112 protein-coding genes, 5 tRNA genes, 1 rRNA gene and 1 other RNA gene (1 of these 119 running past the window's edge) are annotated in these 112,811 nt (G+C 69.3%); 54 read left to right on the top strand and 65 right to left on the bottom strand.

All coding sequences use genetic code 11. The features are described 5' to 3' along the window. The 7 genes from E1181_RS08070 to E1181_RS08040 form a co-directional block, all read right to left on the bottom strand. A protein-coding gene (locus tag E1181_RS08070; protein ID WP_132673327.1) for an ABC transporter ATP-binding protein crosses the window boundary here: on the bottom strand, positions 1 to 779 show its 5' portion. Its footprint begins 307 nt before the window's first position; only the first 779 of its 1,086 coding nucleotides appear in the window; its start codon is at positions 777 to 779; its stop codon lies off the left edge, out of view. A 144-nt stretch (positions 780 to 923) separates the two neighbouring features. Further along, positions 924 to 1,922 carry an ABC transporter ATP-binding protein gene (locus tag E1181_RS08065; RefSeq protein WP_132673326.1) on the bottom strand — a complete coding sequence of 333 codons (999 nt, stop codon included), beginning with the start codon at positions 1,920 to 1,922 and terminating at the stop codon, positions 924 to 926. A 12-nt stretch (positions 1,923 to 1,934) separates the two neighbouring features. Beyond that, complete coding sequence (locus E1181_RS08060; protein WP_132673325.1) at positions 1,935 to 2,867, bottom strand: ABC transporter permease; 933 nt, start codon at positions 2,865 to 2,867, stop codon at positions 1,935 to 1,937. Positions 2,868 to 2,873: 6 nt separating this feature from the next. Continuing rightward, positions 2,874 to 3,884, bottom strand: coding sequence for an ABC transporter permease (locus E1181_RS08055; RefSeq protein WP_132673324.1), 1,011 nt, complete (start codon positions 3,882 to 3,884; stop codon positions 2,874 to 2,876). An 84-nt stretch (positions 3,885 to 3,968) separates the two neighbouring features. Beyond that, a complete protein-coding gene (locus E1181_RS08050) occupies positions 3,969 to 5,663 on the bottom strand; it encodes an ABC transporter substrate-binding protein (protein WP_132673323.1) in 1,695 nt (564 codons plus the stop codon). A 327-nt stretch (positions 5,664 to 5,990) separates the two neighbouring features. After that, a complete protein-coding gene (recR, locus tag E1181_RS08045) occupies positions 5,991 to 6,587 on the bottom strand; it encodes a recombination mediator RecR (RefSeq protein WP_132673322.1) in 597 nt (198 codons plus the stop codon). Between the two features lie 230 nt (positions 6,588 to 6,817). Next, entirely contained in the window at positions 6,818 to 7,138 is a 321-nt protein-coding gene (locus E1181_RS08040) for a YbaB/EbfC family nucleoid-associated protein (protein WP_235876618.1), read from the bottom strand. 340 nt (positions 7,139 to 7,478) lie between these two features. Between E1181_RS08040 and E1181_RS08035 the strand changes: the two genes are divergently transcribed. Next, positions 7,479 to 9,281 carry a S9 family peptidase gene (locus E1181_RS08035; RefSeq protein WP_132673320.1) on the top strand — a complete coding sequence of 601 codons (1,803 nt, stop codon included), beginning with the start codon at positions 7,479 to 7,481 and terminating at the stop codon, positions 9,279 to 9,281. 6 nt (positions 9,282 to 9,287) lie between these two features. On the opposite strand, the gene E1181_RS08030 is transcribed toward E1181_RS08035, so the two are convergent. Continuing rightward, the gene (locus E1181_RS08030) at positions 9,288 to 11,516 is read right to left on the bottom strand and encodes a DNA polymerase III subunit gamma and tau (protein WP_132673319.1); all 2,229 of its coding nucleotides are present in this window, start codon (positions 11,514 to 11,516) and stop codon (positions 9,288 to 9,290) included. A 58-nt stretch (positions 11,517 to 11,574) separates the two neighbouring features. Continuing rightward, an RNA gene (gene ffs, locus E1181_RS08025) (signal recognition particle sRNA small type) lies at positions 11,575 to 11,669 on the bottom strand. Positions 11,670 to 11,791: 122 nt separating this feature from the next. Between ffs and E1181_RS08020 the strand changes: the two genes are divergently transcribed. After that, a tRNA-Ser gene (locus tag E1181_RS08020) sits at positions 11,792 to 11,877 on the top strand. A gap of 103 nt (positions 11,878 to 11,980) precedes the next feature. Here the strand turns inward: E1181_RS08020 and E1181_RS08015 are convergent. The 13 genes from E1181_RS08015 to E1181_RS07960 form a co-directional block, all read right to left on the bottom strand. Beyond that, positions 11,981 to 13,468: a tyrosine-type recombinase/integrase gene (locus tag E1181_RS08015; RefSeq protein ID WP_132673318.1), complete on the bottom strand. Its 1,488-nt coding sequence runs from the start codon at positions 13,466 to 13,468 to the stop codon at positions 11,981 to 11,983. Between the two features lie 55 nt (positions 13,469 to 13,523). Next, a complete protein-coding gene (locus E1181_RS08010; protein ID WP_132673317.1) occupies positions 13,524 to 13,730 on the bottom strand; it encodes a helix-turn-helix domain-containing protein in 207 nt (68 codons plus the stop codon). 265 nt (positions 13,731 to 13,995) lie between these two features. Next, a complete protein-coding gene (locus tag E1181_RS08005; RefSeq protein WP_132673316.1) occupies positions 13,996 to 15,270 on the bottom strand; it encodes a YfjI family protein in 1,275 nt (424 codons plus the stop codon). Between the two features lie 104 nt (positions 15,271 to 15,374). Beyond that, positions 15,375 to 15,926: a hypothetical protein gene (locus E1181_RS08000; protein ID WP_132673315.1), complete on the bottom strand. Its 552-nt coding sequence runs from the start codon at positions 15,924 to 15,926 to the stop codon at positions 15,375 to 15,377. 232 nt (positions 15,927 to 16,158) lie between these two features. Next, positions 16,159 to 18,354, bottom strand: a complete 2,196-nt coding sequence (locus E1181_RS07995; RefSeq protein WP_132673314.1) for an ATP-binding protein — start codon at positions 18,352 to 18,354, stop codon at positions 16,159 to 16,161. Positions 18,355 to 18,424: 70 nt separating this feature from the next. After that, complete coding sequence (locus tag E1181_RS07990) at positions 18,425 to 19,726, bottom strand: hypothetical protein (protein ID WP_132673313.1); 1,302 nt, start codon at positions 19,724 to 19,726, stop codon at positions 18,425 to 18,427. Further along, the gene (locus tag E1181_RS07985) at positions 19,723 to 19,995 is read right to left on the bottom strand and encodes a hypothetical protein (protein ID WP_132673312.1); all 273 of its coding nucleotides are present in this window, start codon (positions 19,993 to 19,995) and stop codon (positions 19,723 to 19,725) included. Before E1181_RS07985 ends, E1181_RS07990 begins: the two co-directional genes overlap by 4 nt. Continuing rightward, positions 19,992 to 20,351: a hypothetical protein gene (locus E1181_RS07980; protein ID WP_132673311.1), complete on the bottom strand. Its 360-nt coding sequence runs from the start codon at positions 20,349 to 20,351 to the stop codon at positions 19,992 to 19,994. The genes E1181_RS07985 and E1181_RS07980 overlap by 4 nt, the downstream gene beginning before the upstream one ends. A 91-nt stretch (positions 20,352 to 20,442) precedes the next feature. Continuing rightward, positions 20,443 to 20,619 (bottom strand): hypothetical protein, encoded by a 177-nt coding sequence (locus tag E1181_RS31330; RefSeq protein ID WP_165944546.1) that lies wholly within the window; start codon positions 20,617 to 20,619, stop codon positions 20,443 to 20,445. Continuing rightward, the gene (locus tag E1181_RS07975; protein ID WP_132673310.1) at positions 20,616 to 21,068 is read right to left on the bottom strand and encodes an NUDIX domain-containing protein; all 453 of its coding nucleotides are present in this window, start codon (positions 21,066 to 21,068) and stop codon (positions 20,616 to 20,618) included. Before E1181_RS07975 ends, E1181_RS31330 begins: the two co-directional genes overlap by 4 nt. 44 nt (positions 21,069 to 21,112) lie before the next feature. Next, entirely contained in the window at positions 21,113 to 21,964 is an 852-nt protein-coding gene (locus E1181_RS07970; RefSeq protein WP_132673309.1) for a hypothetical protein, read from the bottom strand. Positions 21,965 to 22,194: 230 nt separating this feature from the next. Next, positions 22,195 to 22,506 carry a WhiB family transcriptional regulator gene (locus E1181_RS07965; RefSeq protein ID WP_132673308.1) on the bottom strand — a complete coding sequence of 104 codons (312 nt, stop codon included), beginning with the start codon at positions 22,504 to 22,506 and terminating at the stop codon, positions 22,195 to 22,197. Then, complete coding sequence (locus E1181_RS07960) at positions 22,503 to 22,715, bottom strand: helix-turn-helix domain-containing protein (protein ID WP_235876601.1); 213 nt, start codon at positions 22,713 to 22,715, stop codon at positions 22,503 to 22,505. The genes E1181_RS07965 and E1181_RS07960 overlap by 4 nt, the downstream gene beginning before the upstream one ends. Before the next feature lie 193 nt (positions 22,716 to 22,908). Here E1181_RS07960 and E1181_RS07955 point away from each other — a divergent pair, with 193 nt between their 5' ends. After that, entirely contained in the window at positions 22,909 to 23,274 is a 366-nt protein-coding gene (locus E1181_RS07955) for a GntR family transcriptional regulator (RefSeq protein WP_132673307.1), read from the top strand. 5 nt (positions 23,275 to 23,279) lie between these two features. On the opposite strand, the gene E1181_RS07950 is transcribed toward E1181_RS07955, so the two are convergent. Beyond that, positions 23,280 to 23,483, bottom strand: a complete 204-nt coding sequence (locus E1181_RS07950; RefSeq protein WP_132673306.1) for a hypothetical protein — start codon at positions 23,481 to 23,483, stop codon at positions 23,280 to 23,282. Positions 23,484 to 23,675: 192 nt separating this feature from the next. On the opposite strand from E1181_RS07950, the gene E1181_RS07945 reads away from it, so the two are divergent. Together E1181_RS07945 and E1181_RS07940 are read left to right on the top strand one after the other, a co-directional pair. Further along, a complete protein-coding gene (locus E1181_RS07945; RefSeq protein WP_207922047.1) occupies positions 23,676 to 24,905 on the top strand; it encodes an XRE family transcriptional regulator in 1,230 nt (409 codons plus the stop codon). A 732-nt stretch (positions 24,906 to 25,637) separates the two neighbouring features. Beyond that, positions 25,638 to 26,999 carry an FAD-binding oxidoreductase gene (locus E1181_RS07940; RefSeq protein WP_235876599.1) on the top strand — a complete coding sequence of 454 codons (1,362 nt, stop codon included), beginning with the start codon at positions 25,638 to 25,640 and terminating at the stop codon, positions 26,997 to 26,999. Positions 27,000 to 27,203: 204 nt separating this feature from the next. Here E1181_RS07940 and E1181_RS07935 read toward each other — a convergent pair. The 3 genes from E1181_RS07935 to E1181_RS07925 all read right to left on the bottom strand — a co-directional run bounded on the left by E1181_RS07935 (position 27,204) and on the right by E1181_RS07925 (position 28,374). Continuing rightward, a tRNA-Ser gene (locus E1181_RS07935) sits at positions 27,204 to 27,289 on the bottom strand. A 108-nt stretch (positions 27,290 to 27,397) separates the two neighbouring features. Next, the gene (locus E1181_RS07930; protein ID WP_132673304.1) at positions 27,398 to 27,889 is read right to left on the bottom strand and encodes a nucleoside deaminase; all 492 of its coding nucleotides are present in this window, start codon (positions 27,887 to 27,889) and stop codon (positions 27,398 to 27,400) included. Continuing rightward, positions 27,886 to 28,374, bottom strand: coding sequence for a tRNA adenosine deaminase-associated protein (locus E1181_RS07925; RefSeq protein ID WP_132673303.1), 489 nt, complete (start codon positions 28,372 to 28,374; stop codon positions 27,886 to 27,888). The genes E1181_RS07930 and E1181_RS07925 overlap by 4 nt, the downstream gene beginning before the upstream one ends. Positions 28,375 to 28,496: 122 nt before the next feature. Between E1181_RS07925 and E1181_RS07920 the strand changes: the two genes are divergently transcribed. Further along, positions 28,497 to 29,468: a prephenate dehydrogenase gene (locus E1181_RS07920; protein ID WP_132673302.1), complete on the top strand. Its 972-nt coding sequence runs from the start codon at positions 28,497 to 28,499 to the stop codon at positions 29,466 to 29,468. 326 nt (positions 29,469 to 29,794) lie between these two features. Here the strand turns inward: E1181_RS07920 and E1181_RS07915 are convergent, their stop codons facing one another. After that, positions 29,795 to 29,992, bottom strand: a complete 198-nt coding sequence (locus tag E1181_RS07915; RefSeq protein WP_132673301.1) for an antitoxin — start codon at positions 29,990 to 29,992, stop codon at positions 29,795 to 29,797. A gap of 210 nt (positions 29,993 to 30,202) precedes the next feature. On the opposite strand from E1181_RS07915, the gene E1181_RS07910 reads away from it, so the two are divergent. The 4 genes from E1181_RS07910 (at position 30,203) to E1181_RS07895 (ending at position 33,126) form a co-directional block, all read left to right on the top strand. Then, positions 30,203 to 30,886 carry a TetR/AcrR family transcriptional regulator gene (locus E1181_RS07910; RefSeq protein ID WP_132673300.1) on the top strand — a complete coding sequence of 228 codons (684 nt, stop codon included), beginning with the start codon at positions 30,203 to 30,205 and terminating at the stop codon, positions 30,884 to 30,886. 23 nt (positions 30,887 to 30,909) lie between these two features. After that, positions 30,910 to 32,091, top strand: a complete 1,182-nt coding sequence (locus E1181_RS07905) for a cytochrome P450 (RefSeq protein WP_132673299.1) — start codon at positions 30,910 to 30,912, stop codon at positions 32,089 to 32,091. Between the two features lie 44 nt (positions 32,092 to 32,135). Next, on the top strand, positions 32,136 to 32,606 hold the full coding sequence (locus E1181_RS07900; RefSeq protein WP_132673298.1) for a YbaK/EbsC family protein: 471 nt from the start codon (positions 32,136 to 32,138) through the stop codon (positions 32,604 to 32,606). A 313-nt stretch (positions 32,607 to 32,919) separates the two neighbouring features. Next, positions 32,920 to 33,126: a hypothetical protein gene (locus E1181_RS07895; RefSeq protein ID WP_132673297.1), complete on the top strand. Its 207-nt coding sequence runs from the start codon at positions 32,920 to 32,922 to the stop codon at positions 33,124 to 33,126. A gap of 44 nt (positions 33,127 to 33,170) precedes the next feature. Here E1181_RS07895 and E1181_RS07890 read toward each other — a convergent pair whose 3' ends face one another. Then, complete coding sequence (locus E1181_RS07890; protein ID WP_132673296.1) at positions 33,171 to 34,151, bottom strand: GlxA family transcriptional regulator; 981 nt, start codon at positions 34,149 to 34,151, stop codon at positions 33,171 to 33,173. Between the two features lie 71 nt (positions 34,152 to 34,222). On the opposite strand from E1181_RS07890, the gene E1181_RS07885 reads away from it, so the two are divergent. Next, positions 34,223 to 35,464, top strand: a complete 1,242-nt coding sequence (locus tag E1181_RS07885) for an MFS transporter (RefSeq protein WP_132673295.1) — start codon at positions 34,223 to 34,225, stop codon at positions 35,462 to 35,464. Between the two features lie 121 nt (positions 35,465 to 35,585). On the opposite strand, the gene E1181_RS32530 is transcribed toward E1181_RS07885, so the two are convergent. Both E1181_RS32530 and E1181_RS07880 read right to left on the bottom strand, forming a co-directional pair. Continuing rightward, positions 35,586 to 35,744, bottom strand: a complete 159-nt coding sequence (locus tag E1181_RS32530) for an SDR family oxidoreductase (protein ID WP_268952441.1) — start codon at positions 35,742 to 35,744, stop codon at positions 35,586 to 35,588. Next, positions 35,744 to 36,376: an SDR family NAD(P)-dependent oxidoreductase gene (locus E1181_RS07880; RefSeq protein WP_268952440.1), complete on the bottom strand. Its 633-nt coding sequence runs from the start codon at positions 36,374 to 36,376 to the stop codon at positions 35,744 to 35,746. Before E1181_RS07880 ends, E1181_RS32530 begins: the two co-directional genes overlap by 1 nt. A gap of 126 nt (positions 36,377 to 36,502) precedes the next feature. On the opposite strand from E1181_RS07880, the gene E1181_RS07875 reads away from it, so the two are divergent. Next, a complete protein-coding gene (locus E1181_RS07875; protein ID WP_132673294.1) occupies positions 36,503 to 36,688 on the top strand; it encodes a hypothetical protein in 186 nt (61 codons plus the stop codon). Positions 36,689 to 36,765: 77 nt separating this feature from the next. Here the strand turns inward: E1181_RS07875 and E1181_RS07870 are convergent, their stop codons facing one another. Next, on the bottom strand, positions 36,766 to 37,611 hold the full coding sequence (locus E1181_RS07870) for a PhzF family phenazine biosynthesis isomerase (protein ID WP_132673293.1): 846 nt from the start codon (positions 37,609 to 37,611) through the stop codon (positions 36,766 to 36,768). 83 nt (positions 37,612 to 37,694) lie between these two features. On the opposite strand from E1181_RS07870, the gene E1181_RS07865 reads away from it, so the two are divergent. From E1181_RS07865 to E1181_RS07855, 3 genes are all read left to right on the top strand, one after another. Further along, positions 37,695 to 38,576: a LysR family transcriptional regulator gene (locus tag E1181_RS07865; RefSeq protein WP_132673292.1), complete on the top strand. Its 882-nt coding sequence runs from the start codon at positions 37,695 to 37,697 to the stop codon at positions 38,574 to 38,576. A gap of 40 nt (positions 38,577 to 38,616) precedes the next feature. Then, entirely contained in the window at positions 38,617 to 39,150 is a 534-nt protein-coding gene (locus E1181_RS07860; protein WP_132673291.1) for a DinB family protein, read from the top strand. A gap of 72 nt (positions 39,151 to 39,222) precedes the next feature. Next, a complete protein-coding gene (locus tag E1181_RS07855; protein WP_132673290.1) occupies positions 39,223 to 39,510 on the top strand; it encodes a putative quinol monooxygenase in 288 nt (95 codons plus the stop codon). A 64-nt stretch (positions 39,511 to 39,574) separates the two neighbouring features. Here E1181_RS07855 and E1181_RS07850 read toward each other — a convergent pair. The 4 genes from E1181_RS07850 to E1181_RS07835 form a co-directional block, all read right to left on the bottom strand. Continuing rightward, a tRNA-Arg gene (locus E1181_RS07850) sits at positions 39,575 to 39,647 on the bottom strand. A gap of 40 nt (positions 39,648 to 39,687) precedes the next feature. Next, positions 39,688 to 39,777: transfer RNA gene (locus E1181_RS07845), tRNA-Ser, on the bottom strand. A gap of 80 nt (positions 39,778 to 39,857) precedes the next feature. Next, the gene (locus E1181_RS07840) at positions 39,858 to 41,834 is read right to left on the bottom strand and encodes an acetoacetate--CoA ligase (protein WP_132673289.1); all 1,977 of its coding nucleotides are present in this window, start codon (positions 41,832 to 41,834) and stop codon (positions 39,858 to 39,860) included. A gap of 66 nt (positions 41,835 to 41,900) precedes the next feature. Beyond that, positions 41,901 to 42,587 (bottom strand): dienelactone hydrolase family protein, encoded by a 687-nt coding sequence (locus E1181_RS07835; protein WP_132673288.1) that lies wholly within the window; start codon positions 42,585 to 42,587, stop codon positions 41,901 to 41,903. Between the two features lie 197 nt (positions 42,588 to 42,784). Between E1181_RS07835 and hisC the strand changes: the two genes are divergently transcribed. Further along, positions 42,785 to 43,837 carry a histidinol-phosphate transaminase gene (hisC, locus tag E1181_RS07830; protein WP_132673287.1) on the top strand — a complete coding sequence of 351 codons (1,053 nt, stop codon included), beginning with the start codon at positions 42,785 to 42,787 and terminating at the stop codon, positions 43,835 to 43,837. Between the two features lie 237 nt (positions 43,838 to 44,074). Here the strand turns inward: hisC and E1181_RS07825 are convergent, their stop codons facing one another. From E1181_RS07825 to E1181_RS07810, 4 genes are all read right to left on the bottom strand, one after another. After that, entirely contained in the window at positions 44,075 to 44,479 is a 405-nt protein-coding gene (locus E1181_RS07825) for a hypothetical protein (protein ID WP_132673286.1), read from the bottom strand. Between the two features lie 50 nt (positions 44,480 to 44,529). After that, entirely contained in the window at positions 44,530 to 45,336 is an 807-nt protein-coding gene (locus E1181_RS07820) for a L,D-transpeptidase family protein (protein WP_235876596.1), read from the bottom strand. A gap of 352 nt (positions 45,337 to 45,688) precedes the next feature. Beyond that, positions 45,689 to 46,459: an ABC transporter permease gene (locus E1181_RS07815; protein WP_132673285.1), complete on the bottom strand. Its 771-nt coding sequence runs from the start codon at positions 46,457 to 46,459 to the stop codon at positions 45,689 to 45,691. Beyond that, the gene (locus E1181_RS07810; protein ID WP_132673284.1) at positions 46,456 to 47,427 is read right to left on the bottom strand and encodes an ABC transporter ATP-binding protein; all 972 of its coding nucleotides are present in this window, start codon (positions 47,425 to 47,427) and stop codon (positions 46,456 to 46,458) included. Before E1181_RS07810 ends, E1181_RS07815 begins: the two co-directional genes overlap by 4 nt. A gap of 167 nt (positions 47,428 to 47,594) precedes the next feature. Between E1181_RS07810 and E1181_RS07805 the strand changes: the two genes are divergently transcribed. The 3 genes from E1181_RS07805 to E1181_RS07795 all read left to right on the top strand — a co-directional run bounded on the left by E1181_RS07805 (position 47,595) and on the right by E1181_RS07795 (position 48,661). Beyond that, complete coding sequence (locus tag E1181_RS07805; protein WP_132673369.1) at positions 47,595 to 48,023, top strand: MarR family winged helix-turn-helix transcriptional regulator; 429 nt, start codon at positions 47,595 to 47,597, stop codon at positions 48,021 to 48,023. Between the two features lie 50 nt (positions 48,024 to 48,073). Then, a tRNA-Ser gene (locus tag E1181_RS07800) sits at positions 48,074 to 48,158 on the top strand. A 50-nt stretch (positions 48,159 to 48,208) separates the two neighbouring features. Next, entirely contained in the window at positions 48,209 to 48,661 is a 453-nt protein-coding gene (locus E1181_RS07795; RefSeq protein ID WP_235876595.1) for a YunG family protein, read from the top strand. 115 nt (positions 48,662 to 48,776) lie between these two features. On the opposite strand, the gene E1181_RS07790 is transcribed toward E1181_RS07795, so the two are convergent. Beyond that, a complete protein-coding gene (locus tag E1181_RS07790; RefSeq protein WP_132673283.1) occupies positions 48,777 to 49,943 on the bottom strand; it encodes a metallophosphoesterase family protein in 1,167 nt (388 codons plus the stop codon). Between the two features lie 147 nt (positions 49,944 to 50,090). Next, entirely contained in the window at positions 50,091 to 50,864 is a 774-nt protein-coding gene (locus E1181_RS07785; protein ID WP_132673282.1) for a sporulation protein, read from the bottom strand. 105 nt (positions 50,865 to 50,969) lie between these two features. Between E1181_RS07785 and E1181_RS07780 the strand changes: the two genes are divergently transcribed. The 3 genes from E1181_RS07780 (at position 50,970) to E1181_RS07770 (ending at position 52,397) form a co-directional block, all read left to right on the top strand. Beyond that, positions 50,970 to 51,857, top strand: coding sequence for an LLM class F420-dependent oxidoreductase (locus E1181_RS07780; protein WP_132673281.1), 888 nt, complete (start codon positions 50,970 to 50,972; stop codon positions 51,855 to 51,857). Between the two features lie 51 nt (positions 51,858 to 51,908). Next, entirely contained in the window at positions 51,909 to 52,127 is a 219-nt protein-coding gene (locus E1181_RS07775; protein ID WP_132673280.1) for a helix-turn-helix domain-containing protein, read from the top strand. An 81-nt stretch (positions 52,128 to 52,208) separates the two neighbouring features. Beyond that, complete coding sequence (locus E1181_RS07770; RefSeq protein WP_132673279.1) at positions 52,209 to 52,397, top strand: hypothetical protein; 189 nt, start codon at positions 52,209 to 52,211, stop codon at positions 52,395 to 52,397. Positions 52,398 to 52,443: 46 nt separating this feature from the next. Here E1181_RS07770 and E1181_RS07765 read toward each other — a convergent pair whose 3' ends face one another. Then, a complete protein-coding gene (locus E1181_RS07765) occupies positions 52,444 to 53,055 on the bottom strand; it encodes a TetR/AcrR family transcriptional regulator (protein WP_165944545.1) in 612 nt (203 codons plus the stop codon). Positions 53,056 to 53,244: 189 nt separating this feature from the next. On the opposite strand from E1181_RS07765, the gene E1181_RS07760 reads away from it, so the two are divergent. The 3 genes from E1181_RS07760 (at position 53,245) to E1181_RS07750 (ending at position 55,215) form a co-directional block, all read left to right on the top strand. After that, positions 53,245 to 53,679 (top strand): hypothetical protein, encoded by a 435-nt coding sequence (locus E1181_RS07760; RefSeq protein ID WP_132673277.1) that lies wholly within the window; start codon positions 53,245 to 53,247, stop codon positions 53,677 to 53,679. A gap of 151 nt (positions 53,680 to 53,830) precedes the next feature. Beyond that, the gene (locus E1181_RS07755; RefSeq protein WP_132673276.1) at positions 53,831 to 54,436 is read left to right on the top strand and encodes a hypothetical protein; all 606 of its coding nucleotides are present in this window, start codon (positions 53,831 to 53,833) and stop codon (positions 54,434 to 54,436) included. 131 nt (positions 54,437 to 54,567) lie between these two features. Continuing rightward, positions 54,568 to 55,215, top strand: a complete 648-nt coding sequence (locus E1181_RS07750; RefSeq protein ID WP_132673275.1) for a dihydrofolate reductase family protein — start codon at positions 54,568 to 54,570, stop codon at positions 55,213 to 55,215. A gap of 39 nt (positions 55,216 to 55,254) precedes the next feature. Here E1181_RS07750 and E1181_RS07745 read toward each other — a convergent pair whose 3' ends face one another. Continuing rightward, complete coding sequence (locus E1181_RS07745; RefSeq protein WP_132673274.1) at positions 55,255 to 56,766, bottom strand: M28 family metallopeptidase; 1,512 nt, start codon at positions 56,764 to 56,766, stop codon at positions 55,255 to 55,257. Positions 56,767 to 56,917: 151 nt separating this feature from the next. Between E1181_RS07745 and E1181_RS07740 the strand changes: the two genes are divergently transcribed. After that, positions 56,918 to 57,895, top strand: a complete 978-nt coding sequence (locus E1181_RS07740) for an NAD(P)H-quinone oxidoreductase (RefSeq protein WP_132673273.1) — start codon at positions 56,918 to 56,920, stop codon at positions 57,893 to 57,895. A gap of 81 nt (positions 57,896 to 57,976) precedes the next feature. Here the strand turns inward: E1181_RS07740 and E1181_RS07735 are convergent, their stop codons facing one another. After that, positions 57,977 to 59,176: a cysteine desulfurase-like protein gene (locus E1181_RS07735; protein WP_132673272.1), complete on the bottom strand. Its 1,200-nt coding sequence runs from the start codon at positions 59,174 to 59,176 to the stop codon at positions 57,977 to 57,979. A gap of 134 nt (positions 59,177 to 59,310) precedes the next feature. Between E1181_RS07735 and E1181_RS07730 the strand changes: the two genes are divergently transcribed. The 5 genes from E1181_RS07730 (at position 59,311) to E1181_RS07710 (ending at position 66,078) form a co-directional block, all read left to right on the top strand. Beyond that, the gene (locus E1181_RS07730) at positions 59,311 to 59,844 is read left to right on the top strand and encodes a bacterial proteasome activator family protein (protein WP_132673271.1); all 534 of its coding nucleotides are present in this window, start codon (positions 59,311 to 59,313) and stop codon (positions 59,842 to 59,844) included. 107 nt (positions 59,845 to 59,951) lie between these two features. Continuing rightward, the gene (gene wzm / locus E1181_RS07725; RefSeq protein ID WP_235876594.1) at positions 59,952 to 60,815 is read left to right on the top strand and encodes a galactan export ABC transporter permease subunit Wzm/RfbD; all 864 of its coding nucleotides are present in this window, start codon (positions 59,952 to 59,954) and stop codon (positions 60,813 to 60,815) included. Positions 60,816 to 60,832: 17 nt separating this feature from the next. Continuing rightward, the gene (wzt, locus tag E1181_RS07720) at positions 60,833 to 61,651 is read left to right on the top strand and encodes a galactan export ABC transporter ATP-binding subunit Wzt/RfbE (protein WP_132673270.1); all 819 of its coding nucleotides are present in this window, start codon (positions 60,833 to 60,835) and stop codon (positions 61,649 to 61,651) included. Next, complete coding sequence (gene glfT1 / locus E1181_RS07715; RefSeq protein WP_132673269.1) at positions 61,648 to 62,559, top strand: galactofuranosyltransferase GlfT1; 912 nt, start codon at positions 61,648 to 61,650, stop codon at positions 62,557 to 62,559. The genes wzt and glfT1 overlap by 4 nt, the downstream gene beginning before the upstream one ends. 216 nt (positions 62,560 to 62,775) lie before the next feature. After that, a complete protein-coding gene (locus E1181_RS07710) occupies positions 62,776 to 66,078 on the top strand; it encodes an arabinosyltransferase domain-containing protein (protein ID WP_132673268.1) in 3,303 nt (1,100 codons plus the stop codon). 280 nt (positions 66,079 to 66,358) lie between these two features. Here the strand turns inward: E1181_RS07710 and E1181_RS32025 are convergent, their stop codons facing one another. Next, entirely contained in the window at positions 66,359 to 66,796 is a 438-nt protein-coding gene (locus E1181_RS32025) for a GtrA family protein (RefSeq protein WP_235876593.1), read from the bottom strand. A 175-nt stretch (positions 66,797 to 66,971) separates the two neighbouring features. On the opposite strand from E1181_RS32025, the gene E1181_RS07700 reads away from it, so the two are divergent. From E1181_RS07700 to E1181_RS07660, 9 genes are all read left to right on the top strand, one after another. Then, a complete protein-coding gene (locus E1181_RS07700; protein ID WP_132673266.1) occupies positions 66,972 to 68,336 on the top strand; it encodes an FAD-binding oxidoreductase in 1,365 nt (454 codons plus the stop codon). Between the two features lie 8 nt (positions 68,337 to 68,344). Then, entirely contained in the window at positions 68,345 to 69,697 is a 1,353-nt protein-coding gene (locus E1181_RS07695) for an FAD-binding oxidoreductase (RefSeq protein WP_132673366.1), read from the top strand. Then, entirely contained in the window at positions 69,694 to 70,455 is a 762-nt protein-coding gene (locus E1181_RS07690) for a decaprenylphospho-beta-D-erythro-pentofuranosid-2-ulose 2-reductase (RefSeq protein ID WP_132673265.1), read from the top strand. Before E1181_RS07695 ends, E1181_RS07690 begins: the two co-directional genes overlap by 4 nt. Before the next feature lie 506 nt (positions 70,456 to 70,961). After that, positions 70,962 to 71,786 carry a class I SAM-dependent methyltransferase gene (locus tag E1181_RS07685; protein WP_132673264.1) on the top strand — a complete coding sequence of 275 codons (825 nt, stop codon included), beginning with the start codon at positions 70,962 to 70,964 and terminating at the stop codon, positions 71,784 to 71,786. Between the two features lie 126 nt (positions 71,787 to 71,912). After that, positions 71,913 to 75,092: an arabinosyltransferase domain-containing protein gene (locus E1181_RS07680; protein ID WP_132673263.1), complete on the top strand. Its 3,180-nt coding sequence runs from the start codon at positions 71,913 to 71,915 to the stop codon at positions 75,090 to 75,092. Positions 75,093 to 75,226: 134 nt separating this feature from the next. Further along, complete coding sequence (locus E1181_RS07675) at positions 75,227 to 78,205, top strand: arabinosyltransferase domain-containing protein (RefSeq protein ID WP_132673262.1); 2,979 nt, start codon at positions 75,227 to 75,229, stop codon at positions 78,203 to 78,205. Between the two features lie 2 nt (positions 78,206 to 78,207). Beyond that, positions 78,208 to 79,218, top strand: a complete 1,011-nt coding sequence (locus E1181_RS07670; protein WP_132673261.1) for a glycosyltransferase — start codon at positions 78,208 to 78,210, stop codon at positions 79,216 to 79,218. Next, on the top strand, positions 79,205 to 79,603 hold the full coding sequence (locus tag E1181_RS07665; protein ID WP_132673260.1) for a GtrA family protein: 399 nt from the start codon (positions 79,205 to 79,207) through the stop codon (positions 79,601 to 79,603). The genes E1181_RS07670 and E1181_RS07665 overlap by 14 nt, the downstream gene beginning before the upstream one ends. Then, positions 79,600 to 80,895: an NAD(P)/FAD-dependent oxidoreductase gene (locus E1181_RS07660; RefSeq protein WP_132673259.1), complete on the top strand. Its 1,296-nt coding sequence runs from the start codon at positions 79,600 to 79,602 to the stop codon at positions 80,893 to 80,895. Before E1181_RS07665 ends, E1181_RS07660 begins: the two co-directional genes overlap by 4 nt. A 76-nt stretch (positions 80,896 to 80,971) precedes the next feature. On the opposite strand, the gene E1181_RS07655 is transcribed toward E1181_RS07660, so the two are convergent. The 5 genes from E1181_RS07655 to glf form a co-directional block, all read right to left on the bottom strand. Then, entirely contained in the window at positions 80,972 to 82,546 is a 1,575-nt protein-coding gene (locus tag E1181_RS07655) for an alkaline phosphatase D family protein (RefSeq protein ID WP_132673258.1), read from the bottom strand. A gap of 142 nt (positions 82,547 to 82,688) precedes the next feature. Continuing rightward, entirely contained in the window at positions 82,689 to 83,648 is a 960-nt protein-coding gene (locus E1181_RS07650) for a decaprenyl-phosphate phosphoribosyltransferase (protein WP_456238796.1), read from the bottom strand. A gap of 133 nt (positions 83,649 to 83,781) precedes the next feature. After that, a complete protein-coding gene (locus E1181_RS07645; RefSeq protein WP_408009402.1) occupies positions 83,782 to 84,354 on the bottom strand; it encodes a phosphatase PAP2 family protein in 573 nt (190 codons plus the stop codon). 22 nt (positions 84,355 to 84,376) lie between these two features. Continuing rightward, on the bottom strand, positions 84,377 to 86,332 hold the full coding sequence (locus E1181_RS07640) for a glycosyltransferase (protein WP_132673256.1): 1,956 nt from the start codon (positions 86,330 to 86,332) through the stop codon (positions 84,377 to 84,379). A 1-nt stretch (position 86,333) separates the two neighbouring features. Next, the gene (gene glf, locus E1181_RS07635) at positions 86,334 to 87,524 is read right to left on the bottom strand and encodes a UDP-galactopyranose mutase (RefSeq protein WP_132673255.1); all 1,191 of its coding nucleotides are present in this window, start codon (positions 87,522 to 87,524) and stop codon (positions 86,334 to 86,336) included. A 310-nt stretch (positions 87,525 to 87,834) separates the two neighbouring features. Between glf and E1181_RS07630 the strand changes: the two genes are divergently transcribed. Both E1181_RS07630 and E1181_RS07625 read left to right on the top strand, forming a co-directional pair. Next, positions 87,835 to 89,076 (top strand): glycosyltransferase 87 family protein, encoded by a 1,242-nt coding sequence (locus E1181_RS07630; protein ID WP_132673254.1) that lies wholly within the window; start codon positions 87,835 to 87,837, stop codon positions 89,074 to 89,076. Between the two features lie 134 nt (positions 89,077 to 89,210). Continuing rightward, positions 89,211 to 90,266, top strand: a complete 1,056-nt coding sequence (locus E1181_RS07625; RefSeq protein ID WP_165944543.1) for a peptidoglycan recognition protein family protein — start codon at positions 89,211 to 89,213, stop codon at positions 90,264 to 90,266. A gap of 137 nt (positions 90,267 to 90,403) precedes the next feature. On the opposite strand, the gene E1181_RS07620 is transcribed toward E1181_RS07625, so the two are convergent. Next, a complete protein-coding gene (locus E1181_RS07620) occupies positions 90,404 to 91,216 on the bottom strand; it encodes an HAD family hydrolase (protein ID WP_132673252.1) in 813 nt (270 codons plus the stop codon). A gap of 118 nt (positions 91,217 to 91,334) precedes the next feature. Here E1181_RS07620 and E1181_RS07615 point away from each other — a divergent pair, with 118 nt between their 5' ends. Beyond that, a complete protein-coding gene (locus E1181_RS07615; protein WP_132673251.1) occupies positions 91,335 to 92,207 on the top strand; it encodes an LLM class flavin-dependent oxidoreductase in 873 nt (290 codons plus the stop codon). Between the two features lie 51 nt (positions 92,208 to 92,258). Next, positions 92,259 to 92,885: an endonuclease gene (locus E1181_RS07610; protein ID WP_132673250.1), complete on the top strand. Its 627-nt coding sequence runs from the start codon at positions 92,259 to 92,261 to the stop codon at positions 92,883 to 92,885. A gap of 66 nt (positions 92,886 to 92,951) precedes the next feature. On the opposite strand, the gene serS is transcribed toward E1181_RS07610, so the two are convergent. The 3 genes from serS to E1181_RS07595 all read right to left on the bottom strand — a co-directional run bounded on the left by serS (position 92,952) and on the right by E1181_RS07595 (position 96,365). Further along, positions 92,952 to 94,214, bottom strand: a complete 1,263-nt coding sequence (serS, locus tag E1181_RS07605; protein WP_132673249.1) for a serine--tRNA ligase — start codon at positions 94,212 to 94,214, stop codon at positions 92,952 to 92,954. Between the two features lie 330 nt (positions 94,215 to 94,544). Beyond that, positions 94,545 to 95,708, bottom strand: a complete 1,164-nt coding sequence (locus E1181_RS07600; protein ID WP_132673248.1) for a glutathionylspermidine synthase family protein — start codon at positions 95,706 to 95,708, stop codon at positions 94,545 to 94,547. 3 nt (positions 95,709 to 95,711) lie between these two features. Next, entirely contained in the window at positions 95,712 to 96,365 is a 654-nt protein-coding gene (locus E1181_RS07595) for a hypothetical protein (protein ID WP_132673247.1), read from the bottom strand. Between the two features lie 147 nt (positions 96,366 to 96,512). Here E1181_RS07595 and E1181_RS07590 point away from each other — a divergent pair, with 147 nt between their 5' ends. Further along, a complete protein-coding gene (locus tag E1181_RS07590; RefSeq protein ID WP_235876591.1) occupies positions 96,513 to 97,511 on the top strand; it encodes a septum formation family protein in 999 nt (332 codons plus the stop codon). A 1-nt stretch (position 97,512) separates the two neighbouring features. After that, positions 97,513 to 97,863, top strand: a complete 351-nt coding sequence (locus E1181_RS07585) for a metallopeptidase family protein (protein ID WP_132673246.1) — start codon at positions 97,513 to 97,515, stop codon at positions 97,861 to 97,863. Here E1181_RS07585 and E1181_RS07580 read toward each other — a convergent pair. Genes E1181_RS07580 through pheA form a run of 3 tightly spaced genes read right to left on the bottom strand, consistent with a single transcriptional unit; the run spans position 97,860 to position 100,030 of the window. Then, on the bottom strand, positions 97,860 to 98,426 hold the full coding sequence (locus E1181_RS07580; RefSeq protein ID WP_132673245.1) for a TIGR03086 family metal-binding protein: 567 nt from the start codon (positions 98,424 to 98,426) through the stop codon (positions 97,860 to 97,862). The genes E1181_RS07585 and E1181_RS07580 overlap by 4 nt on opposite strands. Positions 98,427 to 98,462: 36 nt before the next feature. Next, a complete protein-coding gene (locus E1181_RS07575) occupies positions 98,463 to 99,110 on the bottom strand; it encodes a histidine phosphatase family protein (protein WP_235876590.1) in 648 nt (215 codons plus the stop codon). Then, positions 99,107 to 100,030, bottom strand: coding sequence for a prephenate dehydratase (gene pheA, locus E1181_RS07570; protein ID WP_132673244.1), 924 nt, complete (start codon positions 100,028 to 100,030; stop codon positions 99,107 to 99,109). Before pheA ends, E1181_RS07575 begins: the two co-directional genes overlap by 4 nt. Positions 100,031 to 100,204: 174 nt before the next feature. Between pheA and E1181_RS07565 the strand changes: the two genes are divergently transcribed. The 3 genes from E1181_RS07565 (at position 100,205) to E1181_RS07555 (ending at position 102,090) form a co-directional block, all read left to right on the top strand. Then, positions 100,205 to 100,819, top strand: coding sequence for a macro domain-containing protein (locus E1181_RS07565; protein ID WP_132673243.1), 615 nt, complete (start codon positions 100,205 to 100,207; stop codon positions 100,817 to 100,819). Positions 100,820 to 100,894: 75 nt separating this feature from the next. Next, positions 100,895 to 101,395 carry a DoxX family protein gene (locus tag E1181_RS07560; RefSeq protein WP_132673242.1) on the top strand — a complete coding sequence of 167 codons (501 nt, stop codon included), beginning with the start codon at positions 100,895 to 100,897 and terminating at the stop codon, positions 101,393 to 101,395. Between the two features lie 56 nt (positions 101,396 to 101,451). Next, positions 101,452 to 102,090, top strand: a complete 639-nt coding sequence (locus E1181_RS07555) for a response regulator (protein ID WP_132673241.1) — start codon at positions 101,452 to 101,454, stop codon at positions 102,088 to 102,090. A gap of 194 nt (positions 102,091 to 102,284) precedes the next feature. Here E1181_RS07555 and rsrA read toward each other — a convergent pair whose 3' ends face one another. Then, complete coding sequence (rsrA, locus tag E1181_RS07550) at positions 102,285 to 102,608, bottom strand: mycothiol system anti-sigma-R factor (RefSeq protein WP_132623453.1); 324 nt, start codon at positions 102,606 to 102,608, stop codon at positions 102,285 to 102,287. Then, complete coding sequence (locus tag E1181_RS07545; RefSeq protein WP_372448896.1) at positions 102,605 to 103,273, bottom strand: sigma-70 family RNA polymerase sigma factor; 669 nt, start codon at positions 103,271 to 103,273, stop codon at positions 102,605 to 102,607. Before E1181_RS07545 ends, rsrA begins: the two co-directional genes overlap by 4 nt. Before the next feature lie 225 nt (positions 103,274 to 103,498). Between E1181_RS07545 and ybaK the strand changes: the two genes are divergently transcribed. Further along, on the top strand, positions 103,499 to 103,975 hold the full coding sequence (ybaK, locus tag E1181_RS07540) for a Cys-tRNA(Pro) deacylase (protein WP_132673240.1): 477 nt from the start codon (positions 103,499 to 103,501) through the stop codon (positions 103,973 to 103,975). 282 nt (positions 103,976 to 104,257) lie between these two features. Here ybaK and E1181_RS07535 read toward each other — a convergent pair whose 3' ends face one another. The 3 genes from E1181_RS07535 to E1181_RS07525 are packed head-to-tail and all read right to left on the bottom strand — an operon-like array spanning position 104,258 to position 106,358. Further along, entirely contained in the window at positions 104,258 to 104,869 is a 612-nt protein-coding gene (locus E1181_RS07535; RefSeq protein WP_132673239.1) for an alpha/beta hydrolase family protein, read from the bottom strand. Then, the gene (locus E1181_RS07530; protein WP_132673238.1) at positions 104,866 to 105,582 is read right to left on the bottom strand and encodes an SOS response-associated peptidase; all 717 of its coding nucleotides are present in this window, start codon (positions 105,580 to 105,582) and stop codon (positions 104,866 to 104,868) included. The genes E1181_RS07535 and E1181_RS07530 overlap by 4 nt, the downstream gene beginning before the upstream one ends. A 20-nt stretch (positions 105,583 to 105,602) precedes the next feature. Beyond that, on the bottom strand, positions 105,603 to 106,358 hold the full coding sequence (locus E1181_RS07525) for an SOS response-associated peptidase (protein ID WP_132673237.1): 756 nt from the start codon (positions 106,356 to 106,358) through the stop codon (positions 105,603 to 105,605). Between the two features lie 126 nt (positions 106,359 to 106,484). Between E1181_RS07525 and aroA the strand changes: the two genes are divergently transcribed. The 3 genes from aroA (at position 106,485) to E1181_RS07510 (ending at position 109,766) form a co-directional block, all read left to right on the top strand. Further along, positions 106,485 to 107,753 (top strand): 3-phosphoshikimate 1-carboxyvinyltransferase, encoded by a 1,269-nt coding sequence (gene aroA, locus E1181_RS07520; RefSeq protein ID WP_132673236.1) that lies wholly within the window; start codon positions 106,485 to 106,487, stop codon positions 107,751 to 107,753. 16 nt (positions 107,754 to 107,769) lie between these two features. Beyond that, positions 107,770 to 108,777, top strand: a complete 1,008-nt coding sequence (gene rsgA / locus E1181_RS07515) for a ribosome small subunit-dependent GTPase A (protein WP_132673235.1) — start codon at positions 107,770 to 107,772, stop codon at positions 108,775 to 108,777. Positions 108,778 to 108,911: 134 nt separating this feature from the next. Beyond that, positions 108,912 to 109,766 carry a hypothetical protein gene (locus tag E1181_RS07510; protein WP_132673234.1) on the top strand — a complete coding sequence of 285 codons (855 nt, stop codon included), beginning with the start codon at positions 108,912 to 108,914 and terminating at the stop codon, positions 109,764 to 109,766. Here E1181_RS07510 and E1181_RS07505 read toward each other — a convergent pair whose 3' ends face one another. Next, a complete protein-coding gene (locus E1181_RS07505; RefSeq protein ID WP_132673233.1) occupies positions 109,767 to 110,264 on the bottom strand; it encodes a DUF6912 family protein in 498 nt (165 codons plus the stop codon). Next, a complete protein-coding gene (locus E1181_RS07500; protein ID WP_132673232.1) occupies positions 110,261 to 111,697 on the bottom strand; it encodes a WS/DGAT/MGAT family O-acyltransferase in 1,437 nt (478 codons plus the stop codon). Before E1181_RS07500 ends, E1181_RS07505 begins: the two co-directional genes overlap by 4 nt. An 81-nt stretch (positions 111,698 to 111,778) precedes the next feature. Here E1181_RS07500 and E1181_RS07495 point away from each other — a divergent pair, with 81 nt between their 5' ends. Beyond that, positions 111,779 to 112,540: a TrmH family RNA methyltransferase gene (locus tag E1181_RS07495; protein WP_132673231.1), complete on the top strand. Its 762-nt coding sequence runs from the start codon at positions 111,779 to 111,781 to the stop codon at positions 112,538 to 112,540. Between the two features lie 153 nt (positions 112,541 to 112,693). Here the strand turns inward: E1181_RS07495 and rrf are convergent. After that, positions 112,694 to 112,810: ribosomal RNA gene (gene rrf / locus E1181_RS07490) — 5S ribosomal RNA — on the bottom strand. Between the last annotated feature and the right edge of the window lies 1 nt (position 112,811).

The following is a 112,811-nucleotide window of genomic DNA, read 5'->3' as shown; positions in this document are numbered from 1 at the left end:
TCGTAGAGAGCGTCCGATGTGGACTCCTCGACGATCCCGCCCAGGTACATCACGCCCACCCGGTCGGCGATGTGCCGCACCACGGCGAGGTCGTGCGCGATCACCAGGTAGGTCAGGCCGAACTCCTCCTGCAGGTCCTCCAGCAGGTTGAGCACCTGCGCCTGCACCGAGACGTCCAGCGCCGAAACCGGTTCGTCGGCCACCACGAGCTCCGGGCCGACCGACAGGGCGCGGGCGATGCCGACGCGCTGGCGCTGCCCGCCGGAGAACTCGTGCGGGTACTTGCGCAGCGCGGTCGGCGGCAGCCCGACGGCGTCGAGCAGTTCGCGCAGCCGCTCGTCGGTGGACGCCTTGTCGTGGGCCAGGCCGTGCGCCCGCATGCCTTCCACCAGCAGCGATTCCACCGACTGGCGCGGGTCGAGCGAGGACAGCGGGTCCTGGAAGACCATCTGCATCCGCTGCCGCATCTTGCGCAGCTTCTCGCCCTTCATGCCGGACAGGTCGGTGCCGTCGAAGACGACCTCGCCGCCGGTCGGCTTCTCCAACCGCAGCACAGCGCGCCCCAGGGTCGACTTGCCGCAACCGGATTCCCCGACGAGACCGTAGGTCTCACCGCGCTTGATGCTCAGCGACACCCCGTCCACGGCGTAGACGTGGCCGACCGTCCGGTCGAGCACCATGCCCTTCTTGATCGGGAAGTGCACCTTCACGTCGTTCAGCTCGACGAGCACGTCCTCGCTCACGCCGTCCTGAGCGCTGGACACAGGATTGTCGCTCATGACGCCACTCCGTTCTGCGGGACACCCGCACCCGGTCGGCTCACATGAGCGCGGGGGACGAGATTTTCGCTCATGACGCCACTCCGTCCTGCGGGACACCCGCACCCGGTCGGCTCACATGAGCGCGAGGGACGAGATTTTCGCTCATGACGCCTCCACGCTGTTCGAGATCGGCTCGCGAACCGGGTTGTGGCAGCGCAGCAACCGCGCTCCCGCGTCGACGCTGACCTCGGGGGTCTCGCGCTCGCACACCTCGGTGGCGTTCGGGCAGCGCGGGCAGAACGCGCACCCGGTGTCCCACGGGATGTTGTCGGCCACCGAACCCGTGATCGGCGACAGGCGTTGCCCGCGGGGCGAATCCAGTCGCGGGATCGAGGCCAGCAGGCCTGCGGTGTAGGGGTGCTTGGGCCGGGCGAACAGCTCGTGCCGCGCCGCGCGTTCCACCACGCGACCGGCGTAGAGCACGTTCACCTCGTCGCACAGCCCCGCCACCACGCCGAGATCGTGGGTGATCATGATCAGCGCGGTGTCGGTCTCGGCGACCAGTTCCGAGAGCAGCTTGAGGATCTGCGCCTGGATCGTCACGTCCAGCGCCGTCGTCGGCTCGTCCGCGATGAGCAGCCGCGGCTTGCAGGCCAGCGCCATCGCGATCAGCGCCCGCTGCCGCATCCCGCCCGAGAGCTGGTGCGGGTACTCCTTGAGCCGCCGGTTCGGGTCCGGGATGCCCACCTTGCGCAGCAGCTCCTCGGCCTCGGGCATCGCCTGCTTGCGGGGCAGACCCCGGTGCCGCTCGATGACCTCGGAGACCTGCAACCCGATGGGAACCACCGGGTTCAGCGAGGTCAGCGGGTCCTGGAACACCATGCTCAGGTCCTTGCCGCGCCGGGCGTCGAGCTCCTTCTTCGGCAGCGTCAGCAGATCGGTGCCGTCGAAGGACACCGAGCCGGACACCTCCGCCCCGCGCGGCGGCAGCAAACCCATGATCGCCAGCGAGGTCACCGACTTGCCGCAGCCGGACTCGCCGACGAGGCCGACGGTCTTGCCCGGTTCGACGTCGAAGGAGATCCCGTCCACCGCGGTCACCGGCGGCTCGCCCTTGCGGGCGAAGACCACGGAGAGGTCGCGAACTTCCAGCAGTGCCATTGCCAACTCCCCTTACCGGCGCCGCTTGGGGTCCAGCGCGTCGCGGAGCGACTCGCCGACCAGCGTGAACCCGAAGGCGACCAGGATGATGCAACCCGCGGGCCAGAACGCCAGCTGCGGGTGCGAGTCGATGATGCCCTGCGCGCCGCCGAGCATCTGGCCCCATTCCGGCACCGAGTCGTCGGCCGCGCCCAGGCCCAGGAAGGACAGCGCCGCCGCGTCGATGATGGCCACCGCCAGCACCAGCGTGGCCTGCACGATCACCGGTCCCAACGCGTTGGGCAGCATGTGCCGGAACACGATCGCGCTCTCCTTCACGCCGAGAGCCCGCGCCGCCAGCACGTGGTCGCTGCTGCGTTGCGCCAGCATCGTGCCGCGCAGCAGCCGCCCGAAGATCGGGACCTGCACGATCGCCACCGCGAGGATCACGGTGAACTGGGTCTGCTCGGCGAACAGCGCGCCGATCGACACCGCCAGCAGCAGCGACGGCACCGACAGCATCACGTCGGCGATGCGCATGACCAGCGAGTCCACCCAGCCGCCGAAAGCACCGGCGAGCAGGCCGAGCACCAGACCGCCGCCGAGGCCGATGACGGTGGCCAGCACCGCCACCAGCAGCGTCTGCTGAGAACCCAGCAGCAGCCGGGACAGCAGGTCGCGGCCGTACTGGTCACCGCCGAGCGGGAATCCGGGCTGCGACGGCGGGATCGTGTTCTCCGCGCGGGAGACCTGCGATTCCAGCAGGCGTTGCGCCGGGTCGTGCGGCGCGATCAGCGGCGCCAGCAGGGCCAGCAGCACGAACGCCACGATGACCAGGGCCCCGACGATGAAGACCGGGTTGCGGCGCAACCTCCGCCAGGCCGACGCGGCGAGGCTGACACCGGCGTCGGAGGCCGATTCCGCCAGCGCGTCGAGCTTGTCCTTGCGCTGCGTGTTGAGCACCATCGTCCCTCACCGTGTCCGCAGTCGTGGGTCGATCAACGCGTACGAGAGGTCGACGACGAGGTTGACCAGCACGTAGACCATCGCGGAAGCCAGGATGACCACCTGCAGCACCGGGAAGTCCTTGCGCTCGAAGCCGATCGCGACGGCCTGCCCGATGCCGGCGATGTTGAACACCCGCTCGGTCAGCACCGCGCCCGCCAGCAGCGCACCGGTCTGCAGACCGATGGTGGTGACCACCGGCAGCATCGCGTTGTGCAGGATGTGCCTGCGCCGGATCACCATCTGCCCCAGGCCCTTCGCGCGCGCGGTGCGCACGTAGTCCTCGTCCATCACGTCGAGCACCGCGGCCCGGGTGATCCGGAAGATCACCGCGAACGGGATGGTCGACAGCGCGATGGCGGGCAGGATGAGGTGCACCAGAGCGTTCCAGGAGGCGTCCCACTCGCGGGTCAGCAACCCGTCGAGGATGTAGAAGCCGGTGACCCGGGTGGCGTTGATCGCCGAGTCCTGCCGCCCGGACGCGGGCAGCGCGCCGAGCTCGATGGCGAAGACGAACTTCAGCAGGAACGCCAGGAAGAACACCGGAACCGCGACGCCCACCAGCGACCAGGTGATGCTCAGGTTGTCCAGCCATCCCCCGCGCTTGCGGGCGGCCAGGTACCCGAGCGGGATGCCGACCACCACGGCCAGCAGCAGCGCCAGGATGGACAGCTCCAGCGTCGCCGGGAAGCGCGTGATGAACACGTCCAGCGCGGAGTCACCGCGCTGCACCCCGGTCGAGGTGCCGAAGTCGCCGGTGATCGCCCGGCCGAGGAACTTGAAGTACTGCACGAAGATCGGCTGGTCGAGCCCGAGAGCCTTCTCGAGCTGCTCCCGCGCCGCCGGTGTGGCGCGGTCGCCCAGCAGTGCCGAGACCGGTCCGCCCGGCAGCATGCGCAGCCAGCCGAACAGCAGCATCGACAGGACGAAGACGACCAGGACCAGCTGTCCCAGTCGTCGAACAGTGAAGCGGAGCACGCGAAAACCCCCGTGTTCAAGTCAGCGAACCGGGTGCTGCGCGCGGAACCGGTTGGCACCGGCCCCGCGCGCAGAACCTCGGGATCACTGCTCCGAGACGCTCACCGAAGCGAACTCTTCGGCGGTCAGCGGTGAGGTCACCAGACCCTGGACTCGGGAGCTCGTCACGATCGCCGGCGGCGAGTGCGACAGCGGAACCGCGGGCAGGTACTCGGACAGCAGCTTGCGGTTGATGTCCTGGTACATCGAGGTGCGCTTGGCCTCGTCCGGCTCGGAGTCGGCCGCCTTCAGCTGCCCCGCCAGGTCCTCGCCCCACGGCGCGCCCGCGGTGTAGAAGCGGTTGGTCGGCGTGCCGAAGAACGTGCCGATGAAGTTGTCCGGCGTGTTGTAGTCACCGGTCCAGCCGAGCAGGAAGATGTCGGCCTTGGCGTTGTCGACGTCGTCGATGTAGCCGCCGTTCCACGGCTTGCTCACCGGGTTCACGGTGATGCCGGCTTCGCGCAGGTCCTCGGCGAGGGCGTTGTAGATGCCCTGCGGGTCCGGCATGTAGGGCCGGGTGACCTCGGTCGGCCAGTAGAAGTTCACCGTCAGGTTCGACGCGCCCGCCTCGGCGAGCAGCTGCTTGGCCTTGGCCGGATCGTGCGGGTACTGCTGCACGTCGGGCGCGTAGCCGTCGACGTTCTGCGGGTAGAACTGGCTGGCCACCGAGGCGCCTTCCGGCAGGTTGGCCTTGACCAGCGTCTCCCGGTCCACCGCGTGGGCCAGGGCCTGCCGGACCTTGAGGTTCTGCAGCGCCGGGTTGTTCTTCTGGGTGATCCCCAGGTACATGATGTTGAACGGGTCGCGGACCTGGACCTTGTGGCCCGCGTCGCGCAGCGCCTTCAGGTCGGCGGCGTTGGGGAAGTCGTAGCCGTCGATCGCGCCCGACTCCAGCTCCTGCTTGCGGACGGTCTCGTCCGGGATGATCCGGAAGATCAGCTCGTTGACCTTGGTCTTGTCACCCCAGTACTGGTCGTTGCGGACCAGCTTGATGGTGCCGTTGGACTGGTCGTAGGAGTCGAACTTGAACGGCCCCGTGCCGGTCGGGTGGGCCTTGGCGTACTCGGGGTAGACGAAGCTGTCGCCCTGCGCCTGCACGTCGTTGGCCTTGTACTGCTCCATCGCCGTCGGCGATTGCATGCTGAACGACGGAAGTCCCAGCAGGTCGGGGAACTTCGAGGTCGCGCGGGTCAGGTGCACGACCGCGGTCGTCGGGTCCGGGTTCTCGCAGTTCTGGAACAGCGAGGGCGCCTTGCCGTCGGCGAAGCCGCCGAAGTTCTCGATCCAGTAGTAGGACAGCGCGTTGTTCTGCCCGGCCCCGGTCTGGTTGTACCAGCGCTGGAAGTTCTTGCAGACCGCGTCGGAGTTGAAGTCCGTGCCGTCGTGGAACTTCACGCCGCTGCGCAGCTTGAACGTCCAGGTCTTGCCGTCCGGGGTGTGCTCCCAGCTCTCGGCCAGCGCGGGTTCGACCTCGACCGAGCCGGGCTTGAAGTTGACCAGGCCCTCCATCAGCTGGCGGGTGACGCGGAAGGTCTCCCCGTCGGAGGCGTAGAAGGGGTCGAACAGGTCCGGAGCACCGGCAGCACCGAAGGTGAAGGTGCCGCCCTCTCCGCCACCGGCCCCGCGCTCGGATTGCGCGCAGCCCGCCAGGGACGCAGCAGTTGTGAATGCGATGCCGACCGTGATGATCCGACGCAGAGAGCGGGTTCCGCTTCGCCGCACCGATGGAGCTCTACTCATTGGATTTACCCACCCGTTTGTGTCCAGAGGCAGCAGAGTTCCGTGAGAGTAACCCTCGAAAGGAGGGGAATGGAACAATCAAGGTTACGATCGCGCTACTTAGGCGATCCTTAGCGAACGGGGAGCAATCGGACAAAAGAAGGACCTTGCCAGAACTGCGAGTTCTCCGCTAAACGCGGGCGAATAGAGGAACGAATCGTCCTAGTCAAGACCCTGGCGACTTGTTTCCTCGGACACGAAGACGGCGCCTGACCTCCCGGAAGTCCGAGAAGAAAGGCGCCGCCGTTCTCGCTATTGATTTGTTCGCGTTTTAAACGTTCACGCCTACTACATCGAACGCCGACCGGACAGCGCCCGGCCGAGCGTCAATTCATCGGCGAACTCCAGGTCGCCACCCATCGGAAGTCCTGAAGCGAGCCGCGTGACGTTCAGACCCGGGAAGTCGCGCAACATCCGCACCAAATACGTCGCGGTCGCCTCGCCCTCGGTGTTCGGGTCCGTCGCGATGATCACCTCGCTGATCTCGTCGGTCCCGATCCGCGCCAGCAGCTCCCGGACCCGGAGCTGATCCGGTCCGACGCCCGACAGCGGATCCAGCGCACCACCGAGCACGTGGTAGCGGCCCTTGAACTCGCGGGTGCGCTCCACCGCGAGCACGTCCTTGGGCTCCTCCACCACGCAGACCAGCGTCTTGTCCCGCCGGGCGTCCCGGCAGATGCGGCAGGTCGTCTCCTCGGAGACGTTGCCGCAGACGTCGCAGAACACCACGCCCTCCTTGACCTGCTGCAGGACCTCCTGCAGCCGGGTCACGTCCGCCGGCTCCGCGGCCAGCAGGTGAAAGGCGATGCGCTGCGCGCTCTTAGGACCGATGCCGGGAAGACGTCCCAGCTCATCGATCAAATCCTGTACCGGACCCTCGTACACGTCGACTCGCTTAGAAGTTGCGGATGTTGTGGTCTTCCAAGCGGCGGAGCCGCTTTCTCGTTCACCAGCTCAGCAGCCGGCACCGCCGCGGGTTCTGAGGTGGTTCTCCTGTGAGGACGCCTCGACGCTGTGTATTGGCATACATGAGTCGGGGCGCCCGGAGCAGGAGGGCCGCCTCAGGTTCCGCTCACCGCACCGCCACGCAAGTAGACCACCAACCTCCTAGCTGATCACAGGCCTGGCAGGCCTAGATCGCCGAGGCCGCCGCCCAGGCCGCCCGTCAGCGGGCCCATCTTCTGCGCCTGCAACTCCTGCGCGGCCCGGTTGGCGTCGCGGACGGCCGCGACGACCAGGTCTGCCAGCGTCTCGGTGTCCTCGGGATCGGCCGCCTTCGGGTCGATCACCAGTCCCTTGAGCTCCCCGGCACCGGTGACGGTCGCGGTCACCAGCCCGCCACCGGCGCTCCCGGTGACCTCCGCGTCGGCGAGCTCCTGCTGCGCAGACATCAGCTGCTCCTGCATCTTCTGCGCCTGTTCCATGATCTGCTGCATGTTCGGCTGGCCACCTGGCTGCACCGTTACTCCTCATCGCCCGGGTGAGTACCCCCGCACGGGGCACACAACCAGCGTAGAGGTTCTGCGGTTCCAGCTCTGAACTCACCTTGCTTGGCGGTGCGGGTGGCGGAACCTCAACGGTCCTCTGGCTCCGGCCGCCACTCCTTGAGTATGTGAATACGCGGCGTCGCGGCGTCCTCCCCAGAGAACCGCTGAGACCCCGCGGCGGTGCCGGCTGGGAGGGTGGCCTTCGTGCCTCGTGGCTGCGCCCCTTGCGCGACGAGCGTGGCGGGCTCCCGTCCTTGGTCGCCATCACACGACGTGACAGGGTGATCACGTGACGCTGGACATCACGCGGCTGCTGGAACTGACCACCTGGCGCGCGTTCGACGTGACCGACGACGGACGGGTGCTCGCGGGCTGCGACGAGTCCGGGTCGGTGCAACTGGTGGAGCTCGCCGACGACCGGCGCACCGAGCTGACCGCGCTGGCCGGTGCCGTCACCGGCCGGTACCTGCCCGGCGAGCGCGCGGTGGTGGTGCAGCACGACAGCGACGGCAACGAACGCAGCCAGCTCTCGCTGCTGCGCCTCGACGACCGCCGGCGACGACCGGCCCAGCTGTCCGAACTGGAGCCGCTGGTCCGCGACCCCGAGCACGTGCACCGGCTGCTCGACGTGCTGCCCGGCCGCATCGTCTACGCCACCAACCGCCGCAACGGCGTCGACTTCGACGTGGTGATCCGCAGCGTCGTCACCGGTGAGGAGCACGTCCTCTACGACGGCGGCGGCATGGTCGCCGAGGTCTCGGTCTCCCCCGACTCCCGCTACGCGGCCATCACCGTGCCCGCCGAGAAACCCCTGTCGGACCAGGTGATCCTGGCGGACACCATGCCCGAGACCGGGGCCGACCGGCTGCGCGAGCTCACCGCCCGCGACGTCGCCGCACGCCACCTCAACCCCGGGTGGCAGGCCGGAGGGCTCGTCGTGACCAGCGACGCCGAGCGCGAGCACACCGGCATCGCCCGGCTGGACCCGCGCACCGGTGAGCCCCGGTGGCTGGTCACCTCCCCTTCGCACGACCTCACCGGCCGGTTGTCGCCGGACGGGGGCACCCTGCTGGTGCTGACCGCCGTCGACGGCGCGCACCGGCCCGCCCTGCACGACGCCGAGACCGGTGAGCACCTGATGGACATCGCGCTGCCGACCGAGGGCTGGTGCGGTTTCCCGCTGCCCGAGCCGGTCTGGTCACCGGACTCCCGGTTCGCCGCGCTCACCTTCAGCTCCCCCACCTCTCCTGGCGACGTGCTGCTCGTCGACACCACCGCCCGCACCTGCGCACCGCTGACGTTCTCGGCGGCGCAGCTGGCCGGGGAAGCCCTCGCCGAGCCGACCGTGCACAGGGTTCCCGCTCGCGACGGCCAGGAGATCCCCTGCTTCCGCTACGCCCCGGCGGAGCCGGACGGGTCGGCCGTCCTGCTCATCCACGGCGGCCCGGAGAGCCAGTCGGTGCGCGCGTTCCACCCGCTGGTGCAGGCGATGGTCGCGCGCGGCCACACGGTGCTGGTGCCCAACGTCCGGGGCTCCACCGGCTACGGCAAGACCTGGTACTCGGCCGACGACGCCCGCAACCGGCTCGAATCCGTCGACGACCTCGCCGACCTCCACCGGTGGCTGCCCGCGGTGGGCGTCGACCCGTCCCGCGCGGCGCTGTGGGGCGGTTCCTACGGCGGCTACATGGTGCTCGCGGGACTGGCCTTCCAGCCCGGGCTGTGGGCGGCGGGCGTGGACATCGTCGGCATCTCCTCGCTGGTCACGTTCCTGGAGAACACCGCGCCCTACCGGCGGGCCCACCGGGAACGCGAGTACGGCAGCCTCGCCACCGACGCCGACTTCCTCCGCGAGGCGTCCCCGCTCACCCGCGTCTCCTCCATCGCGGCGCCGCTGTTCGTCCTCCACGGCGCCAACGATCCGCGCGTGCCGCTGACCGAGGCCGAGCAGATCGTGGAAGCGGTGCGCGGCAACGACGTCGCGTGCGAGTTCCACGTGTACCCCGACGAGGGTCACGGTCTCGCCAAGCGCTCCAACCGACTCGACGCCTACCCGAAGGCCCTCGCCTTCCTGCGCCGGCACCTCGGCTGACCGACGTCAGCCCTCGATGCGGCGAGCGCCCAGCTCCCGTTCGAAGAGCTCGACGGCCGCCGAGTCGGGATCGCGCCCGACGCGCGCTCCGGCCTCCATCGGTGAGGACTCCGCGAGCATCGACTCCGGGTCCTCGTCCTCCGGCGGCGGCGCGGCAGGACGCTGCGGCTCCGGCGGTGGCGGGATGTCGTCCGGCGGGGGCTCCTCGTCCGGGGGCTCCGGCGGCGGCGGGATGTCGTCGGGCTCCGGCGGGCGCGGAACCGAACCACCGCGCGCACCACCGGCATTGCGCTGCTGAGCAGCACCGCTGGGGCCCTGCCCGTTGCCCTGGGAAGGCTTCGGCTCCGGCGGGCGCTGCTCCGCAGGCGGCTGCGGCGGCGCGGCGGCCTGCTGCTGCGACGGGCGCTGCGGTGGCTGCGGGGGCTGCTTCGGCGCGGCAGGCCGGGCGGGCGGGGCCGCCCCGGCTTCGACGCACTGGATGTCCCACTCGCCGCCGACGACCTCGCGCAGCGACTCCCGCACGAAGTCCAGCCGCCGCTGCTGCGCGAGCTGCTTGACCAGCCCGGACGTCGGCATCGACAGCACCAGCACGCCGTCGTTGAGGTCCTGCACGGTGGCGTTGAGCAGCAGCGCCTGCGTCGGCCGGTTGCGCTTGGCGACGCCCTGCAGCACGTCGGTCCACACTCGGCGCACGGCCGCGGCGTCGAACCCGTTCGGCGCGGACGCGGCGGGCTGCGAGGCGGCAGGCGCGGCGGGAGCCGACGCGGCGGGCTGGGCGGGTTCCGGGGCCGGTTCCGGCGGGCGCGGCGGCTCGGCGGGACGCTGCGGCTGCGGTGCTGCGGCGGGCGTCTCGGCCTGCGCGGCGGATCGCTGCGGTGCCGGTTCAGGCGCCGGAGCGGGCGCGGGCTTCTCCTGCGCGGCAGGGGTTTCCGCCGGTTTCGGCGCGGGCGCCTCCTGCGCGGTTCCGGCGGCGGCGCGCTCGTGCGGTCGCTGGAAGACCCGCTTCGGCTTGTCGCCGTCGTTCGAAACCGGCGCCGCAGCACCGGGTTCCGCGGCCGGGGCCTCGCCCGGCGCGATGGTCATCCGGCGCTCGACGCGTTCGAGCCGTTGCAGCAGCGCGGTTTCCGAGTCCGACACGGCCGGCAGCAGCATCCGCGCGCACAGCAGTTCCAGCAGCAGGCGCGGTGCCGTGGCTCCGCGCATCTCGGACAGTCCGGTGTGGACGATCTCGGCGAACCTCGACAGCGTCGCCGCGCCCAGCTGCTCGGACTGCTGCTGCATGCGGGCGAGCTCGTCGCCGGTGGTCTCCACCAGACCCCGCTCGCCCGCGTCCGGGACGGAGCTGAACAGCACCAGGTCGCGCAGCCGGTCGAGCAGGTCGGAGCCGAAGCGGCGCGGGTCGTGCCCGGCCTCCACCAGCCGCTCGACCGTGCCGTAGACGGAGGCGGCGTCGCCTGCCGCGAGCGCGTCGACCATGTCGTCGATCAGCGCGACGTCGGTGACCCCGAGCAGCGCGACGGCCCGCTCGTAGGTGACGCCCTCCTCCCCGGCACCGGCCAGCAGCTGGTCGAGCACGCTCAGGGTGTCTCGCGCCGAACCGCCACCAGCCCGGATGACCAGCGGGAACACCGCCGGTTCGACCTTGACGCCCTCGTCGGCGCAGATCCGCTCCACCAGCTCGCGCATCACGCCCGGCGGCATCAGCCGGAACGGGTAGTGGTGGGTCCGGGACCGGATGGTGGTCAGCACCTTGTCCGGTTCGGTGGTGGCGAAGACGAAGATCAGGTGTTCCGGAGGCTCCTCGACGATCTTCAGCAGGGCGTTGAAGCCCTGCGTGGTGACCATGTGGGCCTCGTCGATGATGAAGATCCGGTACCGCGACTGGGCCGGCGCGAAGAACGCGCGGTCCCGCAGCTCGCGGGTGTCGTCGACACCACCGTGGCTGGCCGCGTCGAGCTCGACGACGTCGACGCTGCCACCGCCCTCGGGCGCGAGCGACACGCAGGAGTCGCACTCGCCGCACGGGTCCGCCGTCGGGCCCTGGGCGCAGTTCAGCGACCGCGCCAGGATGCGCGCGCTGGAGGTCTTGCCGCAGCCGCGGGGGCCGGAGAACAGGTACGCGTGGTTGATCCGCCCGGCGGACAGCGCGGTCCGCAACGGCTCGGTGACGTGTTCCTGCCCGGCGACCTCAGCGAAGGTCGACGGACGGTACTTGCGGTAAAGGGCGAGCGCCACGGTCGGAACCCTACGCGGTCGGACTGACAACTCGGACCAGGGTGAGCTTCCCTGAAAAGTAAGGGGACCCCGTGCACCCGTCAGAGCCCGCTTACCCTTGCTGCCTTCCGGCCCTGGGGGAGTTCACAGGATGGACGCCGCACGAGGTCCACGGACAGTGTACCCAGACGCGGGCCCCGCCCGTAAAACCGGGGCCCACGACTCGCGCCACCAGTGGTCACCGCAGCTCAGACCCCCTATCCGCTTCGCTGAAACGCCCTGTTAGGCTTCCGCACGGAGGATTGGCCGAGCGGCCTAAGGCGCACGATTGGAAATCGTGTTGGGTTAATAGCCCTCACGGGTTCGAATCCCGTATCCTCCGCAGGTCAGAGGCCCGGAAGCGAGATTGCTTCCGGGCCTCTTGCATGTCCAGTCTCAGTTTTCGTCTCAATAGACCCTGTTAAGCGGGGTTCCGGCGGCGCGGGCTACGCGGGGATGCCCACGCTCGAGGCCGGGCCGTCGCCCTCGTCATCATCCGGCAGCAGCGCCTCGAACTGCTCCCGTAGCTGGGGCGGGAGAGCCCCCACCAGCTTCCGGATCTCGGCCACCTGGCCGGCGGCCAGCGCCCACTCGTCCTCGGGCGGTGCTGCCTCCTCTTCTGCCTCTGACACGGGCCAGACCAGGTCGCTCACCTGGTCCGCGATCGCGGTCACGAGCTCGTGCGGCACGTGCATGTAGCGCTTGGCCATCGAGGCTTCCGACCAGCCCATAATCTCCATGACCGCCGGGAGCGGGACCTTCAGCACAAGCAACATCGTCGCCGCGGTGTGGCGTGCGTCGTGCAGTCGCGCGTTGCGCACGTTCGCTGCCTTGAGCAACGCCTTCCAGGCGTCGTAGTCGACGGTCGGGTGAACCGGGCGGCCCCACCTGTTGGTGAAGACCCAATCGGCGTCGTCCCACTCGGTGCGTGCGGTCGCCCGCTCTGCCTGCTGGCGGGCACGGTGCTCTTCGAGCGCTTCCACCACAGGGTGTGGAAGGCCCACGGTTCGCCGCCCCGCCCTGGACTTCACGTCGGTCACGACCACGCCGCCGCTGTGCCGGCGCGGGCAGTGAGCACCGTAGCGGTGGCCGCACGGCTTGTCCTCCGAACAACCGTGCTTCCACACCTGCTGCTGAATCGCGCGCCGGATGACCAGCGTGCCGCTACCCCGACGCTGGCCGCACTGCTCAGCCTGGCGACTCGCCCGGCACGGCCTCCCCTTCGGGCACCCGTGCTTCCAGGTGATCGAGAGGTCCGACCACTTCAACCCGAGTGCTTCACCCCTGCGCAGACCAAGGGTTAGCGCGATGACAAAGCGAGCACCATTCCGCGTTTCGGCCGCTGCCGAGAGGATCCGGCGGGCTTCATCCACCGTGAACGGGACGATCTCCTCCTCGTCCACCCTGGGCGGCTTGGCGATGTTGGCCGGGTTCTCGGTGATGTGACGTCGCTTCTTGGCCTCGTTCAGAGCCACCCGCACCGTCCGGTGCGCGAGGTGCGCGGTCGCGGCCTTGAGCCCGTCGCGCTGCATCTTGGCGTAGAGCTTCTCCAGGTGTTCCGGCTGTAGCCGGTCGATCCGATGCTTGCCCACGCCCGGGATCAGGTGCTTGTACACCGAAGTGCGATAGCCAACCATCGTCGTCGGCCGAACTGTGGGCGCGGCGATGTTCTCCACCCAGTGCGTCAGCCACTTCTCGACGGTCCAGGCGCGTCCAGGTTTCCGCACCTTGCCGCTATCCCGCTCCTGTTCGAGCTTGCGAACCTTCTTGACGACCTCGGTTTCACTCTTCGCCGACACGTGGCGACGGTCCTGACTGCCGTCGTCCTTGGTGCCCATCCAGACGCGGCCGTGCCAGTAGCCATCGTTGCCCTTGTAGATGCTGCTCGCACCGTTGGGCGCCCGGGTGCCTTCATCGCGGTTTCTACGCGGCATCGCGGTGTGCTCCTCGTTAAAATTGCTGGTCAGTTTGCGTGACTGGGTCAGCTCGTCAGGCCGCGCGCTGTTCAGCGGACAGGCGGTGGACGTAGTCCTCAATCGCTTCGGCTGCGATGCGCCGGGCTCTGCCAATGCGCACGGAGGCGATGTCGCCGGTCTTGATTAGGCGGAACATCGTGGCCCGACTCAACGAGAGTTGGTGAGCAGCCTGCTCGATCGTGAGCAGGACGCGAGGCTGACTGGTGGTGCGCTGGTTCATTCCCGGTTCCATGTCTTGGTTCCTCCCCTGGGTCGGGCACGTGCGTGCCCTGCCCGCGCTATGCGGGCTGCTTGGTGCGATGCGTCTGCGGAAGAAGCGGAAATGCGGAAGAAGTCCGGGCAATCGGCTCGTGACCTGGTGTTTTGGCGGTGGCACTTCTTCCGGGGTGGGTGCGGAAGAAGTGCGGAGAAAGTCGGTACGGGGGGCTTTTTCCGCGCTTCTTCCGCAGGGGGCGCGGTAAAAGGCGTGGCCTGGTTTTGCCTGGTCAGGGTGGTTGGTCTGGGACTTTCTCCGCACTTCCGCTTTTTCCGAAGGGCTGGCGGGCCTGTGGGCGGAGGATGAACCGGGTGGAGGGGCGGCCGCGGCCGGTGCGGGTTTCCTGGGTGACGATGCCGTCGCGGATGAGCAGGGCGAGGGTTTCGAGGGTCTGCTCGGCGGCTTTCTTGTGGCGCTTGGCGAAGTCGTTGTAGATCTCGGACTTGCCGCGGCCGTCCTCTCTGGCTTCGGCGAGCCAGGCCATGAGGCGTTCGACTTCTTCCTGGTCGTCGAGCTGGCCGTAGAGCCAGTGGATGGATTCCTCGGTGTAGGCCCACAGCGCCCGGGCGGCCTGCAGGTGCTCGACGTCAACAGCCTGGGAGCCGTCGAGGAGGGCGTAGGTCAGCGCGATGCGCGGGATCATCGGCCGCCCCCGAGCCAACAGCGCCGTGACCGGGCCGTCCGGGCGCGGGCGGGCCAGGTCGCGGTAGATCGGCTCCCACGCCTCGATCGCGGCCGGGGTGAACGGCACCTCACCCAAGCTGGAGAGCTTGCGCAGCCGGTCGGCCAGCTGCCCGGCGATGTCGGCGACCATCCCGTCCGGGAGGTTGCCGCCCTCGGGCAGCAACTGGGTCCGACGGCTAGCCACGATCAGCATCCGGTTGAGCCCACCACCGAACACCTCGGCACTGGTCATCCGCTCGCGCAGCTCGCGCGGGGTCACGTGGCCGATGACGGTGATGCTCGGGTCGGTGGCGGTGACCGGGTTGGAGCGGGTAACCGACTGCAGGCTCTTGCCGTCCCAGGCCTCCCGCAGGGTCATCGACAACGTGTTGCCCGAGCGCTCGAACTGGGCCAGCACCTTCGCGTACTCCTCCTCCACCACCAGCAACCGACGATCCGTGCGCGGGGTGATCTCGCCGGACTCGTCGTCTTTCTCGTCGGCGACCTGCTCGATCAACCCCTCACCCGAGGACAGGCCACGGACCGCCTTCAGCGGCCACTCCGAGGTCTTGGCGACCTCGCGGAACAACCGCTCGATGACCGCCTGCGCTGTGCCCTTCGCGCCGTCTGAGGTGCGGCCGGTGATCAGCGGCCACACCCGGCCGGGGTGGACGCTGTTGGCCCGGTACAGGTACGAGCCGGTGCCGATCCACGCGCCGAAGGTGGATAGCAGGATCGCCAGCAGCGCGGCCGGGTGTGCCTCGGTCGTCGGCGCGACCTCGCGGACGATGCGCCCCGCGGTTCCCTGCAACGCCGCCGGACTCAGGTTCGGAAACCCCACCACCGGCAGCGGAGCCTCGTCCGCGCCCTCTGGTGTCGGGAACGGCACAACCCGTCCACCCTCACCAGGCGCTCCGTCGTGGTGGAGGTGTTCTGCGTGAGTCGTCATGCGGCCCTCCGGTGCTCGATCACGTCGGGGACGTCCGGGGTGGTGTCGCGCTGCCACCGGGCCAGGTCGGCGGCCAGGCGCTGCCACAGGTCCACCAGCTCATCGCTCGGCTCCAGCAGGACCGGCAGCCGCTCGACCGCAGCGGTCTCGGCGGCCCGCGCCACGCGCTGGGCGTGCTCGCCAACAGAGCGGCGGTAGGCGGTTTCCAGCACGTGGGTTCGCAGCACCCACCCGGCCTCCGGCCACGGAGCGCGCTCGTAGGTCCCGAAGACCCACATCGCGAAACCGTGAGCCTTCTCCTCGGTGGCGAGCAGGCCGCGGCGGCGGGCTTCGGCAACCAGCACCTGCGCTCCCGGGGCGACACCAGCGCCGGTGACGCGGACCGCGAGATCGAAGACAACCCCGCGTACTCCGGGCCCGGCATCAGTCGGACGCATCCCGGCCAGCAGCTCGCGGGCTCGGTCGGCGGTGCAGGTCATCAGGCAGCCCAGGAACGCCCGCACCGGGTCGAAGTCGGTCTCGCCGTAGGGCTTGTCCAGGTTCGGCACGATCGACCTCCCTTTCTCACTGTGTGTAGCTGTTTTGGGGTGTAAGGGGCTGGCCGATCTGCCGGGGTGGACGGTTAGATCGGCGGTTAGATCTGGGGTGGTGGAGTTAGATTGCTAACTGGGGAGTTAACCCCGCGCTGGCCTGCGGAAGTGAGTCGAGTTAGCCGGGTTAGGCCCCTGTCGGGAGGCCCGTGCAGGGGCCGTTTCGGCGGTGTCCGCAGGCGGCGGTCGGCTAACTGGCCTCGCTGTCCGGCTGGACATCCCGGCGACCGTGAATGTCACGGACGGTAGCGGGCTTGATGGGGTAGGTGTTGCCGGTGGAGGGCACGTGGACGCCTGCGTCCTTGAGGTTGTTGACCAGGGTTTCGATCTTCCAGCCCTGGTAGAACGACCACTTCGAGCGCATCGCGGCCATGACCTTGCCCGCCGGCGTGACGTCGTCGCCGATGACGGCCAGGACGTCGGTGAGCAGGTCGCGCTCCTCGGGTTCCTCGGTGGCCACACCCGAGCGCAGCTGCAGGGCACGCTCGACGAGCTGTTCCTGCTGGGCACGGTTCATGTGGTAGGAGCGCAGGGTGGTGCCGTTCACCGGGGTGAAGCCCACGGTGATGGAGGTGCCGACGTCGTTGAGGTTCTCGTCGTCCTTGGGCTTGAGTCCGAGTGCGGAGATGCCGTTTTCGTGGGCCTTGTCGCCGAGCACGACGTTGTTGCGGGTCTTGTCGCCGATGGCGAAGCAGGCGCGGTTGGTGGCCACCGAGACCAGGTCTCGCGGCAGCGACTGGTCCGAGGGCACCGGGGTCACGAAAACGCAGGTGATGCCGTACTTCCGGGCGGCGGAGAAGAACCGCACCATCTGATTGACCACCGCGCGGCGGTCTTCGGGCTTGTCCTGCCGGAAGAAGGACTGGCACTCATCGATGACCACGATCCGGGGGCGCAGGCCCGGTTCCTTGGCCGCGACCTCGCGGTTGACCTCGGTGACGTTGTGCTTCTGCAGCAGCCGGCCGCGTCGTGCCAGGTCAGCGTGCAGTTCGGCGATGTGGTCCTGGCAGGCCTCGACGTTCTCGGCGGTGTCGCCCATCACGAAGGTGTTGAAGCAGGGCTTGAAGGCGTCGTAGTCGGCGTTTTCGGCGAAGACGAACACGTCGATGTCGACCAGCGGATCGAGGATCGCGCCGCCCACCAGGTCCAGGACCAGCGTGGACTTACCCGAGCCCATGATCCCGGAGATGACGTAGTTGCGTTCGAACGTCACGCCGATGATCTCGTCACCACGCGGGGAGATCCCGACCGGGAAGCCCTTGAAGTAGTCGGTGGCTCCCTCGTGCAGCAGCGGGTATTCGGGGACGGGTTTGCGCAGCTCACCGGGGTTGAGCCGGAACAGGTCCAGCACCGTGGGATCGGTGTCGTCCTTGTCCAGCCACAGCTCGGCGGGCAGGCAACCCAGGTTGTGGGCCAGGGTGACCTTGGCCTTCTGGACCTTCTCCACCGGAGCTCCCAGAGGCAGCCGCAGCTTGGCGAGCATGCCGTTGCCATCCAGGATCGGGAACTGCACCCACGCGCGGTCGCTGGGACGGTTCGGCCAGCCCTCCTTGGCCATCTCCTTCAGCGCCGGGATACCGATGTTGGCCAGCGCCGAGACCAGCGTGGATTCGTCCAGCTCCACGTGCTGCACGGCCTCGCCGTTGCGCAGGTCCATCGGCAGAACCTGCTCACCAAGACGCTTGCCGTCCCGCCAGCGCCGCGACAGCCACACCCCCGCGGTGACCGCCATCAGCGACGGGGCCAGCCACAGCCAGTTCTCCACCGCGAACTGCAGGGTGTAGAACACGCCGGCCACCAGCGATCCCAGCAGGTAGAGCACATCCAGCCCGTCCCACGGGCCCAGCCAGTCACCGAAGGAGTTGATCGTGCCGGTCACCACCGCCACCCCGGAGATGATCGCCAGTGCCACCGCGGCCTTCTTGGTGATGGAGGCGATCACGTCCGCTCGCGCTCGCCACGCCTCCACGCTGACCAGCTTCGACTCCATCATCTGCTTGTTGATCTCACGGACCTGGGCGTAGTCGCCCTGCTCAGCGGCCATCCGGCGCGCGGCCTTGAGGTCGGCCTGCTCCCGCTCGGTCTTACGCAGCAGCCGCTGCTGCTCCACGCCCTTGAGCGTGATCACCGAGTTGCGGCGCGCGCAGCGCCACGCCGCCGTGCCCACGGTCGCGGCCGTGCTCTTCAGGGCCGGAGGCAGCACCGGCTTGCGGGGCTCCAGCTCGGTCGCCGGCTCCACCACCTCACCGTCGATGACCTCATCATCGGTGTTCACCGGGTCAGTGAGGCGTTCAGCAGTGGCCTGCAACGTCTCCTCGCCGTCCTCACGGCGGTGGGCACCGGGGAAATACGCCAGGTTGTCCATGGGGTCCTCGTGCTGTTGCATCAGTAGTCACCTCCCGGCCGGGGGCCGGATCGCAGCGAAAAAGCGTGGGGCGGAAGGGTCCGGGCTTGGGTCAGGCCGCGGCGTGCTCGCGCCATTCGGCGACGAACTCGCGGGCGTTCTCCCAGCGGGTGTTGAGGCGCTTGGCGATCGCGTTGACCTTCTCGGTGGCGGGGTCGAGCTCGCCGGTGTTGACCAGCTGCCAGAACTCATCACGTGCCCGGGTCTTGGAGCCGTAGCGGGCGGGGTTCTCCGCCTTCACCGGAGAAGCCACACCGGCCTTCTCCCGATGCAGGTCAGGGCCCGTGGAGAACCCGGATTCCTCACGCGTTTCGGCGGGGGTGGTGAGGCGGTTCTCGGCGGCGGTGACCTCTCCGACGAACGCCGCGGTAAGGCGGCTGGACACCGCCGGAACCAGGGCCATGGAAATCAGCAGACCGAGCGGGACGAACAGCCACACCAGCGGGCCGATGTCGCCAGCCGGGTCCGGGCCGATGTAGTGAATGCCGATCTGCAGCACGACGGTGGCCACGAACAGCAGCAGCTCCATCAGGAAGAACCCGTTGCTCGCCGCGGCGCGCAGCTTCGCGCCGATGCCCTGGGCCTGCCCTGCCTGCTTGAGCGAGTGCAGCGCGCTGGGCACCGCACCGAGCCACTGGGCCACCAGGATCACCAGCACCCCGACGCTGAACATCGGCTCGATCAGCCAGTTCACCAGCCGCGTGTCCGGCGAGATCACGTTCAACCGGGTCCCGGCGTTGAGCGTGCCCAACACCACCGAGGCCAGACCGGGCAGCAGCGCGGCCAGCGGCAGCCAGGTCCGCAGCCGGTTGAGCAACACCAGCCGGTACGACGGGTCGGTCGCGCGCTGCTGGCGCTCCCGTGCTTCGGCGATGCGCTGCTGGGCCTGGCGGTGGCGGGTGCGCATGGCCCGCTCGTGCTCGGCGGCGGCCTGCTCTTCGGCCAGGTCGGCGGTGAGCATGTCGTGCTCGTGGCCCCGGCGGGCCTCCCGCCGCTGACGGCCCAGCGCACGGGCTTCGGCGAGCTCGTCCTCGGTCATGGCCTCGATGAGCACGTCGTCGTCCTGCATCGACACCACCCGGTCGGCCACCCGCCGGATCGCCGCCAGTCGGTCGGGATCCGGGATCGCCGCCCGCGTGGCACGCCGACCAGAACCGGTAGCCCAAATATCGCTGTCGGCGGCCGTGTCGTAGTCACCCGGGCTCACGTCAGCCACCGGGCCGATCCCGGCCGGGTCGGTTTCCAGCTGATCGTCGGCGGTCCAGTGATACGACTGCATCCCGCTGCCCTCTCCCGTGTCGTTGCTGGTCAGGTAGGCGTCGATCACGTCGCCGCCACTGGGTCGCGTGGTCATGCCGTCACCACCTTTCGGGCACGCAGCCGAGGTGCCGGCACGGCGTAGCCGAGGCGCTCGATGCCCAGCATCAGCACCCTCAGCACCGCGATCAGCAGGAATCCGGCCAGCGCCACCGTGCGGACCAGGCCGCTCCCGATGGCCAGCAGGCCGATCAACACGGCGGGCAACACGGCCCGCCAGGTCAGCAGTAGTGCCGCGACCAGCAGCACAGCCAGGCCGCTGAGCACGACCACCGTCAGGCGGTGGGACAGGTCAAGGCCGTTCATCGCGCACCTCCCGCGCGGTCGGACTCGTGAGTGCTCTCGGTCGAGGGGCAGCGATCGCAGAAGCGCACCGCCCGACCGCAATCGGTCTCCAGCCCCATTCCCTGGCACAGGCAGCGCCGCCAGGGCTGCCACACGTGCCCGTGGGTCCGGCACAAGCGGTAGGCCTCGCAGCGGTCACACCGCAGCCGCCCGCCCTCGATAGCGACCCAAGCCAGTTCATCGGCCATGTACGGAGTGGTGATGTCGTTCAGCGCGTCCTCGGTGCTGGCGTAGTACAGGACTCCGTCGGCGTTCTCGCCGTAGTAGTCACCGCACTCGTCGCAGCAGGCCAGGACACACGACCGGTGCTCTAGCATCAGAAACTCCTCCTGATTGGTTCTCTGATCGGTGGGGAACCCGGCCCAGCAGGCTGTTCTTGGCGGATCGGACTGCTGGGCCGGGGCGGAACTACTTGCCGTTCTTCTTGGCCTGCTTGCAGCCAGTGCAGGTGCTGCCGCCAGCCGGGATGAACCAGAAGTCCGAGACGTACTGGCCGGACTTGAACTTCACCCCGCACCACGCGACCGAGCTGCCGTCCCACAACGACCGCTTCCGTTCGAGGTGCCAGATCTCCGGCTTGCTCATCGGGTCGTTCCTTTCTGCTGGTCGAGCGTGTTCAGGGCGTCGGTGAGAATCTGGTTGTGGTCGAAGGCCAGGCGGGTGATTTGGTGCAGCGGTATCCATTCGGCGGCCGAGGCGTCGTCTCCGGCCGTGGGCCGGAACATCTGCGGCAGGACCGCGGTGAAGGCCTCGCTGACCACCCGGCCGCGTGGGTCGCGTCCGGGGGCGTCGTAGCGGCCCACCCACGTCAGACCTGCTGCGGTGAGCCCGGTTTCCTCCCCGAGTTCGCGGGTGGCGGCTTGCAGTGCGGTCTCGCCGGGGTCGACGAACCCACCGGGTAGGGCCCAGTGGCCGGCGAAGGCGTCGGAATCATCGGCGCGGCGCACCAGCAGCACGTGGGTGAGGCCCTCGTGCTGGGCGAACAAGACGATGTCGGCGGTGTCCGGGCTCGGGATGCTGTCGTTGACCTGCATTCGAACCGTCCCTTTCCTGTCGTGACTCGGTCTGAGTTGGCTGGTCAGAGGCGGTTTCGATAGGACTCCAGACCGTCGACCGCACCGGCCACGAGCTGCTGCATCTCGATGACCTGCTCTCCGAGCTGGGCGAACGCGGCAACGCTGTGCTCGACCTCGGGCTGGGTGCTGTCCTGCAGCACCATTCCCAGCTGCCCGGTGGTCTCCTCCGACCACTGCTGGACCTGCGCCAGCGCGGCCCGGATCTGCTCGCTGATCTGCTGGGTGCTGCCGATCGCCGCGGCGATCTCGTCGATGCCTGCCATGCCATGACCTCCGTGTGTCGTCGTGCTGCTGGATTGGGTCGTGCTGGATTGGGCCGCACCCACCGGATTGGGCGCGGGCGCGTGGGAGGTGTTGCGGGACTGCTGTTTCTGGGAGGCCGCTCTGGTCCTGCTGGACCGGGTGACCTCGTTGATGGCCGCTCGCACGGCATCGCCGCTGAGGTGGTGGTGGCGGGCCAGTTCGTCGGCGACCGCGCGGATCTCGCGGTCGTGTTCGCGTACCAGGGCGTCGCTGTCGTGCCGGGCAGTCACGTGGACCTGCGGATCGGTGACGAACTGCGCCAGCGCGTCCATGTCCATCAACGCGCCCTTGGCGGCATCGACCTGGAAGTACAAGTCCTGGCCCAGCCCGTGCTCGGCCAGCCACAGGCGATCCGAGGCCCACCCGGCGTGCAGCGCATTGGCCAGGTCGGTCACCGGCATCTCGCCCGTGGGAGAGGTGGGTTCGAAGTACACGTGCCCGCCGCGGCTTCCACCGACTTCGTACGGCACGTCCTCGTTGACCACCGCCCGACCCACGGTCAACGCGTCACTGCGCTCGACCAGCACGGCATGGGCCGCCTCGTGCCGCATGTGCCGATCCCACAAGGAAGCCGACTCGGGCAGATCCAGCCACGAATCGGCCTGAAATCCACCACCCAACCGGTCAAAGTGGCCACCAACGATCTCCGCGCAGTCAGGACACGACCACTCACCGCGCGCCTGAGCGTGGTACTTCGGACCCCACCCGTGCGTGAGGATGTCCGCCCGGCACCGCCCACACAGAACGGCCCCCAAAGGCACCCTCGGCACCGACTCGCCACTCACGCCGCCTCCTGCCCCCGCTGGATCCGGCGACGCGCGGCGCGGATCTTCTCCCGCTGCGTCTCGGTGGTGCCGCCCCAGATCCCGAGCTCGCCGTGAAGCACCGCCTTCTCCCGGCAGGCCTCCAGCACCGGGCAGCGCTCGCAAATCGCGATCGCCCGCCGCGCCAGGTCCACCCGGCCCGGCTCCGGGAAAAAGATTTCCGGGTCGGTCTCCGAGCACTCCGGAGCCACACCGAAGTCAGCGCCCGGCAGGTTGGTCAGCAGCTTGTACAGCGCGTCGTGTCGCTCAATCCGCTGTTGCGTGGTCATGCGATCGCCTCCTCGTCGGCGCCCAGGGCGCAATTGCCGAGGTAGGCGTTCAGTGCCGAGCCGGGAATCCGGACTGCGCCCTTGCCGTTGCCGATCTTCAGCGCCTTGAGCGCGCCAGAGTCGATCGCGCGATAGATGGTGTTCACGGATACGTCGAGTGCTTCGGCCACTGCCTTCACGCGGTACATCCGGCTACCCTCGAACTGCATCTTCGGTCTCCAAACTGAGATGCCCTGCCCTGGTCGGTGTGCCCGCACTGACCAGGGCCTTTTTGTTGTCCGGCTGAGTGCTTGAGAACCCTGCAACAACCGGCACGACTGGAACGTTAGACACGATAGCCAACCTAGTCAAGGCTATCTTTTCTAAGTCGCCTATCTGGACTACGCCGGTACGCTCTCTGACATGGGAAAAGTTGACCCCGATAGCCCCCGTGCCCCCTACCAACAGGTCGCCGACTACCTCCGTACTGCGATCCACGACGGCACGCTTGGGCCAGGTCAACGCCTGCCCAAGCAGGCTGAACTGGTTGCCGAGTACGGCGTTTCCCTTGGCACCGTGAAGAGCGCGCTCGCAGTACTCCGCGATGAACGGCTGATCATCAGCAGGCAGGGTGAGGGCACGTGGGTTCGCCGAGAAGGTCTCGACGGACCCGCCGAGACCGCGCCGGGCTCGGACGATGCTCGCGACATGCTCACCGAGGTCGTGCAGCGCCTCGACGCGATCAGCGAGCGGCTGGCCCGTATCGAGCAACGACTGCCGCAGGGCTGAGCACCTCACTGTCCGACCTGCCGAAAGAACGACACCAGGCCGTCGACAGTCCCGCCGATCAGCTCAAACCCACCCCGTGCAATCGCCGCGGCATCGGTGGGGTGCTTAACCACCAGCACGAGCAGTGCGATGACGACCAGCGACCACATCAGCTTTGCCAGCGCGCCGCCGCCCGCCTTGGGCATCACCGGCATCGAGTTCTTCGCCATTTCCGACCCCTCCTCATGTGTCCCGTTTGGCTGTGACACCACGATCGCCGGAACAAAGGGGCTGGTGACAGTGTTGGGACAGGTGTTACGAGAGGGACGAGGTGATAAGCGCGCATCACCTTCCTTGACACCCCCACCTGCGCTTCTCCCGATGCCACACTGGTGAGGCGGGCACACCACCGAGGAGGCCGGATGAGCGAGGATCTGCCGACCTGGGCGCGACGCATCCGCTCAATGCGCGAAGCGCGCGGCTGGACCCAGCTTGAAGCCGCTGAGCAGATGCGGACGCACTCCGATAAGGAACTTCCCGATACCGATCACCTTCTGCGCCGCTGGAAGGCGTGGGAACGGGGCGAAAACAAGCCCGGAAGCTTCTACGCATCGGTGATAGCCGCGACCCTGGGCACGGTCACCGCTTCGCTATTCCCGCCACCGCAGCGGGCTACTGACGGCCTTGAGCTCGTCACCGCCACCGGCATGAGCACGCTCGACATCATGAGCCGGCTGTCGGCATCGGACGTCAACGAAGCGACGCTTCAGGCGGTCCGGATCACCGTCGACAAGCTGTGCTCGGAGTACGCGCGGATGGCGCCGCAGGATCTGATTCGCGAAGGGCAGCAATGGCTGCGGCGCTTGGTTGAGATGCAGGAACAGCGACTGAGCTTCAGCCAGCGCCGCGAGACGCTCGAACTCGCCGGCTGGCTCGCACTGCTGGTTGGCTGTCTCGAATACGACCTCGGTCAGCGCCAGGCGGCCGAGGCAACGCGCCGGTCCGCGCTGAGCCTGGGGCAAGAGGTTGGCAGCTCAGGAATCCTCGGCTGGGCGCACGAGATGCGCGCCTGGTTCGCTCTGACGTCCGGCGACTACCGTGGCGTTATCGCGGCAGCGGATGCCGGCGAAGCCGCGGCGGGTAGCCACAGCGTGTCAGTCCAGCTTGTTGCCCAGAAAGCCAAGGCGCTTGCGCGCATGGGACGAGGCGACGAGATGCTGAAAACCCTTGAGCACGGCCGCGTTCTTCTCGACGGCATGCCGTACCCCGACAACGTCGAGAACCACTTCATGGTCGATCCGTCGAAATACGACTTCTACGCGATGGACTGCTACCGCCAGGTCGGAGAGAACCGCCTGGCCCGTGAGCTGTCCGAGGAAGTGATCCGAGCTAGCACCGATTTCCAAGGCCACGAACGGTGGCCGATGCGGATCGCGGAAGCGCAGGTCACGCTCGGAGTTGTGGCGGCCAGGGAGGGCAACCTCGACGAGGCCATCGGCTATGGTCGGCGGGCACTCGAAGGAGACCGAAAGTCGCTGCCCTCCTTGGCCATGCACTCGCAGGATCTGGCTCAGGTGCTCAAGAATCAGTACGAGGGTGAACCGGAAGCCGACGCCTACCTCGAGCAGCTGCGCGGCATCCAGCGAGCGTGACGCGAGGTGTGAAAGCCCCTGCTCTCGCCACGAAATCCGGGCGGGAACAGGGGCTTTGACTGTTACCGCCGCCTGCTGTTTTCCTCCAGCGCTTCCGCACGCTCGATCAGCGCCAAGGCATGCGCAGCCGTGGCAAAGGCAGACGCCGCTGCTCGTGCCGCTTACGGATCTGGCGTTCTTCAAGAGCACCTGGTGGCAGAGAAGCGGCATTTTGACGCAGCCCGACGTGCCGACCGCCAGAAGAACGTCTAACCCCGAACCAGGCAGGAGCCGACTCGATCGCCACCGGAGCCATCCGCGCGTAGAGCCCTTCTCACGGCCTGCTGAGATCGCCGTAGAGGCGTTGAACATGGGGGGTCCGCGTCCTTGGACCCCGGGGCAACCACAGGCGATCTGAGCGAGGTCATCTTCGGCTCAGTTTTCGTCTCAGTCTCAGGCCGGATCAACTGCCCCCCACTGCCCCAGCCATACCTCTCACCAGCGTCTTTGGATCGCGAGATACCTCCTGATACCCCTGGGAGTGGAATTGGAAATCGTGTTGGGTTAATAGCCCTCACGGGTTCGAATCCCGTATCCTCCGCTCGCGAAGAGCCCCGGACCAGCTGGTTCGGGGCTCTTTCTCGTTTTCTCCCCCCTTTCCGGGCCAAACGTCTCTGTGCAGGGCACCGCAGGTGTCGCACGGTGCGATCGAGGCGAACGCGCAGGAGCGGAGCGGGGGCGGCTGTCGTGGGCATGACGATCGAACAACTGCGGGAACAGGTCCGCGGGCCGGTGATCACACCACCGGACGCCGGCTACGAGGCAGCCCGGCGGGTCCACAACGCGATGATCGACCTGCACCCCGCCGCCGTGGTGCGCTGCGCCAACGCCGGGGACGTGCGGGCCGCGGTCACCTTCGCGCGGCAGAACGGCGTCGACCTGGCGGTGCGCGGCGGCGGTCACAGCGTGCCCGGCTTCGGCACCTGCGAGGGCGGCGTGGTCGCCGACCTGTCCGGGATGCGCGGCGTGCGCGTCGACGGCGAGCGCCGGACCGCGCGCGCGGAGGGCGGCGCGACCTGGGGCGACTTCAACGCGGCCACGCACGCCTACGGGCTGGCGACCACCGGCGGCATCATCTCCACCACCGGGATCGGCGGGCTCACGCTCGGCGGCGGGATCGGGTACCTGGCGCGGGGGCTCGGCCTGTCCTGCGACAACCTCATCTCCGCCGACGTCGTGCTGGCCTCCGGCGACGTCGTGGTGGCCGACGAGCAGCACAACACCGACCTGCTGTGGGCGCTTCGCGGCGGAGGCGGCAACTTCGGCGCGGTGACGTCGTTCGAGTACCGGCTCAGCCCGGTGAGCGAGATCTACGGCGGGCCGATCTTCTTCGACCTGGAACACGCGGGAGACGTGCTGCGCGGCTTCCGCGACCTGATCGCCGACGCGCCCGAGCAGCTCGGCGCGTTCCCGGCCTTCCAGATCGCCCCGCCGCTGCCGTTCATCCCCGAGCAGCGGCACGGCATCCCGCACGTTGCGGTGGTGACCTGCTGGTCGGGGCCGGTCGAGGAAGGACCGGCGGCCGTGGCCGCGCTGCGCGACCTGGCACCCGTGGCCGCCGAACACGTCGGCCCGATGCCCTACCCCGCGCTCAACGCCGCCTTCGACGCACTGGTCCCGCCAGGCCTGCAGCACTACTGGAAGGCCAACTTCGCCACCGAGCTCAGCGACGAGATGATCGCCGCGCACCTCCAGCACGGACCTCGGGTTCCGGTGGTGAACTCGACCGTGCACATCTACCCGATCAACGGCGCCTGCCACCGCGTCGCGCCCGGCGAGACGGCCTTCGCCTACCGGGACGCGAGCTTCGCGACCGTCATCGCTGGCATGTGGCCGGATCCCGCCGACAACGAGGCGAACATCAGCTGGGTGCGCGACTACTACGCCGCGACCGCTCCGCACTCCGAAGAGGGCGGCTACGTCAACTTCATGGCCGCCGACGACCAGAACCGGATCAAGGCGAACTACCGCGAGAACTACGACCGCCTGGCCGAGACCAAGCGCCGCTACGACCCGCACAACCTCTTCCGGCTGAACCAGAACATCGTGCCCTGACCCCCCGCGGGTGGCGAGGTTCCGGCTGGAACCCCGCCACCCGTCAGGTCATCCCGCGGCGCGGAGCCGGACGACCTGCGGGTCGTGGTCGCTGATCTGGCCGGGGAACTCGGCGTTGACGTGCACGATGTCCTAGTCGGCGGTGAGCGGCACAGGTCCGGACATGCAGAAGGGCCGGTCCCCGAGGGGACCGGCCCTTGCGAGCGGTAGCGGTGGGATTCGAACCCACGGTGGCTGTTAACCACACGCGCTTTCGAGGCGCGCTCCTTAGGCCGCTCGGACACGCTACCGCCGATAAGGCTACCGGCCGCCCCCTCACGCCCCGCACAGGGGGTCGACCCGGCGCGCTCCGGAGCCGTCGCCCCTGGCCATCGGGGGTGCGACTCCGGACGCAGGCCTCAGCCCCCGGGAGGGGTGTTGCGGCGGGTGGCGAAGAAGGAATCGAGGAGGGCTGCCGACTCGTCGGCGAGGACGCCGCCGACGACCTCCGGGCGGTGGTTGAGGCGGTTGTCGCGGACGACGTCCCAGAGCGAGCCGACGGCCCCGGTCCGCGGCTCCCACACGCCGAAGACGATCCTGGCCACGCGGGACAGGACCAGCGCTCCGGCGCACATCGTGCACGGTTCGACGGTGACCGCGAGGGTGCAGCCCTCCAGCCGCCAGCCGTCGCCGTGGGCCCGGGCGGCGGCGCGCAGGGCGAGGACCTCGGCGTGCGCTGTGGGGTCGCCGTGGGCTTCGCGCCGGTTGCAGGCCTCGGCCAGCACCCGGCCTTCGGCGTCGGCGACGACGGCGCCGATGGGCACGTCGCCCGTGGACGGCGCGTCGGCGGCCACCCGCAGCGCGGCCCGCACCAGCTCGACGTCGCCGGCGCGGGCCTCGGTGGTGTTCACCGGTACATGTTCTCCAACAGCTTCGAGAAGTCGTCACCGAACCCGCAGCGCTGGGCGATCATCTCCAGCTGCTCATCCGGGTAGAGGTCGACCTCCTCGATGATGACCAGCAGCTCGCCCTCGGGAAGCCCCAGGTCGGACAGGACCGCGAGGTTGCCCTCCGGCCACACCTCCTCGTCGTCCTCATCCGGAGCGTCCACGCGCAGCAGGTCGAGCACGTCCGCGGCGATGTCGTAGTCCAGCGCCGCAGCGGCATCGGACAGCAGCAGGTCCACACCCCCCGGGACCGGCCGGATCAGCACGAAGAACTCGTCGTCCACATTGCACATTCCGAACACCGCGCCGGTGGAACGCAGCTCGCGCAACGCCGTGATCGAGGCGTCCAGGCCGGTCAGCACCGAGTTGTCCATCGCGCTGCACCGCCACCGCCCGTCTTCCCGGACCACGGCGACGGCGAAGCCTGCGACCGGCTCCTGCACCGTCATGGAGACACCGTAAAGCGTACGAAGGCCACCCGAAAGCACTATTGCGATTGTCGTATCCATCAGGGGACGGAAAGCGCTCAACCGGGTGCGTGCGATGCGGCTCCGTCGGGCAGGATGGACGGATGCGTGCCGTGTGCGTGATCGGACTGGGACTCATCGGCGGATCCGTGCTGCGGGCCGCGTCCGGCGCCGGGCGCCCCGCGTGGGGTGCCACCGCGTCGGAGGCGGATGCCGCAGCAGCCCGCGACGACGGTTTCGAGGTGCTCGAAACCGATACCGCGCTGCGCCGGGCCAAGCAGGAGGACGCGCTGGTGGTGGTCGCGGTGCCGCTGACCGCGCTGCGCGAGGTGCTGCGCAAGATCGCCGAGATCCACCCGGGCGCCTGGCTCACCGACGTGGTCAGCGTGAAGGACCCGGTCGACTTCGAGGTCCGCAAGCTCGTGCCGAACGCCCGCTACGCCGGCGGCCACCCGATGGCGGGAACTTCGGCCTCGGGCTTCGCGGCCGGCTCGGCGGAGCTGTTCCGGGGCGCGGCCTGGGCGGTGACCATCGAGGAGGCCACCACGATCGACGCGTGGCGCGAGGCCGCTCAGCTGGCACTGGACTGCGGCGCCCACGTGGTCCCGACCGGCGCCGCGGCGCACGACGACTCGGTGGCCCGGATCTCCCACCTCCCGCACCTGTTCGCGGCGATCCTCGCCACGGTCGGCGCGGACGGTGGCCCGCTCGCGCTGTCGCTGGCGGCGGGCTCGTTCCGGGACGGAACCCGGGTCGCGGGCAGCAACCCGGAGCTGGTGCGCGCCATGACCGAGGGCAACAAGGCCGCCCTGCTCGACGCCGTGGACGACGCCCTGGGCCGCTTGGGCGCCACCCGCGGTTCCCTCGCCTCCACCGGCGGCCTCAAGTCCACACTGGACTCGGGCCACGAAGCCCGGAAGCGCCTCGACGCCCTGGCCACCGGCGAGGGCACGACGACCTCGACGGTCCGCCTCCGCCCAGAAGCCCTCTCCCGCCTGCGAGACCTCGGCGAACTCGGCGGCCGAGTCACAGCCATCGAAGAAGACCAAGCAACCACCCAGGTGCCAGTGGGCTGAGACCGTCAGGCAAGCGCCGGAGGTGCTTTCTCCGTGCCCCACCTGAGCAACTCGCACCGCCGCGGGTTCTGAGCGGCTTCGTGGCGAGTACGCCGTGACGCCGCGTATCACATACTCAAGGAGCGGCGCACGGAGACCACGGAGCCGCTCAGGTTCCGCCACCCGCACCGCCAGGCAGAGGGACCACCGGATTCATACGCACGAAGAAGAGGTCGCCCTGTGCGTGGGGGCGACCTCTTCTATGGTGCACTCCGACCACTGGTCGGGACGGCTCTCGCCTGGTCCCGCCGCCAGCCTGGGCCGCAGCGCCGATGCTTCGAGTTGTCCTACTGGCCGGGCGGCGGGGGCTCTTCCTGGTCTCCGCCGACGAAGCCCTTGCCCTTCTCCACGGCCTGGTCGACCTGGTCCTCGTGGCCGAACTTGTTCTTGGCCGCGTCACCGGCCTTGTCCATGCCCTGCTCGACCTTGTCGCCGTGCTCCTGACCGAGGTTCTGCAGCTTGTCCTTGAAGTCTCCGAAGCCCATGGTGCTCCTTCCCGTGCCTCGTGAAAAGCATCGTTGAGGCCCCCGGCGAAGCTAAGCCCGATCGTCGGTTCCTGCTCGACGCAACACCCGCTGGGGCAGGGCCATTAACTCGTCCAGGTGACCCTTGCGCGCGCTCGACCACGGGTCTATCTTGAAGTGACCTGATGACCAGATTTGAAATTCTGGTCAACGAGTCACGGAGGTAGCCGAATGACGCAGCCCACCGACCGGGCGAACCGCATCCTCGATGCGGCCGCCGAGCTGATGGTCCGGCTGGGCTACCGCAAGGTCACCATCGACGACATCGCCCGCCGCGCCGGGATCGGCAAGGGCACCGTCTACCTGCACTGGCGCACCAAGGAGCAGCTGTTCGAGGCGCTGATCATGCGCGAGTCGATCGGCGTGCTCAACGGCCTGGTGGAGGCGTTCCGGGCCGATCCGACCGAGGTCCTGCCGCACCGGTTCTTCGCCCGCAGCTTCCTGGCCGCCATGCGCGATCCGCTGATGAAGGCGCTCGTCACCGGCGACACCGAGCTGCTGGGCAGCATGAAGCAGTCCGCGCACCAGGGGCAGACCCAGCGCTTCGGCGACCGCTACCGCGAGCTGATCTTCAAGCACCGGTTGCTGCGCGACGACGTGCCGGACGTCTACATGGCCGTCGTCGCCACCGCGACCGGCTTCCACCTCACCGACAACATCAACCCGGAGTTCGCCGCCCTCGACCACGAGGCCAAGGCGCGGGCGCTGGAACACACCATCCGGAACGCGTTCGAGCCGGCGGGCGACCCCGATCCCGAGTCGCTGGCGATCGTCGCCGACGAGATCGGGAACCTCTTCGACGAGCTCAACGCGCAGTTCCGGGAGTGGATCTACACACCACAACAACGCGGCTGACCGGCCGCGATCGGGGGCACGACATGACCGCACTGGCCGACACCTGGGGGATCAACGCCGCGCAGTTCTGGCTCCGCGGCCAACGGCCGGACCGCGAGGTCGGCTACGACGAAGCGACCGGGATGTGGGAGGTCCACGGGTACCCGGAGATCCTGCGGGCGCTCAGCGACCCGGCGACCTTCTCCTCCCACACCCAACGACTGGTCCCGGAGGCGCGCGGGTTCTCCGAGGGCAACCTGACGCAGCTGGACCCGCCGGACCACCAGAAGCTCCGGAAGCTGGTCAGCCACGCCTTCACCCCGAAGGTCGTGGCCGACCTGGAGCCGAGGATCGCCGAGATCACCGTCGAGCTGCTGGGTCAGATGCAGGACCGAGCGGAGCTGGTGGCCGATTTGGCCTACCCGCTGCCGGTGATCGTCATCGCCGAGCTGCTCGGGGTTCCCGCCGGCGACCGCGACAAGTTCAAGCGGTGGGTCGACGGGATGTTCAACTCCACCAACAAGGTCTCGATCAAGGACCGCTCGCCCGAGGACGAGGCGTACTTCGCCTCGGCCATGGAGCAGGTCGGGGAGCTCGCGAACTACCTGACCGAGCACGTCCGCGAACGCCGAGCCAAGCCCCGCGAGGACCTGCTGAGCAAGCTGGTCGAGGCCGAGGTGGACGGCGTCCGGCTCACCGACGCCGAGATCACCAACTTCGGCATGGTGCTGCTGGTGGCCGGGCACATCACCACCACGATGCTGCTCGGGAACGCGCTGCTGTGCCTGGACGCGCACCCGGACCAGTGCGCGATGGTGCGGGCCGACCGGTCGAGGGTTCCGGCGGCGATCGAGGAGTCGCTGCGGTTCCTCAGCCCGTTCGCGGCGGTGTCGCGGGTGACCACCGAGGAGACCGAGCTCGGCGGGGTGCGCATCCCGGCCGATCAGATGCTGCTGCTGTGGATCGCCGCGGCCAACCGCGATCCCCGGCAGTTCGCCGACCCGAACGTCTTCGACGTGACGCGCGACCCGAACCCGCAGCTGGGCTTCGGTCGCGGCATCCACTTCTGCCTGGGCGCTCCGCTGGCCCGCCTGGAGGGCAAGGTCGCCCTGAACCTCCTGCTGGACCGCTTCCCGCGGCTGCGCACCGACCCGGACCGGGCCCCGCGGTTCCTGCCCAGCCCGAACATGACCGGCGTCAGCGAACTCCCGCTGCGGCTGCGGTGAAACCCGCTGGCCGTCGTGCCGCGCAGATCAATAGTCTGCGCGGCATGAACAACATGACGGATGCGTTCACCGAACGGCTGCGCGCCCTCGGCGCCGAGGGCGCGGTCGTCGAGTTCGACACCGAGGTGCCCACGGCCGCTGCGGCCGCCGAGCAGCTGGGCTGCGAGGTCGGGGCGATCGCCAACAGCCTCGTGTTCACCGCTGACGGCGATCCCCTGCTGGTGATCGCCAGCGGCGCGCACCGGGTCGACACGCGAGGTCTGGAGCGGTCGCTCGGGGTCCGCAAGATCCGGCGGGCCAGTCCGGAGTTCGTCGCGGAGGCGACCGGTCAGCCGGTCGGCGGCGTCGGGCCGGTGGGGCATCCGCAGCCGATCCGGACGGTGGTGGACCGCGCGCTGGCCGCGCATCCGACGGTCTGGGCGGGGGCCGGCAGCAAGCACGCGATGTTCCCGACGAACTTCGCCGAGCTGCTGCGGATCACCGGCGGATCCGCGGCCGACGTCGCCCAATCCTGAACACCACCGTCAGGCGAATCCTTGTACGACTGGCGCGAGGCGACCTGCGGCGGCAGCAGCGCGGTGTCACCGCAGACCACCCTTTTGGATTCGCTTTCAACACTCAAGGTGATGAACGCGTGGAAGTCACCCTTTCGCCGGATGAATTGAGTTGCGACGGGCAACGATTCACGAGGCGGAACACTTTTCGGTGAAGACCCCGTCGGAGCATCTGCAGCGCGGGGGTCCGGCAGGTACACCTTGTTTTGCCCGATTCCGGGTCAGCCTGATCCAGAAATACCCCCGGGCAAGCCGAATTGGAAGGAAGGCAATTATGCGCTCGCTGCTTCGTCCCATTGTCGTCGGTGCGTTCATCCTGCCGCTCGCTTTCGCCGGAGCAGGCCTCGCCTCCGCAGGCGACATGGAGGCGCGCGGAGGTGGCCACGGGAAGTGCGTCCACTACTCCTGCAACTGGTGGGACTGGGACACCACTGTGAACGACAACGACAACTCCATCATCAACGCAGGCATCATCGGCTGACCCGCTCGCGAACCGAGGCCCCGCCGGCCACACCCGGCGGGGCCTCACCTCGGGTCGGACCTGGGCACGCCGCGAAATGTCGCGCGGTAGGCGCTCGGGGAAACACCCAGTTCGCTTTGCAGGTGCTGGCGCAGCGACGCAGCTGTTCCAAATCCTGAATCACATGCAATTTTTTCGACCGGGAGGTCGGTTTCCTCCAATAGTTGCCGCGCTCGCTCCACCCGTTGTCGGGTCAGCCATTGCAGCGGAGAAATGCCGACTTCGTCTCGGAAACGACGGGTGAAGGTGCGCACGCTCAACGAGTCCTGCGCCGCGAGTTCGCGCAGCGCGAGCGGCCGGTCGAGGTGCTCCAGCGCCCACGCCCGCGCCCGCGCGGTCGTCGAGACCTGCGGCTCCGGGACCGGACGACGGATGTACTGCGCCTGACCGCCCTCCCGGTGAGGCGGGACGACCGTGGTGCGCGCGACCTCGTTGGCCACCGCCGCTCCGTGATCGCGGCGGATCAGGTGCAGGCACAGATCGATCCCTGAGGCCTCCCCCGCCGAGGTCAGCACATCCCCGTCGTCGGTGTAGAGCACGTCCGGAACCAGCTCGACCTGCGGGAACAGCCGGCGGAAGTGATCGCAGGACTTCCAGTGCGTGGTCGCCCGCCTGCCGTCGAGCAGCCCGGCCGCGCCCAGCACGAACGAGCCCGTGCAGATCGACGCGATCCGGGCTCCCTCGGGGATCCGCGCGAGCGCGGCTGCCAGGGCGGATGGCAACCGCCCCTCCGTCTCGGTCTCGTCCGGCTCGTGGCTGGCGGGAAGGACGACCGTGTCCGCGCAGGCCAGCGCGTCCGGGCCGCGCTCGACGTGGATCGGGAAGTCCGCGTCGGTGCGGATCACGCCGGGCACGATCGCGCAGGTCACGACCTCGTACAGCGGTTCGCCGCAGGCCGAGCGAGCGCTGCCGAACAGCTGGTGGACCAGGCCGAGCTCCATCGGCATCACGCCGTCGCGGACCAGCACCGCCACCCGAGTGGACATGGCCCGATCCTTTCACATGTTGGCCATCAGGCCACTCGTCGCGAGCGCCCCCGGATCGCACGGTGGGGGGCATGCCTGTTCATCGAGCCTGGTGGGTCGCTGCGGTGACCGCCCTGGTGATCATCGGAGCCGGCGCCTGCGCCACGACCGCCGGACTGCTGGTGACGCCGCTGCACCACGAGTTCGACTGGCCGCACGGCACGATCAGCGCGGCCGCCTCGGTGAACCTCGTGCTGTACGGGCTGACCGCGCCGTTCGGCGCCGCCGCGATGGACCGCTTCGGCATGCGCCGGATGGTCACCGCCGCCCTGCTGCTGATCGCCTCGGGCGCGGGTCTGACGACCGCGATGACCGCGCCGTGGCAGTTCGTGCTGGGCTGGGGAGTGCTCGTCGGCACCGGCTGCGGCGCGCTGGCCACGACGTTCGCCGCGCTGGTGGCGGACCGCTGGTTCGCCGCCCGGCGCGGCCTGGTGGCGGGCCTGCTCACCGCCGCCACGGTGTTCGGCCAGTTCGCGCTGCTGCCGGTGTTCTCGCTGCTGGCCGACTTCGACTGGCACGCGGCCACCGGCGCGCTGGTCGCGGTCGCGCTGCTGGTCACCCCGCTCGCCTGGGCCGTGTTGCGGGACCGTCCCGCCGACGTCGGCCTGCTCCCCTACGGCGCGACGCACCCGGAACCGCCGTCGGTGCCCGCGTCAGTGACCCGCGCGGTGCGCGCCCTCCCGCTGCGCAGCGGCGCGTTCTGGCTGCTGGCAAGCACTTTCGCGGTGTGCGGTGCGTCGACCAACGGCATCATGTGGACCCACTTCACCCCGGCCGCACACGACCACGGGATGCCGACCGGCGTCGCGTCCTCGCTGCTGGCGGTCATCGGCGTGGTCAACGTGCTGGGCACGGTCGGCTCCGGCTGGCTCACCGACCGCATGAACCCGCGTCTGCTGCTGACCACCTACTACGCGCTCCGCGGGGTCTCGCTGATGCTGCTCCCCGGCCTGTTCGGGCCTTCCGTGCAGCCCGGGATGCTCGCGTTCGTGGTGGTGTTCGGCCTGCTCGACGTGGCCACGGTCCCGCCGACCATCGCCCTGTGCCGGGAGCTCTACGGCGCCGACGGCCCGATCGCCTTCGGCTGGATCAGCGTCGCCCACCAGCTCGGCGCCGGAGCCCTCGCGCTCCTCGGCGGCCTCGCCCGAGACCTCACCGGCACCTACGCCCTCCTCTGGCCGGCCACCGGAGCCTTGTGCCTGGCAGCAGCCCTCCTCGCCACCCGCATCCCCCGACCCGCGAAAACCCCCGCTCGAGCGACGTGCGCGCGCTGAAGCTCCAACGAAGGGGCTTGCGTTTAGCCCGATCGAGCGGTGAGCACGTGGAGCCCGAAAGGCACTCGACCGGAGAGAACGGAGATGCGGGGCTGGTGAGGGGTCCGCAGCGCCGTTGTGGTCAGGCGGTCTTGTTCATGCCTCCGTCGATGATGTGGTCGGCGCCGGTGATGTTCGCCGCGCGGGGTGAGGCCAGGAAGGCGACGAGGTCGGCGATCTCCTCCGGTTCGCTGATCCGGCCGCTGGAGATCGACATCATCTCGGGCAGCAGCCGGCCCATCACGTCGTCCCGCGTGGTGCTCGCCTGATCCGCGAACACGTCCGCGAACGCGCCGGGTCCGTCCACATAGGGGTGCGCACCGGTCCGGGCGAGACCGTGTTGACGCGGATCGCGGGTGCGAGCTCCTCGGCCACGGCCTTGGTGAAGTTGCCCAGCGCCGCCTTCGCCGCGCAGTACGGCGCGATCATGCCCGCTGGCAGCCTGGTGTTCAGCGAGCCGATCGTGACGATCGCGGCTCCCTCCCGGCCGCGCATGGCGGGCACGGCGCTGCGCACGGCCCGGACCGCGCTGAACAGGGTCACGTCGAAGATCCGCTGCCACTGCTCGTCGGTGAAGTCGTTGATCGACGCTGCAGGTTCGCTCGCGCCCACGTTGTTCACCAGGACGTCCAGCCCGCCGTACCGGCCGACGGCGACGTCGATCAGCTCGGCGGCTCCGCCCGGCGAGGCGAGATCGACCGGGACGAACGTCACCGAGCGCTCGGCGCACAACTGCTCCAACTCCTTCGTGGCGTTCCGCGCACCCACCACGACGTGCGCCCCCTCGCCCGCCAGCACGGACGCGGTCGCGAGTCCGATCCCCTTGCTACCGCCGGTGATCACGCAGACCTTCTCACCCATGTTCAGCTCCATGACCACCACTGTGCGGCGCCGCGAACCCGACCGCTGGCGGATTTCGGGCATGGCGGTCGGCTCCTCCGCGACCCCGGTTCCGCAGGTGGCATGACGAATCGTCGCGGTCGCCCGTATCGTCCAGTTATGCGCAACTCGACAATCCGGATCGTCACCGCCGTCGCCGGCGCCGTCTTCGCGCTCGGCGCGACCGCCGGCTGCGACTTCGCCCAGCCCCCGCAGCAGGAGGACCAGCAGGAGCAGCAAGACGGCGACCAGCAGCAGCAAGAGGACGGCGGCCAGGAGCAGGAGGACGGCGGCGACGACAACTGATCGCGCCGACGCGGAGACCTCCTGAACTCGGAGGTCTCCGCGTCGATCAACAGCTAAGCGACGCCCCTGAACCCGGCTCAGTCCAGCGGGATCGGGACCGCTCCGCCGGTCACGGTCACGCGGGGGTCGTCGGGGCTGACGTCCACGGTGATGTGGCTCGGGCGTCCCATGTCCTCGCCCTGGATCACCGCGAGTCGGCGGGGTTCGGTCACGTGGCCGAGGGCGCGCAGGTAGCCGCCGAGGGCGGCGGCCGCGGCACCGGTGGCCGCGTCCTCCACCACACCGCCGACCGGGAACGGGTTGCGGGAGTGGAAGACCTCGTCGTCCTGCCGCCACACCAGCTGGAGCGTGGTCCAGTTCCGCTCCAGCATCAGCTTTGTGAGCGCGTCGAAGTCGTAGTCCAGGTCCGCCAGGCGTTCCCGGGTGCGCACGGCCAGGACCAGGTGCTCGTTGCCGCCGAAGGCGACGTGCGGCGGGAGGGCGCCGTCGAGGTCGTCGTCGTTCCACCGCAGCGCTTTCAGAGCTTCCCGGACCTCGACGTCGGTGGCGGCGCGGCTGGTCGTGGCGACGCTGCGCAGGCCCGCTCGGACGGCGCCGGAGGAGTCGGTGCCGGTGCTGATCGCGATCTCACCCGCCGGGGTGTCGAAGTGGAGATCGCCGGTCGTGGTGCGCTCGGCGAGCGCGACCGCAGTGGCGACGGTGGCGTGCCCGCAGAAGGCGACCTCGGCGAGCGGGCTGAAGAAGCGCAGGTCGAAGCGCCGCGGCCCGGTGGGGAAGGCGAACGCGGTTTCCGAGTAGCCGACCTCGGCGGCGATCTGCTGCATCCGGGTCTCGTCCAGCCCCCTCGCGTCCAGCACCACCCCGGCCGGATTGCCGCCGGTGGGGGTCGAGGTGAACGCGGCATAGCGGTGAATGTCAGCCATGCGTCCACTGTCCACCAGCTCCCCCATTCGTTCAAACGATGGATTTCGATGGCGCCGATCGAGCAAGTCGATAGGCTTGGGGCGTGGACACCGATCTGCTGCGCACGTTCCTCGCGGTGGCGCGTCACGAGAGCTTCACGGCCGCCGCAGCGGAGCTGAACCTGGTCCAGTCGACGGTGACCAGCAGGATCAAAGCCCTGGAGAAGGCCCTCGACGCCCGCCTGCTCGACCGCCTTCCCGACGGCGCCCGGCTCACCGACGCCGGTCAGCGCGCCGTGGACCACGCGCGCACCGTCCTCGACGCCGAGCGCAGGCTGATCGAGAACACCGCTTCCACGGAGCCCGCAGGCGAGGTCGTCGTGGGCGCACCCGAGTCGGTCTGCGCCTACCGCCTCCCGAAGGCCGTCGCGGCGCTGCGGCGGCAGCACCCCGGGATCGCGGTCCACCTGATCCCCGCCGGAACCCGCGAGACGTTCCAGGGGGTGCTGGAAGGACGCTTCGGGCTCGGGCTGATCCTCGACCGCGCGGCGGCTCCGCGACCGCTCAGCCTGCTGCCCGTCGGGACCGAGCCGATCGAGCTGGTCGCCGCCCCGGATCATCCGAGCACCCGGGAGGAGATGACCTGGCCGAAACTGGCCGAGCACTCCTACTTCCTGCTCGAAGAGGGGTGCGGCTACAGCGACGAGTTCGTGCGCGAACTCGAACGGCACAGCCCGATCCGGCCGCGGATCACGCGGTTCGGCAGCATCGAAGCCGCTCGCTCGTGCGCCGAAGCCGGCCTCGGCCTCTCGGTCCTGCCGGAGGTGGCGTGCGCCGACGCCCTCCGGAACCACCGCCTGCGAGCCCTCCCCCACGCGCGTCCCGACGCACCGCTGGCGTTCGTGCTCGACGAGCGGAGGTGGCGCTCCCCGGCGGTCGACGCGATCACCCGGACCATCGCCGAGTCCTTCCGGACCGACCGGTAATACGATCGCGCCGATCCGCTGGCGGTGGGAGCATCCGGGCATGCCGGTCGCGAGGGTTGAACTGCTGCTCCGCCAGCTCGACATCACGTGGGCGCTGTTCGAGCACCACGCCGAGGGGCTCAGCGACGCGCAGTGCCTGTGGGCGCCCGCCGATCACCACTGGACGGTCCGGCCCGACGAGAGCGGCAACTGGATCGCCGATTTCGCCGAGACGGAACCGGATCCGGTTCCCGCGGTCACGATCGGCTGGATCACCTGGCACATCGGGTACTGGTGGTCGACCGTGCTGGACTGCCTCGACGGGGACGCTCAGGCGATGCGCGCCGTGAAGCACTGGCCCGGCAACGCGCGCGACGCGGTGGGGTGGCTGCGCGACCTCCACGACCGGTGGCGGCAACGCCTGGTCGGCATGACCGACTCCGACCTCGACTCAACGGACCTGACTGCCCAACTCCCCTGGGGCGCAGCCATGACCCTCGGCGACGTGGCCGGCTGGGTCAACGTCGAGCTCACCAAGAACGTCGCCGAGATCGGCGCCCTGCGCATCCTCCAACGCGCACGGGAAGCTTCCTGACCCCCGACCGATGATTTCCAGACCGCGGATCGGTCACTCCAGGAACCTGTTCGGTTCGACCCTGGAGCGCAGATGTGGATCATCGCTGGCCACCTGACCGTCGACGAGGACGAGCGGGACGCGTTCGTCGAAGCGCACCGCGACCTCGTCGAGCGCGCCCGCAAGGCCCCTGGATGCCTCGACGTCGCGATCACCGCCGACCCGGTGACCCCGGGCCGGGTGAACAACTACGAGCGCTGGGAGTCCTGGGACGCCATCGAAGCCTGGCGCGAACGAGCCGACGCCCCCGACACGGGCGTCGAGATGCGAGAGGTGAACGTCACGGCGTACGAAATCGCCACCACCCGACCACCGTTCTGACCAGACGCTCCAGGACAGCAAGAAACCCCCTGCGAGAGGGGGTTTCTGCTGTCTCGACCAGACGTGCGCCCGTAGGGATTCGAACCCCAAACCTTCTGATCCGTAGTCAGATGCTCTATCCGTTGAGCTACGGGCGCTTGTTCAATTGTCGGGTCCCACCCTAGGGTAGGGCCCTTGCGGAGGCTCCGGGATTTGAACCCGGGAGGGGGCGTAACCCCCAACCGCATTAGCAGTGCGGCGCCATAGACCAGACTAGGCGAAGCCTCCCGGCGTCCTTCGCGGCCACCGGAGAAAACTTTACACACCCCCTCAGCGCCCTCGAACAGGGGGGTCCCTTAATCCTCCGTTCACTCCCTCGCAGTGTTGCTGAGCTGCACAAACGGATCCAGCGATGCCGGGTTCTGGAGGGCGTCGCGGCTCACGGCCCGCTCCGGCGGGGTGCCGGCGAGGATCTTCTTCACCGGAACCTCCAGCTTCTTGCCGTTCAAGGTGCGCGGGACCTCGTCGACGACGATGAAGCGGTTCGGCACGTGACGCGGCGAGAGCTCGGTGCGCAGCGCGGCCTTCAGCTCGCCGATGACGTCCTGGAGCTCCACCCCCTCGGCAAGGACCAGGAAGCACAGGAGTTCGCCGTCGGTTTCGCCAGCACCGGAGGTGTCGATCACCAAGGAGTCGGCGATCTGCTCGAAGCCCTCCACCACGCGGTAGAACTCGGCGGTGCCCATCCGGATGCCGCCGCGGTTGAGAGTCGAATCACTCCGGCCGTAGATCACCAGCGAGCCCCGGTCGGTCATCCGAACCCAGTCGCCGTGCCGCCACACTCCCGGGAACGTGTCGAAGTAGGACTCGCGCAGCCGGCTCCCGTCCGGGTCGTTCCAGAAGAACACCGGCATCGTCGGCATCGGCTTGGTCAGCACCAGCTCGCCGACCTCCTCGTGCAGCTCCTCGCCGTACTCGTCGTAGGAGGCCGCCGCGGCGCCCAGCAGCGGGCAGGAGATCTCGCCCAGCCACACCGGGACGTCCGGGCTCGCGCCGACGAACGCCGTGCACAGGTCCGTCCCGCCGGACACGCTGGCGATCTGCACGTCCGCGCCCACCGCGTCGGCCACCCAGCGGAAACCGTCGGTGGTCAGCGGAGCGCCCGTCGAGCCGACCGCGCGCAGCGCCGAGAGGTCGAAGTCGTCCTTGGGGCGCAGCTCGCGCTTCAGGCAGCTCTGGATGTACGGGGCCGACGTGCCGAAGAAGTTCACCCGGTACCGGGCCGCCAGCTCCCACAGCGCCGACAGCGACGGGTAGCCGGGGCTGCCGTCGAAGAGCACCAGGGTGGTTCCGGTCAGCAGGCCGCCGATCAGGAAGTTCCACATCATCCAGCCGGTGGTGGTGAACCAGAAGAACCGGTCCCCCGGGCCCAGGTCGCAGTGCAGGCCGATGGCCTTGAGGTGCTCCAGCACCATGCCGCCGTGCCCGTGCACGATGCCCTTCGGCAGACCCGTCGTGCCCGACGAGTACAAGATCCACAGCGGGTGGTCGAAGGGCACCGGCGTGAACTCCAGCGCCGCGCCCCGGTGGTCGGCCAGCAGCTCCGACCAGTCCAGCGCGCCCGGCAGCCGGTGCTCCTCGCCGAGGTAGTCGATCAGGACGGTCGCGGCCAGGCCGGGCATCTCCGCGCGCAGCTGGTCGACGGTCTCGCGGACGTCGAAGCGCCGACCGCCGTAGCAGTAGCCGTCGACGGCGATGAGGACCTTCGGCTCGATCTGCACGAAGCGGTCGGCCACGGCGCGGGCGCCGAAGTCCGGCGAGCACGACGACCACGTCGCTCCCAGGCTCGCGCTGGCCAGGAACGCCACCAGCGTCTCCGGGCTGTTCGGGGCCAGCGCGGCGACCCGGTCGCCCGCACCGACGCCCAGCTCGGCGAGCGCGGAGCGGGCCGCGGAGACCCGGTTGCGCAGCTCGCCGTAGCTGATCTCCTCGCTGCGCCCGTCCTCGCGCACGAAGACCACCGCGAGGTCCTCATCGCCCTTGCCCTCGCCGTCGCGCAGCGCGTGCTCGGCGTAGTTCAGCGTCGCGCCCGGGAACCAGCGGGCGCCCGGCATGACCTCCTCGGCCAGCACCTCGTCGGCGCGCTCGTGGAAGGTGACGTCGAAGAACTCCGCGATCGCCGACCAGAATCCGGGCAGGTCGGCCACCGACCACTCCCACAGGGCGCGGTAGTCCGACACGTCGAGTCCGCGTTCATCGCGCAGCCAAGCGCGGAAGGCGGCCATCCGGCTGGCGGCCACCCGTTCCGGGCTCGGTTCCCACAACAGCTCCGGTGCGGTCGTCATGGGCTACTTCCTAACCCACCGGAGGCCCTCCCTGCCAGGGCGAACATCACCCCGGCGGGCACCGCCTCAGCGAAGGTGCAGGTCGAACCAGTTGCGCGCGCGGCGCAGCGCCTCAGCGGCGGCGTCCGCGTCGAGGTCGAAGCGGTGACCTGCGCCCGGGTAGCGGACGACGTCGGTGACGACCTCGGCGGCGTCGGTGATCTCGCGGAGCTTGTCGACCTCACCGGCCTCGACGTCGTCGCCGTAGAGACCCAGCCACGGGCACGCCAGCTCGCCGGCGACGTCCACCAGCGGCGGCAGCTCCGCCGACAGCGGTTCGAGGATGCCGCTGCCGCCGACGCTCACCGCGGCGCCGAGCGAACGGTTGGACGCGACCACCAGAGCCGCCGAACCACCGATGTCGAAGCCCACGATCCCCTGCCGGTCGACGGGAACTCCCTGGTCGGACAGCCAGAGGAAGGCGGCGTCGGAGTCGGCGAGGATCGACTCACCCGAGAGCTTGCGCACCTGCTCCTGCTCGCTCTGGTCCTCGGCGAGCTCGTCGGTGCCGTCGCGGTGGTACAGGTGCGGGGCCACCGTGAGCCATCCCTCCTGGGCCAGCAGGCTGCAGAGCTTGCGCACCCGCTCCGTGATTCCGCGCGCCTCGTGGAGGAAGACGAGGCCCCCGCGCACCACGTTGTCGGGCTCGGCGACGGTCAGCCGCAGGCCCGTTCCGTCGGTGAGCGCGATCGTCTCGGTACGGGTTTGGATCATGTCCGGCAGGTAACCACAGGTAGGTAAACATCGAGCAACACGGTCATCCATACGGACCAACACTCGATCGAAGAGCACCTCATCGTGATCGGCGCCCGGCTGTCCGCTTCGCCGAGGCGGGAAGCGGACAGTGGTGGTGTGGGGGCGAGGGGCGTCGTACTAACGTCCTGGTTGACGGACCGAGGTAGGAGATGTCGATGAGCGTGCGCACCCGTGCCGACCTGGAGCAGTTGCCGCCCTACGTGGCGGGCCGGACCGTTCCCGGTTCGATCAAGCTGGCCAGCAACGAGGTCTCCGAGGGGCCGCTGCCCAGCGCGGTGACCGCGATCAACCAGGCCGCGACCGAGGTCCACCGCTACCCCGACATGGGGGTGAGCGCGCTGACCGAGGCGCTGGCCGCCCACTACGACGTCGCGCCCGAGCAGATCGCGGTCGGCTGCGGCTCCGTCGCGCTGTGCGAGCAGCTGGTGCAGGCGACCTGCACCGCCGAGGACGAGGTCATCTTCCCGTGGCGGTCGTTCGAGGCGTACCCGATCATCACGCAGGTCGTCGGGGCCCGGCAGGTGAAGGTGCCGCTGACCGGTGAGCACGCCCTGGACCTCGAAGCGATGCTGGCGGCGATCACCCCGGCAACGCGGCTGATGTTCGTGTGCACGCCGAACAACCCGACCGGCACCCTGCTGCGCGAGGCCGAGCTGAACGCCTTCCTCGACCGCGTGCCCGGCGACGTCCTGGTGGTGCTCGACGAGGCGTACTTCGAGTTCGTCGACGACGCGGAGGCGCCGGACGGCGTGGAGATCACCCGGGTTCGCGACAACGTCGTGTCGATGCGGACCTTCTCGAAGGCCTACGGCCTGGCCGGGCTGCGCGCCGGTTACGCGATCGCGCCGGTGAAGGTCGCCGAGGCGCTGCGCAAGGTCACGATCCCCTTCAGCGTCAACGCTCTCGCCCAGACCGCCGCGATCGCGTCCCTGCAAGCCCAGGACGAGCTCCGCAGGCGCTGCGGCGACGTGATCGCCGAGCGCGGCCGGGTGCATCGCGAATTGGTCGCGATGGGCTACGAGGTCCCGGCGACGCAGGCGAACTTCGTGTGGCTCCCGCTCGGCGAACGCACCACCGCGTTCAACGAGCACTGCCTGGAGAACCGGGTCGTGGTGCGGGCGTTCGTCGGCGAAGGCGCCCGGGTGACCATCGGCCAGACCCACGAGAACGACGCGTTCCTGGCCGCCGCGAAGTCCTTCGGCGGCTGAGGCTCATCAACGGCGCTCCCGCGAGGGAGGAGAACAACGGTGGTGGCCGGCGAAGAGAGGGGGAGTACTTCGCCGACCACCACCGCTGCGAATGCGGTCGCTTGAGCCGAAACGACCGCACTTCTTACGCGTAGCGATCTACGCAGCACCGGAATGTAGTGGCGGGCCGGGCCAGCCGCTACAAAAGCGACAGGGGACCACCCGTTCAGGTGGCCACCCCATCCATCCGGGTGGACTTCAGCCGGTCACCGCGTGGTGGCCCTGCACCGCGACGGGCGCCGGGGCCTCGGGCAGCGACTCCTCACCGGGCGAGACCTGGTGCGGCGGGTGCACGGCGGGCGGCTCGGTGGGCTCTTCGGCCGGCGGCTCGGTGGGCTCCTCCGCCGGGGGCTCGCTCGGGCCCTCCACGATCGGAGCGTTCGCCGCGCACACCACGTTCTGCGGGGACGCGACCGGCACGACCGCGCCGAGGATCGCGATGTTGTTGCCGCACAGCTGGATCGGCAGCACGCTCAGGTTGTTGTCGTTGCCGACGTTGACGCCGTCGTTGTCGGTGCTGTCGGCGAACGCCTGAGTGCCGCCGATGACCATGCTCGCGGTGCCCATGGCCAGCGCGCCCGCCAAGTAAGCAGTCTTGCGCATAGATCGCTTCCTCTTCCTTTTCCTGGTGGGGAATTCCACCCGCGGCGAAGTCACCGCAGGTGGACGAGCGTGCCCAGTGGCAGCTTTGCCAGCAGGCGCAGCGCGTCGTCGGGGACGCGGACGCAGCCGTCGCTGCTGGCCTGGCCGAAGACCGATGGGTCCGGCCAGCCGTGCAGCGCGACAGTGCCCGGCCCGCCTCCGTACGTGCTGAAGGTGTTGGAGTGGATGCCCAGCGGCAGGATGATCGGGCTGAACTTGGTGACCGTTTCCTCGATCGCGGCCATGATGTAGGTCCGGCCGCGCGGCGTCGGCGAATCCGCCGCCCCGACGCCGACCACCCACTCGCCGATGACAGCGCCGTCCCGGCGCACGGTCAGCCGCCGCGCGTCGATCTCGACGTCGACCACGTAGGGCGTGCGGGCGCGTTCGACCTGGTCGTCCTCCAGCACCCAGCCGGTGGCGCCGTTGGGCCGCGAGGGCAGCAGGACCTGGGCCCACCGGCCCTGTTCGGCGATCACCGGGACCCACGTGGGGTTGTTCAGCTGCTTGGCGGGCAGCTTCGCGATCACCGGCCCGCCGGGCGACTGGTGCACGGCCACGTCGGCCTGCACCCGCAGCACGACCCCCTCCGTCAGCCCACCCGGGGCGGGATCGGTGGGGGCGGTGGGAAATTCGGTGAACGTGGTGGAGTCGGCCTGCATGCCCAGGTCGGCCTTGGCCATGGCGTACGGAGGCCGTTCCACCGGCGCGCCCTCCCCCGCGCAACCGGTCATCGCGAGGCATGCCAAGCCCAGCGAGGCGGCCGTCAGCGACCGCGCCACCCGCGCGGTGCGTCCGGCTGTGCGACGTAGGCTCATCATCGGCTCCTGGCCCGTTGGCGCTGCGGCCCTCCGGGCCGAAACGCCTTGGGGCGCCCGGAGGTGGCAGCTGATCGGAGAGATCACATGCCGACGGAAAGCTATCCGGGCGTTCCAGCACCACCGCACCGGCCCACGCAGCGTCCGCGAGGAGAATTCGGGCTCTGATCAGCAAAAACAGGCATTCCGAGGAGCCACCGGAACCTCGTTACTGAGCAGTGATCACCTGATGGTGTGGATCTTTTACCTCGTTCGAGCTACGGCTTCGAGAAGTCCGAGCCTGCGGCGGTAGCCGCAGTTCCAGGTGTGGGACTCAGCTCGCTCCGCTGAGCAAGGTGATCCCTCAACGGCTCTAGTCGAGAGCGCGGCGCAGGAAGAACTTGATCCCCAGTGCGCCGAACAAGGCCGTCGCGAACAGCAGCGCCAGCACGCACACCCACGGCGCCATGTGCGGGATCCCCGGCAGCAGTGCGCCGCGCATGCCCTCGCTGACGTAGGTCAGCGGGTTGATCGCGCACAGCACCTGGAACCAGCGCAGGTGCTCCAGCTGCGCCCACGGGAACTGGGTCGCACCGGTGAACATCAGCGGCGCCAGGATCACCGCGAACATGATGTTGATGCGCCTCGGCGGCACCGCCGCACCCACCGTCAGCCCGACCGCGGCGCCCGCCGCCGACCCCAGCACCATGCACAGCAGCGCGAACGGCAGACCGCCCAGGTCCCAGTCGATCCGGCCGAGCATCCACACGCCCATCGGCACCATCAGGACCGCCGCGAACAGTCCGCGCAGCGCTCCGAAGAGCATCTTCTCCACCGCCACCCAGCTGATCGGCAGCGGCGCCAGCAGCCGGTCCTCGATCTCCCGCGAGTACGAGAAGTCCAGGACCAGCGGGAACGAGGTGTTCTGCAGCGCCACCAGGAACGCGTTGAGCGCGATCATGCCCGGCAGCAGCACCTGCGCGTAGCCGGGCTGGGTGTAGCCGAGCTCGCCGAGGACCTTGCCGAAGATGAACAGCAGCGCCACCGGCTGCACCAGCACCTGCGCGAGGAAGCTCGGCAGCTCCCGGCCGGTGACGAAGACGTCCCGACCGAGCACGGCGAGGAAAGCGCGGGCCGAGCTCATCGCAACTCCCGTCCGGTCAGGTCGATGAAGACGTCCTCCAGCGTCGCCGAGCCCAGCGACAGGTCGCTGACCGGAATCCGCTGCTCGTGCAGGGTCTGCGCGATCGGGCCGAGCAGCGCGGCCGGCTCGGACCCGACGTAGAGCCGGAGCCGCAGCTCAGCGGCATCGTCAGCGCTGATCCGCTCGACCCGGTGCACGCCGCGGACCTCGGCGAGCAGGTCGGTGATCTTGTCCGGGTGCTGGCCGTCGGGCAGGACCGTGGCGTCGAGGGTTCCGCTGCCGGGCAGCGAGCGGATCAGGGCTTCCGGTGCGTCGAGGGTCAGCAACTTGCCGTGGTCGACGACGCCGACGCGGTCGGAGAGCTTCTCGGCCTCGTCCATGTCGTGCGTGGTCAGCACCACCGTGACGCCCTGGTCGCGCAGGTCGTTGATCCGGTCGTGGACGAACAACCGGGCCTGCGGGTCCAGCCCGGTGGAGGGTTCGTCGAGGAACAGCACCTCGGGTTTGTGGATCAGCGCCCGGGCGATCATCAGCCGCTGCGCCTGACCGCCGGAGAGGTCGTCGACGCGAGCCTTGGCCTTGTCGGCCAGGCCCATGCGGTCCAGCAGCTCGTCGGCCAGCCGATGCCGTTCGGCGCGCGGAACGCCGTGGTAGGTGGCGTGCCAGATCAGGTTCTGCCGCGAGTTCAGCGAGCGGTCCAGGTTCACCCGCTGCGGCACGACGGCGACCTTGCTGCGCGCGGCCACCGGATTCGCGGCGACGTCCACGCCGGCGACCACCGCTCGCCCGCTGGTCGGCTCGACCCTGGTGGTGAGGATGCCGACGGTGGTGGTCTTGCCCGCGCCGTTGGGGCCGAGCAGCCCGAAGACCTCGCCCGCCCGCACCTGGAAGGACAGCCCGTCGACCGCGTTGGCGCGGCTCTTGGGATAGCGCTTGACCAGCTCGCTGACCTCGACCGCGACCGACACATCGACCCCCTGGTTCGGCCTCGATGCTAGTCGCGAGAACCGGAGGTCGGGAATTCCACTTTCAACCTGAGGTTTCCGACCTGGACACGCGTCCCCGCAGAGCTCGGTAACCTGACCGGGTGAGTGAGGCGACCGAGCAGCTGACCCCCTGGCTGGGCGACACGGAGATGACGGCCTGGCGCGCCTACATCGTGGGCAGCGCCCTGCTGGAGCATCGGCTCAACCGAGAACTGCAGGTCGCGCACGGCCTGTCCATCGCCGACTACGAGATCCTCGTCTCGCTGTCGGAGGCTCCGGACATGCAGATGCGGATGAGCGAGCTGGCGAACGGCATCGCGCATTCCAAGAGCCGCATGTCCCACCAGATCCGCCGGATGGAGAGCGAGGGCCTGGTCCGCCGCCAGGAATGCCCGCAAGACGGCCGAGGCGTGCTCGCCGTCCTCACCGAGCAGGGCCTGGCCAAGCTGCGCGAAGCCGCCCCGTCCCACGTCCAGGGCGTCCGCGACCACATGATCGACCTGCTCGACGCCGACGAGCAGAAAACCCTCGCGGCGATCTTCAGCCGCCTCACCGACCACCTCCGCAGCCTCGAATGACCCCGGACCGGCTGTAGGCCGACCACCCGGAGTTGGCTACGCTGCGGCGTGGAAGCGTGGCAGAGCGGCCGAATGCACTCGCCTTGAAAGCGAGCGTCGCGAGAGCGACCGCGGGTTCGAATCCCGCCGCTTCCGCTCAGCTGACCAGCACGAACAGGACCCGACGGGACATTTCCCGCCGGGTCTTGTTGCTGTTCGTCTCGATTCTCCTCTCAGTTGCACCTGCCCTGTCGGTGGGCTTCGGGATGCTGCATCGCATGGTCTTCAGGTCTTTGATCGAGGTGGAGCGTGCGATTCGGGCTTCGTGGGGCAGCGACACCTGTGCTCCGGAAGACGTTCCCGACTGGTGCCCCGACAACCCCGCACGAGGTCAGTGCGGGACCACGGCTCTCGTCCTCAACGATCTCTTCGGTGGGGTCCTCATGCGAGGAGAGGTTCACCGCGACGGCGAATGGGTCGATTATCACTGGTGGAACCGTCTCGGTGACGGACTCGAACTGGACCTGACCCGAGAGCAGTTCGCCGCCAACGAGCTCGTCGGCCCCGGGGAAGCCGTCTCCCGCCCAACCGGCAGCGGACGCCTCGACGCTGAGTACGAAACCCTCCGGAGACGAGTTCGAGAACGCCTCGGGCACTAGCCAGGTGTCGCGAGAAACAGCCGAAACGGGGTTGTTTCGTGCTCCACACCGCGAACTGAACCGTCCGGGCGGAACCGACATCGATCTTGGGCGGTTCGGACCAGAACCGCCTCGGTCAGCGGCCTTCGGGCATGGGCAGCGGGTCCATGCTCTGGTCGGTGTCGGAGAGGTCGATGCCGTAGTCGGCGGCGAAGACGTTGTGGGTTTCCACGGTCACGTCCTTGCCCGTGTCGTTGAGGTTGAACACGCGGGCGCCGCGGAGCCGGTGGTTGCCCTCGCCGCCGAGCCCGTAGGTGCCGAAACCGGTGCCGGGCCCGTAACCGAGCAGCACGCCGTAGTAGTCGCCCTGGTAGGTGTTGATGTGGTCGTGCCCGACGAACACGCCCTTGACGTCACCGCGGTGCTGGATCGCCGAGAACATCCCGGAGTTGAACGGTCCCGGGCACTCGTCCTCGTTGCGCTCGCCCGTGATGCCGTGCTTCTTGACCGCACGCGCGTGATCGGCCTCGGTGCGGCCGTCCACGCTGGCGAACCACATGAACCGGTGCTCCCAGAGGCAGATGTGGTGGAACATCAGGCTGGGCACCCGGAACCCGAAGCGCTCCTCCAGGGCGGCGGAGGTGTCCAGGTACCAGTTGATCTGATCGCCGCGCAGCCAGTCCCAGTCCGGGTAGCCCTCGAAGTCCTGACCCGCGATCTGCTCGGGCGCGTAGCGGCCGCTGTCGAGCAGCCAGACGTTGAAGGCCGGTGCGGCACCGCGAGAGTCGTTGATCAGCAGGTTCATGTTCCCGGTGCCGGTGACGCCCTCGGGCCCGAGCTCGTTGACGTTGTTCGGGTAGCCGCGGAAGAACTCCAGCATGTCCGGTTCGGCGAAACCGGTCTTCGGGGTGGAGTCCTCGTCGTGGTTGCCGAAGGTCACGGCCCACGGCACACCGCGGCGCTCCATCGGCTGCACGATGTTGTTGAGGGCCTGCTTGGCCTCCAGCTCGGTGTTCGGGTCACCGTTGATGAGGTCGCCGACCAGCACGACGAGGTCGGGCTTCTCGCTGTCGAGCACCCGTTCCATCAGTTCGATCGTGCGGCGGTCGATGCGGTGGCCGTCCTGGGTGTCGTTGAACTGGACGATCTTGAACTTGCCGTTGTCGTTGAACCGCAACGAGGTCTCGCCCGCGCCGACTGCCGTCGGCTGCCCGGTCGAGCCGAACGCCACCGCCAGCGCTCCGACCCCACCTGCCTTGAACACGCTGCGGCGATCCACACCCGAAACGGCCCACTTCGACACGCTTTCCACTCCCTCTCGTCGGAACGACGAAAGCTTGTTCCACCAACGTGATCCTCGGGTGAACCTCTCGGGGACCACAGCCGAAATGTCCGAGATCGCACGGTTCTCGGAGCGGCCGCGACCCCGCCGGGCCGCGGCCGTCCGGGGTCACAGCCAGCCGCTGCCCATGCGTGAGAGGTGGTTGTGCAGCTCGGCCGTCCAGTCGACCTGGGGAATCGCCTGGTAGTCGATGTTGAGGACGTTGGTGAGGTCTCGGCCGCTGGAGAGCAGGCCCGCCTTCTTGTCCCCTTCGATCACCACGTCGAGACCGTCGTCGCCTGCGATGAAGGTGACTTCGAGCTGCCTCAGGCGTGGGTAGTTCGGGGAGCCGTGGAACTCGATCTCCTGGTAGAACGGCAGCGTCTGGCGGGTTCCGCGCAGGTGGCCCGCCTCGCAGTCGACCCGGTGCAGGTGGAAGCCGAGGCGTTCCACCGCCTCCAGCAGGACGTGCTGGGCGGGCAGCGCACCGACCCCGACCGGATCGGTGTCGGTGGCGTCGACCGCGCCGCTGATCTCCAGCCTGGTGCGGATCGCGACCTCACCGCCCGGCAGGTGTCGGCCGGCGTAGAACGTGATCGGGGTTTCCATCGGGGCCGTCACCTGGAACGGCAGCTCCACGACCTGGCCCGGCTGCAGGGCCACGGCCTCCCCGACCCGCTGCCGGCCGAAGCCGCGCACCGACTCGACCTCGTCGTCGTTGACCTCGCGCTCCACGCGGGTCGCGAACTCGACCGACACGCCGTCCAGCTGCTGCGGGACCTCACCGCCGCGCAACCGCACGACCCCGTGGACCTGACCGCCCGGCTGCACGCCCGGGGTGTGCAGCTCGGTCTCCACGTCGGCGCCACCGACGCCGACCGCCGCCAATAACTTCTTGAACATGCCCCCAGTCTTGCGGGCGTGCCCGCCGCGCGGGCCCGAATCCCCCATTGTTCAGGTACTTCTCAGCGAAACGCGACAACGGCCGCGCGGGTATAGCGTCGGGGCATGACTCAGATCGATTTCCAGTCCCGCGTGGGCGTGTGGTGGACCAGCGATGCCTGGAGCATCCAGGACGTGCGCTCCCGGGCGAAGGAGATGGAAGGGCTCGGCTACGGTTCGCTGTTCTACGGCGAGGCGTTCGGCAAGGAGTCGCTGACGCAGGCCGGAGCCCTGCTCGGAGCGACCGAGCGGCTCGTCGTCGGCACCGGCATCGCCAACATCCACTCCCGCGACGCCACGGCCGCCGAAGCCGGCTCCCGCACCCTCTCCGCCCTGCACCCCGGGCGCTTCGTGCTCGGGCTCGGCGTCAGCCACGCTCCCCTCGTCGAGGGCAACGCCGGGACCTACGCCAAGCCGCTGGCGACCATGCGCACCTACCTCAAGCGCATGGACGAGCTCTCGGACGAGGTCGAGCCCGGTGCCGCGCGGCCGGCCCGGCTGCTGGCCGCGCTCGGCCCGAAGATGATCGAGCTGTCCGGCACGGCCGGCGACGGCGCGCACCCGTACCTGGTCACCCCGGAGCAGACCGCGAGCACGCGCGAGCTGCTCGGACCCGACAAGTGGGTCGTCAGCGAGCAGGCGGTCGCGCTGACCACCGACCGCGAGGTCGGGCTGCGCCGCGCCCACGAGCACCTGCACATGTACTCGCAGCTGCCGAACTACCGGAACTCCTGGCTGCGGCAGGGCTTCGACGAGTCCGACCTCGTCGTCGGTGGTTCCGACAAGCTCGCCGAGGCCCTGGTGGCGATCGGCGACGCCAAGGCGATCGCCGAGCACGTGCGGCGCCACCTGGACGCGGGGGCGGATCACGTGGTCATCCAGGTCCTCGGGGACGACCCGTCCGCGGACCCGCTGCCCGCGCTGCGCGAGATCGCACCGGCACTCGATCTGTGAGCCTTGCGTCAGGGTGACGGACCGGTGATCTTGCGCCGATAGGGTCGGCGCGTGAGTGGAACCGAGCAAGAACACCCCCACGACACCGAGGACCTGGTCCGCCTGGTGCTCCTCACCCGACAGGAACTGGGCTGGGACCAGGCGAAGCTCGCCGCGTCGGCCGGAATATCCGAGTCCGACGTGGCGCGCTTCGAGGCTCAGGAGATCGTCCCGGCCAAGCCGCTGGCGCTTCGGTTCCTCGAAGTGATGGGCGTGGTGGTGCAGGCCTGAACCCGCTCGTCATCGAGGGTTCAGCTTCCCGACGGAGGGCTCGGGGAACGCGGGCTGCCCTGTGCTGCGAGCATGGGGGTCGTGGATGAGACGCAAGACGTGAAGGCCCGGTCCAAGCCCACCGGCGCCGCCGTGTGCGCGCACCTCGGCATCGGGGTCGACGACGAACAGGCGAAGCTCGCCCGCGACCGGCTCAACAAGTCGCTGGCGAACTACAGGGTGGCGTTGCTGGCAGGGGAACAGGCGAGCGCCGAGGTCGTCGGCGCCTGACGGCGCGCCGACCAGGCCGGCGGCGAGCGCGCTCCGCCCGGCGGAGCTAGCTCGTCGCGATGCGCTGCGCCTTGGCGCGTTCCTCGGTGGCCCGCTGTTCGCCGATGAACGGGGCGACGACGCAGAAGAGCAGATCGGGCAGCAGTTCGGGCAGCTGCTCGGCCTCACCGCGCTGCACGCGGTTGTAGAGGACTTCGAGGACCGCCCCGACGATGGTCTCGGCGGTGAAGCTCGCCCCCAGCGCGGTCTGCGGGAAGTTCCGCGTCTGCTCGGTGATCACCTCGGTGAGGCTGCTGATGATCTCGCCGCGGCGGCGCAGCGCCTCAGGACCCGCGGCGAAGACCTCGACGATGCCCAGCGCGGCCGCGTCCGGATCCGCCGCGAGCTCGCGCAGCGTGCTCTCCAGCGCTTCGCGAGCGCTGGCGACGTAGTCCTCGTGCGCCGAGTAGGCGGTGTGCACGGCCGTGACCAGGCGATCCGCGACGCCGTCGAACGCGGCGAGGAACGCGACCTGCTTGTTGGCGAAGTGCTGGTAGAAGGTCTTGCGCGAGACACCGGCCCCGCTGACGAAGTCCTCGACCGTCGCGTCCGCGTAGCCGCGCCGACCGACGGCGGTCACCACGGCGTCGAGGATGCGGCCGCGCTGGTCGTCGGCCACCTGATCCGCCGGGATTCCGTGCCGCCCAGGCGGCAGTTTCCGCTGATCGCGGGGAACCCTGGCGCCCACCTGCCTGCTACCTCGCTCGTGGTCGATGGATCAGCTTGCCGGAAGCAAGATCTTCAAATCGAGCTTACCGGCCCGCTAACGTGCCCGCGTAGACATTCCGGGGGGAACGAAGGTGAGCACGTGATCTCGAATTCGCCTGAGTCGTTCGCCGATGCGGTGGAGGCGTGGCACGCGGCCTGCAAACAGGCGTGCCTGGAGAATCGGAACTGCCTTGATCGATACGGCGCGGTGGTCGCCGCGCTGATCACCTGGTTGGCCGACAACCCGGCCGCCGCCCGGCTGTACTTCGGCGACTGCGATGAGACCGAACATCCCTGGCTATCGGCCTACGTCCGTTCCTCCGCGAACGATCTGACCAGGTCGCTCGTCGAGTTGAACGCGGCGCACAACCAGCCGGAGAACAAGACGAGGATCGAATTCGTCATCGGGGCGCTCCGCCACCTCGTTCGCGAGGAATTACGCAGGGAAACGGTCGACCACACCCGATTGGCCCACCGGCTCACCCGATTCGCCCCACTTCTTCCAACAAATCAGAACTGCGGCGAACACTGGTGATCACACCTGTCATTGCGGTTTAGAAACATGCGTGTTTCTATACATTTTCCCTCAGGCGCAGCCTCGAATTCACCACCTCTCCACACCACTCCGCGACGCGAACCGACGTGTCGCCGGAGCTGCGAGGCATGCCCCACGACAGGAGGTCATGATGCGCGCAGGACGACGCAAGATCGCAGCAGTGGCGATGATCGCCGCGTTCTCCCTCGGCGGCGCCGCGGCGGCCCAGGCGGCCACCGCCCAGGCCGTGCAGTGGAACCCGCAGAACACCGTCGAACCCATCACGCTCGTGAGCGGAACGCAGCTGGTCATGAGGGCCAACACCGGCGTCGAGGTCAGGTGCGACGTGGTCAACGGCAACGTCCAGGCACCTGTCGGCGGCAACCCGGCCGTCGCCGGAACCGTTGATTCCTCCGGCGCTCCTGCCGCGCCGACCATCACCGACTGCACCAACACGCTCGCCCCGTCGGCGGCCACCACCGTCACCCCGTCCGGCCAGTGGCTGGCCACCGCGACCAGCACCGGCAGCGTCGACATCAGCCAGGCCAGCGCGACGGTGACCATCAGCGGAGCGTGCACGATCACCGTGGACAACGCCGCGGTCCCGGCCAACGGCTGGGACAACGGGACCCATCAGCTGACCGCCAACTCCCATTCCTCGTTCCCGATCAACGAGAGCGGCCTGCTCTGCGACGGCGCGACCAGCGCGACGCTCAGCGGCACGCTGCAGCTCCCGGCAGAGGTGACCATCTCCTGACCCGGAGAGCGGGGCGCGGCGACGACCGCGCCCCGCTCGTGCGCAGCGGAGTTGCGCAAGATCGGAGAAGACAACGTCGGTGGGGCGTCCTAGGTTCGACGGGTCGAACGATCGCAGGAAGGACATCTCACATGGCGCAGCGCGTCCGCGTTCACTGCATGAGCGTCTCCCGGGACGGCATCGGAGCAGGTCACGACCAGAGCTTCGAGCAGCCGTTCGGCACGGCCGTGAACCCGGAGGCGATGTTCTCCTGGGCCGGTGCCACCGCCAGCTGGCCGAACCGCACCGACGCAGGCGGCACCCGGGGCTTCGAGGACCACCTCACGCGCGACTTCACCCGCAACATCGGCGCCGAGATCATGGGGCGCAACAAGTTCGGCCCGCTGCGCGGCCCCTGGCAGGACCACGAGTGGCAGGGCTGGTGGGGCGACGAGCCGCCGTTCCACACCCCGGTCTTCGTCCTCACCCACCACGAGCGGCCCTCGTTCACGCTCGCCGACACCACGTTCCACTTCCTCGACGCGACGCCGCAGGAGGCCATCGAGAAGGCGAAGGCCGCCACGGACGGCAAGGACGTGCGCATCGGCGGTGGCATCACCACGCTGCGCGAGTTCATCGACGCCGACCTCATCGACGAGATGCACATCGCCGTCGTCCCGGTCGAGCTCGGCGACGGTATCCGCCTCTGGCAGAGCCCCGACGAGCTCACCGACCGCTACCACCTGGAGCGCGTCACCGCCCCGAGCGGCGTCGAGCACCACTTCTTCTGGAAGCGCTGAGCGGGGCGCGGCGACGACCGCGCCCCGCTCAGCGGCTGGTCAGCTCGCGTTGTGGCCGTGCGGGATCGCACGGCCCTCGGCGTGCGCGGCGAAGGTGGACAGCTGCGCCTGGCGCAGGCGTGCCCGCTCCTCGCGGGTCTGCATGCCGTTGATCGCCTCCGTGCTGTGCGAGTACGCCTCGACGACGTTGGCCAGCCCCTTGGCGTTGCGCTCCAGGGCGAGGCGGTCGATGTTGCCGAGGTGGTCGGCCGCCTGGTGGTAGTTCGGGTCGTAAGCCGCGCCCGCGGTGCCGCCCCACTTGGCGGCCTGGGCCTCGGTCTTGACCCCTTCGGCGCCGGTGAACAGCCCGCCCGCGGGGATGCCGTTGGCGATGAACTCGCCGTAGTCGGAGCGGCCGTTGAAGTCCGTGCCCTCCAGCTCCACGCCCTGCGCGGCCATCGCGGCCACGAAGTCCTTCTCGATCTGACCCGAACCCTGCGGGCCGGGGCCCGAGCCGACGGCGTCGGAGTCGTCACCGTCGTAGGCGAAGTAGCCGGCGTTCGGCGAACCGATCATGTCGAAGTTCAGGTACAGCGCGATGTCGAGCTGCTGCTCGAAGGTCAGGCCCTGCACGTACTTGGTGGAACCGATCAGGCCCGACTCCTCCGCCCCCCACCAGGCGAAGCGCACCGCGTTCTCGGTCTGCGGGCTGCCGCCCATGCGCAGCGCGGTCTCCAGCAGTCCGGCGCTGCCGCTGCCGTTGTCGTTGATGCCCGGCCCTTCCGCGACGCTGTCCAGGTGCGCGCCCGCCATCACGACGTTGTCGGGGCGGCCGGTGCGGGTCTGCGCGACGACGTTGCGGGTGGTGACGGTCTCCAGCCGCGACTGGACGTCCAGCTTCACCTCGGCGCCCGCCTGCCCGGCCAGGGCCTCGCCGACCTGCTTGGTCACGCCCGCGCTGGGGATGCGCGCGTCCGCGGGGTCGCCGAGCGTGCCGTTGAGCGGCCCGTCGACGTTGTTGTAGATGATCGCGCCCGCAGCACCGAGATCCGCTGCGACCCGCTGCTTGTCGGCGAAGGTGCAGGAGCCGCGCTGGATCAGCACGACCGAACCCGCCACGTCAGCGGGGAAGTCCGTGGCCTCGCAGCCCGGGGTGTCGTCGACAGCGGCGACCGACAGCGGGGCGGTGATCCCGCCCTGCGGGGTGGCCGGGGAGTACTCCAGCGCGTTGCCCTCGGTCGGCTGACCGGCGACCGCGAGGCTGAAGGAGTCCAGGTAGTAGGCGTCGTAGGTGAACTCCGGGGTGGTCACGTCGAAACCCGCACCGCGCAGCTTGCCCGCGACGTGGTCCACGCTCGCCTCGTACCCGGGAAGCCCGGAGGCGCGGTTCCCGCCGTTGCTGTCGGCGATCCGCTGCAACGCGATCAGGTGACGGTTGACGGCGTCACCGGTGATCCGGTCGCCGAGACCGGCCGGTGCCGCGGAAGCCGGGGCGATGGCGACCAGAGCTGCCGCGCAGGTGGCGGCCAGAGCAGCGGCCGTGCGTCTGGGTGTGATGGTTCGCGAACTCATCGAGCTCCCCCGTTTTGTGCGGATTGGGTGTTTGTCCGATCCAGTCAAGCGAACCCGGACGAAGTTCAGAAGCGGGAATCTTTCCCGTTTTTCCCGACTCGGCCCGCGATCTCGGTTTTCGCGCCGCCCGAGGCTGACTACCGTCACGGGCATGCATGGGATTTCAATCCGCGAGCCCGGTGACCCCGACGTCCTGGTGTGGACCGAACACCCGGACCCCCAGCCCGGCCCCGGTGAGGTGGTCATCGACGTCGTGGCCAGCGCGGTCAACCGCGCCGACCTCGCTCAGCGCCAAGGCAACTACCCGCCGCCCAAGGGCGCAAGCGAGATCCCCGGACTGGAGTGTTCCGGGACCATCGCCGAGATCGGCGAAGGCGTGACCGGCTGGAACGTCGGCGACGAGGTGTGCGCTCTGCTGGCCGGCGGCGGCTACGCCGAGCGGGTGGCCGTCCCGGCGGCGCAGGTGCTGCCCAAACCCGCCGGGGTGGACCTGGTCGAGGCGGCCGGGATCCCCGAGGTCGCCTGCACCGTCTGGTCGAACGTGGTCATGGAGGCCGGACTGCGCGAAGGGCACCTGTTCCTGGTGCACGGCGGCGCGGGCGGCATCGGGACCTGCGCGATCCAGATCGCCAAGGCGCTGGGCGCGCGGGTCGCGGCGACCGCGGGATCGGCCGAGAGCCGCGCGCTCTGCGCGGAACTGGGCGCCGATCCGGTGATCTCCTACCGCGACGAGGACTTCGTGGAGGTCGTCAAGGGCCTCGGCGGGGCGAACGTCATCCTCGACAACATGGGCGCGTCCTACCTGGACCGGAACCTCTCGGCGCTGGCCATGGACGGGTTCTTGGCCGTGATCGGGATGCAGGGCGGCGCCAAGGCCGAGCTGAACATGGGCAAGATGCTGATGAAGCGCCTGCGCATGTCGGCCCTCGGCCTGCGCGGACGGCCCGTGGAGGGACCGAACGGCAAGGCCCGCATCGTCGCCGACGTGCGCCAACGCCTCTGGCCGCTGATCGAGAGCGGCGAGGTGCGGATGCCGGTGCACGCGCAGGTCCCGATGGCCGAGGCGTCCCGCGCCCACGCCACCCTCGAATCGGGAGACGTCCGGGGCAAGATCCTCCTGGTGCGGTGAAGGCGGATTCGAATTTCGCGCGACATTCGAGCCCGAACTTCGGCGTTCGAATTTCGCGCGAAATTCGAGTTCCCCACCCGGTCAGGTGAGGTCGGCGACCGCCTGGACGAGCTGGTCGACCTCGGTGGAGTTCGTGTAGTGCGCCAGGCCGACCCGGATGGCTCCGCCGACCTCCGCTGCGCCCAGGGCCGCGAAGACGCCGTGGGTGCCCGGATCGGCGAAGGCGCAGATGCCCTGGTCGGCCAGGTGCGACACGGCGTCGGTGGCCTTGACGCCGTTGACGGTGAAGGCCACCGACGGGATCCGGCGCATGGCGTCGCCGATGAGCATCACCTCGGGGAGCTTGCGCAGCCCGTTGGTCAGGTTGGTCAGCAGACCCGCCTGGTAGGACTTCACCGCGCGCAGCGAGGTCAGCAGCCGTTCCCGGCGCGGCCCGATGGCCGCGTCGTCGAGACCGGCGAGGTAGTCCACGGACGCGACCAGGCCCGCGAGCAGCGGCAGCGCGTGCGGCCCCATCTCCAGGCGCTCCGGTCCCCGGGCGCTGTGGTCCAGCGACACCGACGGCAGGTGGTCGAGCATCGCCGGGTCGCGGAAGGCCAGGGCACCCACCTGCGGACCGCCCCACGCCGAAGCGTTGACCGCGACCACGTCGGCGCCCATCTCGGTGATGTCCAGCGGGACGAACGGCGCGGCGGAGGAGGCGTCGACGACCAGCAGCGCGTCGTGCTCGTCAGCGGCCTCCGCGGCCGGGCGGATGTCCGGGCGGGTGCCGACCGCGCCCGAAGCGGCCGTGATCGCCACGACCTTCGTGCGCGGCGTGACCAGGTCGCCGTACTGCCAGGTCGGCAGCTCGCAGGTCTCGATGTCGATCTCGGCCCAGCGCACGGTGGACCCGGAGCGCTGGGCGGCGCGCTGCCACGGGTCGACGTTGTCGGGCGAGTCCAGCCGGGAGACGACGACGTCGTCGCCGATCATCCAGCCGTCGCCCAGGGCGTCGGCGAGCCTGCCGAGCAGCACGGCCGAGTTCGGCCCGAGCACCACCCCGGAGGGCTTGGCACCCACGAGATCCGCGATCGCGCGACGAGCGGCCTCCACGATCGCCTCGGCGCGCTGCGAAGCGGGGAAGTTCCCGCCAGGACCGGAAACCGGGGCCCGCAGGGCGGTGGACGCCGCCGTGGCCACCTGCTCGGGAACCTGCATGCCTGCCGGGGCGTCCAGGTGCACCCACCCGTCGCCGAGCGCCGGGAAGAGTCCGCGAACCGCCGCGACGTCAAACGCCATGATTCAGACATTACTGAAACGCCGAGCTCGGCGGCGTCCAGGGTGGCCGATACTGCATCACTCGCGAGCCGTCGCCCCAGCGCTGCGGGCGAGTCGGCACGACCCGTGCCACGACCTCGCGGCACACTGGAACCATGGCAGCCATGAACGAACAAGAGCGTCCGCAGGTGTTCGTGGTGGGCGAGGACGGCAACCCCGTGGGTGCCGGCGCGACCGAAACCGGCGAAGACGGCCAGGAGCACGGCGAGGACATCAACGGCCTGGTCGAGCAACCGGCCAAGGTGATGCGCATCGGCACCATGATCAAGCAGCTGCTGGAGGAGGTCCGCCAGGCGCCCCTGGACGAGGCCAGCCGCAGCAGGCTCAAGGAGATCCACCAGTCCTCCATCCGCGAGCTGGAGCAGGGACTGGCACCGGAGCTCATCGAGGAGCTGGAGCGGCTGTCGCTGCCGTTCGCGCAGGAGACCACGCCCTCGGACGCCGAGCTGCGGATCGCCCAGGCACAGCTGGTCGGCTGGCTGGAGGGCCTGTTCCACGGCCTGCAGACCGCGCTCTTCGCGCAGCAGATGGCCGCGCGAGCCCAGCTGGAGCAGATGCGCCGAGGTCTGCCGGCAGGTTCCGGCGAACCGGACATGGGCCCGACCAAGGGCACCGGGCAGTACCTGTAGCGGTCCAGCGCGGTAACGGAAGGTAGCGCCCGACGTCAAGCGGGCGCTACGCCTTCGAGTGACGCCCAGGCCGAGTGTGCGCACGCGTGGTCGGTACTCTTTCGCTCGTGCATGCTACGAGCACGCTAGACCGACCCCCGGCGCCTTCTGAGATCTCGCCGCGGTCCTGGCGAAAAGCGTTCAACGACATTGGTGACGCCCTCAGCCAGCGACAGCTGTGGGCTCATCTGGGCTGGCAGGACATCAAGCAGCGCTACCGCCGCTCCGTCATCGGCCCGCTGTGGATCACCATCAGCATGGCCGTCACGGTCACGGCGCTCGGTCTGCTGTACTCGCAGCTGTTCGGGCAGCCGCTGGCGGAGCACCTGCCCTACCTGGCGGTCGGCTTCATCATCTGGGGCTTCATCGGCAACTGCGTCAACGACGGTGCCGAGGTCTTCATCTCCAACGAGGGGCTGATCAAGCAGCTCCCGGCACCGGTCAGCATCCACGTGCTGCGGCTGCTGTGGCGGCAGGTCCTGTTCTTCGCGCACAACCTCGCCGTGTACTTCGTGCTGCTGCTGATCTTCCCGCAGCCGCTGTCGTGGACGATCCTGCTGGCGATCCCGGCGTTCGTGCTGATCGGCCTCAACGGCGCCTGGGTGATCCTCGTGGTCGGCACCATCTCGACGCGGTTCCGCGACATCCCGCCGGTGACCCAGAGCATCGTGCAGCTGATGTTCTTCATGACGCCGATCGTGTGGAACTACGACCAGTTCAAGTCGAGCCCGAACCCGGTGATCGCGGAGCGCGCGAAGCTCGCCGAGATCAACCCGTTCATGCACTTCCTGGAGATCATCCGGCAGCCGATGCTCGGCAGTCCGATCGCCTGGCACCACTGGCTGGTGTGCGGCGCGATCACCGTCCTCGGCTGGGCAGTGGCGCTGTTCGTGCTGCGCAACTACCGTGCCCGTGTCTCCTACTGGGTCTGAGTGAGGCCGAATAAACCATGGTCAGCATCGACGTATGGAACGCGGCGGTCGACTTCCCGATCTTCGACGCGAAGTCCCGCTCGCTGAAGAAGGCCGTGCTCGGCCGAGCCGGAGGCAAGATCGGCACGGACAGCCGGGTGCCGGTCATCGAGGCGCTGCACGACATCAACATGTCGCTGCGCGAAGGTGACCGGGTCGCGCTGGTCGGCCACAACGGCGCGGGCAAGTCCACGCTGCTGCGGCTGCTGTCGGGCATCTACGAGCCCACCCGTGGCAGCTCTCGCGTGATCGGCAAGGTCGCGCCGGTGTTCGACCTCGGCGTGGGCATGGACCCGGAGATCTCCGGCTACGAGAACATCATCATCCGCGGCCTCTTCCTGGGCATGTCCCGCAGGGAGATGGAGAAGCGGATCGACGACATCGCCGAGTTCACCGAGCTCGGTGACTACCTGGCGATGCCGTTGCGCACCTACTCCACCGGCATGCGGGTCCGGCTCGCGCTGGGCGTGGTGACCTCGATCGACCCCGAGATCCTGATCCTGGACGAGGGCATCGGCGCGGTCGACGCGGAGTTCCTGGAGAAGGCGCGGGACCGCCTCAACGACCTCGTCAAGCGATCCGGCATGCTTGTCTTCGCGTCGCACTCCGACGAGTTCCTCGTCGAGCTGTGCAGCACCGCGATCTGGATGGACAAGGGCGGTATTCGCGAAGAGGGCTCGCTGCGCGAGGTCTTGACGCACTACAAGGGGTACGACCCCTTCAACAACCTGAGTGAGGAAACCCTGGCCCGGATCGGTGAATCGCGGGCCACGATCGGGAGCGAAGAAGGCCCATGAGCACCGACTCCGCACAGCAGCTGCCCGCCGGATCCGTAGTCGCGGTCATCGTCACCAGGCACCGTCGCGAGCTGCTGGCCGAGTCCCTGAAGGTCATCGCGAGTCAGACCCGGTTGCCGGACCACCTCGTCGTGGTCGACAACGGTCCCGACCAGTCGGCCTCCGACGTGGTCGACGACTGCCCGGTGCCCTCCACCTACATCGCCTCGCAGCGAAACCTCGGCGGTGCCGGCGGTTTCGCGCTGGGCATGCTGACCGCGCTGTCGCTGGGCGCGGAGTGGGTGTGGCTCGGTGACGACGACGGCCGACCGGCCGACGAGCACGCGCTGTCCACGCTGCTGGAGGTCGCCGACAAGCGGCGGCTGGCCGCCGTGTCGCCGGTGGTGGTCAACATCGACACCCCCGACACGCTCGCCTTCCCGCTGCGCCGCGGCCTGACCTGGAAGCGCAAGGTCAGCGAGCTGCCCGAGGACTTCCTGCCGGGCATCGCCTCGCTGTTCAACGGCGCGCTGTTCCGCGCCACCACGCTCGACGTCGTGGGCGTGCCGGACTACCGGCTGTTCTTCCGCGGCGACGAGGTGGAGATCCACCGCCGCCTGGTGCGCTCGGGCCTGCCGTTCGGGACCACGTTCCGCACGAAGTTCCTGCACCCGGACGGTTCGGCGGAGTTCAAGCCGATGCTGGGCGGCCGGTTCCACGCCCAGGACCCCTCGGACGCCAACAAGCGCTACTACACCTACCGCAACCGCGGTTACCTGCTCTCGCAGCCGGGGATGCGCAAGATCGGCGCCCTGGAGGTCGTCCGGTTCGGCCTGTACTTCGTGGTGCAGCGCAAGGACCCGAAGGCGTTCCGCGAGTGGCTGCGCCTGGTGATCCAGGGACGCAAGGAGCGGTTCTTCCGCCGCTGATCCGAAGCTTCGACCGAGCGGTCGCCGGAACTTCCGGCGGCCGCTCGCTTTTTACGCGGACTTCACAAGGGGCTCGATAACCGGAAGGTCACGGGACGCTTAGAGGCGCCTGAGATCGAACTGAGTTCGCAGCTCACGGCGTTACCCCTGGTGTCGATTCGCACACCGCCGGAATGCCGCGAAAGCGCCAGGACCAGCAACTACTATTCTCCCTTCGTGCTCAGTGGCCAGGAAGACAGCCGCCGAACGGACGACCCTTCGGCAGACAACGGGACCGACCGCGCTCGACCGTCGGCCAGGCGGCTGAAGCTGTTCGCCTCCGTTCTGGGCGTGCTGGGCACGGTGCTCGCCCTGGCGGTGCCGTTCCTGCCCGTCAACCACGACATCACGACCCTGAAGTGGCCGACGGCGGAAGGCACCAAGTCGGTGTCGGCGCCGCTGGTCGGCTACTCGCCGCTGTGGCTCAACGCGGAGGTGCCGTGCGCCTCGGCGCGCAGCCTCGACGCGCGCACCAACGGCGCGGCCGTGCTGCTGAGCACCAACCCGCCCTCGTCGGACTACGGCAAGCTGACCGGTCTCACGCTGCAGGTCGACAACGGCCAGCTGACGCTGCTGACCAAGGGCCAGCAGGTCGGCACCGCGGCCATGCCCGCCGGGGACTGCTCGATCTCGCTGCGCTCCGACGGCTACGGCAGCACCGCCAGCGTCGGCGACCAGTCGATCGCCAACCTGCGCGGCGACCAGCGCCCGCAGCTGACCGGCGTGTACTCCAGCATCGACCACCACTTCGACGACGTGCGCGGACTGTCGTTCGAGGCGCGGGTGGACACCCGCTACGAGAGCCAGGCCACGACGCTGAAGCTGGTCGTGATCGCGTTGACCGTGCTGGCCTTCATCGGCTCGGTCATCTGCCTGCGGCGCCTGGACGTGCGCGCGGGCCGACGTCCCCCGAAATGGCTGGCGATCGGCTGGTGGAAACCGACGTTCCGAGACGTCGCGGTGATCGGCTCGCTGCTGGTGTGGTGGGTCGTCGGCGCGATGACCTCGGACGACGGCTACATCCTCAACATCGCGCGAGCGCGCGAGAGCTTCGGCTACGTCAGCAACTACTACCGCTGGTTCGGCGTCCCGGAGGCCCCGTTCGGCTGGTTCTACGAGCTGTACTCGGTGTGGGTGCAGGTGTCCACGGCAACGCCGTGGGTGCGACTGCCCGCGCTGCTGATGGGCATCGTCAGCTGGCTGCTGATCTCCCGCGAGGTGCTGCCCAGGCTCGGCCAGCAGGTCCGGCGCTCCAACGCCGCCGGCTGGGCCGCCGCGGCCGTGTTCCTGGCGTTCTGGCTGCCCTACAACAACGGCCTGCGCCCCGAGCCCGTCGTGGTGCTGTTCTCGCTGCTGGCGCTGTGCGCCGTCGAGCGCGCCGTGGCCACCGACCGGCTGATGCCGGCCGCGCTGGGCCTGGTGGTCGCCGCGCTGTCGGTGGGCGCGAACCCGCACGGCATGGTGTCCGTGCTGCCGTTCGTCGCCGCCCTCAAGCCGCTGTTCCGGCTGGTCCGCAAGCGGGCCCTGGAGTTCGGCTGGCTGCCAGTGCTGGCGCCGATCGCCTCCTCCGGGTTCGTGATCCTGACCCTGGTGTTCGCCGACCAGACGTGGCAGTCGGTCATGGACGCCACCGACCTGCGCACCGACATCGGTCCCAGCCAGAGCTGGTACGAGGAGCTCAGCCGCTACAACCTGCTGTTCAGCCCCACGGCGGACGGCTCCATGACGCGGCGCTTCCCCGTGCTGCTGGTCATCCTGTGCCTGGCGACCTGCGCCGTGGTGCTGCTGCGCCGGGGTCGGATCCGGGGTGCGGCGCTGGGCCCGAGCCGGCGGCTGCTGGCGATCAGCGCCATGTCCTTCGGCGTGCTCGTGCTGACCCCCACCAAGTGGTCGCACCACTTCGGCATCTTCGCCGCCACCGGCGGTGCGCTGGCCGCGCTGACCGCGCTGGCCACCAGCACGACCGTGCTGCGCTCCAGGCGCAACCGGGCCGCGTTCTTCGCCGGGCTGATGGTCATCCTGGCCTTCGCCGCCACCGGCCCCAACGCGTGGTGGTACGTCTCCGGCTGGGGTGTGCCCTGGTACAACATGCCGCCGCAGATCAAGGGACGGCACCTGAGCACGATCCTGCTGATCATCGCGTTCATCTCGCTGGTCGTGGCGTTCGTCGAGCACCTGAGGATCGACGAGCACAACCCGAAGGTCGTCGACGAGCGCTTCAGCCGCGAGGAGGGGCGCAGCCGCGCGCTGCGGATGGGCACCGCTCCGCTGTCGATCCTGTGCGCCCTGCTGGTGCTGTTCGAACTGGCGAACTTCGGCAAGGTCATCCAGAAGCAATGGGGCAGTTACAGCCTCGGCGCGGACAACATCAAGCAGATCGTAGGCACCAGCTGCGGCCTGTCCGACTACATCTACGTCGAGACCAACCCGCAGTCCGGGATGCTGCGCGTGGCCGGGGAGCAGCCGGGCAAGGCTGCGCCGTCCGAGGACAAGGACATCGGCGTCCCGCCCAAGCGCCTGCAGGACAAGGAAGACGCCGACCAGTACATGCGGGCGAAGCTGTCCGGCTTCAACCAGCCCGGCCTGCCGCCGGGCGACGGAACCGACCCGCAGGAACCCAACTGGAGGCCGCCGCACCAGTTCGGCAACGACAGGGCACCGGTGTGGGGCAGCTACGACGCCGCCGCCGTCGGCACCGGCGAGCTGCGCACCCAGTGGTACGACCTGCCGGAGCGCGCGCAGCGCGGCGAGGTGCCGGTGGTGCTGTCGCTGGCCGGCGCCGAGCTGGGCGCGAACTCGGTGGCGCTGGAGTTCGGGCACGACACCCCGAACGGCTTCCTGATCACCGAGCGCAAGTACGTGGTGCAGCGGGAAGGCGGCCCGAACTGGCGGGACTTCCGCTACACCCTCGGCGGCAAGTCCGAGGGCGCCACGAAGATGCGCGTGGTCGCGGTCGACAACGCCCTCGGCCCGAACGGCTGGGTCGCGGTCAGCGCCCCGCGCGCGCCGCAGCTGGTGAACATGACCGACTTCGTCGGTGACCAGCCCGCGTTCGTGGAGTGGACGGCCGCGCTGGTGCACCCGTGCCTGCAGCTGCCGCGCGTGCACCACGGCGTCGCCGAGATCCCGAAGTTCCGGGTGGCGGCGGGTGCCGAGGTCCGCGACATCGGTCAGGGCTGGTCGTCGCCGGACTCCGGCGGCCCGTTCGGCTGGCTGAACGTGGCGACGAGCATGCGCGAGCTGCCGACGTACATGAAGAACAACATCCACCGGGACTGGGGCTCGCTGTACGCCGTGGACCCGTACGACGCGGACGCCGTGCCGGCCCAGACGGCCATGGACGTCCACACGGAGACCCACTGGGGCAACTGGACCCCGGGGCCGCTGCCGAAGACCCTGCAGCTCCCGGGCGACGTCCCCAGCTCCGACGACCGCAACGACGTCAAGGGCTTCGAGGCCCCCGAGGAATCGGACCAGTAAGCCTCACCCGAGGAGCCTCGTCCCGAGCGCCCCTCCGGTCGGCCACGGCCGGCGGGAGGGGCGCTCGCACGTGCGGGGCTTCTTCCCACATCACCACGCACTTCCCGAGCCACTCCTGCCCCGGAGGCGTTCACCCGTTGCGGGGCGGATTCGAATTTCGCGCGAAATTCGAGTGCGAAAGTTCGGGCTCGAATTTCGCGCGAAATTCGAATGGCCCCGTGACGCGAGAAGGGCGCCCGGCCGGGGTGGCTGAGCGCCCTTCGAAGTGAGGTCGCGAGTGTCAGTCGCGGAAGATGAGGAGCTTGAGCATGATGAAGTTGATCATCGTTCCGAGCCCCTGGGCGATGACCCAGAACAACGTGAACTGCCACGCCTCCTGCGCGTTGAACAGCACGCACAGCAGCTGGTTGGAGCCCATGTTCACGAAGAACGTCGTCGTGTAGAGCACGACGAAGGCACCGGCCTTCGCGGTGGTGTTGCCCTGGCCCGCGCCCTGGAAGGTGAACTTGCGGTTGATCACGTAGGACGCCGTGGTGCCCAGGATGAACGAGATGGACTTCGACAACCAGATCGGCCAGCCGAGCACGCCCAGCAGCAGCGAGTAGGTGCCGAAGTCGATGACGGCGCAGCCGCCGCCGATGATGATGAAGCGCGCCAGCTGGTTGAACACGCCCAGTTTCTTGGGCTCGGTGTTGGCTGCGGTATCGGCCACTGTCACAGGTTCACCCTTACGAAACGACGGCAGGACCAGACGCCCTTCGACCCAGCCGCTGGAGATGCCGGGACCGTGGCACACACGTCCCCCGAGAGTGTAGCGATGACGCTTCGCGATCCGCTGGGGACCGCTCGTACCCGGCGGTAGAAGAACCCGATGCGCGGATAGACTCGGCTGGGTGGGATCGGTAAAGGACGAGTTGCAGACGCTGACCGGCTGGGGGCGCACGGCGCCCACCAGGGCACACGTCGTCAGCACTCCGGACGTCGAGGCCATCGCCGACGCGGTCCGGAAGGCGGGCGAGCGGGGCGTCATCGCGCGCGGCCTGGGTCGCAGCTACGGCGACCCGTCTCAGAACGCGGGGGGCACGGTCATCGACATGACCGCCCTGGACCGCGTGCACAAGATCGATGTCGACGAGGCCGTGGTGGACGTCGACGCAGGGGTTTCGCTGGACGCCCTGATGCGCCGGCTGCTGCCGCACGGGCTGTGGATCCCGGTGCTGCCGGGCACCCGCCAGGTCACCGTCGGCGGCGCCATCGGATCCGACATCCACGGCAAGAACCACCACTCGCAGGGCAGCTTCGGCAGCCACGTGCTGTCGCTGGACCTGCTCACCGCGGACGGCCAGGTCCGCACCCTCGAGCCCGAGGGCGAGACCTCGGAGCTGTTCTGGGCGACCGTCGGGGGCATGGGCCTGACCGGCATCATCGTCAGGGCCGTGATCAAGCTCAAGCGCGTCGAGACCGCGTACTTCGTGGTCGACAACGTGCGGACGAAGAACCTGGACGAGCTGATCGAGCACTTCACCGACGGCTCCGACGCCAACTACGTGTACTCGGTGGCGTGGTTCGACTCGCTCGCCCGCGGTGACAGCCTGGGCCGCGCCCTGCTGACCCGGGGCAACTCGGCGAAGCTGGAGGACCTGCCGAAGAGGCTGCGCAAGGACCCGTTGAAGTTCAACGCGCCGCAGCTGATGACCGCCCCGGCGATCTTCCCCAACGGACTGGTCAACAAGTACACGATCACCGCGTTCAACGAGGTCTGGTACCGCAAGGCGCCGACCAAGTTCGGCGCGGTGCAGAACATCACCCAGTTCTTCCACCCGCTGGACCTGGTCGGCGAGTGGAACCGCATCTACGGCCCGAACGGCTTCCTGCAGTACCAGTTCATGGTGCCGTTCGGCCAGGAAACGATGTTCCGCCGGTCCATCGACAAGATCAGCGCCTCGGGCCACGTGTCGTTCCTGAACGTGCTCAAGACCTTCGGCCCGGGCAACGACGCCCCGATGTCCTTCCCCCGGGAAGGCTGGACGCTGACAGTCGACATCCCGATCACCCCGGGGCTGGACCGGCTCTGCCAGGAGCTTGACGAGATGGTCCTCGACGCAGGTGGCCGGTTGTACCTGGCCAAGGAGTCGCGGACCAATGCCGAGATGATCGAGAAGATGTACCCGCGCATCGACGAGTGGCGCAAGATCCGCGCTTCGGTCGATCCGCAGGGCATCTTCGTCTCCGACCTTTCGCGAAGGCTGGGCCTGTGACCGCAGCAATGGAGTACCGCACGCTGACCGGTTGGGCACGAACCGCACCGTCCCGGGTGCGCGTGCTCAGCACGACCGACGTCGACGCCATCGCCGAGGCGGTGCGCACCGCCGACGAGCGGGGCGTCATCGCCCGCGGCTTGGGCCGCAGCTACGGCGACGTCGCGCAGAACGCCGGTGGCGTGGTCGTCGACATGACCGCGCTGAACCGCGTTCACGACATCAACCCGGACACCGCCATCGTCGACGTCGACGCGGGCGTGAGCCTGGAAGAGCTGATGAAGGCCGCGCTGCCCTACGGCCTGTGGGTCCCGGTGCTGCCGGGCACCCGGCAGGTCACGGTGGGGGGCGCGATCGCCAACGACATCCACGGCAAGAACCACCACAGCGCCGGCAGCTTCGGCAACCACGTGGTGGCGATGGACCTGCTCACCGCCGACGGCGAGATCCGCACCATCACGCCGAACGGCCCGGACGCCGACCTGTTCTGGGCGACGGTGGCGGGCATCGGCTTGACCGGCATCATCCTGCGCGCCTCGATCCGGATGACCCGGACCGAGACCGCGTACTTCATCGCCGACGCCGACCGGACCGCGAACCTCGACGAGACGATCGAGCTGTTCAACGACGGCTCGGACGACAAGTACACCTACTCGTCGGCGTGGTTCGACTCGATGTCCACCGGCTCGAAGCTCGGTCGCGGCGCGTTCGGCCGCGGCTCGCTGGCCACGCTCGACCAGCTGCCGCCCAAGCTGCGGGCCGACCCGCTGAAGTTCGACGCGCCGCAGCTGCTGACGCTGCCGGACGTCTTCCCGCCGCGGCTGGCCAACAAGCTGACCTTCGGCACCATCGGCGAGCTGTACTACTGGAAGACGCCCAAGCGCGGCCGCGACCTGATCCAAAACCTGACCGCCTTCTACCACCCGCTGGACCTGATCGGCGAGTGGAGCCGGGCCTACGGTTCGCAGGGCTTCCTGCAGTACCAGTTCTCGCTGCCCTACGGCAAGGACGAGGACCTCAAGCGGATCATCCGCAAGGTCGCCCAGTCCGGCAACGTGTCGTTCCTCAACGTCATCAAGAAGATGGGCGAGGGCAACCGGTCCCCGCTGTCCTACCCGCACCCCGGCTGGCTGGTGTGCCTGGACTTCCCGATCGTCGACGGTCTGGGCAGGTTCTGCACCGAGCTGGACGAGGACGTGCTCTCCCTCGGCGGCCGGCTGTACACCGCCAAGGACTCGCGGACGTCCGCGGAGACCTTCCACCAGATGTACCCGCGGGTGGACGAGTTCAAGAAGATCCGCCAGACCATTGACCCCGAAGGCAAATTCGCCTCAGACATGAGCCGGAGGCTTGAGCTGTGATCGACGCTGTTGGCAACCCCCAATCCCTGCTGGTGCTCGGCGGCACCTCGGACATCGCGCTGACCACCGCGAAGCAGTACGCGCAGACACGCGCGCTGCGCATCGTGCTGGCCGACCGCCCCGAGGAGTCCGAGCGCCTCGAAGCCGCTGCCGAGGAGCTGCGCAAGACCGGCAGCACGGTGTCGATCCTGCACTTCGACGCCCGCAAGCCGGAGACGCACGCCGAGGTCATCGACAAGGCGTTCGCCGACGGCGACGTCGACGTCACGCTGATCGCCTTCGGCATCCAGGGCGACAACGAGAAGGGCTGGACGGACTTCGAGGCCGCCCGCGCCGTCGCCGACATCAACTACGTCGCCCCGGTGGGCCTGGGCGTGCTGCTGGCCAACAAGCTCAAGAAGCAGGGCCACGGCAGCATCGCGGTGATGGCCTCCCCGGCCGGTGAGCGCGCTCGCCGCTCGAACTTCGTCTACGGCTCCTCCAAGGGCGGCCTGGACATCTTCTACACGGGTCTCACCTACGCGCTGGAGGAGCACGGTGTGAAGGTCACCGTGATCCGCCCGAACTTCGTGCACACGAAGCTCACCGCGGGCATGAAGCCGCCGCCCATGTCGCAGACCCCGGACCAGGTCGCCGCGGCGATCATCGACGGCGTCCGCAAGGGCAAGGAAGAGGTCTACGCGCCCGGCCAGATGCGCTGGGTCATGTTCGTGCTCAAGCACGTCCCCCGCTTCATCTTCAAGAAGCTGCCGTTCTGATCGGACGCTTCGGCCGATCGGGGCCGTCGGGTGAATCCCGGCGGCCCCTTTCGCTTTTCCCGGGTTGACCGCGGATCCGGACAGGTCCAGAATTCGATCTCGACTGCCCGGTTTGTCCAGACCGCTGGAGCGGGATTCTCGATCGGGACAAATTTTGCCGCGAACGGGCAACGTTTCGCCCTCTCGCAGCGATCTGTACCTGTGCGGGCGTCGCGACGCCCGCCGAGCTTCCAGACGCGCGGCGCGCATCGGGAAGCGCGGATGCCCGGAGAAGTGGGGTTCACCAGGCATCCGCGTCCGTGGGTCCTCCGCCTGCCCTCATTACCCGGGGGACCCACGGAACGTCCGCGAGCGGACTTCCATCGGACGCCCGGGGCGGTTCTGGGGTTTCTCCACGCGCGCGGAATCGAAGGCACGGAGACGTTTTTCGCCCGTTCGGACTATCAAGGAAGAACTTCTCAGGACTGCGTGTGAACGGCTGGACGCCCCCAGTAGCCTGATCATTCGTGGACGACTTCGAGACGGCCATCGCCGAGTACTACCGGCTCGGTCCGGAGCGGGATCGCCTCAGCACCTGGGGGTACCTGGAGGCGCTGCGCACCGCCGAACTGCTGGGTCGACACCTGCCGCCCGCACCGGGCATCGTCTACGACATCGGCGGCGCCGAAGGCGCCTACGCCCTGCCGCTGGCCCGCGACGGCTACGAGGTGCACCTGGTCGACGCCTGGGCTCCGCACGTGGCGGCCGCCGCCGAAGCCTCCGCCGCCCAGCCCGCCGCACCGCTGGCCGGGTGCACCGTCGGCGACGCGCGGGACCTCCCCTTCGACGACAGCACGGCCGACGCGGTGCTGCTGCTCGGCCCCCTCTACCACCTGCTGGAACGCGCCGACCGGTTGCGCGCGCTGCGCGAAGCGCACCGGGTGCTCAAGCCGGGAGGCGTGCTGTTCGCGGCGGCTGTGTCGCGCTACGCCTCGACCTTCGACGGCGTGGCGATGGGCGACATCGTCAACCCCGACTTCCAAGAGCTCGTCCAGGGCGCGCTGCGCGACGGCCTGCACCGCAACACCAAGCCCGACGAGTTCCCGCAGTGGTTCACCCTCACCTACTTCCACCGGCCCGCCGACCTGCGCGACGAGGTCTCCGACGCGGGTTTCCGGGCGATCGAGCTGGTGGCAGTGGAGAGCGTGGCGGCGTGGGCCGCCGACTCCCGCCGGCTGAGCGAACCGGAGTACCGGGACGCGACGCTGAGAGCGATCCGCCGGGTCGAGTCGGCGCCCGAGCTGCTGGGAGCCAGTCCGCATCTCATGGCGGTCGCACGCAGGTCCCACTGACGTCTCTTCGACGGGATGTTCGGCGTGTCGGGCAACCCGGAGCGCGGTGGCTGTCGTGAAACTGCATGAGGCTCACCGCGATTCCCTCGCCGGCATCGGCACGACCACCCCGGGAGAACGAGAAGGGTGAAGTACCTGACGAGCACGGCACCGGTCGAACCGCCCGCCGAACCACGGGTCGACGACGACGTCCCCCGGCGTTCGCACCTGGGCGCGTGGCTGGCGCACGTGATCGCGCTGTGCCTGGGAGTCGCGGGGTTGTGCTGCGCGATCGCGCTTCCGCTGGCGCCGGTGCTGCTCGACCGCACCGAGGTGCGCTGGCCCGCGGCGACGGACGAGAACCCCACGACGACCGCGTTCCTCACGCCCTACCGGCCCGCAGAGTTCCACGCGACCGTGCCCTGCGCGACGATGCGCGCCGCGTTGGAGGGCGACGAGCCGACGACGGTGCTCAGCACCCTGCCGCCGGGCAGCGACCGCGAAGGGCTCGTGCTGTCCACCGAGGACGGACGCACCCGGCTGCTGCTCGGCGAACGCGAGGTGGAACTGCCCGCCGGGACCTGCGGTCTGGCGGTGCGCGGTGACGGAGCGGGATCGGTCGTCGAACCCGCCGGACGTGCTCCGATCACGCTTGCCGGGGTTCCCGCGCCCGAGGTGTTCACCTTCGCGACCTCGCTGGAACCAGACCAGCTGCACGGGCTTTCGGTCACCGCGCGCACCTACTCGTGGGCCGACACCTCCCCCACCGAGACCAAGCGGAGCCTGATCGAGTCGGCGCTGCTGCTCGGGCTGTGCTCGCTGCTGCTGCTGTTCGCCCACGCCCCACCCGCGCTGCGCGGCTTCCGCCCGAACCCGCTGCTGTGGCCGGTGGACGCCGGGGTCGCCGCGGTGATCTGGGCGTGGCTGTTCGTCGGGCCGCTCACCGACGACGACGGCTTCGCGATGATGACCGTCCGCAACTACGCCGAGACCGGCGACGTCGGCAACTACTACCGCTGGTTCAACGCCTCCGAGGCGCCTTTCACGCTGGTGCAGCACTTCATGCGCTGGTGGTCGGCCGACGGCCTGGAGCCGTTCTGGTTACGGATGCCCAGCGCCGCAGCCGGTCTCCTGACCTGGCTGGTGGTCAGCCGCGGCATCGTCGCTCCGATCTGCCGGGGCCGCAGGAGATTCGCGCCGCACCTGGTGACAGCGGTGTTCTTCCTCGCCTGCTGGCTGCCCTACGGTCTGGGCATCCGCCCGGAACCGTTCCTGGCGCTGGGCACCTCGATCCTGGTCGCCGCCCTGCTGCGGGCCTCGCGCAGCAGCGCGCCGTTCGGCTGGCTCGGCGTGGCCGCGCTGGTGTGCGGGTTGACGGTGTCGATCACCCCGACCGGGGTCAGCGCGGTGCTGATGGTGCTGGTCTTCGCGCCGCGCATCTGGTCGCTCCTGGTGCGTCCCGGAGCGCTGCCGCGCTGGGCGCTGGTGCCGGTCCGCGTCGTGCTGCTGGCGAGCCTCGGCTCGGTCGGTCTGGTGGCGATGTTCGCCGACACGTCCTGGAACGGGGTGCTCCACGCGACCGAGGTGCACGACGAGTTCGGGCCGAGCCTGGGCTGGTACCAGGAGATCGACCGCTACGCGAAGCTGCTCGGCACCAGCACGTGGGGCGTCGCAGGCAAGCGGCTGGTCGTGTTCCTGGTGATCACGGCCGTGCTGATCGCCGCGGCCTGCGCGATGCGACGGCTGCACCGCACCACGGCCGTGCCCGACCTGCCGGTGCTGCTGGGTTCGGTGACCGCGGTGCTGGCCGCGCTGTGGCTGACGCCGTCGAAGTGGACGCACCACTTCGGTGCGCTGATCGGCGTCGGTCCGGCGCTGGTGGCCGTGACCGTCGTGCTGCTGGTTCGGGTCGGCGCGCTGGCCGACGGGCACCGGGAAGCCCGGCTGCTGGGCGTTTTCGGAACCCTGGCGGCATCGGTGGCGGCGGGCCTGGCGTTCATGGGCCCGAACGCCTGGCCGTGGCAGTCGAACCTGGCGATGCCGTGGGCCGACACCCCGGTCCGGCCGGACGTGCCGCTGGACAGCCCGGTGCTGTGGATGCTCGTCGGACTCGTCACCGGGCTGCTGACGCTCGTCGGGTTGCTGATCCGGATGCGGCTGCGCTCCCGCGCCCTCGGCGGTCTGATGTGGACGGTCGCCCCCGCCTCGGTGCTCACCGGGTCCGCGCTGGCGATGGCTTTGGTGCTGCTGGGCTCGTTCCTGTCGGTCCCGGAGACCATGGGCGACCGCTTCTCGGTGGCCCGGATGAACCGGCTCAGCCACGAGGCGTCCAGCTGCGGCCTGGAGGACGAGGTGCAGGCGATGCCCGTCGCCGAGTCCCTCGCCCCGCTCGACCCCGACGACACCGGCGAGCTGGACGGCTTCACCGCGAGCGGAGCGCCGCCGGAGGAGCCGGACCTGCGCCTGGAGAACCCTGGTGAGCCGCTGCGGCTCCCCGAGCCCGCCGACCCCGACGATCCGCGCGCCGACGAACCCACCGGCCGCCAGGCCAGCGACTTCGCCTGGACCAGCCAGGACGGCGGCCCGCAGAACACCGGCACGCTGATCACCCCGTGGTTCGGCCTGCCGCAGGTGAACGCGCAGCAGGTCCTGTCGATGTGGGTGTCCGGCCGTCCCGAGCAGGGCAACTCGCTGACCCTGGAGTTCGCCGCCGGGGACCGCCCGCTGGGACGCGAGGTGCTCCACGACCCGCCGCCGGTCGACCTGCCGTTCGAGGACCCGCGGCACGGCCGCGACCACGACTGGCGGGACTTCACCGCGTGGCGCTCGATGACCGTCGAGCCCGGTGACATCCCGGCGGGCGCGGACCGGGTCCGCGTGCTGGCCACCGACCGCAGCACCGACCGGCAGGGCTGGTTGAGCATCAGCGGCCCGGTGGTGCGCGACGTCGTCGGACTGCGGCAGGCCCTGGAGGCGCAGGAACCGCTGCTGATCGACTGGCCGATGAGCTTCGTGTTCCCCTGCCGGACCGACTACCCGAAGGTCGGCCGCGGTGTCGCGGCGAGCCCCCGGATGCTGATCACGCCCCCGGAGGGCGAGGGCTCGATGGCCTACGACCCGAACCTCGGCGGCGTGTTCGCCGGGGTGCCGATGCTCTCGCAACGCATGGAGCTGCCCACCCGGTTGCGCGGGACTCCGGGCTACGTCTGGGGCCATCTGCTCGTGGTCCGCTACGAACGCGAACGCGATGCCTACACCACGACTCGCCAGCGAGAACGCGTCCGCGGAACCGACGGCGACGGGTCCTACCCCTTCGAGCAGGAGTGATCGTTTGTGCGAGTCACCGACGGATGCCCGAAACTGATGCTCCCGGGATCGATTTGCGGCTGACCGCTGAACATCGCTGAGCTGGGGGGACGTTGCTGGACGGGATCGAGCGCACCGCGGACGACTCTCCTCCGATGCCCGCCGCGCCCACGCCGCGCCGCCGGCTCGCCAACGTCCTCGGCCTGGTGATCGGCGTGCTGGCGGTGCTGGCCGCGGTCGCCGTCCCGTTCGCTCCGGTCGTCGGCGATCGGGTCACGGTCACCTGGCCGATGGCCGGTCAGCCGGCGGAGAGCACGCTCGCCTTCGTCGTGCCCTACCACCCGGACGAGGTGCACGTCCGCGTCCCGTGCGAGGTCGTCCGCGCAGGTCAGGACCGCAGCGAGCCGACGACGCTGGTGTCCTCCCGCCCGCCCGGTCAGCCCACCGAGGGCTTCGCCGTCACCACCGCCCAGGACCACGTGATCGCCCTGGTCGCGGGCCGGGAGGCGGTGCGCGCGCCGATCGGGGAAGCCTGCGACGTCGCCATCGACGGCGGCCCGACCGGAGCCACCGCCCGCATCGGTGACCGGACCGCCTCGGTGCCCGCCGGGATCCGCGACATCGTCACGTTCACCACCCAGCTCTCCCCCGCCGAGGCGGCCGGGACCGAGGTCCAGGTGGTCACCGCCAACTGGTTCGAGACGTCCCCCACCCAGGGCAAGCTGCTGCTCATCGCCGTCCAGCTGCTGCTGGTGGCGGCCGGTTTCGCGGTCCTGGCGACGCTGGACCGCCGACGCAGCAGAGCCGTCGAACGCCCGATCCCACGGCTGGCGCACCGGTTGTCCGGCTACGTGATCGACCTGGGGCTGCTGGCCGTGCTCGCGGGCTGGTGGCTGCTGGGCCCGAACGGCCCGGACGACTCCTTCGCCTCGGTGACCGCGCAGAACGGGCTGCGCACCGGCGACATCGGCAACTACTACCGCTGGGAGAACGCCTCCGAATCACCGTTCACGCTGGTCCAGCAGCTGCTGATGCACGTCGCCGAGTGGAACCAGAACCCGCTGGCCATGCGCATACCCAGCATCCTCGCCGCCGTGCTCACCTGGCTGGTGCTCAGCCGGGGCGTCCTCGGCGCGGCCATCCCCGGCCAGCACCACCGGCCGCTGGTCCGCGTCCTGGCCGCGGTGGCGTTCCTGTCCTGGTGGCTGCCGTTCGGGATGGGCGTGCGACCGGAGGCGTTCGAGGCGCTGGGGCTGACCGTCGTGCTCGCGGCGGTGCTGCAGGCCGCCCGCACCGAGCGGCGGGTGTGGCTGGGCGTGGCGGCGCTGGCGGCCGGGCTGTCGATCGCGGTCAACCCGATGGGCATCACCGCGATCACCCCGTTCCTGGTGCTCGCGCCACGCCTGTGGCGGATGGCCGGGGTGGGGTTGGCGGCGCTGCTGGCCGGGATCGCCTCGGTCGGCGTGGTCGCGATGTTCGCCGACCAGTCGCTGTTCGGCGCGGCCAAGGCCACCGACCTGCACGGCTACTACGGGCCGAACGTGTCCTGGTTCCTGGAGGTCATGCGCTGGCAGTACCTGCTCGGCTTCGACCTCCAGGGCGACGTCGCGCGCCGCGCCGCCGTCCTGCTCACCCTCGTCGTCGCGGCGCTCAGCATCGTGGTGCTGCTGCGCCACCGCGTCGACGGGCTGCGGATGGCGCACGTCCCGGCGGCATCGCTGCTGCTCAGCATGGGCTTGATGACGCTGACCCCGTCCAAGTGGACGCACTACTTCGGCGCGCTCGCCGGCGTCGGAGCCGCTACGGTGACCGCGGGCGTCGTGCTGGTCGGCGTCGCCGCGGTCACCGCGAGCCGGGACCGGGTGGTGCTCGTCGCCGGTCTGGTGGGAACCGTGCTCGCCGGTGGCGCGGCCGCGCTCGTCTTCTCCGGCAAGAACAACTGGTTCCTGCACTCGCAGTACGGGGTGCCCTGGGGAGAAGGCCCGGTCCGGCCGCTGAACAACCCGCTGGTCTGGTTGCTCGTCGCCGGGCTGCTGATGGCCGCATCCGCGCTGGTCAGGAGAGGTGACAACCGGGTTCGGCGGGCCTTGATCCGCACACCCGCGCTGGTGTGCGTCACGGCGATGGGGGTGGCGGTGACGATCGTGCTCGGCTCCTTCGCGGCGGCCCCGATCAGGCAGGGCGACGCCTACTCGATCGGTGCGCAGAGCATCGCCGCCGCGCGCGGGGGCAGCTGCGGCATCGCCGACAAGATCGTCGTCACCCCGGATCTCGTGGGGCTGCGCGGCGGCGACGGCGCTGAGATGGCCGGGTTCACCGAAGGCTCCGGCTTCGCACCGGGGTTCACCCCGCCCGCCGACGTCCCGCTGTGGGGCAGCCTGACCGGTGGGCAGATCAACACCGGCACGCTGACCACGGGCTGGTTCCCGCTGCCCGCGCTGGCCCCCGACCAGGAGCTCGCCTTCGGGGTGGCCGGGCGCAGCGGCGACGGCAACCGCGTCGCGCTGGAGTTCTCCGGACCCGGCGGGACGCGCGAGGTCGTGCTCGACGACACCTGGATGGACTCCGACGAGCGCGAGACCTACCCGAGCGACCACGTCATCGAGGACGAACCGCAGGACCACCCCGGCTGGCGGGACATGCACCTGTCCCCCGCGCAGATCCCGGCCGGCGCCGACCGGGTCCGCATCACCGCGAGCGACACCACCACCGACCCCGCCGGGTGGGTCGCGGTCAGCGGGCCGCGGGTCCGCCAGGTCATCCCGCTGACGGAGTACATGCAGGACAAGGCGCCGACGTACGTGGACTGGTCGATGACCTGGAACGTGCCGTGCCTGCGGGACCTGCCGGAGGTCGGCAGCGGGCTCGTCCAAGCCCCCGCTTACATGATCACCCCGCCGAGCTCGATGGGTTTCGGCGGCACCGCCGCGTTCGAACGCGGAATCGGCGGGACGTTCGCCGGAGTTCGGGACGTCGGTGTTCAAGAAGAGATCCCGACAAGGCTCAACGGTTACGAGAAAACACCCGAATATTCCGAGTGGGGCCACCTCATCGAGGTGCAATACCCCTACCCGGGCAACCGATTCGACGTCCAACGCGTTGAAGCTCCACGGTGGGGTTGGCGAGGGGAGTGACCATGTCCGACGCGATCCGCCACGAGGTCGGAATCCCGGTTCCGCAGCAGGCACGAACCTCCGAGGCCGAATCACCGCAACTGATCTCGTACGTGCTGCCGGTCTACAACGAGGCCGAGGGGATCAAGCACTTCCACACCGAGCTCACCGACGCGGTCGCCACGCGACCCGAGTTCGACTACGAGTTCATCTACGTCAACGACGGTTCCGCCGACGGGTCGATGCGCATCCTGCGGGACATCGCGAAGAACGATTCCCGCGTGCAGGTCGTCGACTTCGCGCGCAACTTCGGCCACCAGATCGCCATCACCGCGGGCCTGGACTACGCCGCCGGAGAAGCGGTGATCGTGATGGACACCGACCTGCAGGACCCGCCGCGCGTGAGCCTGCAGATGATCGACGCGTGGCTGGCCGGCGCCGAGGTCGTGCAGGCGCGGCGGCGGACCCGGCGCGACACGCCGTTCAAGCGCGCCACCGCGCACACCTACTACCGGCTGCTGCGCAGCTGCTCCGACGTCGACATCCCGGTCGACACCGGCGATTTCCGGCTGCTCAACCGGCGGGCCGCCGAGGAGCTGCGGACGTTCCGGGAACGCAGCCGGTTCATCCGGGGCATGGTCGCCTCGATGGGGTTCAACCAGCAGGAACTGCTCTTCGACCGGGACGAGCGGGTCGCGGGCGAGACCAAGTACCCGATGCGCAAGATGCTGCGGCTGGCCGCCGACGGCGTCACCGGGTTCTCGACCGCGCCGCTCAAGCTGATCACCCGGATGGGGTTCGTGGCTCTGGCCCTGGCGGTGCTGGGCATCATCTACTCGGTAACGCTGCGGCTCTTCTTCCCCGAAATCACCGTCTCGGGGTGGACGATGTTGATGGTCGTGATGCTGTTCCTGGGCGGGCTGCAGATGCTGTCGCTGGGGGTCATCGGCAGCTACATCGGTCGCATCTACAGCGAAGTGCAACAACGCCCCCTCTACATCGTCCGGGATGTGATCCGGCATGACGAAGCTTGAGCCGCGTTCCCGGCTGATCAGCCGGGAACTGCTGCTCTACGCGGTGATCGGCGGCAGCGGCGTGCTGCTGGACTACCTGCTCTTCCTGGTGCTGTTCAACTACTTCGGGATGCACCACCAGCTCGCGAACGCCCTGAGCACGACGGCGGGGATCACCAACAACTTCGTGCTCAACTCGCTGTTCAACTTCCGCAAGACCGACCGGATCCTGGTGCGGTTCCTGCGCTTCTACGCGGTGGGCATCGCCGGGATCGTGCTGACGTTCCTGCTGCTGGCGGTGTTCTCCACGTGGCTCGGGATCGATGCGAACCTGGTCAAGCTGGCCAGCCTGCCGGTGGTCCTGCTGTTCCAGTACACGATCAACAAGAGGTGGAGTTTCGGATGAGAGTGGGGATCGTCGGCGCCGGTGCGACCGGGCTGACCGCGGCCTTCGACGCGGTGCGCGCCGGGCACGAGGTGACGGTGCTGGAAGCCTCCGCCGAGCTCGGCGGGCTCGCGGCGTCCATCGAGGTCGGCGGCACCCCGCTGGAGCGCTTCTACCACCACAGCTTCCGCAGCGACGAGGCGATGATCGAGCTCATCGAGGACCTCGGGCTCAGCGACCGGTTGCGGTTCCACAAGCCGACCACCGGCGTGTACTTCAACGGCGAGCTGCACGACTTCGGCACTCCCGTGGAGATGCTGAAGTTCTCCGAGTTCTCGATGCTGGACCGCTTCCGGTTCGGCGCGTCCTCGGCCGCGCTGAAGGTGATCCGCAACGGCTCCCGGTTCAACGGGGTTCGCGCGCTGGACTGGATGCGGCGCTGGGCCGGGAAGAAGGTCACCTCGACCATCTGGGAACCGCTGCTGAAGGGCAAGTTCGGCGATCGCGCCGAGGAGATCTCGATGGCGTGGCTGTGGGCGCGGATCCACTGCCGCACGTTCGAACTCGGTTACGTCCACGGCGGTTTCGACCAGGTCTACCGCGCGCTGACCGACGCGGTGACCCAACGCGGCGGGAAGATCGAGTTCAACAAGCCGGTCTCGTCCATCACCCAGCCGTCGGAGGCGGTGCAGGTGGGGACCGCGGACGGCAGCGGCTACGAGTTCGACCACCTCATCGTCACGGTCCCGCAGCCCGCGTTCGCCAAGGCCGCTGACATCGAATCCGACGACGTGCTGTGGCGGAACCAGTACCTGGGCGCGACGTGCTTCATCCTCGAACTCGACCGCAGCGTCATCCCGTACTACTGGCTCAACATCAACGACCCGGAGTTCCCGTTCCTGGCCGTCGTGGAGCACACCAACATGGTCGACAGGCAGGAGTACGGCGGGAAGCACGTCGTCTACGTCGGCAACTACGTGCCGCGCGACGACTGGCGCTTCACCACCGACCCGGCCGAGCTGCTGCGGAACTACATCCCGTGGCTCAAGCGGCTCAACCCGGAGTTCGACGAATCCTGGATCCAGGAGTGGCACTTCTCCAAGGCCGGGTTCGCCCAGCCCATCGTCACCCCGACCTACCGCTCCCTCATCCCGCCGCACAAGACCCACATGCCCGGCGTCACGCTGGCCACGATGTCCCAGATCTACCCCCAGGACCGAGGTCAGTCCTACGCCATCGGCATGGCCCACGAGATCACCGAGAGCCTCGGCCTGCGCTGGGAACGGACGTCACCCGACCACTCGGCCGGGTGACGAAACTCGAATTTCGCGCGAAATTCGGACCCGAAGTTCGGGACTCGAATTTCGCGCGAAATTCGAAACGTCCTGGTCACGCGCGGTTGATGCCCGGGGTGCCATCTTCGACGGTGAGGGTGGCGAGGTCCTGGACCGGGGCTCCGGGCTTGGAGACGAAGGGCAGCACCTTGTAGGTCGCCTTCATCTCCGTCTCGGTGATCTTGGTGGAGATGTAGCCGCGCTGGTTGTTGTAGAGGCGCACGTGCGGGTTCTCCGCCAGGTACGCCTTCTCCTTGTCGGTGAGCTCGGCCGAGCCGTCGCCCCCGCTGGTGATCGAGGTGGCCGTGAACTCGGTGGCCACGACGTTCTCGCCGTCGTGGATCTCGTTCGCCCAGTGGGTGTGGACGTCACCGGTCAGCACCACCGGGTTGCGGGTCCCGGCCTGCTTCCAGCCCTCGATGACCCGCTGCCGGGAACCGACGTAGCCGTCCCAGGCGTCCGGGTTGTACGCCTTGTCCTGACCGTTGAGGTAGTCGATCTCGGCGAACATGACCTGCTGGCCCAGCACGTCCCAGCGCGCCCGCGACGACCGCAGGCCCTGCAGCAGCCAGCGCTCCTGCTCGGCGCCGGTGAGGCTGCGCTTGGGGTCCAGCCGGGCCGGGTCCTGGGTCGGGAACTCGTCGTTGCCGACCTGGTCGTCGCGGTACTGGCGGGTGTCGAGCATGTGGAACGTCGCCAGCGAACCCCACTCGACCCGCCGGAACAGCCGCAGGTCGATGCCCTGCGGGACCTGGGCGCGGCGCAGCGGCATGTTCTCGTAGTACGCCTGGAAGGCGGCCTTGCGGCGCTCCAGGAAGTTCGGCTGCGGCTCCTCGGGGTGCTCGTAGACCTCGTCGGCCCAGTTGTTGTCCAGCTCGTGGTCGTCCCAGACCACGACCCACGGGGCCGCGGCGTGCGCGTGCTGCAGGTCGGCGTCGGACTTGTACTGGGCGTGCCGCTGCCGGTAGTTGGCCAGCGTCTCGGTCTCCGGCCCCGCGTGGTCGCGGATGTTGCCGCCCGGGATCTCGTAGTCGCCCGCCGTGTACTCGTACTGGTAGTCGCCCAGGTGCAGGACCAGGTCCGGGCGCTCGTCGCCGAGGTGGCGGTAGGCGGTGAAGTAGCCGTGCTCGAACTGGGCGCAGGAGGCGAAGGCCATCGACAGCTCGCCCATCGTGCCCGGCAGCGGCGCCGTCCGGGTGCGCCCGGCCGGCGAGACCGAGCCCTCCGCGCGGAACCGGTAGTAGTAGTCGCGGCCCGGCCGCAGGCCCTCCAGCTCGACGTGCACGCTGTGGCCCATCTCGGGAGCCGCGGGAGCCTCACCCCGGCGCACCACGCGCGTGAAGTTCTCGTCCTCGGCGACCTCCCACTCCACCGGGATCGTCTTGGTCGGCATGCCGCCCATGCCGTCCTCGGCGAGCGGGTCGGCGGCCAGGCGCGTCCACAGCACGAAACCGTCCGGCAGCGGATCCCCGGAGGCCACGCCGAGGCTGAACACCTCGCCCCTGCGGGCCGCACCGGCACCCGGCAGCGACAGCGCGGACGGCGCTCCGGCGACGGTCAGCGCCGCGGCACCAGCGGCACCGCTGATCAGCACGCTGCGGCGGGAGAGCAACGAATCGGACTTGTCCATGTGCGTCGGTCCTCCATCGATTCGGGAACTCCGACCACTCTCACCCGACCGAGTGAACGCGTCGGTGATCGACGATGAACAAACCGTGCAGAACGTCGAAGCCCCCGGTCACTCGGACCGGGGGCTTCGACGAAGGCGCTGCTTACAGGTAGAACGCCAGGAACAGGCAGCCGGCGAGGATCACGCCGAGCACCATCAGGACCTTGTCCTTGAGGACCACTTCCTCCGGCTCACCGGCGACACCCTTGTCGATGTCCACCGCGTACCGCAGGATCGCGATCACCATCGGCACGATGGAGATCAGGCCCCAGCGCGACATCTCGAACTCGCGGATGTCGTAGGCCCACAGCGAGTAGGTCATGATCGTGATCGCAGCCGCGATGGCCCACACGAACCGCAGGTAGGACGGCGAGTACGCCTTCAGCGACTTGCGGATCTTCGCGCCGGTCTCGGCGGCCAGCTTCACCTCGGCGTAGCGCTTGCCCGCCACCATGAACAGCGAGCCGAACGCCACGATCAGGTAGAACCACTGGGTGATCACCAGGTTCGCCGCCGCACCACCGGCGATGGCGCGCAGCAGGAACCCGGAGGCCACAATGCACAGGTCGATCACCGGCTGGTGCTTGAGGCCGAAGCAGTAGCCCAGCTGCACCGCGATGTAGAGCGCCATCACGGCCAGCAGCTGCATGCTCGTCAGGCCCGAGATCAGCAGCGATCCGCCCAGCAGCAGCACGCACACCACGTAGGCGATGGGCACCGGGATCAGGCCGGCCGCGATCGGGCGGTTGCGCTTGGTCGGGTGCTGCCGGTCCGCCTCGACGTCGATCGCGTCGTTGACGAAGTAGATGCCCGAAGCGGCCATCGAGAACACCACGAACGCGATGACCGCGTCGAGCAGGATGGCCGGGTCCAGGATCTCGCCCGCCGCGAACGGCACGGCCAGCACCAGGACGTTCTTCACCCACTGCTTCGGGCGAAGCTCCTTGATCAGACCGGTCGCCAGACCGGCCGGCGTGCCCGCCTTGGCGGTCACCTTCGCGTGGTAGGCGTCCGACGACTTGTCCTTCTCGTCGTCGGTCTTCTTCAGCTCCGGCTCCAGCACCTCGTCGCCGAACTCGGCGCCGATGGTGCCCTCCGCGTCGGCCTCGACCTCGGTCTTCTTCGAAGCGTGGGAAGCCTCGGCAGTGTCGACCGCCTCGGCCGCCTCGGCCGTGTCGGTCGAAGCTTGCTTGTTGTCAGGCACGGTTCCTCCGCCGTCTCATGAACCGCCGGGTGACCAGTGCAACGGCACCGCCGAGCACCGAACCGGCGACCACATCGCTCGGGTAATGAACCCCCAGGACAAGTCGGCTGACCATCATGGGCGGCACGATCGCCGGGGTCAGCTTCTTGCCGGTCAACCCGCCGTAGAGCACCGCGGCGGCCGTCGTGGACGTCGCGTGCGAGGACGGGAAGCTCAACTGGCTCGGCGTACCGACCAGCACCTGGATCTCGGGGTCTTTCGGACGCGGGCGGCGGACCACCCGCTTGACCGCGATCGACGCCGCGTGCGCGGCGGCGACCCCTGCCGCGGCGGTGACCCACTCACCGCGGCGCTTGCGGTCGACCAGCGCACCGACGGCGCCGATGGCCAGCCAACCTGCGGCGTGCTCACCGAACAGCGACATCGCGTGCGCCGTCTTGACGACCGCGGGCTTGGCCAACGCGTTCTGCACCTTGCGCAGCGCGATGGTCTCGGCCGTGACCTCCTCGTCGTGCTTGAGGTCGGTCACGTCCTCGGGGGCGATCAGCGTAGTCAGCTCTGCCACTTCGTCTCCGGGAAAGTCGGCGTCATTGGGGATCAAAGACTTGCTTCCAGGACTCAGCGCTGGTCAGCTCCGGCAGCGCGGCGCGGTACTCCTCGCGCAGCCGCGACCACTCCTGGCCGAGCCGCTTGTAGTTGGCCAAGGACTCCAGGCCCAGCCGGCGGAACGTCTCCGGGTCGCGGCGGCGGAACGCCACCCCGCTGCCGTCGGCGTTGGACACCGTGGCGCTGTCCAGGTTGCCCAGCAGGAACCAGCGGGCGGCGGCGGCCGGAACGTTGAGCTGCGGCCGGTCCGACGCGTCGTGCGAGGGCTCCTTGAGGTTGTGCAGCAGCGCCTTGGACGCGCGGGCCGCGATCACCGCCGGGTTCACCGGCGGGTTGAGCAGACCCTCGGCCATGATCGGGTCCGCGGTCGGCGGCGGGAATTCCCGCGCCGACGGGAGCGTCTTGGCGTCGTCGTAGTCCTTGCGCAGCTCGCGGACCTCGGGCAAGGCCGTGCGCAGGCTGTCGAACAGGCCCGACGGTCCCTTCAGGAAGTCCTCGATGGCCTTCTGCTGGACCGCGACCGTCGAGTACTCCATCGACAGCAGGTGCCGCAGCGTGAGCTTGAGGCCCTGCTTGACGATGTTGTTCTTGACCTCTTCCGGGCTGTGCAGCGCGGCCAGGATCAGCCGGTTGCGGGTGTGGAAGTAGGCGGTCCAGTCCGTGGCGTCGTTCTTGTCGGTCCACGGCATGTGCCAGATCGCCGCACCCGGCAGCGTCACCGTCGGGTAGCCGTGGCCGCCCGCGCGCAGCGAGTACTCCGAGTCGTCGTGCTTGATGAACAGCGGCAGCGGCAGACCGGTGCGCTCGATGATCTCGCGCGGGAACAGGCACATCCACCAGCCGTTGTAGGTGGAGTGGACGCGCTGGTGCAGCTTCTTGGTCTTGCGCAGCGGCTTCCTGGCGAAGTCGTGGTCGGTGACCGCGCCCGGCGCCGCGCGCCAGATGCCCTGGCCGAGGTCGACGACCTCGCCCATGGTGTGCAGCCGCGAGCGGGCCTGCAGGTTGAGCATCTGACCACCGACGATGACCGGGTGGGTGGCGGCGCGGGCGAAGGCGTTGGCCCGCAGCACACCGTCCGGTTCCAGGGCGATGTCATCGTCGATGACCATCACCTGGGCGGCGTCGGAGTTGTGGATGCCCTCGTACATGACCCGGCCGAAACCGCCGGATCCACCGAGGTTGTCCTGCTCGATGACGTGCAGCTTGTCGCCGATGGCCTTGGCGGCCTCGTCGAAGCCCTCGACCTCGTGGATCTTCTGCGGGCCCTGGTCGGCCACGATGACCCGCTCCACCACGGCCATGACCTGCGGGTCTTCCCCGAGGGTCTTGAGCGCCTCGATGCACTCCGAGGGCCGGATGGTGGTGGTGCCGACCACGACCTGCTGCTTGGGCATGGGCTGGTCGGTGGTCCACGCGGCGTCGGTGATCTCCAGCGCGACGTCGTTGGTGAACAGGTCGAACCAGATCCAGCCGCCGTCCTCGAACGGCTGCAGCGACACCTTGAACTCCAGCGACGTCCAGTCCTCGCTGGAGACCTTGGAGCCCTGCAGGTGAACGCTGTCGCCGTTGGACTTCGAGCGGTAGACGTCGAGCCGACCGGACCCCTTGACCTGCAGCCGCAGCACGATCTCTTCGATCTTGGTCCAACGCTTCCAGTAGCTTGCCGGGAAGGCGTTGAAGTAGGACGCGAGCGAAATCTTGCTGTGCGCGGGCACGCGCAGGTTGCGCCGGGAGACCACCGTGGCCGTGCTGGCCAGCGCCTCGGGCTCGTCGATGTAGAGCGGACGCACGTCCAGCGGGTCCTCGCCGCGCGGGAACACGATCCGCTGCAGCACCTGCTCGGGCGCCACGTCCGAGGTCCCGGCGCGCACCGAAGTGACGTCGCTGAGCTTGCTCTCCCCAGCGGCGTTGGGCTCTCGGGGGGTCCGGTCGGTCACGTCAGTCCTCCAGCGAGCCGTCCAGCGAACGGCCCTCGGTGAAGTATGGAGCGATCTTGTTGTCGAACATGCTCAGCGCCGAGCCGATGGCCATGTGCATGTCCAGGTACTTGTAGGTGCCCAGTCGACCACCGAAGATGACCTTGCGCTCCTTGGCCTCCTTCTTGGCCAGTTCGCGGTAGGCCTCCAGCTTGCGCCGGTCCTCCGGGGTGTTGATCGGGTAGTAGGGCTCGTCCCCGCTCTCCGCGGACCGCGAGTACTCGCGCACCACCACCGTCTTGTCCGACGGGTAGTAGTCCCGCTCGGGGTGGAAGTGCCGGAACTCGTGGATCCGGGTGTAGGGGACTTCTTCGTCGGCGTAGTTCATCACCGACGTGCCCTGGAAGTCGCCGGTGGCCACGACCTCGGTCTCGAAGTCCAGGGTGCGCCAGCCCAGCTCGCCCTCGGCGTAGTCGAAGTACTGGTCCAGCGGACCGGTGTAGACGACCGGGACGTCGGTGGGCAGCTCACCGCGAACGTCGAAGAAGTCCGTCGCCAGCCGGACGTCGATGTTCGGGTTCTCCGCCATCTTCTCCAACCACGCGGTGTAGCCCTCGACGGGCAGCCCCTCGAAGTCGTCGTTGAAGTAGCGGTTGTTGAGGTTGTAGCGAACCGGCAGCCGGCTGATGATCGCCGCGGGCAGTTCCTTGGGGTCGGTCTGCCACTGCTTGGCCGTGTAACCGCGCACGAACGCCTCGTACAGCGGGCGGCCGATCAGGGAGATCGCCTTCTCTTCCAGGTTCTGCGCGTCCGCGGTGTCGATCTCGGCCGCCTGCTCGGCGACCAGCGCCTTCGCCTCGTCCGGGGTGAACGCACGACCGAAGAACTGGGACAGCAGACCCAAGTTCATCGGGAACGAGTAAATCTGCCCCTGGTGCTTGGTGAACACCCGGTGCTGATAGTTGGTGAATTCGGTGAACTGGTTTACGTAATCCCACACGCGTTTGTTCGAGGTGTGGAAAAGGTGCGCACCGTAGCGATGCACCTCGATACCGGTTTCAGGCTCCGCCTCCGAGTAGGCGTTGCCCCCGATGTGGTCACGTCGGTCCAGCACCAGCACCCGCTTGTCCAGCTGGGTGGCGGCGCGCTCTGCGATCGTGAGGCCGAAGAATCCGGAACCAACAACGATCAGGTCATAGCCTGCGAAGCTCACAGTCGTCGAGGGTAGCTGTAGCGCGACGCCACCCCGAAACCGCGTTGACGTTATTGGCTACATATGACCACGAAGAGTGTCGATATCGCTCCCGAAGAGCGCCCATTCCTCGTTGTCCAGGCATTTCATCACTCATCAGGGGTGACTGCGGCGACACCGGCGGCGACTATTCGTGGCTGTTAATACCCGTTAGGCGACCCTCCCGGCGAGTCGCGCGGGGACTACCATCGCGCCGTATCGACGCGCCGGTGAAACCCTTTCACGCAGGTCCGAGACTCCGGGACGGGCGCGCAACACTGGGTGGTGAGCTGTGGGGTCGACCCGCGCCCGTGACGGGCGTCACTTGCTGATCGCGGCGATCGTGCTCGAGGTGCTGGCGGTCTGGTTCGTGCACTGGATCGACACCCGCGGCTACATGGACACCGAGATTTACCGGCTTGGTGCGCGCGCGTGGCTCAACGGTTACCAGGTCTACGGCGACGATCTGACCCCCGAATCGCCGGACTCCGCGACGTTGCCGTTCATCTACCCGCCGTTCGCCGCGCTGTTGTTCATCCCGCTGACCTGGATGTCCGAGACGGCCGCCGTCGTGACCGTGGCGCTGTGCTCGCACCTGGCGATCCTGCTGACCGCCTACTCGCTGGCCCGCTCCTCGCGGTACCTCGCGCCCCGCGCCGGCCGGGTCGCCGTGGCCACCGCGCTGCTGCTGCCGTGGCTGACGCTGATCGAACCGGCCCGCGAAACCCTCAACTACGGGCAGATCAACCTGGTGCTCATGGGCCTGGTCGCCGCCGACTGCCTGCTCCCGCGCACCCGCTGGCCGCGCGGGATGCTGGTCGGCATCGCCGCCGCGATCAAGTTGACCCCGCTGGGCTTCCTGCTGTTCTTCCTGCTGCGCAGGGACTACCGGGCCATGTCGATCAGCGGCGTCACCTTCGCCTCCACCGTGTTCCTGGGGCTGCTGGCCGCGCCGCACGACTCGGCGGACTGGTGGCTGGACAAGATGCTGTCCACCGGCGACTCCTTCGGCACCGTCTACGCGGGCAACCTGACGCTGCGCAGCCTGCTGGCCAAGCAGGAGCTGACCGGGTTCGCGCTCAACTCGCTGTGGATCACCGGATCGCTGCTGCTGCTCGCGCTGGTCGTGATGGGCATCCGCTACGCGCTGAGCGTGCGCGACGTGCCGCTGGCGCTGGTGCTCAACGCGGTGTGGGTCCTGCTCGTCTCGCCGATCTCCTGGTCGCACCACTGGGTGTGGGCGGGTCCCGCGCTGGCGCTGGTGTTCATGATGTCGCTGCGCAACCGCTGGCACGGGATGACCATCGCCGTGGTGATCTCGGCGATCACGGTTCTGGCCGGGCCGCAGTGGTACCTGCCCAACACCGGTGATCGCGAACTCGACTGGACTTTCTCGCAGCAGATCGTCGGCAACGCCTACACGTTGATCGGGATCGGATTCCTGGTGTGCGCGGCGGTGGCTTATGTGCGATTCGGGCGGCGCCCGGTGAATTCCCCGGAATTCCCGAACGGTTCTCTCATTCCGGGGCGGTGAATCCCGGCCCGCGGAGTCGGGCATAACGGAGTTCCGGAAGGCGAATGATCGGTTCCGGACTCATACTCGTTCTTCGCCAGGAAGCGGGTGTCGACAAAGGACACCCGCCCTCCAGTCGAAGCGAGGTATCGCCCATGCGTTTTCGGTCCGCACGTCCGAGGCTGGCGGCCACCGCCCTGCTGACCATGGCCGTTCTCCCGATCTCCGAGCCGGCCGCCGCCGGTCCGACCCCCGAACCGCCCGAGGCGCAGACCGTCCGGATCCCGTTGCGCGACGCGGCCACCCCCCGGGCCGCGGTTCGCGAGGTGCACAGCGAGAAGGCCTTCGAGCTGGTCGGATTCACGTGGCGAGGACCGGCACCGGACCGCATCGAGGTGCGCACCCGCACCTCGGAGGGCTGGGGCTCGTGGACTCCGCTGGAAGCCCAGGAGGGCGGCAGCGAGCCGTTGTGGACCGGCCGCAGCAACGACGTGCAGGTCCGCGCGGACAAGAGCGGTCAGGACATCACCGACCAGCTGCAGCTCATCGGCATCGACCCCGGCCAGCAAGTCGCCGCGCCCCAGATCAGCACGCCCGTCGCGGGCGCTCCGCCGGTGGTCACCCGCGCGCAGTGGGGCGCGGACGAGTCGAAGATGACCTGGCCGGTCGAGCGGACCACCACCAAGGCGGCCGTCGTGCACCACACCGCGGGCACCAACGACTACACCTGCGACGAGTCCGCCAAGATCGTGCGCGGCATCTACCAGTACCACGCGGTCGAGCTGGGCTGGGGCGACATCGGCTACCACGCGCTGGTCGACAAGTGCGGCACCGTCTTCGAGGGCCGCACGGGCGGCCTCGCGGGCGAGGTGGTCGGCGGTCACGTTCGCGGGTTCAACGACCACACCTTCGGCATCTCGATGATGGGCAACTACGACGGCGTGACGCCCTCGCCGAAGACGGTGCGCTCGGTGGCCGACGTGGCCGCCTGGAAGCTCAAGACCAAGGGCGTTCCGGCCGACGGCACCACGCGCCTGGTCTCCGAAGCGCCCCAGGGCTCGAAGTACCCGGCGGGCACGGAGGTCACGCTGCCCACGATCTTCGGCCACCGCGACGCCGCCTACACGGCCTGCCCGGGCAAGCGCGGCTACGACCAGCTCGGCGCCATCCGATCCCAGGCCGCAGACGCCCAACGCTCCACCCAACCCTGAACCCGACCGGAGGACCCGGATTTCCACTGAACTCCGGCCCCCAACTTCCACTGCAATCGGGTACTCGACTTCCACTGAAATCGGGGAGCACTCGTCTCTGAGCGGCGTCTGCCCAGGTTGGGGAGGCGCCGCTCGGTTCACCACCAGCGTTCGAGGACCTGGGCGACGCCGTCTTCCGCGTTGGTGGTGGTGACCTCGTCGGCCGCCGCCAGGGCGTCCGGGTGGGCGTTGCGCATGGCCACGCCGTGACCGGCCCAGGCGAGCATCGGGACGTCGTTGGGCATGTCCCCGAAGGCGATCACCTCCGACCGCGCGATGCCGAGCTCCGCGGCCACGACCGCCAGTCCCGCCGCCTTGTCCACGCCCGGAGCGGAGAACTCGATCAGCCCCGATTCCGTCGAGTAGGTGGACTGGAGCCGGTCGCCGATGATCTCGGTGGCAGCCGCCGACAGCTCGGCGCTGTTCATCCCCGGATTCATCAGCAGCAGCTTCATCGCGGGCTTGCCGGTCACCTCGTCGGTGGGCGCGACGCGGATGTCGGTGTTCGTCCAGCTGCGGTGGAAATCGGCCTCGGCGAGGAACTGCTCGCGCAGGTCGTCGTGGGCGCTGCGGGTCGCGCGCTCGACCGCGAACGCGCAGCCGGTCAGCTCGCGCCGCAGCTCCCGAACCACGTCGTGCAGCGTCACCGGATCGATGTCGTGGCTGTGCAGCACCCGGTCGGCGGCGGTGTCGTAGGTGACCGCGCCGTTGGCGCACACCGCGATGCCGGACACCCCGAGAGCGGCGACCACGCGCGGCATCCACCTCGGCGGACGCCCGGTGACCAGCACGAACGGCGTTCCCGATGCGGCGACCCGGCCTGCCGTGGCCGCTGTCCGGGCGGACACCTCCTCCATCGGGTCGAGCAGGGTTCCGTCCACGTCTGATGCCACCAGGCCAGGTTCACGCACGCGCCCCATCATGCCGCCGCACCACCTCTCGTGGGCGCCGTGGCTGGTAAGAGGACGAAGGGACGTTCGTCACCTGATCGGGTCGAACGCCGTTGTGCGGGACCAGTACCGTCTACCCGTGCGCGTTGGGATCGTGATCTTGCCCGAACACCGTTGGTGGGCTGCCGAGCCGCTGTGGCGGATGGCCGAGGAGTACGGCTTCGCCCACGCCTGGACCTACGACCACCTCGGCTGGCGTTCCCTGGTGGACAAGGCCTGGTACGACGCGGTGCCCACGCTGACCGCTGCCGCCACCGTCACCTCGACGATCCGGCTCGGCACGCTGGTCGCCTCCCCGAACTTCCGGCACCCGGTGCACTTCGCCCGCGAGCTGACCGCCCTGGACGACATCGCGGACGGCCGCATCACCCTCGGCGTCGGCGCGGGCGGAACCGGGTTCGACGCGAGCGTGCTGGGCCAGCCCGAGCTCACGCCGCCGGAGCGCTCCGACCGCTTCGCGGAGTTCATCGAACTCCTCGACCACGTGCTGCGCTTCGACGTCACCGACTACGACGGCACCTACTACTCGGCCGTGCAGGCGCGCCGGGCCCCCGGATGCGTGCAGCTGCCGCGCATCCCGTTCGTGGTGGCCGCCAACGGCACCCGCTCGATGCAGCTGGCCGCCCAGCACGGCCAGGGCTGGGTGACCACGGGCCGGGGCGGGGACGATCTGGAGAGCTGGTGGCGCGCGGTCGCGGAGCTGTCGCTGCGCTTCACCGACATCTGCCACCAGCAGGGCCGCGACCCGGCGAAGGTCCACCGGTACCTGCAGGTCGACGCCGCACCGGAGTTCTCGCTGTCCAGTGTGGAGCACTTCCGCGACGTGGTCGGCCGCGCCGACGAACTCGGCTTCACCGACGTCATCACCCACTGGCCCCGGGCCGACAGCCCGTACGCCGGCAAGGAGTCCACGGTCGAGGAGATCGCCACCGAGGTCCTCCCCGAGCTGTAGGTGTGCCACCTGGTCCGCGTGGGTATCCGTCGTCGGCAGGAGGTGGTGACGATGTCGGTGCGGACCAAGGTGCAGACCCTGCTGGACGAGGCGGGGACCAGCTTCGCCGCCGAGGCCGGGATCACGCTGGCCAACAAGCCCTCACCGCTGTACCGGCTGGCGGTGCTCTCGGTGCTGCTGTCGACGCGGATCAAGGCGGGCATCGCGGTGGACGCCGCCAGGGAGCTGGCGCAGTGGAACACCCCGCAGAAGATGTTCGACGCCACCTGGCAGCAGCGCGTCGACGCGCTCGGCCGCGCGCACTACCGGCGCTACGACGAGAGCACGTCCACCGCGCTGGGCGAGGGAGCCGAGCTGCTCCTCGACCGCTACCACGGTGACCTGCGAAAACTCCGCGCCAAGTCCGATGGCGATCCGGAGGAGTTGCGCAAGCTGCTGATGGATCTGCCGCGCCTGGGCCCGGTCGGCGCCGACATCTTCTGCCGCGAGGCCCAGCTCGTCTGGCCCGAACTGCGCCCCTACTTCGACGGCAAGGCGCTCAGCGGCGCGAAGAAGCTGGGTCTGCCCACCGATCCGGACAAGCTCGCGGATCTGGTCGAGGGCCACGACCTCGCGAAGCTCGCCGCCGCGCTGGTCCGCAGCACGCTCGACCGCAACCTCGCCGCCGCCGTGCGGTGAGGACTTCGGCCGAAAAGCGACGAGACCCCGGCGGAACCGGGGTCTCGTCGACGTTTCAGCCTGCGGTCACTTGGGTTCGAGGACCTCGAGGCCGCCGAGGAACGGGCGCATCGCCTCGGGTACCCGGACGGAACCGTCGGCCTGCTGGTGGTTCTCCAGGATGGCCACGATCCAGCGGGTGGTCGCCAGGGTGCCGTTGAGGGTGGCCGCGAAGCGGGTCTTGCCGTCGGCGTCGCGGTAGCGGGTGTTGAGCCGTCGCGCCTGGAACGTGGTGCAGTTCGAGGTCGACGTCAACTCGCGGTAGGTCCTCTGGCTGGGCACCCACGCCTCGCAGTCGAACTTGCGGGCCGCGCTGGAACCGAGGTCACCGGCCGCGGTGTCGATCACCCGGTAGGGCACCTCGATCTTGGCCAGCATCTCCTCTTCCCAGGCCAGCAGGCGCTGGTGCTCGTCGCGGGAGTCCTCTTCCCGGCAGTAGACGAACATCTCCAGCTTGTTGAACTGGTGCACGCGGATGATGCCGCGGGTGTCCTTGCCGTAGGAGCCGGCTTCGCGGCGGAAGCAGGTCGACCAGCCCGCGTAGCGCGCGGGACCGTCGGCGAAGTCCAGGATCTCGCCCGAGTGGTAGCCCGCCAGCGGAACCTCGGAGGTGCCCACCAGGTAGGCGTCGTCCTCCTCCAGCCGGTACACCTCGCTGGAGTGGGCGCCGAGGAACCCGGTGCCGTCCATGATCTCCGGGCGCACCAGGACCGGCGGCACGACGAGCGTGAACCCGGCGGCGGTGGCCTGCGCGGCGGCCATGTTCAGCAGCGCCAGCTCCAGCTGCGCGCCGATGCCGGTGAGGAAGTAGAAGCGGGCGCCGGAGACCTTCGCCCCGCGCTCCATGTCGAACGCGCGCAGCGCGTTGCCCAGCTCCAGGTGGTCCTTCACCTCGAAGTCGAACTCCGGCGGGACGCCCACGTGCTTGAGCACCGCGAAGTCGTCCTCGCCGCCCGGCGGCACGTCGGGCTCGACGACGTTGGAGACGGCCTTCTGCAGCCGCAGCAGCTCGGCGTCGGTCTCGGACTGCTCGGCCTCGGCCTCCTTGACCTGCGCGGCCAGGTCCTTGGCCTGGGCCAGCAGCGCGTCGCGCTCCTCGCCCTTGGCCTTGCCGACCTGCTTGCCGAACTGCTTCTGCTCGGCGCGCAGGTTGTCCGCCCGGGACACCGCGGACCTGCGACGCTCGTCGGCGGACAGCAGCGCGTCCACGAGGGACGCGTCTTCACCACGTGCGCGCTGCGACGCGCGCACCGCTTCCGGATCATCGCGTAGCGTCTTCAGGTCGATCACAGCTGGTCAGCGTAGTCGGCCCAAAGAAACCAAGCGTGCCCAGGGTGCCCACACACCCCGAAACCCCATTTCCCCAGGCAACCAACGTCAGGCAAGCGACGAAGTCGCTTTCTCTTCACCCCACCTGAGCAACCGGCACCGCCGCGGGTTCTGACACGTCTTCTGGGGAGGACAGCCGTAGCGCCGTGTGTTGGACATACATCAGTCTCCGATCCCGGAGCCAGAAGGCGTGTCAGGTTCCGCTACCCGCACCGCCAAGAACAGGGACCACGGAGTCTTGTCAGTAGACGCAACCCACCAGGAAAAACAAGGCGCTCCAGACCAAGATCCTCACTGAGGAATCCGGTGAGGCACGAAAGCCGCGCCGTCATCGGTGATCAACCCAGCCGTCTCCCGAATCCCGAGCCCAGCGGACTCATCCCCGACGACCCACGCCCCGAGCGCAGGCCGCATCCCGTCGAACTCGGGCAGCGGGTCGAACGCCTGGTAGACGAATCCCTCTTCGCCGTAGAACCCGCCGGTCTCGGTCTCCCAGCCGGGCGCGGCGATGGTGATGTTGTTGCCCTCGCGGCCGAGCCGCGGCTTGCGCACGTACTCGGTGAGCAGTCCGGGCTGGTCCAGGTAGGTGGGCAGCAAGTTGGGGTGTCCGGGGTGCATCTCCCAGAGGATCGCCAGCAGCGCCTTGTTGGACAGCAGCATCTTCCACAGCGGCTCGACCCACTGGGTGGCCGGCAGCGTGGTGATCGCGTGCTTGCCGAACTCGTCGTCGACCATCCACTCCCAGGGGTAGATCTTGGCGACGGAGTTCATCGGCGCCTCTTCGAGGTCGACGAAGCGCTCCAGCAGGCTGTCCCAGCCGATCTCCTCGATGGCCAGCCCGACGGTGTTCAGGCCCGCTTCGGCGGCGGTCTCCTGCAGGTAGGCGGCGGTGATGTGGTCCTCACCGGTGTGCTCCTGGCCGGACCAGGTGAAGTGCACCTCGTTGGTGGCCAGCTGCGGCTTGATCTCACCCCAGCGCTCCACGAGCTTCTCGTGGATGGAGTTCCACTGGTCGTCGCCCTCGTGGACCTCGGTGAGCCAGTGCCACTGCACGACCGCGGCTTCCAGCAGCGAGGTCGGCGTGTCGGCGTTGTACTCCAGCAGCTTGGCGGGGCCGGAGCCGTCGTAGCGCAGGTCGAAGCGCCCGTAGAGGTGCGGGTCGCGGCGGCGCCAGGACTCGGCGATGTGCGGCCACACCCACTCGGGGATGCCGAAGTCCTTGTACCGCTCGGTGGTGATCACGTGGTCGACGGCGTCCAGGCACATCGAGTGCAGCAGTTCGACGTCGGCCTCCAGCGAGAGGACCTCGTCGAGGCTGAACTCGTAGTGCGCGCCCTCGTCCCAGTAGGGCCGGTTGCTGCCGTCGGCGGCGCGCGCCGGGGTCCCGAAGACGAGCCCGAGCTCTTCGACCTTCGACTGCCAGTCCGGGCGCCGGGCCCCGGTCTTGCGCTTCACTCGTCAGCTCCCGCTGCTACCGGACTTGCTGGAGATCCCGAACCCACCGCGCTGGATGGTCGAGCCCTTGGTGTTCTTCACGGTGCTACCGGAAGGCTTGTTGAACGTCGAGCCCGTCGCCGGCGAACCGATCGCAGGCGGGGCCGTGCCCGCCGGGGTGTAGGCGTACCGGTAAGAGTGGTGACCACCGAAGCCGCCCCCGGGCAGGATGATCGGCATGAAGAACATGCCGCCGTGGGAGTAACCGCCGTGGCTGTGGACGTAGTTCTCGTCGCAGTAGTCGTCCTGATCGCGAACACCGGGCTGACCGTTCTGGTCCGTCGCGCAGTACTCGGTCGAGGCGTTGGCCGATGCGCTGACCTCGGACGCCGAGTACATCGCCGCGACCAGCGCGACGACACCGACGGTCGCACCGCCGCCGATCAGCATCTTCCGGCGCTTGGCCGTCTTCGCAGCGGCTGCCGCCTGCTCGGCGCGCTCAGCCTCGGCACGACGCTGCTCGGCCATCTGCCTGGCCTTCTGCTCGGCGAGCGTGGGCTCGCGCGGCGTCGTGCTCTGCGGGTCCTGGTAGCGGATCCGCCCCTGGGCGTCCGCCGGCGTCTGCTGGGTCGGCTCGTCCGGGGAGGAGCCCCCCTGCGGCTGCTCGTTGTCTGACACTGGCTTGCCATTCTCCGTCATTGCCCCACTCCCAAGCGCCACACTACTCAATGAATGGACGCTCACGGCAACGAATGAGTTCCTTTCCTCTCCACTTCCGGCGCGGATTGCTGCCAGCCCACATCCGCGCCAGGCATGATGGGTTCGATGGTCCAGCCCGAGCGCACACCCGAATCCCGCCGCAAGCCGCCCAACGCCAAGGTGGTGATGGTCGCGGCTGCGATCGGTGCACTGCTGATCCTGACGGTCAGCATCCTGCTGAACTGGCCGATGGAGTCCGGCAAGGTCGGCGGCCCTGCCGGGATCGGTGAGGCGCCCGCACCCGAGGTCGTCTTCGAGACGCGCGCCGGTGAGTGCCTGAACTGGACCGAGCCGGACGCCGCGGACATCCGCAAGGTCACCTGCGACGAGCCGCACCTGTTCGAGGTCACCGGCCCGTACGACCTGAAGGAGTTCGGACCGACCGCGCCGTTCCCGAGCACCCAGCAGTGGCAGGACGTCAAGCAGCAGCGCTGCATCGAGGTCTCCGACCAGTACCTGGGCGGCAAGTTCGACAAGGAGGGCCGCTTCACCGTCGGCGCCTTCACCCCGAGCCAGGAGGGCTGGGCCGACGGCGACCGCACGCTGCACTGCGGCCTGCAGCAACCGGGCCCGTCCGGGAAGTTGTTCCCGATCACCGGTGAGGCCTCGAAGATGGACCAGTCGAACGTCTACCCGGCGGGCCGCTGCCTGGGCATCAACGGCACCCAGGTCTGGGACCCGGTCGACTGCGGGCGGCCGCACGCGGTGGAGCTCAGCGCCGTGATCAACCTGGCCGAGCAGTTCCAGGGCGACTTCCCGTCGGAGAACGACCAGGACGGCTTCCTGGCCACCAAGTGCGAGGAGCTGACCGCGGCTTACGCGGGCGGGCCGACGACGGCCAAGGACAAGGGCCTGATCGTCTACTGGGACACCCTGTCCGAGAAGAGCTGGGCGGCCGGTTCGCGGCAGGTCAACTGCAAGCTGAGCGCGCAGCTGCCCGACGGCAGCGGGCTCGCACCGGTGACCGGCAGCGTCAAGGGCCGGGTGCAGGTCGGCACGGCCCCGGCCGGCCAGAACACGGCACCGACCGAGCCGGGTGCCCCCGCCACCGAGCAGCCGCGCTGACATGCCGGTGGAGATGACCCGCGCCCGCTTCGACGAGCTGGTGAGCGACGCCCTGGACCGGCTCCCGCCGGAGTTCGCGACCGCGATGAACAACGTGGTGGTGCTGGTCGAGGACGCCCACCCCGAGGACCCCGAGCTGCTGGGCCTCTACGAGGGCATCGCGCTGACCGAACGCGACCACACCTACAGCGGCGTCCTGCCGGACACGATCACGATCTTCCGCGATCCGCTGCTGGCGATGTGCGAGGACGAGGAGGAGGTGGTCGACGAGGTGGCCATCACCGTCGTCCACGAGATCGCCCACCACTTCGGCATCGACGACGACAAGCTCCACGAGCTCGGCTGGGGCTAGTCCACGGAGCGGCCCAGGTGGGCCATCAGGCGGTCCGTGGGCGTCGCGGTTGCCGGTGGGGTCGTGGCCGGGGAGAACCCGCCCTGACCGCGCATCATCTCCTCCGGCACCGAGTCGATCAGACCTCGGCAGTAGGCCAGCAGGTCCTCGGAGAACTCGACGGAACCACCGCAACTGCGGCGCAGGTCCCAGGCGTGCATGCCGACGTCGGCGACCGGGAACGCCAGCGCCTGGCGCAACGGCACCTCCCCGGCCGGGGACGGTCGCGGCGACTCCAGATCGGCACCGGGCAGAGCCCGCTCGATCCGGCCGCCGATCTCGCGGAGCCGCGCGGCCGGGTCCGCGCACATCCAATCGGCGGGCTCGGACGGCGTCTGCCAGGTCTCCCCGCCCTCCAGCAGCAGCGCGACCTTCGTCGCGCTGCCGGTCACGTGCGCGACGAGCTCCCGAACGCTCCACTCGTCGAGGATCGACGGCGCGCCCCAGCCGTCGGCAGGCACCCGCTCCACGGCGTCGACGAACAACTCCAGCGCCTCGCTGATCCGCGCGTTCATCTCACTCATGCGCGAAACGGTAGGCCTGACCCCCGACGAGCACCGCTAGAGCAAGCCGTCCCAGGTGAGGCAGCGCCAGCCGGTGGCGGTCGTCGGGTCGGACTCGATCACGATCAGGCCCGTGTTGGGCAGGTGCAGCGAGTCGGCCTCGGCACCCGTGACCTCCTCGACCAGCACGCCCGCGACCAGCCGCAGCATCGCGCCGTGGCTGACCATCACCACCGTGCCCTCGGACACGCCCTCCAGGGCGGTGCGGGCGCCGCCCAGGAACCGGGTGATCGCGTCGCGGCCGGATTCACCGCCACCGGGCATCGGCACGTCGAGGTCGTGGCCGTGCCACTGGGCGTAGACGTCGTCGAAGACCGCCAGCGCGGGGCCGCCCAACCCTTCCAGCTCACCCACGAACACCTCGTGCGTGCCCTCCGCGAGCTGCAACGGCAGGCCCAGCCGCCGCGCGACCGGCTCGGCGGTCTGCTGCGCGCGACGCGCCACGCTGGCGTGCACCGCGACGATCTTGTCCTCGCGCGCGGCCAACCGCTCGGCGAGCTCCTCGGCCTGCTGCTGCCCGAGCTCGGTCAGGCCCGGGCCTGGCGGAAGGGTGTCGAGCAGCTTGGCGACGTTCGCCGGGGTCTGCCCGTGGCGGGCCAGCACCAGCCGCACGCCCTCCGGCGCCGCCAACTCGAAATCACTCACGCGAGCCTCCCCGCACGCACGGCGGCCAACCACTCGGCCGCGTTCCGGAACGCTTGCTCCGACGATCCCGGCCGCACCGACGCGGGTTTCCGGTCCGCCTTCGGGTACGAGCCGAGGAAGCGCACCGAGTCGCAGCGGCGCTGCAGCGCCGCCATCGCCTCCCCGATCCGCGCATCGGCCACGTGCCCGTCGAAGTCCAGGTAGAAGCGGTAGTGCCCGAAGTGGTCCTTGACCGGCCGGGACTCGATCCGGCTCAGGTTGATGCCGCGCAGCGACAGCTCGGCCAGCATGTCCGACAGCGTGCCGACCTCGTCACCGATCACCGCGCAGATCGACGTCCGGTCCGCGCCGGTCGGCTCCGGCAGCGTCCCCGGCCTGCGGACCAGCAGGAACCGGGTGACCGCATCGCGGACGTCGGCGATGCCGGTCGCCAGGCGCTGGAGCGACGAGTAGTGCTCACCGGCCACCGGCGCGGAGATCGCCGCGTCGTACTCGCCGTCGGCGACGGCGGCGGCCGCGGCGGCGGTCGAACTGACCGCGCGGACGTCGGCCTTCGGCAGCGCCTCGGCCAGCCAGCCGCGCACCTGCGCCAGCGCGTGCGGATGGCTGGCGACGGTCCCGACCTCCCCCAGCGTCATCCCGGGCTGGGCGAACACGTCGAACTGGACCGGGATCACGACTTCCTTGACCGCGATCAGCGGATCGTCCTCGGTCAGCGCGTCGAGCGTGGCCGGAACGGAGCCCTCCACGGAGTTCTCCACCGGGACCCCGGCGGCCAGCACCTCCCCCGAGCGCACCGCGGCCAGCGCCACCGGCACGGTTTCGCAGGGCACGAGTTCGGCGTCGAAGTCGGCGGTCAGCAGCCGAGTCGCTTGCTCGGTGAAGGTTCCCGGCGGACCGAGGTAGGCGATTTCTGGCACCCGCCCAGATTACGGGCCGCGCAAGGCGGCCCGGGTTGGGCCACATGAACGTTTTTCAACGGCTACTGAGGGGTTTCCACGCTCCGTGATCGTTCCGGCCGAGCTCCGCGGGACTAAACGCCACGTCGTCGCGGATGTGACCTACCCAATGCCACTACGCGGTGCATTCCTGCGATGCTGTGGGGCGTGACCGCAGATTCGGGGCGCTCATCGGCAGAGGGAGCGGAGCCGGAGCTGCAGCTCGTCCTGTGCGCGTTGGACGAGCCGCTGGCCGCTGCATGGCAGGAGATCGCGGAAAGCCGGCCCGGCATTTCCGTTCATCAAGGCTCGGTTCTCGACGTTCAGGTGGACGCCGTCGTCAGCCCCGCCAACTCCTACGGCTGGATGCGCGGTGGCATCGACGCGGTGTACGCCCGCGCCTTCCCAGAAGTCGAGGAGCAGGTGCGCAGCGCCGTGCTCGCCTATCACGGCGGTGAGCTGCCGGTGGGCGAAGCGCTGCTGGTCCCCACCGGTGTCCCCAGCCCGATCTGGCTGATCAGCGCACCGACCATGCGCGAGCCCGGGGAGACGCTGCCCGCCGACACCGTGCACCCCTACCTCGCGGCGCGCGCGATGCTGCGGCTGTGGGCGAGCGCGGTGCTCGACAACGGCGCCCCGGTGCACCGGGTGGTGCACTCGATCGCGATGCCCGGCCTGGGCACCGGAATCGGCGGAGCAGCGCCTCAGCTGTGCGCCCGCCAGGTCGCAGCTGCCTGGGACGAGGTCTTCGCCCAGGTCGATCTGCACTGACGCCCGCTGCCAGGCGGAACGGAGCCCTGAAAAGTACCGTCAGGCCCAAGACGACCCATCTAGGAGGTTCCCCCGATGCTGATCCGCCGTCTGGCTCGTCCGATGCTGGCTTCGATCTTCATCATGGGTGGGATCGGTGCCCTCAAGGACACCCCGAACCACGCCAAGGGCGCTGCTCCGCTGCTGGAGAAGGCGACCGACCCCGTGCGCGACATGCTGCCCGAGCAGATGCCGACCGATCCCGAGACGCTGGTGCGCATCGACGCCGGCGTGAAGATCGGCGCGGGTGCCCTGCTGGCGCTGGGCAAGTTCCCGCGACTGGCGTCGCTGCTGCTGGCGGGCAGCATCGTCCCGACCACGCTGGCCGCGCACCGCTTCTGGGAGGAGCAGGACCCGCAGCTGCGCTCCGAGCAGCAGATCCACTTCCTGAAGAACCTGGGTCTGCTCGGCGGCGTGCTGCTGGCGGCGGTGGACACCGGCGGCAAGCCGAGCGTCGGCTACCGGGCCCGCAAGAGCGCCCGCATCGCCAAGAAGACCGCGAAGAAGACCGGCGCGAAGAACGCCAAGAAGAAGTAGCCCGAAAATCGACACTGCTGCGCGGACCGCCACCGGCGCCCATTAGCGTGGACGTCGTGGCGGTCAGGGTGCTGTTGGTCGATGATCACGAGGTCGTCCGGCGAGGTCTGCGCGACCTGCTGGACACCGAACCCGACGTCGAGATCGTCGCCGAGGCGGGAGGCGTGGGCGAGGCGCTGGCGCGCGCTCAGGCCACCGCACCGGACGTGGCGGTCATCGACATGCGGCTGCCCGACGGCGACGGGCTGGAGCTGTGCCGCAAGCTGCGGGCCTTGGACGACGCGCCGTACTGCCTGGTCCTGACTGCCTTCGACGACGAGCAGGCGCTGGTCGGCGCGATCAACGCCGGCGCTTCGGGCTACATGCTCAAGCAGGTCCGCGGCCAGGACCTGGTCAACGCGGTCCGCGAGGTCGCCGCCGGCCGGTCGCTGCTGGACCCGGTCACCACCGGGCGGGTGCTCGAGCACCTCCGCCAGTCCAGCAGCCCGGAACCGGACGAGCTGGCCGCCCTCACCGAGCGCGAGCGCAAGGTCCTGGAGCTGATCGGCGAGGGCCTGACCAACCGCCAGATCGCCGAGCGCCTGTTCCTGGCCGAGAAGACCGTCAAGAACTACGTGACCTCAGTCCTCGCCAAGCTCGGCATGGAACGCAGAACCCAAGCAGCAGCCTGGGTAGCCAGAAGAGAAAAGCCCTGAAACCGTCAGGCAAGCGGCGAAGCCGCTTTCTCCTTGAACCACCTGAGCAGCTTGCGCCGCCGCGGGTTCTGACACGTCGCCTGGCGAGGACGCCGCGACGCCGTGTATTGGCATACATCAGGAGTGGCGCCCGGAGTCCAGGCGGCGTGTCAGGTTCCGCTACCCGCACCGCCACGCAAAACGCCCCGAGCGATCTAAGCCTTCTTGGCTCGGACTTCTACTGAGGTTCCTTCTGGTCCGTGCTCGACGGTGATCTCGGCCTTGCTCAGGACCGCTTCGCGGATCGACGAGCGCAGGCGGTCCTTGAGCTCCGTGGGAGCGTGCTCACCGCTGCACTTGCGCTGCAGCAACGCCTTCAGGTGTTCCTCGATGCCGAAGTGCTCCAGGCACGTTCCGCAACCATCGAGGTGACGCTGCACGGCTTCGCGCCGCGCCTGGTCGCACTCGTTGTCCAGGAACAGCCACACCTCGGCGAGCGCGTCCTGGCAGGATGCCTCGTCCGGCTCACCGCAATTCATGAAGTGCTCACCTCCTGCTGGGTCTCCCGCAAGAAGCCTCGATCACGGGCGACGTCGGTGAGCATCTCACGCAGCTGCCTGCGACCACGGTGCAACCTCGACATGACGGTGCCGATGGGGGTGCCCATGATCTCGGCGATCTCCTTGTATGCGAAACCTTCCACGTCCGCGAGGTACACGACCATGCGGAACTCCTCGGCCAGCAGCTGCAGCGCGGCCTTCACGTCGGTGTCGGGCAGCCGGTCCAGCGCTTCGACCTCGGCCGAACGCAGTCCCGTCGACGTGTGGTTTTCGGCCTGCGCGAGCTGCCAGTCGGCGATCTCATCGGTCGGCTGCTGCTGCGGCTGTCGCTGCCGCTTGCGGTAGCCGTTGATGTAGGTGTTGGTGAGGATCCGGTACAACCAGGCCTTCAGGTTCGTGCCCTGCGTGAAGGACTTGAACGCCGAGAACGCCTTCAGGTAGGTCTCCTGAACGAGGTCTTCGGCGTCCTGAGCGTTGCGGGTCATCCGCAGCGCCGCACCGTAGAGCTGGTCCAGCAGCGGCATCGCGTCCTGCTCGAAGCGGGCCGCGCGCTGCGCGTCGGTCTCCTCCGCCCGCTCGACGTCCTGCGCGGTGGCAGCGTCGGTGCGCGCGGTGTTGGCAGAGTCCTCTGGGGTGCTAGGCACCAGGCTCCTTTCCCGCCGCCCGGACGATGTGGCGGCAGACGACGAACCCATGCACTCCTTCGCATGGTCCGTGTTCGAGGATACCCGCGCTGTCCTGCCATTTCCTGGCGGCGACAGCTGCGGGCGCGGTGGGCGGTCCAGCACGCAGGTGTTCGTCGAATCCATCGTCACGCTGGGTGCAACACCGCCTCCGGGGGCGCTATTCCGGGCTCTACAGTGACGTGCGTGGCAGGCAAGGGAACTCCGGCGACGGCGCTGTTGACCAAGAAGGGCGTGACGCACCGCGTGCACGCCTACGACCACGACCCGCGTGCCGAGTCGTTCGGCCTCGAAGCCGCCGAAGCGCTCGGCCAGTCACCCGATCGAGTGTTCAAGACGCTGGTCGCGGACGTCGACGGCAATCTCACCGTCGGTGTGGTTCCCGTCACCGGGCAACTCGACCTGAAGGCCCTGGCCGCTGCCGCAGGCGGCAAGAAGGCCAAGATGGCCGAGATCGCCGCGGCGGAACGAGCCACCGGCTACGTCGCGGGCGGCATCTCCCCGCTCGGCCAGAAGAAGCGCCTCCCGGTCGTCATCGACACCTCCGCCCAGGCCTTCGACACGGTCTTCTGCAGCGCGGGACGCCGAGGCCTGGAGATCGAGCTGTCCCCGGACGAGCTGGCGAACCTGCTGGGCGCGACCTTCGCCGAGATCTCGGCCTGAGCGGGCCCGAGGGGAGCGACCCCGCAGGACCGCTCCCCTCGGCACCTGGTGCCGCTGCCGCGCAACAGCCGCACCCCGCGCCGGACAAGCTCGGGAGAATCGTCCTGTCCGGTTGCACGAGCTCGGGGGCCCAGCGCCGACCGATGTTGAGGTCTCCGGACGCGACGGAGCAACGCGGGGAATTTCAGATGGTGATCAAACCCCGACGCCAGGCCTCCCACCTGCGCAGGAAAAAACCGGAGCACGCGGCTCCGCAAAGCGAAGTCACCCGCCCGAGCGACGTCAGTCGATCAACCGCAGCACCCGCGTCAGCCACTCCGACGTCGCCCGGTGCACGGCATCGACGTCGGCCTTGAGCGAGTGGTCCCCGGCCACCAGCACGACCTCGCGGTTGTGCGCCGGCTCGGGCCTGCCGAACGCGTCGCGCTCGCCCTGCACGACCAGCACCGGGTTCTCCACCGCGTCGATCTCCGACGCCCGCGACTTCTCCGGCTTGCCCGGCGGGTGCAGCGGGAACGCCAGGCACAGCACCGCCTCCGCCTCACCCGCGTCCGCGGTGCGGCAGGCCACCCTCGCCCCGGAGGAACGCCCGCCGAAGATCAGCGGCAGATCGGCGAACCAGCGCTCACCGAGGTCCTCGACCACCGCCAGCCACGCCGCGTCCAGCTGCTTGGCCGGTGCCGGAGCCCGGCGACCGGCCACCCGGTAGGGCTGCTCGACCAGCGCCACGTGCACCCCGGCGCCGGTGGCCGCGCGGGTCGCCGCCACCAGGTCGGGCGCGTTGATCCCGCCGCCCGCGCCGTGCCCCAGCAGCAGCGCGGCACGACCTTCCTCAGCGCAGTGCAGCTCGGCCCGTGCCGGGCCGTGCGGGGTGTCGACCTCGATGCTGGTCATGACTCGAACAACGCCGCTTGCTCAGCCGGCTCGGGCACCGGATCGGCAGGTTCCAGCAGGTCAGGATGGTTGTTGCGCATGCTGTTCACCTCGGTCGACACGGTGTGGAGCGCCAACTCCCCGAGCACGCCGGGATCGGGGCGCAGCAACTCGTCGATCTCGCTGCGCGCGGGATCCAGCCAGTCCGCCCAGCGCTCCTCGGGCAGCACCAGCGGCATCCGGTGGTGGACGTCGGCGAGCTCGCCGACCGCATCGGTGGTGACCACCGCGCACGTCACCAGCGGCGGGCCAGCGGTCCTCGGGTCCCACCACGCGGAGAACACCGCGGCCATCGCCATGCTCGCGCCGTCTCGCCGCTTGCACAGGTAGGGCTGACGCCGCTTGTCACCGGGCTTCCACTCGTACCAACCCGTCGCCGGCATCAGGCAGCGGCGCCGCCGCGCGGACTCGGCGTAGGCCGGCTTCGCGGTGATCGTCTCCGCCCGCGCGTTGATCATCGGAGGCCCGCCGTCGGCCTCCTTCGCCCAGGTCGGCACCAGACCCCAGCGCACCGGCCGCACGCTGCGCTCGGCGCCGCGCTGCACCACGATCGGGACCGTCTTGGTGGGCGTGATGTTGAAGTCCGCGCCGTTCGCGCCCTCGGTGCGATCAGCGGCCGCGAACTCCTCCGCCAGGGCCGCCGGGTCCCGCCGCACGGCGTAGCGACCACACATCCGCTCTCACCTCGACTCGACTACTGCTCCCGGTCCAAACCTACCGCCTTCTCACGCGCGTCGAGAGACACGCGATCGAGCAGTTCCACGCCGTTGTTGCGAACGCTGTTGACCGCGGTGGAAACCGGCCTGACCTCCAACGATTCCGCGATCTCCAGCGACGGCGGTGCGAGCAGGTCCGACACGTCCGGCTGATCGGGATCCAGCCACTGCGACCACGCCCCCCGCGGCAGCAGCAGCGGCATCCGGTCGTGCACGTCGGTCAGCCGGCCGACCGCCGCCGCGGTCAGCACCGAGCAGGTCACCAGCGGTTCGGCCTCGTCGTTCTCCCGCCAGGTCGAGTAGATGCCCGCCATCGCCAGGCTCGAACCGTCCGGCGGCGTCATGAAGTACGGCTGCTTCGCGCCGCCCTCGCGCTTCCACTCGTACCAACCGTCGGCCGGGACCAGGCAGCGGTAGCGCTTGATCGAACTGCGGAACGCGGGCTTGCTGGTCACCGTCTCCGACTTGGCGTTGATCATCCGGCTGCCGATGGACTTGTCCTTCGCCCAGAACGGCACGAGGCCCCACCGCATCACCCGGATCGACCGCTCGGTCCGCTCCAGATCGGCTTCCCCGGTCTCGTCCTGCGGATGCCGCTGGACCACCGTCAGCACCCGCTTGGTGGGGGCGACGTTGAAGTCCGCGCCCGGCGCCGCACCACCGGTGGCGTCCAAGGCGGCGAACTCCGCCGCGAGCTTCCCGGGATCCTTGCTGGAGGCATATCTGCCGCACATCCGGAGTCCAACCTCCCGCGAGTCGACGGCGTGTCCACTTCATCCTGGCAGTCCCGTTCATCCCAGGCGAGGGTCATGACCGCCCCGGCGCTGAAATACCCGGGTGGAATGCGGGATCATTGGTGCATGACCCAGCTCTGGCCTGCTCCCGCCGCCACCGGCGCGGTGCGCGCGACCGTCCCGCTGCCCGGATCCAAGTCGATCACCAACCGGGCTCTGGTGCTCGCCGCGCTCGCGGACGGGCCCTCCGCGCTGCGCGCACCGCTGCGCAGCCGGGACACCGAGCTGATGGCCTCAGCGCTGCGCTCGCTGGGCGCCACGATCACCGACGGCCCGGACGGCTCGTGGCAGGTCACCCCGGCCGACCTGCGCGGACCGGCCGAGGTCGACTGCGGCCTGGCCGGAACCGTGATGCGCTTCCTGCCCCCGGTCGCCGCGCTGGCCACCGGGCCGATCTCCTTCGACGGCGACCCGCAGGCCCGCGCACGACCGCTGGGCACCGTGCTCGACGCGCTGCGCGAGCTCGGCGCCGACATCACCGGCGACTCCCTGCCCTTCGAGGTGCGCGGCAGCGGCAACCTGACCGGCGGCACGGTCACCATCGACGCCTCGGCGTCGTCGCAGTTCGTCTCCGGCCTGCTGCTGTCCGGCCCGCGCTTCGACAAGGGCGTCACCGTCCGGCACTCCGGCCCACCGCTGCCGTCGCTGCCGCACATCGAGATGACCGTCGAGATGCTGCGCGACGCCGGAGTCGTCGTCGACGCCTCCCAGCGCAACACCTGGCGCGTCGAACCCGGCCCGATCAGCCCCCTCGACGCGGACGTCGAACCCGACCTGTCCAACGCGACCCCGTTCCTGGCCGCCGCGGCGGTCACCGGCGGCACCGTCACCGTTCCGGGCTGGCCGGCCAGGACCACCCAGCCCGGCGACGCGATCCGCGACATCCTCACCAAGATGGGCGCCGACGTCCGCCTCGACTCCGACGGCCTGACCGTCACCGGCCCCGACGAGCTGGCGCCCGTCGACATCGACCTGCGCGCCGTCGGCGAACTCACCCCCACCGTCGCCGCGCTGGCCGCCCTCGCCTCCGGCCGGTCCCACCTGCGCGGCATCGCGCACCTGCGCGGCCACGAGACAGACCGGCTCGCCGCCCTGGAGACCGAGCTGAACAAGCTCGGCGGCAACGCCCAGCAGACCGAGGACGGCCTGATCATCGACGCCCGCCCGCTGACCGGCGCCGAATGGCACTCCTACGCCGACCACCGGATGGCCACCGCGGGCGCGATCCTCGGCCTCGAGGTGCCCGGCGTGGTGGTCGAGGACATCGCCACGACCAGCAAGACCATCCCGGACTTCCCCGGGATGTGGACCGCGATGCTCGGGGAGTCCGCGTGATCCCGGGGGCCCGCAGATGAGCAAGCGGGGCTGGCGGAACCTCGACGAGTCCGACGTGCGGGTGCGCCCCGGGAGGGGCAGCAGGCCGCGCAGCAAGCAGCGGCCCAAGCACTCCGACGCCGCCGAGGCCATGGTCATCGCCGTCGACCGAGGCCGGTGGACCGTCGCCCTCGACGGCGACCCGGACCGCGTCGTCACCGCCATGCGAGCCCGCGAGCTCGGGCGCACCCCGGTCGTCGTCGGCGACCTGGTGGGCGTCGTCGGCGACATCTCCGGCAAGCCCGACACGCTCGCGCGCATCGTCCGCGTCGCCGATCGCGCCAGCGTGCTGCGCCGCACCGCCGACGACACCGACCCCTACGAACGAGTGGTCGTCGCCAACGCGGAGCAGCTGATCATCGTCACCGCGCTCGCCGATCCACCGCCGCGCCCCGGGTTCATCGACCGCTGCCTGGTCGCCGCCTACGCGGGCGGGCTGTCGCCGGTGCTGTGCCTGACCAAGGCCGACCTCGCCGACCCCGGCGAGTGGATCGCCAGCTACTCGTCGCTGGACATGCCGATCACCATCACCAGGCTCGACGCCGAACCCGACGAGCTGCGCGACATGCTCGCCAGCCGGGTCTCCGCACTCGTCGGCCACTCCGGCGTCGGCAAGTCCACGCTGGTCAACAAGCTGGTCCCGGACGCCGAACGCGCCACGGGCGAGGTCAGCGGAGTCGGCAAGGGCCGTCACACCTCGACCTCCGCGGTCGCGCTGGCGCTGCCCGGCGCCGGTTGGGTCGTCGACACACCCGGCATCCGCTCCTTCGGGTTGGCCCACGTCACCGCAGACGACGTGATCACCCCGTTCGAGGGGTTCGCCGAAGCCGCCGAGGAATGCCCGCCGAACTGCGGCCACCTCGGCGGCACCGACGACCCCGACTGCTACCTCGACACCTACACCGAGAAGGAAGGCGGCAGCCCCGATCAGCTCGCCTCGCTCCGCCGCCTCCTGCGCTCCCGAGCCGGCCTCGACGAGGCTTGACGGAGGGGTGCCCGCGGGGCTCGAGCCATCCCTCTAACGGGGAAGCACGTTCCCGGTGGGGTTGGAACTTCGTTGCTAGCGTTGGCCAGCGACGACGTCCAAGCCATCCGCCACCCGTGACAGGAGCACGCCCGATGCCCCGTGCCCGCACCAGGACTGCGGTGTTGTCCGCTGGTCTCGCCCTCGCCGCAACGCTCAACGCCTGCACCAGCGAGCAGCCCCAACCACACGCGGCACTGCCGATGGCCCGTCCCGATCCGCGTCCCGTCGCCGAGGCCGTTCTGGCCGACACGATCAACAAGATCAACGCGCGCGGCACCGCGCACGCCACCATGACCGGCAGCCTCGGAATGGTCGGGCAGCTCAACGCCGACGGAGTCGTCCGGTACCGGGGCCCGCAGGCCGATCTCGCGCTCGACGGCAAGACCCGCAACGCGCGCACCGAGGAGCTCGCCCTGTCCATCGTGGACGAAGTCGGCTACCTCAACACCCCGCTGGCCCGGCCGGACGCGACCAAGCCGTGGCTGAAGATCTCCCAGGACGGCTCGGACTTCGGCTCGAAGCTGCTCAGCCCCGCCCTGGACCAGCTGCACGAATCCGTCGACCCGCGCGCCACCTTCAGCGGCGTCGAGCAGGCCACCCGCATCCAGGGGTCGGCACCGGACACCGTCGACGGTCGTCCCACCACCCGCTACGACCTGCGGATCCTCACCGAGGAAGCCGCCAGGACCGCTCCCGACGAGCAGCAGCGCGAACGCTTCCAACGGGCCGTCGAGGACGGCGAGCGCGAACTCGGCTACCAGCTGTGGCTCGACGAGCAGGGCCTCCCGGCCAAGTTCGCCGCCACCACCAACATCGCCCAGGCGGGCGAGGTCTCGCTCACCTCCACCTACCGCGACTGGGGAACCCCGGTGGACATCCACCTGCCCCCGGCCGCCCAGGTCGGAGTCTTCGACGACCTCCCGCCGATGGCGCAGCCGCCGCGCTGATCACATGAGTTCGAGCAGGAAGGGGACTTCCTGCGGCGCGTACCAGGCGAGTTCGTGATCCTCGGCGTCGCCGAGGGCGAACTCCGCGTCCGGGTCTCCCAGGTCGGCGGCGTCGATGACCTCGGCCGCCGACCGGACCGCGTCCTCGGCCTCGGTGGTGTCCACGTGCACGGCCGCGAGCTGCTTCCAGATCACCGGGCCTGACACCTTCACCACCGCGTGGTCGAGATCCGGCCGCAGCGTCACGTCGTCCACGTCGGCGGAGATCACCACCCGCCGCTGCTCGATCTTGCCCTCCTCGTCAGCGGCCAGGAGCCGCAACGAGGCACGAGCGGCCTCCCGCATCGCGGCGTACTCGAGCTCCTCGGTGTCGCCGGTCGCGTAGGACTCGCGAAGCGCCGGAGTCAGCGCGAACGCCGTCCCGCCCAGCGGCTGCATCTGCTTGTCCGCCACCAGTTGCTGCAGCATCGGCAGCGTGGCAGGCAGGTAAATCCTCATGCGTCGACCGTCCCGATCATCTCGTCTACAGCTTCACCGATCATCGCCGCCAGCACGCCGACGTCGGGCATCGCATCCCGATCCGCGTTCAGCCCGAAGTACACCGCGCCGTTGTACGAGGTCACACCGACCGACAGCGACTGGTTCTTCGCCAGCGGCACCACCGGGAACATCTCCATCATCCTCGCCCCCGCCGCGTACAGCGGCACCTGCGGCCCCGGGACGTTGGTGACCAGCACGTTGAACAACCGGTCCGAGAACTCGTTGGCCACCCGCGCGCCCAGCGCGTGCAGCGTCGGCGGAGCGAATCCGCTGACCTTCACCAGGGTGTCCGCGGCCACCGACTGGCCGGACTCGGCGTGCGCCCGCATGGCATGGCTGACCTGGTGCAACCGCATCGTCGGGTTGCCCTCGCCCACCGGCAGGTCCACCAGGTACGCCGACACCTTGTTGCCCACGGTGCCGACCGGCAGGCTCGCCGTGTCCTGGTAGGCGGCGTCCGCCTCCGCGTCGTCGTCGCGGACCGACACAGGCACCATCGCCCGCAACGTCGTCGACGGGGTGACCACCTCGCCGCGGGAGAGCAACCAGTTCCGCAGAGCGCCGGCGACCACCGCCAGCACCACGTCGTTGACCGTGCTGCCGTGCGCCCGCCGCACCGCCCGCAGGTCGTCCAGCTTCGCCTTCGCCACGGCGAAGCGCCGCTGCGTCGACGTCGGCGCGTTCAGCGGGCCGCTGGGCGCGGGCACCACGGCGGCCCGGACGGCCGAAGCGACGCCGCCGAGAGCGCGCGTCACCTTCTGCACCGTCGCCGAGGCGTCGACCATGGCCGCCCGGACGTTCTCCACCACCTCGCCCGGCCGCTGCACCGCGTCCGTCGCCGCCTCCACCAGCAGCTGCGCCACGGTCGGAGCCGGTCGCGGCATCCAGAGCGCGTCCACGTCCTCGATCTCGCGGTTGCGCTGCAGGTCGAAGATGACCTGCCCGATGTCGATCGCACCGATGCCGTCGATCATCGCCTGGTGGGTCTTGGTGATGATCGCGACCCGGTTCTTCGACAGCCCCTCGACGAGGTACAGCTCCCACAGCGGCCGGGTGTGGTCGAGCTTGCGGGACATCAGCCGCGCCACCAGGTCGTGGAGCTGATCGTCGTTGCCCGGTTTCGGCAGCGCCGAACGGCGGACGTGGTAGGTGAGGTCGAAGTCCTGATCGTCCACCCACACCGGGCGCGCGAGGCTGCCCGGGACCTCCATCACCCGCTGCCGGTACCGGGGCACCAGACCGAGCCGCCGATCCACCATCGACAGCAGGTGCTCGTAGTCGAAATCGCTGCGAGGACGGCGGAAGACCGCGACACCGCCGACGTGCATCGGCGTCGTGTAGTCCTCCAGGTACAGGAAGGAGGCGTCGACGGCGGAAAGGCGATCGGGCATGCGGAGATCCTGGCACACATCCCCACCGGACCGAGGGGTTCACCCGCCGGGCCGCAACGCGGGCATGTGACACTTGATGGTGTGACCAGCGAAGTTTCCCCGAAGGACCGATTCGTCACCGTCTACGGCCGCAAGCCCGTGTTGGAGGCGTTGGCCGACTACGACCTGCGGGTCGACAAGGTGATCGTCGCGGAAGGACTCCGCGGTGGGGCCATCGCGGAAATCGAGGAGGCCGCCGCCGATCGCGCCGTGAAGGTGCAGCGGGCGAGCGCCCACCGGGTGAAGGTGCTGGCCGGCAACGGACGTCACGACCAGGGCGTCGTGGCCGACGTCGTCGCTCGCAAGATGCGGCCGCTCGCCGACGCGCTCGCCGACCACGCCACCGCCCCGCGCACCATCCTGCTGCTGGACGGCCTGACCACTCCCGCCAACGTCGGCATGATCCTGCGGACCGCCACCGCCTCCGGCATCGACGGCATCGTCGTCCCGCACCGGGGAGTCGCCGGACTGGACCCGCTGGTCATCAAGGCTTCCGCCGGAGTCGCCTTCCACGCTCCCGTGCTGCGCAGCCGGACGGCGGCCGAAGCGGCCGAGATGCTCACCGAGGGCGGCTACCCGCTCTACGCGCTCGACGCCGACTCGGAGCACAGCCTCTACACCACCGAATTCGGTGACCGCGCCGTGTTCGTGCTCGGCAGCGAGACCGCCGGCCTCTCCACCGAGGTGGAGGAGCGCATCGCCCAGCCGCTGTCGATCCCGATGGCCAACGAGGTCGAATCCCTCAACGTCGCCAGCGCCGCAGCGGTCCTCTGCTTCGAACTCCGGCGCCGCAGCCTCAGCTGATTCCCGCTCGGGACGGGCACCGCAGCACTCGCCGTTGCGATCGCTGCGGTGTCCGCCGGTGGATTCCGAATCAGGTATCCGCGGGGTTTTTCGGGCATGAAAAATGGGGTGGGCAGAAGAATTTCTTCTCCTGCCCACCCCATCTAAGGATTGTGTCGGCGGTGTCTTACTCTCCCACACCCTAGCGAGTGCAGTACCATCAGCGCTGGGGAGCTTAGCTACCGGGTTCGGAATGGGACCGGGCGGACCCTCCCCGCCATCGCCACCGACA

Source organism: Saccharopolyspora terrae (genome assembly GCF_004348435.1).
Lineage (GTDB): Bacteria > Actinomycetota > Actinomycetes > Mycobacteriales > Pseudonocardiaceae > Saccharopolyspora > Saccharopolyspora endophytica.
This window is presented reverse-complemented; position numbering and strand designations above follow the sequence as displayed.

Coding starts and splice junctions, on each gene's coding strand:
- E1181_RS07610 (WP_132673250.1), top strand. CDS start 92,259: ATGTCGGTGCGGACCAAGGTGCAGACCCTGCTGGACGAGGCGGGGACC.
- E1181_RS07530 (WP_132673238.1), bottom strand. CDS start 105,582: ATGTGTGGTCGCTACGCCGTGCGGCGGGACCCGGCGGCCCTGGCGGAG.
- E1181_RS07920 (WP_132673302.1), top strand. CDS start 28,497: ATGCGTGCCGTGTGCGTGATCGGACTGGGACTCATCGGCGGATCCGTG.
- E1181_RS07900 (WP_132673298.1), top strand. CDS start 32,136: ATGAACAACATGACGGATGCGTTCACCGAACGGCTGCGCGCCCTCGGC.
- E1181_RS07780 (WP_132673281.1), top strand. CDS start 50,970: ATGACTCAGATCGATTTCCAGTCCCGCGTGGGCGTGTGGTGGACCAGC.
- glfT1 (WP_132673269.1), top strand. CDS start 61,648: ATGAGCACCGACTCCGCACAGCAGCTGCCCGCCGGATCCGTAGTCGCG.
- E1181_RS07525 (WP_132673237.1), bottom strand. CDS start 106,358: ATGTGCGGCAGATATGCCTCCAGCAAGGATCCCGGGAAGCTCGCGGCG.
- E1181_RS07665 (WP_132673260.1), top strand. CDS start 79,205: ATGACGAAGCTTGAGCCGCGTTCCCGGCTGATCAGCCGGGAACTGCTG.
- E1181_RS07970 (WP_132673309.1), bottom strand. CDS start 21,964: ATGCGGCACGAGGCGGCCCATGCCGTGCTGGTCGAGCGCAGTGACGCG.
- E1181_RS08040 (WP_235876618.1), bottom strand. CDS start 7,138: ATGCAGCAGATCATGGAACAGGCGCAGAAGATGCAGGAGCAGCTGATG.
- E1181_RS08060 (WP_132673325.1), bottom strand. CDS start 2,867: ATGGTGCTCAACACGCAGCGCAAGGACAAGCTCGACGCGCTGGCGGAA.
- E1181_RS07675 (WP_132673262.1), top strand. CDS start 75,227: ATGCCCGCCGCGCCCACGCCGCGCCGCCGGCTCGCCAACGTCCTCGGC.
- E1181_RS07875 (WP_132673294.1), top strand. CDS start 36,503: ATGCGCAACTCGACAATCCGGATCGTCACCGCCGTCGCCGGCGCCGTC.
- E1181_RS07755 (WP_132673276.1), top strand. CDS start 53,831: ATGCGCGCAGGACGACGCAAGATCGCAGCAGTGGCGATGATCGCCGCG.
- rsrA (WP_132623453.1), bottom strand. CDS start 102,608: ATGAATTGCGGTGAGCCGGACGAGGCATCCTGCCAGGACGCGCTCGCC.
- E1181_RS07835 (WP_132673288.1), bottom strand. CDS start 42,587: ATGATCCAAACCCGTACCGAGACGATCGCGCTCACCGACGGAACGGGC.
- E1181_RS07940 (WP_235876599.1), top strand. CDS start 25,638: ATGACGATCGAACAACTGCGGGAACAGGTCCGCGGGCCGGTGATCACA.
- E1181_RS07965 (WP_132673308.1), bottom strand. CDS start 22,506: ATGACCACGCAACAGCGGATTGAGCGACACGACGCGCTGTACAAGCTG.
- E1181_RS07805 (WP_132673369.1), top strand. CDS start 47,595: ATGACGGCCTGGCGCGCCTACATCGTGGGCAGCGCCCTGCTGGAGCAT.
- E1181_RS08065 (WP_132673326.1), bottom strand. CDS start 1,922: ATGGCACTGCTGGAAGTTCGCGACCTCTCCGTGGTCTTCGCCCGCAAG.
- E1181_RS07840 (WP_132673289.1), bottom strand. CDS start 41,834: ATGACGACCGCACCGGAGCTGTTGTGGGAACCGAGCCCGGAACGGGTG.
- E1181_RS08015 (WP_132673318.1), bottom strand. CDS start 13,468: ATGCCGCGTAGAAACCGCGATGAAGGCACCCGGGCGCCCAACGGTGCG.
- E1181_RS07590 (WP_235876591.1), top strand. CDS start 96,513: ATGGTCCAGCCCGAGCGCACACCCGAATCCCGCCGCAAGCCGCCCAAC.
- E1181_RS07945 (WP_207922047.1), top strand. CDS start 23,676: ATGAGCGAGGATCTGCCGACCTGGGCGCGACGCATCCGCTCAATGCGC.
- E1181_RS07985 (WP_132673312.1), bottom strand. CDS start 19,995: ATGAACGGCCTTGACCTGTCCCACCGCCTGACGGTGGTCGTGCTCAGC.
- E1181_RS07745 (WP_132673274.1), bottom strand. CDS start 56,766: ATGAGTTCGCGAACCATCACACCCAGACGCACGGCCGCTGCTCTGGCC.
- E1181_RS07855 (WP_132673290.1), top strand. CDS start 39,223: ATGTGGATCATCGCTGGCCACCTGACCGTCGACGAGGACGAGCGGGAC.
- E1181_RS07825 (WP_132673286.1), bottom strand. CDS start 44,479: ATGCGCAAGACTGCTTACTTGGCGGGCGCGCTGGCCATGGGCACCGCG.
- E1181_RS07880 (WP_268952440.1), bottom strand. CDS start 36,376: ATGGAGCTGAACATGGGTGAGAAGGTCTGCGTGATCACCGGCGGTAGC.
- E1181_RS07560 (WP_132673242.1), top strand. CDS start 100,895: ATGCTGATCCGCCGTCTGGCTCGTCCGATGCTGGCTTCGATCTTCATC.
- E1181_RS07980 (WP_132673311.1), bottom strand. CDS start 20,351: ATGCTAGAGCACCGGTCGTGTGTCCTGGCCTGCTGCGACGAGTGCGGT.
- E1181_RS07500 (WP_132673232.1), bottom strand. CDS start 111,697: ATGCCCGATCGCCTTTCCGCCGTCGACGCCTCCTTCCTGTACCTGGAG.
- E1181_RS07670 (WP_132673261.1), top strand. CDS start 78,208: ATGTCCGACGCGATCCGCCACGAGGTCGGAATCCCGGTTCCGCAGCAG.
- E1181_RS07505 (WP_132673233.1), bottom strand. CDS start 110,264: ATGAGGATTTACCTGCCTGCCACGCTGCCGATGCTGCAGCAACTGGTG.
- E1181_RS07695 (WP_132673366.1), top strand. CDS start 68,345: ATGGAGTACCGCACGCTGACCGGTTGGGCACGAACCGCACCGTCCCGG.
- E1181_RS07915 (WP_132673301.1), bottom strand. CDS start 29,992: ATGGGCTTCGGAGACTTCAAGGACAAGCTGCAGAACCTCGGTCAGGAG.
- E1181_RS07740 (WP_132673273.1), top strand. CDS start 56,918: ATGCATGGGATTTCAATCCGCGAGCCCGGTGACCCCGACGTCCTGGTG.
- E1181_RS07950 (WP_132673306.1), bottom strand. CDS start 23,483: ATGGCGAAGAACTCGATGCCGGTGATGCCCAAGGCGGGCGGCGGCGCG.
- E1181_RS08050 (WP_132673323.1), bottom strand. CDS start 5,663: ATGAGTAGAGCTCCATCGGTGCGGCGAAGCGGAACCCGCTCTCTGCGT.
- aroA (WP_132673236.1), top strand. CDS start 106,485: ATGACCCAGCTCTGGCCTGCTCCCGCCGCCACCGGCGCGGTGCGCGCG.
- E1181_RS07535 (WP_132673239.1), bottom strand. CDS start 104,869: ATGACCAGCATCGAGGTCGACACCCCGCACGGCCCGGCACGGGCCGAG.
- E1181_RS32530 (WP_268952441.1), bottom strand. CDS start 35,744: ATGGGCCGGCTGCTGCCCGAGATGATGTCGATCTCCAGCGGCCGGATC.
- E1181_RS07995 (WP_132673314.1), bottom strand. CDS start 18,354: ATGCAACAGCACGAGGACCCCATGGACAACCTGGCGTATTTCCCCGGT.
- E1181_RS08010 (WP_132673317.1), bottom strand. CDS start 13,730: ATGAACCAGCGCACCACCAGTCAGCCTCGCGTCCTGCTCACGATCGAG.
- E1181_RS07580 (WP_132673245.1), bottom strand. CDS start 98,426: ATGAGTGAGATGAACGCGCGGATCAGCGAGGCGCTGGAGTTGTTCGTC.
- E1181_RS07885 (WP_132673295.1), top strand. CDS start 34,223: ATGCCTGTTCATCGAGCCTGGTGGGTCGCTGCGGTGACCGCCCTGGTG.
- E1181_RS07990 (WP_132673313.1), bottom strand. CDS start 19,726: ATGACCACGCGACCCAGTGGCGGCGACGTGATCGACGCCTACCTGACC.
- E1181_RS07905 (WP_132673299.1), top strand. CDS start 30,910: ATGACCGCACTGGCCGACACCTGGGGGATCAACGCCGCGCAGTTCTGG.
- E1181_RS07910 (WP_132673300.1), top strand. CDS start 30,203: ATGACGCAGCCCACCGACCGGGCGAACCGCATCCTCGATGCGGCCGCC.
- E1181_RS07785 (WP_132673282.1), bottom strand. CDS start 50,864: ATGTTCAAGAAGTTATTGGCGGCGGTCGGCGTCGGTGGCGCCGACGTG.
- E1181_RS07660 (WP_132673259.1), top strand. CDS start 79,600: ATGAGAGTGGGGATCGTCGGCGCCGGTGCGACCGGGCTGACCGCGGCC.
- E1181_RS07975 (WP_132673310.1), bottom strand. CDS start 21,068: ATGCAGGTCAACGACAGCATCCCGAGCCCGGACACCGCCGACATCGTC.
- E1181_RS31330 (WP_165944546.1), bottom strand. CDS start 20,619: ATGAGCAAGCCGGAGATCTGGCACCTCGAACGGAAGCGGTCGTTGTGG.
- E1181_RS07655 (WP_132673258.1), bottom strand. CDS start 82,546: ATGGACAAGTCCGATTCGTTGCTCTCCCGCCGCAGCGTGCTGATCAGC.
- E1181_RS07955 (WP_132673307.1), top strand. CDS start 22,909: ATGGGAAAAGTTGACCCCGATAGCCCCCGTGCCCCCTACCAACAGGTC.
- E1181_RS07925 (WP_132673303.1), bottom strand. CDS start 28,374: ATGACGGTGCAGGAGCCGGTCGCAGGCTTCGCCGTCGCCGTGGTCCGG.
- E1181_RS07750 (WP_132673275.1), top strand. CDS start 54,568: ATGGCGCAGCGCGTCCGCGTTCACTGCATGAGCGTCTCCCGGGACGGC.
- E1181_RS07960 (WP_235876601.1), bottom strand. CDS start 22,715: ATGCAGTTCGAGGGTAGCCGGATGTACCGCGTGAAGGCAGTGGCCGAA.
- E1181_RS07510 (WP_132673234.1), top strand. CDS start 108,912: ATGCCCCGTGCCCGCACCAGGACTGCGGTGTTGTCCGCTGGTCTCGCC.
- E1181_RS07625 (WP_165944543.1), top strand. CDS start 89,211: ATGCGTTTTCGGTCCGCACGTCCGAGGCTGGCGGCCACCGCCCTGCTG.
- E1181_RS07860 (WP_132673291.1), top strand. CDS start 38,617: ATGCCGGTCGCGAGGGTTGAACTGCTGCTCCGCCAGCTCGACATCACG.
- E1181_RS07730 (WP_132673271.1), top strand. CDS start 59,311: ATGGCAGCCATGAACGAACAAGAGCGTCCGCAGGTGTTCGTGGTGGGC.
- wzt (WP_132673270.1), top strand. CDS start 60,833: ATGGTCAGCATCGACGTATGGAACGCGGCGGTCGACTTCCCGATCTTC.
- E1181_RS07870 (WP_132673293.1), bottom strand. CDS start 37,611: ATGGCTGACATTCACCGCTATGCCGCGTTCACCTCGACCCCCACCGGC.
- rsgA (WP_132673235.1), top strand. CDS start 107,770: ATGAGCAAGCGGGGCTGGCGGAACCTCGACGAGTCCGACGTGCGGGTG.
- E1181_RS07895 (WP_132673297.1), top strand. CDS start 32,920: ATGCGCTCGCTGCTTCGTCCCATTGTCGTCGGTGCGTTCATCCTGCCG.
- hisC (WP_132673287.1), top strand. CDS start 42,785: ATGAGCGTGCGCACCCGTGCCGACCTGGAGCAGTTGCCGCCCTACGTG.
- E1181_RS07820 (WP_235876596.1), bottom strand. CDS start 45,336: ATGAGCCTACGTCGCACAGCCGGACGCACCGCGCGGGTGGCGCGGTCG.
- E1181_RS07585 (WP_132673246.1), top strand. CDS start 97,513: ATGCCGGTGGAGATGACCCGCGCCCGCTTCGACGAGCTGGTGAGCGAC.
- E1181_RS07815 (WP_132673285.1), bottom strand. CDS start 46,459: ATGAGCTCGGCCCGCGCTTTCCTCGCCGTGCTCGGTCGGGACGTCTTC.
- E1181_RS07735 (WP_132673272.1), bottom strand. CDS start 59,176: ATGGCGTTTGACGTCGCGGCGGTTCGCGGACTCTTCCCGGCGCTCGGC.
- E1181_RS07890 (WP_132673296.1), bottom strand. CDS start 34,151: ATGTCCACTCGGGTGGCGGTGCTGGTCCGCGACGGCGTGATGCCGATG.
- E1181_RS07565 (WP_132673243.1), top strand. CDS start 100,205: ATGCTGTGGGGCGTGACCGCAGATTCGGGGCGCTCATCGGCAGAGGGA.